This window comes from Pseudomonas sp. 21 (assembly GCF_000955805.1).
Lineage (GTDB): Bacteria > Pseudomonadota > Gammaproteobacteria > Pseudomonadales > Pseudomonadaceae > Pseudomonas.
Genome location: NZ_JYOA01000007.1, coordinates 702454 through 809083 on the forward strand (window position 1 = coordinate 702454; position 106630 = coordinate 809083).

The window sequence follows — 106630 nt, forward strand, 5'->3', positions numbered from 1 at the left end:
GCATGGCCCGCTCCTACAGGTCTACGCCGGAGCTCGGGCCGATATCGCCATCAGTGCTTCAGCTCCGCCAACCCCTTGAGCAGCGCCTCGTGGAAGCGCTTCGGGTCCTGGATCTGCGGCGCGTGGCCCATGTCGTCGAACTCCACCAGGGTGGCGTTGGGGATCGCCTTGGCAGTCGCCTTGCCCAGTTCGGCGTAGTTGCCCAGCTTCGGCTTGAGCTCGGCCGGGGCGATGTCCTTGCCGATGGCGGTGTTGTCCTTGGTGCCGATCAGCAGCAGGGTCGGCATCTTCAGCTGGCCGAACTCGTAGACCACCGGCTGGGTGAAGATCATGTCGTAGAGCAGCGCCGAGTTCCACGCCACGCGCTCATGGCCGGCGCCGTTGAACAGGCCGGCGAGCATGTTCACCCACTTGTCGTACTCCGGCTTCCACTGGCCGGCGTAGTAGGTCGCCTGCTCGTACTGGCGAATGCTTTCTGCGCTGGTTTTCAGCTCGCGCTCGTACCACTGGTCCGGGGTGCGGTAGGGCACGCCCAGGGCTTTCCAGTCTTCCAGGCCGATGGGGTTGACCATGGCCAACTGCTCGACCTGCTGCGGGTACATCAGCGCATAGCGAGCGGCGAGCATGCCGCCGGTGGAGTGGCCCAGCAGGGTGATCTTGCCGACCTTCAGGTGATCCAGCAGCGCGTGGGTATTGGTCGCCAGCTGCTGGAAGCTGTACTGGTAGCGCTCGGGCTTGGTGGATTTGCAGAAGCCGATCTGGTCCGGCGCGACCACGCGGTAGCCGGCGTCGCTCAGCGCGGCGATGGTGGTTTCCCAGGTGCCGGCGCAGAAGTTCTTGCCGTGCAGCAGCACCACGGTGCGGCCGTTGGGCTGTTTCTTGGGCTTCACGTCGATATAGGCCATGTGCATGTGGTGGCCCTGGGACGCGAAGCTGTAGTGGCCGACCGGGTAGGAGTAGTTGAAGCGCTCCAGTTCCGGGCCGTAGGTGGGTTTGGATTCGGCGGCGTGCAGCGGCAGGGCGGCGGCCAACAGCAAGGCGGGTAGCCAGCGTCGGGACATCGGGGAGCTCTCCTGGTGGTGGGGCACGGGTCAGACAGCGGGAACCGCCATAGGTTGGCAGATTTCCGGGCGCGATGCCGCAACGACGGGTAATGCGAGAAGCGCTTTTTTGTAGGAGCGAGGTGAAATCAGGCTGCGGTGGCGCCCCCGGTCAGCCAGTCGATGAACAGTGAGAACAGCTCCGCCTGGGAGTTGATTTCCAACTTGGTGTAGAGGTGCTTGCGGTGCATGCGCACGGTCTCCGGCGAGATATCCAGCACCCGCGCGCTGGATTTCACCGAGTGGCCGCGCAGCAGCAGGTGGGCGATTTCCCGTTCGCGCTCGGTGAGCCGGTCGGCGCCGAAGTTCATGAAGGCCGCGCGGATGTGCCGGTTCAGCGGCGCCTGGTCGTCCGGCGCGCTGACACTCACGCCGCGCCCGGCCAGCAGCAGGTCCAGCCCGCCGTTGCGTTCGAACTGGCGGATCAGCTCGCGCACCAGCGGCAGGACCGTGGCCAGCAGGTCCAGCTGGGTTTCGCTGAAGCGCGCACCGCTCTTGCCCTGGTACAGGCACAGCGAGACCTTGCGCGCCTCGCCCAGGTCGATGATGAAGTGGCAGTCCTCGGTGCAGCCGAACTTGAGGTAGTAGGTCTTGTAGTACTCGCTGGCGAAGAAATCGTCCGGGGCGATGTCGGCCAGCGGGTAGAAACCTTCGGTGAGGCCGTCTTCCATGGCCAGGCAGAAGGGGTCGAGCAGGTAGCCGCGGGCGTAGTAGCGGTCGATCAGCGCCTCGTGGTGTTCCGGGTCGATGCCGCGCTGGTACAGCGGTTGCGGCGGCTGGCCGCGCTGCTCCAGGCCGAGCATCACCGATTCCACTGGCACCAGGCAGCCCAGGGCATCGGCCAGGCGCTCGACGAAGACGACTTCGCCAACGCTGGCCAAGGCGCGCGCCAGCCCCGCATGCCAGGCATGCAGGGCCGGTGCGTCGGACGTTTCGCTCAGTGCCTGAGATTCGCTCATGCCCGGCAGCATAAAGGGCTGCCGGGGTGTAGGCAAAATCCTCGGGTCGATCATCAGTGCCCCGCGTAATCACCGCTGCGCTGGAGGTCTTCGGCGGCCTCGAGGATCGACTCGCGCAGGGTGTCGACGATTTCGTCGACCTGCTCGCGGGTGATGGTCAGCGGCGGCGACATCACGTTCAGGTGCACGATCGGCCGCACCAGCAGGCCCTTGGCCTGGGCGCGCAGGTGGATCTTCTCGCCGATGTTCAGCTCCTCGGGGAAGAGCACCTTGCTGCGCTTGTCGGCGACGAATTCGACACAGGCCATCAGCTTCTGGCAGCGCACGCTGCCTACCAGCGGCAGGTCGGCCAGTTCCTGCAGACGCTGCTCCAGGTAGCCGCCGACGTCCTTCACGTGCTCCAGCAGGTTCTCACGCTCGATGATCTCGATGTTCTTCAGCGCCGAGACGCAGCTCACCGGGTGCCCGCTGTAGGTGAAGCCGTGGGCAAAGCAACGGCCCTTGTCGGCCTCGCCGATCACCTTCCAGATGCGGTCGGAGAAGATGCACGCGCCCAGCGGCAGGTAGCCGGAGGTCAGGCCCTTGGCGGTGGTGATGATGTCCGGCTGCATGCCGAACACGTCCTCGGAGGCGAAGAAGGCGCCGAGGCGGCCGAAAGAGGTGACCACTTCGTCGGCGACGTAGAGCACGTCGTACTGCTGGCACACCTGCCACATACGCTGGTGGTAGCCCTTCGGCGGGATGATCACGCCACCCGAGCCCATGATCGGCTCGGCGAAGAAGGCGGCGACCTTGTCCTGGCCCAGTTCGAGAATCTTGTCTTCGAATTCCTTCACCAGGAATTCGAGGAAGTCCCCTTCGGTCATCCCTTCCGGCGCGCGGTAGGGGTTGGGGCAGGAGATGTGGTGGATGACGTCCTTGAGGAAGTCGAACTCGGCCGGGTGGTCGGCGACCTTGCCGCCCAGGGACATGGTGAGGAAGGTCGAGCCGTGGTAGGCGTTGACCCGGCTGATGATGTGCTTCTTCTCATGCTTGCCGCGGCAGTTCTGGTAGTACTGGATCAGCCGGTAGGCAGTGTCCACGGCGGTGGAGCCGCCGGTGGTGAGGAACACGTGGTCGAGGTCGCCCGGCGCCAGTTCGGCGAGCTTCTCGCAGAGCTGGATGGCGGTGACGTTGGCCATGTCGCAGAAGGGGTTGGAGTAGGCCAGCTGGCGCACCTGCTCGGCGATGGCATCGGCCATTTCCGCGCGGCCCAGGCCGATGTTGGTGCACCACATGCCGCCCACGGCGTCCAGGTAGCGATTGCCCTTGGTGTCGTAGATGTAGGCGCCCTCGCCGGCGGCGATGTTCAGCGCACCGTTGACCCGGTGGTCGTCGAACACGTGGTAGCCGTGCATGTAGTGGGCTTTGTCGGCGGCGACCAGCTGCTCGTCGTTGAACTGGGCGAAGAAGGCTGGGGTGGTGGTGGTCATTGTCTGTACCTCGGACTTTCGTTATTCGGTTGGGCGTTCTGCCCTCTCCCTAACCCTCTCCCTGAAGGGAGAGGGGACTGTTCGGAGTGCGTGGAGACTCCGAACCTCCTTGTGGATCGTGTTGCTCGTTACTTTCAGGATGCCGCCATGATTTCCGGCGACTCCGCTTGGCCCCCTCTCCCTTCAGGGAGAGGGCCGGGGAGAGGGGGGCTTTCGGATCTAACTCATCAGGTCCCGGTCTTCACCGCGTTCCAGGTACGGGTGATCAGGCGGGTCGCCTTGGGGTTCTGCACTTTCTGGGTGAACAGCTGGGCGCGGGTCTCGGCGTCGGGGTAGATCGCCGGGTCGTTGCGCACTTCGGCGGCCAGCAGCGGGGTGGCGGCGGCGTTGCTGGAGGCGTAGCGGATGTAGTCGGCGACGCCGGCGGCAACCTTCGGCTGCAGCATGTACTCGATGAACTTGTGGGCGTTGGCCACGTGCGGCGCGTCGGCCGGAATGTAGAAGTCATCGAACCAGATCAGCGAGCCTTCCTTGGGCACGAAGTAGCCCAGCTTGACCTTGGCGCCGGCTTCGTCGGCGCGGGCCTGGGCGGTGGCGTAGTCGCCGGACCAGGTCATCGCCATGCACTGGTCGCCGTTGGCCAGGCCGTTCAGGTAGCTGGTGGAGTCGAACTTGCGGATGTACGGGCGGATCGATTGCAGCAGGTCCTGGGCGGCCTTGAGGTCCTCGGGCAGCGCGCTGTTGGGGTCGCGCTTGAGGTAGGCCAGGGCCAGCGGGATCACGTCGGTGGGGGAATCGATGATGGTCACCCCGCAATCGGCGAATTTCGACACGATCTTCGGATCGAACAGCATCGCCAGCGAGCCGATGGGCGCGTCGGGCATGCGCTGCTTGATCTTGTCGATGTTGTAGGTGATGCCGTTGCTGCCCCAGGTGTAGGGCGCCGAGTACTTCACGCCCGGATCGTAGTGATCCAGGTGCTTGAGCACGTCCGCATCGAGGTTGTTCCAGCTGGGCAGCTTGGACTTGTCCAGCGGCTGGAAGACGCCCGCCTTGAGCAGCGGCGGCACGAGGGCGGCGTTGAGCACCACCAGGTCGTAGCCCGAGCGGCCGGGCAGCAGTTTGCCCTGCACGGTCTCGTAGGAATCGAAGGTGTCGTAGACCACCTTGATCCCGGTTTCCTTCTCGAAATCGGCGATGGTGTGCTCGCCGATGTAGTCGCTCCAGTTGTACAGCCGCAGCGTCTTCGCGCCTTCGGCTTCCTCCCCGTGACCCAGTGCCGGCAAGGTCGCCAGCGCCGCGCTGAGTACTGCTGCGAGCGTTTTCTGCATGTCAGTCCCACCTTTGATTTTATTTTGGATTGGAGATATCGCGGATGAAGCCACTCTCGACCAGGGCCGGTTCCCCGGCCATTCCCCGAACGGGTAGGTACTGGCGCCTAATCGAACAATCGTTCAGATTGGCCACCTGACACTTTAGGAGCCAGGCATGAACGAGGAAGTCCGCTTTACCCGACTGGAGCCGGAACAGCGCAAGGCGCTGCTGATCGAGGCCACCCTCGCGTGCCTGAAACGCCATGGCTTCCAGGGAGCTTCCATACGCAAGATCTGCGCCGAGGCCGGGGTCTCGGTGGGGCTGATCAACCACCACTATTCGGGCAAGGACGAGCTGGTGGCCGAGGCCTACCTGACCGTCACCGGGCGGGTCATGCAGTTGCTGCGCGAGGCCATCGCCGAAGCGGCGCCGGATGCCCGCGCACGGTTGTCGGCGTTCTTCCGCGCGTCGTTCTCCGCCGAGTTGCTCGATCCGCAGCTGCTGGACGCCTGGCTGGCGTTCTGGGGCGCGGTGAAGACGGCCGAGGAAATCAACAAGGCTCACGATCATTCCTATGGCGAGTACCGCTCCTTGCTGGCGCAGGCACTCAACGAACTGGCGAAGGAGCAGGAATGGGCCGATTTCGATGCGGAACTGGCCGCCATTGCCCTCAGCGCCCTGCTCGACGGCCTGTGGCTGGAGTCCGGTCTGAACCCCAATACCTTCACCCCGGAGCAGGGCGTGCAGATCTGCGAGGCCTGGGTGGACGGCCTCCAGTACGGCGGCCGGCAACGCTTCTGTCGGGCGTCGGGAGTCTGTTGATCGATTGTTCAGTGGGCGGTAACCTGCCGCCATCTGCAGGACAGTTCCTACAGCTCTACCTCCACGCATAACAAGAATGGCCCCGTCACGAGCGGCGGCCCCAGCAGGGTATTGCGATGACTTCCCGTGTACTGATCGTCGACGACGATCCGGTGATTCGCGAGCTCCTCCAGGCCTACCTCGGCGAGGAAGGCTATGACGTGCTTTGCGCCGGCACCGCCGAACAGGCCGAGGCGAGCCTGGCCGAAGCCGAACAGGGCGGGCAGCCCATCGACCTGGTGATGCTCGACATCCGCCTGCCCGGCAAGGACGGCCTGACCCTGACCCGCGAGCTGCGCGTGCGCTCGGAGGTCGGCATCATCCTGATCACCGGGCGCAACGACGACATCGACCGCATCGTCGGCCTGGAATGCGGCGCCGACGACTACGTGATCAAGCCGCTGAACCCCCGCGAGCTGGTGTCCCGGGCGAAGAACCTGATCCGCCGCGTGCGCCATGCGCGCCAGCCCGCCGCCACAGCCGCGCCGGGCAGCCGGCAGCACCACAAGCGCTTCGCCCACTGGACGCTGGACCCGGACCGCCGCCGCCTGATCGACCGCGATGGCAGCGAAACCCCGCTGACCCACGGCGAATTCCAGTTGCTCGGCGTGTTCCTGCGCAATACCGGCCACACCCTGAGCCGCGACCAACTGATGGACCAGATCCGCAACCGCGAATGGCTGCCCAACGACCGCTCCATCGACGTACTGGTCGGCCGCCTGCGCCGCAAGCTGCGCGACGACCCGGCCGAGCCGGAGCTGATCATCACCATCCACGGCGCCGGCTACCTGTTCACCGCCACGCCTGCCGATGCCTGAATGCGCCTTGCAGTGAGAGTGTCAGAACGATCCTTCAGCCTCGCGCAGGAGCGGCTTTTGCCCCCTCGCCCTTCAGCAAGAGGGATGGGGAGAGGGCCGCTTCCGCGCCGATACGTCCTGTCTCTTCTCACTCTGCTCGCTCTGTTCTTCTGCACCACCACCCAGGCCGCCCAACCCATCCGCTACTGCGACTACCCCGTCTACCCGCCCATCTCCTGGAGCGACGGCCACGAAGTCCGCGGCCTGGCGCCGCAGACCGTGCGCAGCGTCCTCGGCGAACTGGGCTACGAGGTGAAGACCGTGGTGCTGGGCAACTGGAAGCGCTGCCTGCTGGACGCCGCCGAAGGCCGCGTCGACGTGGTGCTCGCCTACCAGACCCCGCAGCGCGACGACGGCCTGCTGTTCTCCCGCGTGCCGGTGCTGCGCGAGGAAGTGGCGATCTTCTACAACCGACGCAAGCCGGTGCGTTTCGACCAGTTGAGCGATCTGGCGAATTACCGTGGCGGGCTGCTCTTCGGCGAGAGCTACGGACCCGAGTTCGACCGCTTCGTTGCCGAGCACGGCAACGTTGAGTGGGTCTCCGACAGCCGGCAGAACTTCGGCAAGCTGATCCGCCGGCGCATCGACTTCATCGCCCACGAGCGGCGCACCGGCACGCTGTTCGTCGAGCAACTGGCCGGCGGTCAGGACATCGTTGCGTTGCCTCGGCCGCTCACCGTGGATTACCTGCGCGTCGCCGTCTCCCGCCATTCGCCGCTGGCCGCGCGGATGGACGAGATCGACGCGTTGCTGAAGAAGCGCGTGGACGATGGCAGCGTCGCCCGCTGGCTGGAGCAGAGCGAGCGCGACTACCGCGCCATGCTTGCCGGTGACGGGGTGCCGCGATGAGGCTGCCCGGCGGCCTGGCACGGCGCCTGTTGCTGCGGGTGCTGCTGTTCAGCCTGTGCTTCACCGTGCTGGCCAGCGCCGTGCAGCTGTACTTCGAATACCGCCGTGAGATGCGCGACATCGACACCCGGCTGGAGCTGATCCGCGTCGGTTATCTCGCCAGCTTCGAGCGCAGCCTGTGGGACCTCAACCAGGAGCAGCTCAACGTGCAGCTGCACGGCCTGGCCGACTTCCCCGACATCGCCCAGGTGCGCCTGCGCAGCGCCGACTTCAACCTGGTGCAGGACGCCGACGACAAGCGCGGGCCGTTCCGTGTCGAGCACTACGCCCTGGCCTTCCAGCCGCCGGACGGCGAGCGCCGCGACCTGGGCGAGCTGGAAATCAGCATCGACCTGGGCGCCGTCTACCTGCGCCTGCTCCACGGCGGGCTGACCAGCCTGCTGTGGATGGGCGTGTTCCTTTGCGGCCTGGCGGTGGCGCTGAGCTGGCTGTTCCACAGCCTGGTCACCCGCCACCTGCGCGCCATGGCCGACTTCGTTCGGGGGCTCACCGGCGGCGACCTGGGCACCGAGCTGGCGCTGGCTAAAAAACGCTCAGGCGAAGAAGACGAGATCGACACCGTCGCCGACGCCCTCGATGGTTTGCGCCGAGCCCTGCGCGCCGAACTGCGACGGCGCGAGGCCGACCGTGAAGCGCTGCAGAGCAAGCGCGATGAACTGCAGCGACGGGTCGAGCGGCGCACCGCCAGCCTGCGCCGCGCCAAGGAGGAAGCCGAAGCTGCCAACCGTGCCAAGAGCCGCTTCCTTGCCACCATGAGCCACGAGATCCGCACGCCGCTCAACGGCATCCTCGGCATGGCCGAACTGCTGCGCGCCGCGCCCCTGGGCGAGCAGGACCGTCGCCGGCTTCAAGCGTTATCCACAGCAGGCGAAGGTCTGCTCGCGATCCTCAACGAGGTGCTGCACTTCGCCAAGCTGGAGGACGGCGCCAGCCAGCCGGAGCCGGTGGACTTTTCCCTGCACCGCCTGCTCGACGACGTGGTGACCCTGCTGGAGCCGCGCGCCGAAGACACTGGCACCTGCCTGCGCCTGCGCATCGAACCCCAGGTACAGGACGGCTGCCGGGGCGCCGAGCAGTTCCTGCGCCAGGTGCTGAGCAACCTGCTGGCCAACGCGCTGAAGTTCACCGAGGAGGGCGAGGTGCTGCTGGAAGTCGCTGTGCTGGAGACCGGCGCTGCCGGGCAGCGTCTGCGCTTCAGCGTGACCGACGACGGCATCGGCATCTCCGCCGAGCAGCAGGAGAAGATCTTCCAGCGCTTCACCCAGGCCAGCGACGAGGTGGCGCGGCGCTACGGTGGAACGGGGCTGGGGCTGGCGATCAGCAAGCGGCTGGTGGAAGCCATGGGCGGCGAGATCGGCGTGGAAAGCCTGGAAGGCGAGGGCAGCACCTTCTGGTTCGAGATCGTGCTGGCGCCGGGCGTGGTGCCGCGCTCCACCGTGGCCGGCGAAAAAGCGCCGGCGCTGGACGTGCTGGTGGTGGAAGACGTCGCTCTCAACCGCGAGGTTGCCCAGGCGTTGATCGAGCGTGACGGCCACCGCGTGCAGCTCGCCGACGATGCGCAGCCCGCGCTGGCGCTCACCGCCGCGCGGCGCTTCGATTTGATCCTGCTGGACATGCACCTGCCGGGGATGACCGGCCTCGACCTGTGCCGGGCGATCCGCGCGCAGTCCGAGGGTCTCAACGTGACTACGCCGATCCATGCCTTCACCGCCAGCGTGCAGCCGGGGATGGTCCGCCGCTATTTCGAAGCGGGCATGCAGGGCGTGCTGGGCAAGCCGCTGCGTCTGGATGACCTGCGCCGCGCGCTGTCCGGCGTGGCCTGGGAACTGCTGCCCGAGGCGGTGGATAACGGCCCGCTGGATCGCCAGGTGCTGGATACCCACCGCCGCCTGCTGGGCGAGCACAAGCTGAACGAGCTGCTCGCCAGCCTGTGGAAGCTGCTCGATGAGCAGTGGCCGCTGCTGCTGGATGCCTTGCGCCAGGATGACGCCGTCGAGGCTGCGAGCCTGGCGCATCGGCTGGCCGGGAGCTGCCGATCCATGGGGTTGCGTGGGTTGGGCGATTGTCTGGGTGAGCTGGAAGAGGCGGCGCTGGCGGGTTCGCTATCTGCTGACTGGGCCGCGCGATTGGAGCGGGAACGCTCGTCGGCCGACGAGCTGATGGGCTCCCTGTAGGAGCGCGCCTTGCCCGCGATCGCGCGCATGGCGCGCTCCTACAGGTCCCGTCCGCTGCAAGGGTGCGGCTGCCGGGAGATGCTGAAAGCCGGAGCCCAGGCGGCCTGCACAAAATCCTTACATCTTTCTACAACTTCGATCCTGGCGAACAACCCCGCTTTACATCGCCTTCCAATAATCCGGTGGTATCCGTGCCCGAGCCACGGCCTCTGATTGATTGGAGATAACAATAATGATCCAACGTAGAGTTCAGCTCAGCCGCGCCCGCCGTTCCCTGGAGGTGCGCCATGTCTGAGTCCCATCACGCCGGTAGCGGCGAGAAGATCCAGCTCACCCGTGCGCTCAAGAGCCGCCACATCTTCATGCTGTCCCTGGGCGGCGTCATCGGCACCGGCCTGTTCATGGGCTCGGGCGTCACCATCAGCTCCGGCGGCCCGATGGGCGCCATCCTCGCCTACCTGGTCGCGGGCCTGCTGATGTACCTGGTGATGGTCTGCCTGGGCGAGCTGTCGGTGCAGATGCCCGTCTCCGGCTCCTTCCAGGCCCACGCCACGCGCTTCATCGGCCCGGCCACCGGGTTCATGATCGGCTGGGTCTACTGGATGAGCTGGGCTTCCACCGTCGGCCTGGAATTCACCGCCGCCGGCATGCTGATGACCCGCTGGTTCCCCGAGGTGCCGATCTGGCTCTGGTCGGGCTTCTTCGTGGTCGTGCTGTTCTCCCTCAACGCCCTGGCCACCCGCGCCTTCGGCGAGGCCGAATACTGGTTCTCCGGGATCAAGGTCGCGGCCATCCTCGGCTTCATCGTGGTCGGCCTGCTGGTGATCTTCGGCGCCATCCCGCTGAACAGCGGCGCGGCCGCGCCGGGGCTGTCCAACCTGGTCGGCGATGGCCTGTTCCCCAACGGCCTGTCCGCGGTGTTCGCGGTGATGATGACGGTGGTCTACGCCTTCCAGGGCTGCGAGATCATGGGCGTTGCCGCCGGCGAGACCGACCAGCCGGAAAAGAGCATCCCGCGCGCCGTGCGTAACGTGGTATTCCGCGTGCTGATCTTCTATGTGCTGGCGATCGCCGTGCTCTCCTGCATCGTGCCGTGGAAGCAGGCCGGGCTGATGGAAAGCCCCTTCGTGCAGGTGTTCGACATGGTCGGCATTCCCTACGCCGCCGATCTCATGAACTTCGTGATCCTCACCGCGATCCTCTCGGTGGGTAACTCCGGCCTCTACGCATCGACCCGCATCCTCTGGGCCATGTCCAAGACCGGCATGGCACCGCGCAAGCTGTCGAAACTCAGCGCCCGTGGCGTGCCGCTCTATGCGCTGCTGATCAGCCTGGCTTTCGCCCTGCTCTCGCTGCTCACCAGCGTGGTCGCCGCCGACACCCTGTTCATGGTGCTGATGGCGGTGAGCGGGATGGCCGGCACCGTTACCTGGATCGTCATCGCCTACGCCCAGTACCGCTTCCGCCGCGAACACATGGCCAAGGGTGGCACCGTGGCCGACCTGAAGTACGCAGCGCCGCTGTTCCCGCTGATCCCGCTGGCGTGCATCGCGATCTGCTGCTCGCTGTTCGTGTTCCTCGCCATGGACCCGACCCAGCGTCCGTCGCTGTACTGGGGCTTCGGCTTCATGGGCGCGTGCTACCTGGCCTACTACCTGCTCAAGCGCAAGCGCGGCCAGGTGCTGAGCGAAGAGGCGCTGCCGAGTATCGGTTGAGTCTTCCTGCATCGGAAAAGCCCCGCCTCGCGGGGCTTTTTCTTTGGCTCTTTGTAGGACCGAGGGGGACGCCTAGTTCTTGCTCGCGAACCCACCCAAGGCCGGAGCTGCCGGAGGCCAATTGCGGACGGACTCCGCTCCTACGCTCGCCGGTCAGGTAGGAGCGGACTCTGTCCGCTAAGGCCCGCAGGGCCGTTTGTTCGAAGTTGTAACAAACCCTCGGGGCAAACCCTGGGGAAACCCCTCAGCCCCCGCGTCGCGCGGCCTTCCCGCCGTTCGGCGGGGTGTTACAACCCACCCATTCGGGTGGATTGCCGGCTTACTGAACAAGTGTTTAGTATTGGCTGCAACGCTTCATCCGCCTCAGCAAACGACTACAAGAACGAGGGCAGCATGACTCAGCCATCCCCACTCAGCCGGGTCCAGGACGGTATCGCCTGGATCACCCTGAACCGCCCCGAGCAGCGCAACGCGCTCGACGTCCCCACGCTCAAGAATCTGCTGGCCCTGCTCGACGCTTATGAGGCCGATGCGGCCGTGCGCGTCATCGTGCTGACCGGCGAAGGCCGCAGCTTCTGCGCCGGCGCCGACCTCGCCGAATGGGCCGAGGCCGAAGCCCGTGGCGAACTGGAAACCTACGGCTGGACCGAAACCGCCCACGCCCTGATGCGCCGCCTGCACAGCCTGGACAAGCCGACCATCGCCGCCGTCAACGGCACCGCCGTCGGCGCCGGGATGGACCTGACCCTGTGCTGCGACTTCCGCATCGCCGGCGCCTCTGCGCGCTTCAAGGCCGGCTACACCGGCATGGCCTACTGCCCGGACGCTGGCGCCAGCTGGCACCTGCCGCGCCTGATCGGCAGCGAAGCGGCCAAGCGCCTGCTGTTCCTCGACGAACTGTGGAATGCCGAGCGCGCGCTGAACGCCGGCCTGGTCGGCGAAGTGGTCGCTGACGATCAATTGCAGGCTCACGTCGGCGAATTCGCCGCGCGCCTGGCGGCCGGCCCGACCTACGCCTTCGGCCACACCAAGCGCCTGATCCGCGAAGGCGCCAGCCGCACCCTGGCCCAGCAGCTGGAAGCCGAACAGGCCGCCGGGCTGCTCTGCGGCCGCAGCATTGACGCCGCCGAGGCGCTGCGCGCCGTGGCCGAGAAACGCTCCCCCCAATTCAAAGGCCGCTGACGGCTGCAGGTGATGTGATGGATTTCCAACTGACCCAAGAACAGGAAATGCTCGTCGAGGCGGTCAAGGCTTTCGTCGAGAAGGAACTGCTGCCGTACGAGGAAGAAGTGGACCGCGCCGACGCGGTGTCCCCGGAGCTGGCCGCGAAGATTCGTGGCAAGGCCCTGGCAGCCGGCTTCTACGCCTTCAACATGCCCGAGGAAGTGGGCGGCGGCGGCCTCGACTACCTGTCCCAGGCGCTGGTCGAGCGCGAGCTGTCCAAGGTCTCCTGGGCGCTGCACGTGTTCGTCGCGCGGCCCTCGAAGATCCTCATGGCCTGCAAGGGTGAGCAGATCCAGAACTACCTGCTGCCGGTGGTACAGGGCGAGAAGATCGACTGCTTCGCCCTCACCGAGCCGGGCGCCGGCTCCGACGCCAACTCGATCAAGACCCGCGCCGTGCGTGATGGCGAGGACTTCGTGATCAACGGCTCCAAGCACTTCATCAGCCACGCCGGGCATGCCGACTTCGCCATCGTCTTCGCGGTGACCGACACCTTCGAGCGCAACGGCAAGAAGCGCAACGCGGTGACCGCCTTCCTGGTGGACAAGGGCACCGCCGGCATGACCGTGCGCCGCGGCCCGAAATGCGTCAGCAACAAGGGCTACCACACCTACGAGATCTTCTTCGACGACTGCCGCGTACCGGCCTCCCAGGTCCTGGGCGAAGTCGACAAGGGCTGGGAAGTTGCCAACGCCTGGCTCACCGCCGGCCGCGTGATGGTCGCCGCCAACTGCGTCGGCCAGGCCCAGCGCGCGCTGGACCTGGCGCTGCAATGGTCGGCCGACCGCAAGCAGTTCGGTCAGGCCATCGGCAGCTACCAGGGCATCTCCTTCAAGCTCGCCGACATGGCCACGCAGATCCGCGCCGCCGAGCTGATGACCCTGCACACCGCCTGGAAGATGGACCGCGGGACCATGACCGACGGCGAAGCCGGCATGGCCAAGCTGTTCGCCAGCGAAGTGCTGGGCAAGGTCGCCGACGAGACCGTGCAGATCTTCGGCGGCATGGGCCTGATGGACGAAGGCCCGGTGGAGCGCATCTGGCGCAACGCGCGCATCGAACGCATCTGGGAGGGCACCTCGGAAATCCAGCGCCACATCATTTCCCGCGAGCTGCTGCGTCCGCTGCTGCGCTGATTGGCGGTGCCTTTCGGGGAAGACGGGCGGGTGCTGAAAGCCCCTCTCCCCAGCCCTGGCTGCGCGCCCCGCTCCGAAGGGAGAGGCGGCAAGAACGATTCGGCGCGTGGGTAGACACCGCGCGCTGAAGGATGACCCCGAAAGCTCCCCTCTCCCTTCACGGGGGGACGCCCAGTCAGAGGGGCTGAGGGAGAGGGTCCAGGCCCCGAACCGAGACACGACATGAAAAGAGAAAACCTCCAGCGTCTGTTGGCTCCCCGTCACGTCGCCTTCATCGGCGGCCGCAGCATGGCGCGCGCGCTCAAGCGCTGCGCCGAAGGCGGCTTCGCCGGACAGATGTGGCTGGTCAACCCGCAATACGATGAACTCGAAGGCGTGCCCTGCGTACGCAGCGTCGCTGAACTGCCCGAAGGGCCGGACGCGGTGTTCGTCGCCACCAACCGCGACCTGACCCTGCAGGCCGTCGCCGAACTGGCCGCCAAGGATGCTGGCGGCGCCATCTGCTACGCCTCCGGATTCGCCGAGACCGGCGCTGAGGGCGAAGCGCTGCAGCGCCGCCTGCTCGCCAGTGCCGGCGACATGGCCCTGCTCGGCCCCAACTGCTACGGCCTGCTCGACTACCTGCACGGCTCCGCGCTGTGGCCGGTGGCCCACGGCGGGCATATCGTCGAGAAGGGCGTGGCGGTGCTCACCCAGAGCGGCAACTTCGCCTACAACCTGTCCATGAGCGACCGCTCGCTGCCCATCGCCTACATGGCCTCGGTGGGCAACCAGGCGCAGCTGGGCGTGGCCGAACTGATGGACGTGCTGCTCGACGAGCCGCGCGTCACTGCCATCGGCCTGCACCTGGAAGGCCTGAAGAACGTTCCCGGCTTCGCCCGCGCCGCCTTCAAGGCGCTGCAGAAAGGCATCCCGGTGATCGCGCTGAAGACCGGCGTTTCCGAGATCGGCGCCGAACTCGCACTCAGCCACACCAGCTCCCTGGCCGGCTCCGACGCGCTGTACGACGCGCTGTTCGACCGCCTCGGGGTGATCCGCGTCAGCGGCCCGGTGAGCTTCATCGAAACCCTCAAGGCCGCCGCCTGCGGCAACCTGCCGGCCGGCCCGAGCCTGGCCGCGCTGGCCTGCTCCGGCGGTGACGCCGGGCTGATCGCCGACTACGCCGAACGCAACGGCCTGAGCCTGCCCAAGCTGGTCGACGCGCAGTGCGCCGAGCTGGCGCTGGTGCTGCCGGACTACGCCAACATCGCCAACCCGCTGGACTTCACCACCGCCATCTGGGGCGACGGTCCGGCGCTCGACCGCATGCTCGACAGCGCCCTGCAGACTCAAGCCGACGCCGCCCTGCTGGTGCTCGACTACCCCGGCGAAGAGACCGGCGAACGCCCGCAGTGCGATCTGCTGCTGGAGCTGTACTGCGCCGCGCTGGAGCGCCACGGCAAGGTCGGCTTCATCGCCTCCGCGCTGCCGGAGCTGTTGCCCAAACATGCGCGGGAACTGCTGCACTCCCACGGCGTCGCCGCGCTGCAAGGCGTGGAAGATGGACTCGCCGCCTGGGGCCGCATCGCCCATTACCGCCAGCGCCGCGAAGCGCTGCTGGCCCGTGGCGAAGCCGCACTGGTGCCGCTCTGCCCGCAGGCGCTGGAAAGCGCAGGCCGTCTGCTGGACGAGTGGCAATCCAAGCAGGCGCTGAAACCATTCGGCCTGCCGCTGCCACGCGCCGCGCTGAGCACGCCGACCCAGGCCCGCGAAGCGGCCGCCGATGTCGGTTTCCCGCTGGCACTGAAAGTGGTCAGTGCGCAGCTGCCGCACAAGACCGAAGCCGGTGGCGTGGCGCTCAACCTGCGCAACGAGGCGGCGCTGGAAGCGGCGTTGTTCGACATGCGCGAGAACATCGCCCGCCACGCACCCGGCGTGCCCTTCGATCAGGTACTGCTGGAGCGCATGGCCAACCCGCCGCTGGCCGAGCTGATCGTCGGCATCAAGCGCGAGAACGGCTTCGGCCTGGCGCTGGTGCTGGGCGCCGGCGGCATCCTCGTCGAACTGCTCAAGGACAGCCGCAGCCTGCTGCTGCCGACCACCGACGCGGCGATCCGCGATGCCCTGCTGAGCCTGCGCAGCGCACCGCTGCTCACCGGCTTCCGTGGCCGCGCGGCGGTGAACCTGGAGGCGCTGGTGGAGGCGATCCGCGCAGTGGCCGACTACGCCTGCGAGCACGTGGACAGCCTGCTGGAACTGGACGTGAACCCGCTGCTGGCGGACGCCGACGGCGCCGTGGCGGTGGATGCGCTGATCCGCGTCGCCGAATGAACACTCTGCACCCTGTAGGAGCGAGCTTGCTCGCGAACAGCCCAGCTCTGGGATTTGTTCGCGAGCAAGCTCGCTCCTACAAGGCCACGCATTAGTCTTGGGGAGACACCTCATGCAAGAGAACAAAACCCTCACCGGCGGCCAGGCCCTTGTACGCCTGCTGGCCAACTATGGCGTCGACACCGTGTTCGGCATTCCCGGTGTACACACCCTGGAGCTGTACCGTGGCCTGCCCGGCAGCGGCATCCGCCACGTGCTGACCCGCCACGAGCAGGGCGCCGGCTTCATGGCCGACGGCTACGCGCGCGTCAGCGGCAAGCCGGGCGTGGCTTTCATCATCACCGGGCCGGGCGTGACCAACGCCGCCACCGCCATCGGCCAGGCCTACGCCGACTCGATCCCGATGCTGGTGATCTCCAGCGTCAACCACACCGCCAGCCTGGGCAAGGGCTGGGGCTGCCTGCACGAGACCCAGGACCAGCGCGCCATGACCGCGCCGATCACCGCATTCTCCGCTGTCGCCCTGAGCGCCGAGGACCTGCCCGAACTGATCGCCCGCGCCTACGCCGTGTTCGACAGCGAGCGCCCGCGCCCGGTGCACATCTCGGTGCCGCTGGACGTGCTCGCCAACCCCGTCGCCCGCGATTGGACCCATGAAGTGGTGCGCCGCGCCGGCCGTGGCCAGCCCAGCGCCGAGGCGCTCCAGCAGGCTGTGGATAAACTCCAGGCTGCCCAGCGCCCGATGATCATCGCTGGCGGCGGCGCGCTGCATGCCGCCGATGCCCTGGCCGCGCTGAGCGAGCGCCTGGCTGCGCCGCTGTTCACCAGCGTCGCCGGCAAGGGCCTGCTGGCGCCGGAAGCGCCGCTGTCCGCCGGCGCCACCCTGTGCACCCAGGCCGGTTGGGACATGATCGCCGAGGCCGACGTGGTGCTCGCCATCGGCACCGAGATGGCCGACACCGACTTCTGGCGCGACCGCCTGCCGGTCTCCGGCGAAGTGATCCGCGTCGACGTCGACTCGCGCAAGTTCAACGACTTCTACCCAAGCGCCGTGGCGCTGCTGGGCGATTCGAAAGCCACCGCCGAAGCCCTGCTCGCTGCGCTGCCGAGCGCCGCCCGCGACGCCGCCAAGGCGCAGTCGCGGATCGCCGAACTGCGTGCGCAGATCGACGGCGGCCACGCGCCGCTGCAACTGATCCACAAGTCGATCCTGCAGCGCATCGCCAAGGTCCTGCCGGACAACGCCTTCATCGCCAGTGACATGACCCAGCTGGCCTACACCGCCAACTACCTCTACCCGAGCAAGGCGCCGCGCGGCTGGCTGCACCCCACCGGCTACGGCACCTTGGGCTACGGCGTGCCGGCCGGCATCGGCGCCAAGTTCGGTGCGCCGGAGCGTCCCGGCCTGGTGCTGGTGGGCGACGGCGGCTTCCTCTACACCGCGCAGGAACTGGCGACCGCCACCGAGGAGCTGGACAGCCCGCTGGTGGTGCTGCTGTGGAACAACGATGCGCTGGGGCAGATCCGCGACGACATGATCGGCCTGGACATCGAGCCCATCGGCGTCCTGCCGCGAAACCCGGACTTCGCCCTGCTCGGCCGCGCCTACGGCTGCGAGATGCGCCAGCCGCAGAGCCTGGACGAGCTGGAGCGCGACCTGCGCGAAGGCTTCGCCCATCCCGGCGTGACCCTGATCGAGCTGAAACACGCCTGCGCCCAGTAGGACCTGTTGCACCCGCCGGGGCTCCTGGGCTCCGGCGCCTTGAAGGATGAACACCATGCGCTACTCGAACTTCACCCAACGCATCGCCGGCGACGGCGCCGCCGCCTGGGACATCCACTACCGCGCCCTGGCGCGCCTGGAGCAGGGCGACGACATCCTGCTGCTGTCGGTGGGCGACCCCGATTTCGACACTCCCGTGCCCATCGTGCAGTCGGCCATCGACAGCCTGCTGGCCGGCAACACCCACTACGCCGACGTACGCGGCAAGCGCTCGCTGCGCGAGGCCATCGCCCGCCGCCACAGCGAACGCAGTGGCCAGGCGGTCACCAGCGACGACGTGGTGGTGCTGGCCGGTGCGCAGTGCGCGCTGTATGCCGTGGCGCAGTGCGTGCTCAATCCGGGCGATGAAGTGATTGTCGCCGAGCCGATGTACGTCACCTACGAAGCGGTGTTCGGTGCCTGTGGCGCCAAGGTCATCCCGGTGTCGGTGCGTTCGGAGCACGGCTTCCGCGTGCAGGCCGAGGATGTCGCCGCGCTGATCACCCCGCGCACCCGCGCGCTGGCCATCAACAGCCCGCACAACCCCTCCGGCGCCAGCCTGCCGCGCGCCACCTGGGAAAAGCTCGCCGAGCTGTGCGTGAACAATAACCTGTGGATGATCTCCGACGAGGTCTACAGCGAGCTGCTGTTCGACGGCGAACACGTCAGCCCCGCCAGCCTGCCGGGCATGGCCGAGCGCACCGCGACCCTCAACAGCCTGTCGAAATCCCACGCCATGACCGGCTGGCGCGTGGGCTGGGTGGTTGGCCCGCGCGAGCTCTGCGCGCACCTGGAAAACCTCGCCCTGTGCATGCTCTACGGCTCGCCGGACTTCATCCAGGACGCCGCCTGCACCGCGCTGGAAGCCCGGCTGCCGGAACTGGAAGCCATGCGTGAGGCCTACCGCCAGCGCCGCGACCTGGTGCTCGACTGCCTCGCCGATTGCGTCGGCGTGCGCGCGCTGCGCCCGGACGGTGGCATGTTCGTGATGGTGGATATCCGCGCCACCGGGCTCTCCGCCCAGGACTTCGCCGACGTGCTGCTGGACCGCCACGGCGTCTCCGTGCTGGCCGGCGAAGCCTTCGGCCCCAGCGCCGCCGGGCACATCCGCCTGGGCCTGGTGCTCGGCGCCGAGCCGCTGCGCGAAGCCTGCCGCCGCATCGCCCTGTGCGCCGCCGAACTGCTCAAGGAAAAACGCTATGCATGACCGTACGCAGCTCTACATCGACGGCGCCTGGGTGGCGCCGCAAGGGCAGGGCGTGGCCGAGGTGCAGAACCCCGCCACCGAGGAATGCGTCGGCCGCGTGCCGCTGGGCGGCGAAGGCGACGTGAACCGTGCGGTGGACGCCGCCCGCCGGGCCTTCCCGGCCTGGTCGCAAACGCCGTCCCAGGTGCGCGCCGGCTACATCCGCGCCCTCGCCGAACAACTGAAGAACCGCGCCGACGAGATGGCCGCGCTGATCACCGCCGAGCTGGGCATGCCAGTGCAGTGGTGCCGCATGGTGCAGGTCGATGGGCCCATCGAGGGCCTGGAAAGCTACGCCGCGATGGCCGCGCAGATGGACGAAGTGCGCGAGGTCGGCAACTCGCTGATCGTCAAGGAAGCGGTGGGCGTCTGCGCCTTCATCAACCCCTGGAACTACCCGCTGCACCAGTTGATCGGCAAGCTCGCCCCGGCACTCGCCGCCGGCTGCACCGTGGTGGTCAAGCCGAGCCAGGACACCCCGCTGCACGCCTTCCTGCTGGCCGACATGGTCCACGCCATCGGCCTGCCGGCCGGCGTGTTCAACCTGGTCAGCGGGCCCGGCTCCAAGGTCGGCGAAGCGCTGGCGTGGCACCCGGACGTGGACATGGTCTCGTTCACCGGCTCCACCGGCGCCGGTGTGAAGGTCTCCGAAGCCGCCGCGCCGACGGTCAAGCGCGTGTGCCTGGAGCTGGGCGGCAAGTCGCCGTTCCTGATCACCGCCGATGCCGACCTCGCCGCCGCCGTGCGCCATGGTGTGCAGGACGTGATGATCAACTCCGGGCAGACCTGCACCGCGCTGACGCGCATGCTGCTGCCGGCCCATCGCTACGCCGAAGCCGTCGAGATCGCCCGCGCCGAAACCCTCGCGTTGAAGATGGGCGACCCGCTGGACGCCGACAGCTTCCTCGGCCCGATGTGCTCGGGCGGCCAGCGTCGCACCGTGCTCGATTACCTTCGCGTCGGCCAGGAAGAGGGTGCGCAGCTGGTCTGCGGCGGCGCCGAACGCCCGGCTCATCTGGAGCGCGGGCACTATGTGCAGCCGACCATCTTCGCCGGGGTGAACAACCAGATGCGTATCGCCCGCGAGGAAATCTTCGGCCCGGTGCTGTGCCTGATGCCCTATGCCGACGAAGCGGAGGCCATCGCTATCGCCAACGACTCGCCGTTCGGCCTGTCCAGCGCCGTCTGGGCGGGCGACCGCGAAGAGGGCCTGCGCCTCGCCCGGCAGATGCGCGCCGGCCAATGCTTCGTCAACGGCGGTGCCTTCAACTACCGTGCGCCTTTCGGCGGCTACAAGCAGTCCGGCAACGGCCGCGAATGGGGCGAACAGGGCTTGCACGAGTTCGTCGAGCTCAAGGCCATTCAACTCTGAGCGACTGAAGAGCACCCTCTCCCCAGCCCTCGGCTTTGGCATCCTGCGTCACTCTACCTCCTGCATCCATGCAGTCGTCTCCCGCAAGCGGGAGAGGGAGCCAAGCGGTTCGGCGCGGCGGCGAAATTTCGCGGTGGCACGGATAGCTCCCCTCTCCCTTCAGGGAGAGGGGCTGGGGGGAGAGGGTAGCCACGAGCGCCGAAGTCAGATCATCAAGGAACTCCCATGAACGTACTGATCGTCCACGCCCACAACGAACCGCAATCCTTCAGCACCGCGCTGTACCAACTGGCCGAGGAAACCCTCCGCGGCCAGGGCCATGAAGTGCAGGTCTCCGACCTCTACGCGATGAACTGGAACCCGGTGGCCAGCGCCGCCGACTTTGGCGCCCGTGCCAACCCCGAGTACCTGGTCTACGCCCTGGAGCAGCGCGAAGGCGCCAAGGCCAGGACCATCGCCGCCGACATCCAGGCCGAGCTGGACAAGCTGCTCTGGGCGGACCTGGTGATCTTCAACTTCCCGATCTACTGGTTCTCCGCGCCGGCCATCCTCAAGGGCTGGTTCGACCGCGTGCTGGTCTCGGGCATCTGCTACGGCGGCAAGCGCTTCTACGACCAGGGCGGCCTGGCCGGCAAGAAGGCGCTGGTGAGCGTGACCCTCGGCGGGCGCGACCACATGTTCGGCGACGGCGCCATTCACGGCCCGCTGGAAGACATGCTGCGGCCGATCCTGCGCGGCACCCTGGCCTACACCGGCATGAGCGTGCTGCCGCCGTTCGTGGCCTGGCACGTGCCCTACATCAGCAACGACGCGCGCCAGGACTTCCTGCGCCAGTATCAGGACCGTCTGCAGCACCTGGAGAACGACCAGCCGCTGGAGTTCGTGCGCCTGGAGCAGTTCGACGAGCGCCTCTACCCGCTGCCGCGCTAGACGCTTTTCTGTAGGAGCGAGCTTGCTCGCGAATGGGTCAATCGGCGACTCCGGTTTCAAGCAGGTTCGCGAGCAAGCTCGCTCCTACAAGTTCTGTCCTCTGCCCGGTGTAATGGCTTGCGCCTGGCAATCAGCTGGCCAGAAACGAAAAAGGGCGGCCATCCGAAGAAAGGCCGCCCCTGGAGAAAGAGTCAGTCGCTGCAGCCAGGTATGCGCGGGGGAGAGGGCCGTCGATTGGTGTATCGGCGGCCGTACGATGAGCCTGGTATGCCCAACGTTGCTGCAGCGACTTGTCCGGCACTATACGTGGTAACAATCGGCAAAAAACGACCCTATACTGCGATTCAGTTTTGCGGCGCGGACAACAATGGTTGTCGTCTCCTACAGGCGCCTACGACAAGATCAACAGGCAGGGGGATGCATGGATGTACTTCACGCGATGCGGGCATTCGTCCGGGTGGTGGATGCCGGCAGTTTCACCGCTGCTGCCAACGCCCTGGGGCTATCCACGGCCCAGGTCTCCCGCGTGGTCTCCGACCTCGAAGCCCAGCTTGAAGCGCGCCTGTTGCACCGGACTACAAGGCGCCTGGCGCTGACCGAAACCGGCGAGCGCTACCTGCTGCGTTGCCGGGAAATCCTCGCTGATGTCGACGAAGCACAGGCCGAAGCCAGCGGGGCGCACCTCAAGCCGCGCGGTCGCCTGCGTGTGCATTCCCTCACCGGCCTCGGCCAGCAGCACCTGATCCCGCTGATCTCGCGCTACTGCGAGTCCTTCCCCGAGGTCTACATCGAACTGACCCTGGCCCAGCGCCAGCCGGATATTCTCGAGGAAGGCCAGGACGTGGTGATCACCCGCGACCGCGAACTGCCCGACTCCGAGTTCGTCGCCCAGACCCTGGGCACCATCTACAGCGTGCTCTGTGCCAGCCCCGAGTACCTCAAGCGCCGTGGCACCCCGACCAGCGTCGCCGACCTGCACCAGCACCAGTGCCTGCGCCTGCAGGACCCGACCTTCCCCGAAGGCTGGGCCTTCGAGGAGGGCAACGAGGAAAGCGTGATCCGTCCGCGCGACACCTTCATGGTCAACGTCGCCGAGGCGCTGACCGGCGCCGCCGCCGCCGGCATGGGCATCTGCCTGCTGCCCAGCTACGTCGCCGCACCCGCGCTGCGCCGCCGTTCGCTGGTGCGCGTGCTGCCCCGGCACAGCCTGCATGTGCGGCAGATCTATGCGCTGTACCCGTCGCGGCGCTTCCTCGACGCGAAGATCCGCACCTGGGTCGAATTCCTCAAGGCGGAGCTGCCACGGGTTTTCGAGGAAGACGAAGCAGCGCTCAACGATCCCGTCAACTGGGCATAAGGCAAAGGGCTAGCGTGGCGGATCGTCGCAGCCGCTCTATATCGGTGTTCTCGGACGATCGGCGCGGATTGTTGCTTTTTAGGCAATGCTTTGTTGGTTAGCTAGCTATTTTTCGAGGGACTGTTGCGCCGTAACCTTTCATCAACCCCGACCAATCGGGTGTTCAGAAAGGATCACCGTCATGTCCCGTTCGCTTTATGTTGCTGCCCTGCTGTCCGTCTGCTCGCTGTCCTTCACTCAGCTGAGCTTCGCCGAAGAATCGCGCCTGATGACCGACAAGATGGTCAAGGCCAACGAAGCAGTGATTGCCCAGCAGCAGGCCCAGTCCGCCGAGCAGACCGCCAAGGCCGCCGCTGGCAGCAACGCCGATTCCTGATCGGCCGCTTCCCCCGGGAGGCTCGGTGCGTGAGCCGGGCTTCTCAACACCTTGCGCCGCATAAGACATGCGGCGTTTTTTTTGCCTGCGTTTCCGGCACTGGGATAACGACTATTACAGAAGCTGTAACAGTCTTTCGCTGCCCGTGGTCTGTATTCCTGTCCAATCGGTCAATATACTTGACCCAACGACGCGGCTTTCGGGCAGCGCCGTTACCGGCCTCACCGCCGGCAAGCTTCCCGACGTCGATTCTTGATTGCTCCAGATCGATGTCCGTCTCAAGGCCGCTGCTTTCAGCGGCCTTTTTTTATGCCCGGCAGATATCGGTGTAGCGGACTGATAGGCTGGGCGTAATCCGCAAAAAAGGCGGATTCGACAAGGATGCCGAGATGATCAGTGACAATCCCTTCGCGACACCCCAAGCCCCGCTTACCCCATCGGCTGATGCTGTGGCGGCGACCGGCCGCGAGCCCCTGCTGTTCGTCGCCGCCATGATCGTGGCGGCGGCAGTGGTGTTCTTCGGCAGCACTGCCGTGCAGTGGATCCTCGACCTGGGCAGCTACCGCGAGCGCCTGCCGCAGTACTTGCCGAGCATGCTGGCGAACTGGCTGGGCGGGCTGGTTGCCTATGCCGCGGCGGTCCTGCTGCTGGTGCATTACCAGCGCGAGCGCCACGGTATCGCGAGCTTCAAACCGCTGGCCGGCCTGCTGGTGGGCTTCGGGGTGGCCTATCTGATTGCCACCATGATCGTCAGCACGGCCGTGTCCTACCTGAGCGTGCACTTCTATCAGTGGGCTTTCGAGCAGGACTCCCGGACCCTCTGGATGGCCCTGTATGGCCAGGTCAATTCGCTGATCAACCTGATCCTGGGCTGCCTCCTGCCGCTCTGGCTGGTCCTGCGCCTGGCGCGCTCGCGGTGTGAACCGATGGCGTCGGGCCAAGCCGCCGCGCTGCCGTCCTGGCACGTGGCGCTGGCGGTTGCGCTGTGCTTCACCGCATTGATCTACAAGCTGTTCACGGTACTCGGCTACGCAGCACTCTACCTGTACAGCGGCGCTGACGGCTGGCAGTCGCTATTCATGCTGTCGAGTTGCGTACTGCCTTTCGTCATCGTCATGACGGCCGTGCGGACTCACCTGCCCGCCCAGCTCTCGCGCTTCGCCGCCGGCCGCGTGCTGGCCTGCGCGCTGGTGCTGCTGGCACTATGGATGGTTGCTATCGTGCTGGCGTCGGACCTGGTGGCCTTCGCCGCCTACAACTCACTGAACTCCAGCAGTCTGCCGCTGTACCTGCTGCCGCCGGCGATCCTGCTGCTGGCGCTGCTCTGGCCGCTGGCGCGCTGGTGCACTGGCTGGTTCCTTGCCGAGCAGTTGGCCCGCTCCGCGCCCTAGTGTTTCCCACGCTCGTCGCACCGGGCACTCGCTACAGGCGTCGCAGGAGCCTTTCTCAGTAAGCGCATGACATCCCGTTAGCCTGGGCTTGGCCAAGCGGCGAGAGAGAGTCCTCGGAGTGTGAGCCCGTAGTACTGGTGGCAAAGGCAGTTACTGGGCAGTGTCGGGAGGTCACTTCTGCAGGAAGCAGGTCATGTCTACGCAATCCCAGCGGTCGCCGACCACAGAGCCGATGCTTGTCGGACCGGCTGTATGGGCAGTGCGTCAGCCCGCCACATTCATGCTGGTGCAGCTGGTGACTGCCCTGGTGGTGTTCGTGGTCACCACCGGCTGGCTTTGGCTACAGACCGAGTCGGTCTTCCAGGACCGGATCGTTCAGGCCCTCCCGCAGCTGGCGGGCTCCTTCATCGGTGGTTTGGTGTTCGTTCTGGCGTTGACGTTCTGGCTGGTCCACCAGCAGCGAGAGCGGTACCGCATCGCGTGCTTCCGCCCGTTTCTCGGGCTGTTGATTGTCTTTGCGCTGCTGCACATTTTGCTGGGCCAGGCTTGGCGTGCATCGGGGGCGGTGCTGGGGGCTCATGTATTCCCCTTGCTGCAGCAACTGCAGGGATACAGCCTGTGGGCCGCTCTGTACGCCTGCCTGTATTCCGTGACCGGAGCGATTCTTTCGTGCGGCTTTCCGTTGTGGGCAGTCCTGCGCTTTGCCCGTGATCGCTCCTTGCGCCTGACGGCGGATGAGCCCGCCCCAGTGGGGGGCAGGCAGATCGCCTGCGCCATTGCGCTCTGGGTTTTTGCTTTTTACCTCAAGGTCGCGGGCGCCCTGCTGGTGGCGCTGCCGGCGACTGACGTCGGGCCCGATGACTGGCTCTATGTATTCATCTTCGGCCTGCCGTTGTTCGCCATCACCTGGGCGGCGGTACAGTTTCGCTTGCCACGGGACGTAGCCCGTTTTATGGCGGATCGAGTGCTTCTCACCTCTGCGATCATCTTCCTGCTCTGGCTGGGTCTGGTCATCGCCAGTGTGATGGGTGTCAGGCTGTTCGGCAGAGGCGAGCCTTCGGATGCGCTGGTGATGCTGCTTTACGTGTTGCTGATGGCGGCGTTCTGGCCTCTGTCGCGCTGGAGCTTGCGGTGGTGCTATCCGGGCGTGGCGCATGACCGCTAATCCTTTTCGCCCACCCAAGGCAGGGCTGTCGTCAGAAGAGTCTCCGGCTTTCTGGCAAGTCTACGCTTTTGCCGCCGTGCCGCTGCTGCTGAGCCTTGGGTTGCTGGTGGCATCCATTATCGGCAACTGGCATTGGTGGAGCGAAAGGCTCTTTGAGACCGATCTCTTGCTGTCGATCACCAGCCGACGTGTGATCGAGGTTCTGCCGGCGTGTGTCGCGGTGCTGCTCTATGTGCAGTGGCAGCGCGAGCGGTACGCCATTGTGCGTTATCCATCTATCGCGCTGTTACTGACGGCATTCTCGCTATTGTACGGAGCAGGCGTTCTTGGGCTGGCAGGGGCCGTATGGTATGGCGTACGCGTGAGCATGTTGCCCGTCAGTTTGCTGGGCGATGACCTGCTGCCCCTGATTGCCCTGATGCCGCTCTGGCCGATCCTGCGCTTTGCGCGTTCACGCGCCGAGCGGTACCGGTCCGCAGAAGAGCTCGCTACACCAGGTATGCAGGTCGAGCTGGCCGTAGCGTTGTGCGTCACGGCGATCCTCGTGAAGGTGCTGGAGTACTTCTTCATCCTGCAACTTCAGCACTACAACGGCTACGGACAGTTGTTCGTCGGCGTTTTGTGCGGCGCTGTGGTGTGGGCAGCCAGCCGACGTTACCTGGCTGCGCGGGTGTCGCGCTTTCCGGTGAGGCGAATACTGCTGTGTGCGATGGTCATTGTGCTGCTGTGTGGATCGGTTGCGGCGCTATGCAGTTGGGGCGTCTGGCAGTTGCTGATCGATTCCGGGAACAATCGCCTCATGGAGTGGGTGCTGCCGGCGACGGCAATCGGCCTTTTGTTGCTGCATTGGCCAGTGACCCGCTTGTGTTTGCGCTGGTGCTTTCCAGCCGAGGCTCCAGCTCAGTCCTCGCCCAGGTAATCCCCGCGGCTCAGCCCGTGGCGCTGCATCTTCTCGTTGAGGGTGCGGCGCGGCAGGCCGAGCAGCTCCATCACCGCCTTGATGTCGCCCTTGCACTGCCCCAGTGCCTGGCGAATGCACTGCGCCTCGTAGGCCTCCATGCGTTCGAACAGGCCGTTGCCGGCGGGCTCTGCCGGCAGCTCGGCGCGGTCCAGGCCGAGCACGTGGCGCTCGGCAGCGTTGGCCAGTTCACGCACGTTGCCCGGCCAGTCGTGGGCGAGCAGGCGGGCCAGCTCGCTGGCGGAGAGTGGCGCGGCTTCGCGGCCGAACTTCTCGCTGGCCAGCAGCGCGTAGTGCTCGAACAGCAGCGGGATGTCCTCGCGGCGTTCGCGCAGGGGCGGCAGGCGCAGCTCGGCGACGTTCAGGCGGTACACCAGGTCCTCGCGGAAGCGCCCGGCGCGGGCTTCTTCGAGCAGGTCCGGCTTGGTCGCGGCGATCACCCGCAGGTCGACCTTGATGCTCTGGTTCGAACCCAGGCGCTCCAGTTGCTGCTCCTGCAGCACACGCAGCAGCTTGACCTGCTGGGCCAGCGGCATGCTCTCGATCTCGTCGAGGAACAGGCTGCCGCCGTTGGAATGCTCCAGCTTGCCGATGCGCTTGCCCTGGGCGCCGGTGAAGGCGCCGCTCTCGTGGCCGAACAGTTCGGTCTCGAACAGCTGCTCGGGGATCGCCGCGCAGTTCAGCGCGACGAAGGGCTTGCCGGCGCGCGGGCCGAAGTCGTGCAGGCAACGCGCGACCAGCTCCTTGCCGCTGCCGGTGTCGCCACGGATCAGCACGTTCACCGGCGTGCCGGCCAGCGCCATGATCTGCCGGCGCAGGGTTTCCATGGGCCGCGAGACGCCGAGCAGGCGCGATTCGATCTGGTCCTTGAGCGCCGCCTGTTCGCGCAGCTGGCGGTTTTCCTGCACCAGCCGGCGCTTTTCCAGGGCACGGCGCAGGCTGTCGAGCAGGCGTTCGGGGGTGAAGGGTTTCTCGATGAAGTCGTAGGCGCCCTGGCGCATCGCCTGGACCGCCATGGGCACGTCGCCGTGGCCGGTGACCATGATCACCGGCAGGTCGCGGTCGAGCTGCTGCAGGCGTTCGAGCAGGGCCAGGCCGTCGGTGCCGGGCATGCGCACATCGCTGATGACCACGCCGGGCAGCTCGCGGGAGACGCTTTTCAGGCACTCGTCGGCGCTGCTGCACAGGCGCACTTCGAAGCCGGACAGTTGCAGCCACTGCTGCACGGCGTCGCGGATGGCGGCTTCGTCGTCGACGAAGAGGATGGTCTCGCTCATGGTCTTCTTTCTTCGCTGGCGGCCGGCAGGCTCAGGTGGAAGGTCGCGCCGCCGGAGGGCTGGTTGGCGGCGTCGAGGCGCCCGCCGAGTTCGTGGACGATGCCATAGGATACCGCCAGCCCCAGGCCCAGTCCTTCGCCCACCGGCTTGGTGGTGAAGAAGGGGTCGAAGACGCTGGCCAGGTGGGCTTCGTCGATGCCGGGGCCGTTGTCGGCCACTTCCAGGCACCAGTGTTCGCCGTTGCGGCGCAGCGTCAGGCTGATCTGCGGCTGGTCGCTGCTCGCCACTGCGTCGAGGGCGTTGCGGATCAGGTTGACCAGCACCTGTTCCAGGCGGATCGCATCGCCCAGCACCCAGGCCGGCAGGTCGAGGTCCTGGCGGATCTCCACGCCTTCGCTGCGGATACGCACGGCCAGCAACTGCAATGCCTGCTCGATCACGTGGCCCAGTTCGATGCGCTCGCGCAGGCCACCGGGCGTCTTGCGGGCGAAGGTCTTCAGGTGGCCGGTGAGCGCGGCCATGCGTTCGAGCAACTCATCGACCCGCACCAGCGCGGCGCGGGCATCGTCCTGGCGCCCGGCGTCGAGCAGCAGGCGCACGCTGGCCAGCTGCATGCGCTGGGCGGTGAGCGGCTGGTTGATCTCGTGGGCCAGCGCGGCGGACATCTGCCCCAGCGCGGCCAGCTTGGCGGCCTGCACCAGCCCGTCCTGGGCGGTGCGCAGGGCGGCGGTGCGCTGCTCGACCAGGCGTTCCAGCTCTTCCTGGTTGCGCTGGCGCAGACGGGCGAGGCGGCGGCGTTGTTGCAGCCAGAGCACGAGGAACACCAGTGCCAGCCAGACACCGGCGGCGGCCAGCCGCGCGCTGGTGACATCGGACTGCACGCCATGGGGATTGCGCAGCAGGTGCAGGGTCCACTCGTCTTCCGGCAGGCCGACCGATTGCCAGAGGTAGTCGCCGCTGATGTCCTGGCCGTCGACGCGGACCATGCGCGCGTGCTCGCCGAGGGCTTCCAGCGTCCGGTGCGGCAACGCGCTGAGCGGCTGCCTGTGGTACTGGCGGGTGTCGGCCATCTCGGCGCGGGCCACCGCGTCCAGCGGCATCAGTTCGCGGTAGCGCCAGCGCGGGTGGTTGGCGAGGAACACCACGCCCTTGCTGTCGCTCACCAGCACCACGTCCGGGGTCTGGCTCCATTGCCGCTCGAGGTCGGGAAACTCCAGCTTGACCACGATGGCGCCCAGGAAGGTGCCGTCGTCGTCGCGCAGGGCGTTGGACAGGAAGTAGCCGGGAATCCCGCTGGTCACGCCGACTGCATAGAAGCGCCCGGCGCCCTGGGCGATGGTCTGGCGGAAGTAGGGGCGGAAGCCATAGTTGTGGCCGACGTAGCTGACCGGCAGGTTCCAGTTGCTGGCGGCCACGGCGAGGCCGGTGTGGTCCAGCAGTTCCAGGGTCGAGGAGCGCGCCGCGCCGTTGATTTCCTGCAGCTTGAGGTTCAGCCGGTGCTGCAGCTCGCCGGTTACCGGACCGCGCATGGCCGCGCGCAGCTCCGGGTCCAGCGCCAGCACCGCGGGGATGCTGCGGAAGCGCTCGATCAGGGTGTGCAGGGAGTTGGCGTAGAGGCCAAGCTGTTCATGGGCAGCTTCCGCCTCGGCGAGCAGCGCGCGGTGCCGCGCCTTTTCGCCCGCCCAGAATACCGACAGCACCAGCCCGGCCAGCAGGAGCAGGCAGATCAGCAGAAGGCGAAGGGGGCGGGTAGGCGACATGTTCGACGGGGTTCGACCAACGGTTGGCGACAATAGCACGGCCGCGCGCTGGTCCGGCGCCCCGCCGCCTCGCTACACTGCCGGCATCCCGATGGAGAGTTTCGATGCAGTTGTCGTCCTGGACCCACGAAGGGTCCGCCGGTTTCACCCTGCGCGGCTGGCGCAGCGAGCCCAGTGGCAAGCCGCTGCTGCACTTCCTGCATGGCAACGGCTTCTGCGGCCGCGCCTACGAGCCGATGCTGAAAGTCCTGGCGAAGGATTTCGACCTCTGGCTGTGCGACGTCCAGGGCCATGGCGACAGCGACCACGGCGGCCGCTTTCACGGCTGGAACCGCAATGCCGAGATGGCGGTGGAGGCCTTCCGGGCCGGCAGCAAAGTGTTTGGTGACGTGCCGCATTACGCCGCCGGGCACAGCTTTGGCGGCGTGCTCACCAGCCTGGTCCTCGGTCGCCATCCCGAGCTGTTCCGCCGCGCGGTGCTGCTCGACCCGGTGCTCTTCACCCCGGCGATGATCGGCGTGATGGCGCTCTCCGAAGTCCTCGGCCTGCACAAGCGCCGCACCATGGTGCAGAAGGCGCGCTCGCGGCGCAGCCAGTGGCCGGACCGCGAGGCGGCCTACGCCGGCCTCCACGGCCGCGGCATCTTCAAGGGCTGGACCGATGCGGCACTGTGGGCCTACGTGGAGAACGCGATGAAGCGCACCGAGGCCGGCGTCGAGCTGAAATGCCGGCCCAGCCGCGAGGCGGAAATCTTCAGCTCCTTCCCCAAGCGCCTGTGGCCGTCGCTGAACAAGGTGGTGACGCCGACCCAGGTGCTGTTCGGCGAGCGCACCTACCCGTTCGTGCCCAAGTCGGTGGCGCGCTGGTGTGCAGCGAACAAGGTGGTGAGTGGCCAGTGCGTCGATGGCGGCCACTGCTTCATGCAGGAATTCCCCGAAGACAGCGCCGAGCGCGTGTCGCGCTTCCTGCTGGGCCACGAATGAACGACCCGGCCCGCGAGTCCGTCTGGCTGGCGCTGTCCGAGCTGTGGCTGGATACCGAGCCTTCCGATGCGGATCTGAATTACATCGCGCGGACCCTGGCCGAAAGTGACTATTGCGTCGAGGAGCTGGAGGCGATCTACCGCCGCGAGGTCGTGCCGGCTGTCTACCCCAATGCCTTGTCGGTGGCGGGTGAGTGGACTGGCTTCGATGCGGACTGGCTGTTCGGCAAATGCCGGCAGAATCGCCGGCAAGCCAACGATCTGCTGTTTCGCTGGCGCTGCTGGCTGTTGAGCCGGACAGTGGGTCGCCTGATGAATGAGCACTGGCAGCAGGTGCTGGGCCGGGTGTCCGAATTCAGGGAACTGATGAAGGACGACGCACGCTGAGACGTACGCAGCTCTAGTCGCCGACTTTCTTGCCCTGGTGCGCTCGGCGCCATTCGTCCAGCCGCACGACTTCGGCCTTGGCGCGTGGCGGTGCCGGGGTGTCGTCGAAGACCGCGTCGACGATCTCCTCGTCCACCGGCGCGGCGGCAGGATGGAAGGTGGCGACCGGTGACGCCACGACCTGCGGTTCGGGTTCCATGCGGAAGGGGGCCAGCTCGATGCGGCCCAGGTGCTGGCCGAACATGGCGATGGTCCCGGCGTAGCGTTCCTGCCCGGTGGCGGTGAACTCGAAGGCGTACTCGCGGGCCAGGCGCAGGTTGCCCCGGCCGTCGCGCTGGAAGCGGAAGCGCTGCAGGGCCATGGCCTCATCGAGCAGCTCCACGCCCTCGCGCGCGCAGTGCTGCTTGGCCAGCGCCAGCGCACGCTCGCGGATGCCATGGGCACGCCACCACCAGGCGGCGCCCGCGACAACCAGCATGAAGATGAAAAGATTGCCCAGGTCCACTTCAGCTTCCTCGGAATCGGCGCACCAGCTTACTCACTCCGCCGTCGGGCGGCGAGGGGCGGATGTTCACAGCGTGTGAATTGCGCCCCATACTGCCCCATTCTGTAGCAGGACACCGTTATGCCGCGCACTCCCCACGTTCTCGCCATCCAGTCCCACGTCGTCTTCGGCCACGCCGGCAACAGCGCTGCCGAGTTCCCCATGCGCCGCGTCGGGGTGAACGTCTGGCCGCTGAACACCGTGCAGTTCTCCAACCATACCCAGTATGGCCACTGGACGGGCCAGGTGCTGCCGCCGGAGCAGATTCCCGCGCTGGTGGACGGCATCGCGGCCATTGGCGAGCTGGGCAACTGCGACGCGGTGCTGTCGGGCTACCTGGGCAGCGCGGCGCAGGGCCGCTCGATCCTCGAAGTGGTGCGCCGCATCCGCGAGGTGAACCCGCGCGCGGTGTACCTGTGCGATCCGGTGATGGGCCATCCGGAGAAGGGCTGCATCGTCGCCCCGGAAGTCGGCGAATTCCTGCTCCACGAGGCCGCCGCCGTGGCCGATTACCTGTGCCCGAACCAGCTGGAGCTGGACAGCTTCTGCGACCGCCAGCCGACCTCCCTGGAAGACTGCGCGGCGATGGCCCGTGGCCTGCTGGTGCGTGGCCCGAAGGCGATCCTGGTGAAGCACCTGAACTACCCGGGCAAGCCGGCGGACGCCTTCGAAATGCTGCTGGTGACCCTCGACGAGACCTGGCACCTGCGCCGCCCCCTGCTGGCCTTCCCGCGCCAGCCGGTAGGCGTGGGCGACCTGACTTCCGGGCTGTTCCTCGCCCGCCTGCTGCTGGGCGACGACCTGCGCACGGCCTTCGAATTCTGCGCCGCCGCCGTGCATGAAGTACTGCTGGAAACCCAGGCCTGCGGCAGCTACGAGCTGGAACTGGTGCGCGCCCAGGACCGCATCGCCCATCCGCGGGTGAAGTTCGAGGCGGTGAAGCTGGGGTGAACTGAACCGCGCATCAGTATTGCTCTGTAGGAGCGGGCCACGCCCGCGATCGCGCGCATGGCGCGCTCCTACAGGGAGCTCAGATTTACCGGTGGCTCTGGGCGTTGGGCGGTTCGCGAGCAAGCTCGCTCCTACGAAGAGCGGTTCAGAGCATGTACTTGCCCAGCAGCAAGCCGCCCACCACCATCGCGGTGAGCAGGCCGAACGCCAGCCCCAGGCGCTTCTCGATGGCCTCGCGCAGCGCCGGGCCGGCCCAGAACAGCAGGGCGCAGGTGGCGGCGAAGCGCAGGGTGCGCGCGACTACGCTCAGGGCGATGAACAGCACCAGATCCAGCTGGGTCACCCCGCTGGTGAGGGTGATCAGCTTGTAGGGCAGCGGCGTGAAGCCGCCGCCGAGCAGTACCATCAGCCAGCCAAGTTCGTTGTAGCGCTCGGCGACCTCGGCGAAGTTCTCCTGCAGGCCATAGAAGGCCAGGATCGCCTGGCCCACCGTCTCGAACAGCAGCAGGCCGATGAAGTAGCCGGCGATGCCGCCCAGCACCGAGCTGACGATGCAGATCGCTGCGTAGCGCCAGGCCTTGGCGCGGTTGGCCAGGACCATGGGCACCAGCAGCGCGTCCGGCGGGATGGGGAAGAACGAACTCTCGGCGAAGGTCACTCCGCCCAGTGCCAGCTCCGCCCGCGGATGCCCCGCCAGGCGCATGGTCCAGTCGTAGAGCCGGCGCAGCATGGCGTCAGGCCGACTGCGGCAGGTGGTCGTCGCTGGCCGCCGGCGTGGCGCCCTCGCGTTCGACTCGCTCGACCATGCCACGGGCGATTTCCCGCTCGCCCATGATCACCAGGCTGGCGCCATTCTGCTCCAGGTAGTCCACCTCGGCGTCGAAGTGGGCGCGGGCGATGATGTCCAGGTTCGGGTTGATTGCCCGCGCGTGGCTGGAAATCGTCCCGGCCTCGAAGCCGTTGGGGATGGCGATCAGCAGCCAGCGTGCCGAGGTGATGTTGGCCTGGGTCAGCACATCGGGATTGGCGGCGTTGCCGACCACCACGCAGAGGCCGTGCTCGCGCAGTTCGGCGGCCTTCTCGCGCTTGTCCTCGATGACCACCACCGGCACCTTGTCCTTGCGCAGGCGCTCGCTGACCAGCGCGCCGACGCGGCCGTGGCCGATGAGGATCGCGTGGTTGTGCTCCAGCACCGGCGGCGGCAGGTCCGGCGCCTCCACCTGGACCACACCCGGCTCGGATTCGGCCTTCTGCTCCTGGCGCGCCTGCAGGCGGTCGATGGCGATGAACAGCAACGGGTTGACCAGGATCGACAGGATCGCGCCGGCCAGCACCAGGTCTCGGCCGGCTTCGGGCAGCAGGTTCAGGGTCACGCCCAGGCCGACCAGGATGAAGGAGAACTCGCCGATCTGCGCCAGGCTCGCGGCGATGGTCAGCGCGGTGCTGTTGGGGTGGCCGAACAGGCGCACGATGACGTAGGCCGCGACCGACTTGCCGAAGACGATGACCAGGAAGGTCGCCAGTACCGGCAGCGGCTCATGGATCAGGATCGCCGGGTTGAACAGCATGCCGACGGAAACGAAGAACAGCACGGCGAAGGCGTCGCGCAGCGGCAGCGAGTTCTCCGCGGCCTCGTGGCTCAGCTCGGATTCGTTGAGGATCATCCCGGCGAAGAAGGCGCCCAGGGCGAAGGACACGCCGAAGATCACCGCCGAGCCGTAGGCGATGCCCAGCGCGATGGCCAGCACGGCGAGGGTGAACAGTTCGCGCGAGCCGGTCTTGGCGACGCGCTCCAGCACCCAGGGCACGAAGCGGCGGCCGCCAAGGATCATCACCGCGACGAAGGCCGCGACCTTGCCCAGGGTCAGCAGGATCGGCATCAGCAGGCCGCCGTCGCCACCGTCGGAGGTGCCGCCCAGGGAGCCGGCCAGGGCCGGTAGCAGGACCAGGGTGAGAACCATGGCGAGGTCCTCGACGATCAGCCAGCCGATGGCGATTCGCCCGCGCTTGGTGTCGATCAGCTGGCGCTGCTCCAGCGCGCGCAGCAGCACGACGGTACTGGCCACCGACAGCGCCAGGCCGAAGACCAGGCCGCCGCCGAAGTTCCAGCCCATCATCCAGGCTAGGCCCAGGCCGAGCAGGGTGGCGACGCCGATCTGCACCACCGCACCGGGGATGGCGATGGCTTTCACCGACAGCAGGTCTTTCAGCGAGAAGTGCAGGCCGACGCCGAACATCAGCAGGATCACGCCCAACTCGGCGATCTCCGTGGAGAGTGCCTGGTCGGCGACGTAGCCGGGGGTGAAGGGGCCGGCCAGTACGCCGGCGAGCAGGTAGCCCACCAGCGGCGAGATGCGCAGGCGGTTGGCCAGGGCGCCGAGGACGAAGGCCAGCACGAAGCCGACGGCGAGGGTGGTCAGTAGCGGGGTGTGATGCATGGTCTGGGCTCCGGGCACTCAGGGAGCGACCGGACTGCTCAACAGCACCAGGTCGCTCGACGGTGGGTCACGGGGGCAAACCCGCGTGTGAAAAGTTTAGGCGTAGTAATCAATTCCTACCTTGCTTTCACGCAAGGGTAACCTGTTGACGCATTGGGAAATTTCCACGACACGCCCGATTTCTTTTCAGGAAATGTCGTGAACGTCGCTTATTCGTCGCGAAGCTCCTGATAACGCTGTTCCAGCTCCTGGCGAATCTGCCGGCGCTGCTGGGCCTGGGCGAAGCGACGCTTCTCGTCCTTGGTCTGCGGGACCAGTTGCGGCACCTCGATCGTCTTGCGGTCGTCATCCAGCGCCACCATGGTGAAGAAGCAGCTGTTGGTGTGGCGCACGGATTTCTCGCGGATGTTCTCAGTGACGACCTTCACGCCGATCTCCATGGAGGTGCGGCCGGTGTAGTTCACCGAGGCGAGGAAGGTGACCAGCTCGCCGACGTGGATCGGCTGGCGGAAGATCACCTGGTCCACCGACAGGGTCACCACGTAGTAGCCGGCATAGCGGCTGGCGCAGGCGTAGGCGACTTCGTCGAGGTACTTGAGCAGGGTGCCCCCGTGGACATTGCCGGAGAAGTTGGCCATGTCGGGGGTCATCAGGACGGTCATGCTGAGCTGGTGGTTGCCAGGTTCCATGGAATTCTCTTCGGAATTGTCTTGGGAAAAGGAAAGGGCCTAACTCTGGACAACCAAAGCGCGGCAGGCGACACAGTTTTTTCTATACCGCCGATTGGCGCCCGGCACCAGTGGGCCATTTACCAATGGCAGTTCCGTCGTTCGATCAACGCCCGAAACGAAAACGGGCGACCCCAGGCCGCCCGTTCGTTCAGCTTCCGGCTCAGCGCCCGGCGGAGAGGCCGAAGTCGATGGCCAGGTCCGCGCCGGTGATGGCTTCGGATTCCGGCTTGCACAGGTACCAGACCAGCTCGGCGACTTCCTCGGGGCGGATGAAGCGCGACGCCTTGCCCTGTGGATAATCCTTCAGCAGGGCGCGCTTGTAGCTGTCCGGATTGCCCTGGCCATAGCGTTCGGCCTGGTAGTCGAGCATCGGCGTGGCGATGTCGGCGGGGGAGATGGCGTTGACCCGCACGCCGGACTCGGCCAGTTCCAGTGCCAGGGTACGGGTGAGCATGGTCAGCGCCGCCTTGCTCGCGCAGTAGGCCGCGGACCCGCGATAGGCCTGGCGGCCGGAGTCGCTGGAGATGTTGACGATGCAGCCGTGATTTTCCTTGAGGTACGGCGTCGCCGCCTGGCACATGTAGAACGCGGCCTTGAGGTTCACGCCCATCACCAGGTCGAAGTCGTCTTCGTTGAAGTCTTCCACCGGGCCTTCGCGCCAGACGCCGGCGGCATTCACCAGGGCGTCGAGGCGGCCGGTGCGGGCGAGGATGTCGGAAACCAGACTGTGGCAGTTGTCGGCGCGTCGCAGGTCGCCGACGGCGGTGGCGTCCAGCGGAACCTGGGCGTTGAGCGCGTGCAGGCCGGCTTTGTCCACGTCGGTCGCGGCGATGCGCCAGTGGCTTTGGGCGAAACGTTTGGCGATGGCTTTTCCGAGGCCACCGGCAGCGCCGGTGATCAGTACGACAGGAGTGCTCATTGTCTACGGGTTCTCCCTGCCTGAGAGAGGACGGCGGCCGGCAGGCAGTACCGGCGGCGCCGCTTTGGCCACGGAAGCGCCTAGCCGCGCCTCCGTGGAACTACTGACCAAGAAAAGACCAGAATCTTCACTCTGGCAGGGTAAATTTTTCGTAAGTCTTTCGCGTGTCAGCGGGTGAGCCGATCGGAATCCTCGCGGGTCGTTGCCCTGCAGGAGCGAGCTCGCTCCTACGAGAGCCGTCTTTTTCCGCCGATCAGGCGTGGTGCAGGTACCAGCGCCAGTCCTGCTCGCCGACTTCGCCCATGAACTGGCGGAACTCTTCCCACTTGATTGCCAGGAACACCTTGAGGAATTTCTCGCCCAGCGCCTCGCGGGCCCAGGCGGAGGCCTCCAGTGCGCGCAGCGCGGTGAGCCAGTCGGTGGGAAGGAACTCGGTGGCCTGCTCGTAGCCGTTGCCGACGATGGGCGCGCCCGGATCGATCTGCTCGCGGATGCCTTCGTGGATGGCCGCAAGGATTGCCGCTGCTGCCAGGTACGGGTTGGCGTCGGCGCCGCAGATGCGGTGCTCGATGTGCCGGCTCTTGGCCGGGCCACCGGGCACGCGGAACGACACGGTACGGTTGTTCACGCCCCAGCTCTTGGCCAGCGGCGCATAGCTGTTGGCCTGGAAGCGGCGGAAGGAGTTGGCGTTGGGGCAGAAGATCGCCAGCGAATCCAGCAGGCGCGCCATCATGCCGCCGATGGAGTGGCGCAGCAGTGGCGTGCCGTGAATGTCTTCGCTGGCGTAGAGGTTGTTGCCCTGTTCGTCGGCCAGGCTGACGTGCAGGTGCATGCCGGAGCCGGCGCGGTCGCCGAACGGCTTGGCCATGAAGCAGGCCTGCAGGCCGTGCTTGTTCGCCACGCCCTTCACCAGGCGCTTGTAGCGCACGCCTTCGTCGATGGCCTGCATGACGTCGAAGCGGTGTTCCAGGGTCAGCTCGACCTGGCCTGGGGCGTATTCGGAAATCGCCGTGCGTACCGGCAGGCCCTGCACTTCACACGCGGCGTAGAGGTCGTCGAGGAACGGCTGCAGTTGTTCCAGCTCGTAGACGCCGTAGACCTGCGGCGCTTCCGGGCGGATGCCGTTCATCTGCAGCGCCGGCTGCGGGCGGCCGTTGGCGTCGCGCTGCTTGTCCAGCAGGTAGAACTCCAGCTCCACCGCCATCACCGGGTGGAAGCCGTCGGCCTTCAGCCGGTCGACCACACGGGACAGCGCCTGGCGCGGGTCGGCGGGCGTGGCGGGCAGGCCCTGGGTCGGGTGCATGCTCACCTGCAGCTGGCCGGTGGGGCTGGCGCGCCAGGGTTGCAGGGTCAGGCTGCCGGGCAGCGGGTAGGTCCAGCAGTCGGCGTCGGCCACTTCCCAGACCAGCCCGGTGCCTTCGACGTCTTCGCCCTGCACGGTCAGCGCGAGGATCGAGCTGGGCAGCGGGCGGCCGTTGTCGTAGATCGCCAGCAGCTCGTCGCGGTGCAGCAGCTTGCCGCGCGGGATGCCGTTGGAGTCGATGATGAACAGTTCGATGCTGCGCACGTCCGGGTGGGCGGCGAGGAAGGCTTCGGCTTCCTTTCGATCGGCGAATTGCATGGTGGTCCTCGGTGGGCGCGGGGCGCCGAATTGTCTCTTCGTAGGAGCGAGCTTGCTCGCGAACGCTCTTTTGCAAATCCGCTGCGGGGCGGGTTCGCGAGCANGCTCGCTCCTACAGGGGGAGTTTCGATCAGGCCTCGCGCGCGCCGGGAATCGCCAGCAGCTCGGTGATGCCGGCATCGAGGGTCTCGATCAGGCGATCCACGTCCGCGGCGGTGGTGTCCGGGCAGCACAGGGTCATGTTGTGGAACGGCGTGATCAGGATGCCGCGGTTGATCAGGTACAGGTGCAGCGCCATCTGCAGTTCGTCATGGAAGGCCGCTTCGGCCTCGGCGCCGGTGCGCGGAGAGACGGGGCAGAACTGGAACTCGCTGCGCGCGCCCAGCTCGGTCACCGACCACTTCAGGCCGTGCTTGGCGATCAGTGCGCGGAAGCCGTCAGCCAGGCGCTTGGCCAGCGGCAGCATGTGGTCGTAGGCCGCCTGGGTCATCACCTGTTCCAGGTTGGCGCGCATGCAGTGCATGGCCAGGGCGTTGGCCGAGAGGGTGGTGCCCATGCCGCTGTGGCCGTGGCCATGGCTGCCTTCCTGGGCGCTCTTGCGCGAGGCGGCCATGCGCTCGGCCATCTCCGCGCTGCAGCCGAAGATGCCGCACGGCACGCCGCCGGCGATCGGCTTGCCGACCACGAAGAAGTCCGGGTCGAGGTTCCACAGCTGGGTGCAGCCGCCGATATGGGTGGAGATGGTGTGGGTTTCGTCGATGATCAGCAACGAACCGTACTTGCGCGTCAGTTCGCGGCACTTCTGCATGAAGCCCGGATCGGGCAGGACCATGCCGATGTTGGTCATCGCCGGCTCGCACAGCAGGGCGCACACATCGCCCTGGGCCAGCGCGGCTTCCAGCGCCTCGACGTCGTTGAAGGGGATGGAGCGGCTGTGCTGGGTCAGGTCATAGGCCTGGCCGACCAGGCCGGAACGGTGCACGGTCTCGCCGTCGCGGTAGCGCACCATCACGTCGTCCACGGTGCCGTGGTAGCAGCCGTCGAACACCAGCAAGGTGTTGCGCTGGGTTACCGCGCGGGCCCAGCGCAGCACGTAGCGGTTGGAATCGGTGGCGGTGGCGGTCACCTGCCAGTAGGGCAGGCCGAAGCGCTCGGCGAGCAGCTCGCCGCAGACCACGGCGTCTTCGCCGGGGAGCATGCTGGTCAGGCCGCGCGCGCCCTGTTCGGCGAGGGCGCGGGCGATCGGCGCCGGCGAGTGGCCGAACATGCTGCCGGTGTCGCCCAGGCAGAAGTCCACGTAGTCATGGCCGTCCACGTCGTAGAAGCGGGCGCCCTGGGCGCGTTCGACGAACAGCGGGCAGGGCGTGGACCAGTCGGCCATCCAGTGCATCGGCACGCCGGCGTACAGCGACTTGTGCGCACGCTCGGCAAGGGCGACGGACTTGGGATTCTGTTCCAGGAAGCGCTGGCGCTCGCGGGCGGTGAAGAGATCCACGGCCTGTTGGGCGATTCCGCTGGCGGTCATGTTGCACACCTCGTTTGTTATTTCGCACATCTTCCATTTGTGATCACAAAAATGTCAATACAGTGGGCCTACTGCCTGATAATCTGCCCTGTAACGAACTCTGTGATCACAGAACAAGAAGACGGCCATGAAAGATGTCACGAATGAGCCCGCCTGGGCCGGCCAGGTCGCCCTGGTCAGCGGCGCCGGCAGCGAGTCCGGCATCGGTTTCGCCAGCGCCCGTCGACTGGCCCGCCATGGCGTGAAACTGCTGCTGACCGCCAGCAGCGAACGCGTCCACCAGCGGGCGGATGAGCTGCGCGCCGAAGGCTTCGAGGCCCATGCACTACCCGCCGACCTGACCCGCGAGGACGACGTCCGCGCCCTCGCCGAATGGGCGCAGGCGCAATGGGGAAGGGTAGACGTGCTGGTGAACAACGCCGGCATGGCCATGCAGGGCAGCCCGGAGCCCTTCGCCGAACTGGCGGCGATGGACCTGGCGACCTGGAACCTGTCGCTGGCGCGCAACCTGACCAGTGCCTTCCTGCTCACCCGCGCGCTGCTGCCGGGGATGCTGGAGCGCGGCTATGGGCGCATCGTCAATGTCAGCTCCACCACTGGCGTGCGCGCCAGTAATCCGGGCGAATCCGCCTACAGCGCGGCGAAGGCCGGGATGCTCGGCATGAGCATGGGGCTGGCGCTGGAAGTGGCGCAGCGCGGGGTGACGGTGAACAGCGTGGCGCCCGGCTGGATCGCTACCGGCTCCAGCAGCGAGGAAGAAATCCAAGCCGGACGGCGCACGCCGCTCGGCCGTTCCGGGCGACCGGAGGAGGTGGCGGCCGCCATCGCCTTCCTCGCCTCGCCCGAAGCCAGCTACATCACCGGCGAAGTGCTGGTGGTGGATGGCGGCAACTGTCTGATCGAGAACAAGGGATAAGCAAGATGAAGCACGACTGCAGCCTGACCTTCGCCCAACTGCCGGCGCCGCCGGCCGGCCGGGAGTGAAACCATGGCCGACAACCTTCAGGAACAGCTGTACCAGAACCTGCGCCAGGCCCTGCTGAGCGGGCGCTTCCAGCCCGGCGAGCGGCTCAAGATCCGCGACCTGGCCGATGAATGGGGCACCAGCCCGATGCCGGTCCGTGCCGCCCTGCAACGGCTGGTGGCCGAGGGCGCGCTGGAGGGCGAGCCGCAGCGCTCGCTACGGGTGCCGGTGATGACCCGCGAGCGCTACCTGCAGATCCTGCAGGTGCGGCAATCCCTGGAGGGGCTGGCGGTGGAGGATGCGGCGCGGCACCTGCGGCCCGCCGACATGGCGGTGCTGCGCGATTGCACCGAGCGCATGGAAATCGCGCTGAACGCCCGTGACGTCCACGGCTACCTGGAAGCCAACAGCCTGTTCCACCTGACGCTCTACCGTGCCTGCGGCAACCCCACGCTGCTGCGCATGATCGAGGCGCTGTGGCTGCAGGTCGGGCCGTTCTTCAACCGGCTGTTCACCGAGGCCGACCTGTCGCTGCGCCTCAACGACTTCCACGAAGACACCCTGCAGGCGCTGGAGCGAGGCGATGGCGCTGGCGCGCGCAAAGCCATCGAACAGGATCTGGGCTACTGCGGCCAGTACCTGCTCAACCTGCTTGAGCTGGAAAGCGGGGGAAGGCTCGGGGCGCGCTAGGGCGCCCGTCAGGGGGTCTTGATGAAGCGGACGTTGTCCTTCTTGATCAGGATCGTCTCGCCGTTGAGCTGTTCGAATTCGTAATAGTCATTGTATTTGTCGTAGTCGGAATGATCCTTCACCAGGATTTCGCTGCCGTCCTGCAGCGTCACCACGGCCTTGTCGGCGCATCCGGCGAGGCCGAGCAGCAACAGGCAGGTGAACAAGGCTTTCAACTTCATAGTTTCTCCACGGGGCATCGTACCCGCCCGGGCAGCGAGGGCTGGAGGTACGCTGGGTTGCCTGTGTGACCATGGAAGTTTCAGGAAATTCCGACGCCGGGCTTCAAGTATCGAGCCATACGTCGCGCGCCCAGGTCCAGACGGAGTCCCAGGTTTCCTCGGTGAGCTCGCCGTCGGCCCAGAGAATCACCTCGCCGTCCTCGGCGACCGCGTAGTAGTCGTCACCGTCGGCGCAGAGCGGGATCAGCTCGCGCGGCAGGCCATTGGCCCAGGCCACGGCCGCGACTTCCGGCAGGTAGGTGTGGGACTGTGGATCGGTCGCCGTGACGGGTTCCAGGCGGCCATAAACGACGTCGCTGACCAGCAGGAGGAATTCGCGGAATTCCGACGGAATGCCGATCAGCAGCGCTTCCTCGATCTCCACCAGCAGTTCTTCGTCGGGCAGTTCCAGCGGTACCGGAACCGGCTCGTTCGCTTCACGCAGTTTCTCGATCACATCTTCCACAGACGGGGCCTCTCTATATTCGACGAATGGCGCGCTTTATACAGTAGTAGCCGGCCCTCCGCGCAAGACCACTGCGCAGGCGCCGTCCGGACGAGCGGCGGGGTGGAGGGCGTGCCTGTGCCCGATGTGCGGAAATGAATGTGCGGAAACGAAAAAGCCCGGCAATCGCCGGGCTTCTTCTTCACGCGCAGGGTCAGTTCTGGCGGATGCCCGCCACCAGCCAGGGCTGGTTCTCGCCTTGCGGGCGCTCCATGCGCCAGCTTTCGCTGAAGGGTTCGCCCTGGTCGAAGCGCGAGGACTTCGACACGCCGCTGAAGGTCAGGGTGGCGATGGTCTTCTCGGCCTGGTCGTCCACGCCCTCGAGCTGCACGTCGAGGTTGTCGATGTAGGTGGACTGGTAGCCGTCGCCCAGGTCAGCGCGTTCCTGCTTGAGGAACTGCAGCATCTGCGGAGTGACGAACTCGGCGATCTTGTCCATCTCGTTGGAATCCCAGTGCTGCTGCAGGGACATGAAGTGCTCGCGGGCTGCGGCGACGAAACGGGTCTCGTCGAACCAGCTCGGTGCGTTGATCACCGGGCGGCTGTCCATCACCGGACGGGAAGCACCACCGAAGATCGACGGCGGGGCGGCCGGCATTTCACGCTGCATCGGCGCGTGTCCACCGGCCATGGCGGGCTGGTTGCCTTGCTGCTGGCGGCGACGGGAGGCGATGAAGCGGAAGGCGATGAAGGCGATCAGCGCGATGATCAGGATGTCGAGGAACTGCATGCCCTGGAAGCCGTCGCCCATGAACATGGAGGCGAGCAGGCCACCGGCGGCGAGGCCGGCCAGCGGGCCGAGCCAGCGCGAAGCGCCGCTCTTGGCGGCAGCACCAGCAGCGCCTGCGGCGGCACCGGTTGCGGCCGGGCCAGCGGCAGTCGGGGAATTCGGGGCGGCGTTGGGTTGCGCCTGGCGGGTCTGGTGGCTCGGCGCCGAGCCCATGCTCTTGCCGCCACCGAAACGTTTGGCGGCGTTGACGTCGAGGCTGAGCGTCACGGCGACACAGAAGGCCATGGCAAGGCTGAGAAAGCGCTTCATCGTTGTCATTCTCTTGGTTGGTATACGACGCACGTCATGTTGCAGGCCGGGGCCGGTGAGGGCCAGCCGGATTTTGTTTCGTGCTGTTGCCCTGCATGGGCCCGCCCCCTCATATGGGGGCGGTTGAATCCCTTTCCAAATCAGTCTGTTACTGATTCTTTCAGAGCCGCCTGTCGGAAGGCTCGGATGGTAGGCTTCGCTGAGCGAGGCCGTCAGCCGCGCGATCCCCTGACCCCACGCCGCGAGGACCGCCGACCATGCATGCCATCGACTTCATCCAGGACCTCGCGGTGATCATGCTGATCGCCGGTTTCGTCACCATCCTCTGCCACCGCTTCAAGCAGCCGGTGGTGCTGGGCTACATCATCGCCGGGGTGATCATCGGCCCGCACACCCCTCCGTTCGCCCTGGTGCATGACGAGGATACGATCAAGACCCTCGCCGAGCTGGGGGTGATCTTCCTGATGTTCTGCCTGGGGTTGGAATTCTCCCTGCGCAAGCTGTTCCAGGTCGGCGCCACGGCGTTCATCGCCGCGTTCCTGGAGATCACCCTGATGATCTGGGCCGGCTTCGAGATCGGCCGCCTGTTCGACTGGAGCACCATGGATTCGCTGTTCCTCGGCGCGATCCTGGCGATGTCTTCCACCACCATCATCATCAAGGTCCTGGGCGACCTGAAGATGAAGAACGAGCGCTTCGCCCAGCTGATCTTCGGCGTGCTGATCATCGAGGACATTCTCGGCATCGGCATCATCGCCCTGTTCTCCGGCATCGCCGTAAGCGGCACGGTGGAGGCCGACCAGGTGTTCTCCACGGTCGGCAAGCTCAGCCTGTTCATGGTCGTCGCGCTGGTCGTCGGCATCCTGCTGGTGCCGCGCCTGCTGGCCTACGTGGCGAAATTCGAAAGCAACGAGATGCTGCTGGTGACGGTGCTGGGCCTGTGCTTCGGCTTCTGCCTGCTGGTGGTGAAGCTCGAATACAGCATGATCCTGGGCGCCTTCCTGATTGGCGCGATCATGGCCGAGTCGCGCCAGCTGATCCAGATCGAGCGCCTGATGGAGCCGGTGCGCGACATGTTCAGCGCGATCTTCTTCGTCGCCATCGGCCTGACCATCGACCCCAAGGTGCTGGTGGACTACGCCGCGCCGATTCTGGTGATCACCCTGGTGGTGGTCGCCGGCAAACTGATCTCCTGCGGCGCCGGCGCCTTCATTGCCGGCAACGACGGGCGCACCTCGATGCGCGTGGGCATGGGCCTTTCGCAGATCGGCGAGTTCTCCTTCATCATCGCCGCGCTGGGCATGAGCCTGGGCGTGACCAGCGACTTCCTCTACCCGGTGGTGGTCGGCGTGTCGGCCATCACCACGCTGCTGACGCCCTACCTGATCCGCTCCGCCGACCCGCTGGCGCTCTACCTGGGCCGCAGCCTGCCGTCACCCATGGTGCGGGTGTTCAGCCTGTACGGCGAGTGGCTGCGCAGCATCAAGCCGCGCGGCGACAAGGCGATCCTCGCCGGGATGATCCGGCGCATCCTGCTGCAGGTCGGGGTCAACCTGACCCTGGTGATCGGCATCTTCTTCGGCCTGGCGTTCTTCGCCGGGCAGATCGGCCAGTGGCTGGCGCAGTTCGTCGAGCCCGAAGCGCTGCACAAGGCGCTGATCTGGGGCGCCGCGTTGCTGCTGTCGCTGCCGTTCCTGATCGCTGCCTACCGCAAGCTCAAGGCGCTGGCGATGCTGCTGGCGGAAATGGGCGTGAAGGCGGAAAGCGCCGGGCGCCATACGGCCCGCGTGCGCCGGGTGATTTCCGAGCTGATCCCGCTGCTGTCGCTGGGCGGCATGATGCTGCTGCTGGCGGCGCTCAGTTCGAGCATCCTGCCGCCGGGCGAGCTGCTGGTGGTGGTGGCGCTGATCGCCGCACTGGTGATCGCGGTGTTCTGGCGCTGGTTCATCCGCGTGCATTCGCGGATGCAGGTGGCGCTGATCGAGACCTTCGAGCAGAACGGCGGCGGGCATCACTGATGCCCGCCGGCTTCATGGCTGGATTTCGAGGACGCTCTGGGAAGCCTTGCGCTCGCGCTCGGCCTTGTGCATTTCGCGTACGGCCTGGCGCACGGTTTCGTGGTAGCCGTTGATCACGGTTTCCGAGTCGCTGCAGATGATCGACTTGCCGCGCTCGATCCACAGCACGCGATGGCATAGCTCGCGGATCGCCTCCATGCTGTGGGACACCAGAATCACGGTCTTGCCCTGCTTGATCTTGCTGCGCATGGCGGCGTGGGACTTTTCGCGGAAGGTCTGGTCACCTACGCCCAGCACTTCGTCGATCAGCAGGATATCCGGGTCGGCGTGGATTGCCACCGCGAAGCCCAGGCGGGCGCGCATGCCGGTGGAGTAAGTGCCCACGGGGCGCTCGAAGAAGTCGCCCAGCTCGCTGAACTCGCGGATGTCGTCCATCTGCCGGCGGATGTCGGCGAGCCTCATGCCTAGCAGCAGGCCGCTGATGACCACGTTGTCGCGCCCGGACAGGTCTGGCTTGAAGCCGACGTTCAGCGCCAGCAGGCTGGCACTGAGCGGTTTGCTGCGCTGCAGGGTGCCGCGGTCGGGATCGACGATGCCGGCAATCATCCGCAGCAGCGTGCTCTTGCCGGCGCCGTTGTTGCCGATCACCCCGAGGGTCTCGCCCTCGTAGAGTTCGAAACTGACGTCCTGCAAGGCCCAGAACGACTCGTAACGCAGCATACCGACCCGCTGCCGGTAGGACAGGCCGATGTGCTCGGCCTGGAGAATCAGGTCACCGGACATGCATCACCTCAGAACAGCAGCTTGGGGTACTTGCGCTCGTTGCGGTGCATGACCCACAGCGCCAAGAGCAGGAACGGGACGGCGACCGACAGTACGTAGAGCTGCTCGCCCCACGCCGGCCACTGGTTGTGCAGCAGCACATCGCGGAATGCCGTAATCATCACCGTCATCGGGTTGAGATTCAGCAGCGGCGCCATGGAAGCGGGAATTTCATGGATGCTGAAGAACACGCCGGACATGAACATCATCAGCATCAGGAAGTTGTCCACCACCTGGCGCAGGTCCGGCACGAAGGGCAGCACCGCGGCAAGCAGGAAGCCGAAACCGATGATGAATAGCAGCTGGTTGAGGATCAGCACCGGTAGCGCCAGCCACTCCAGTGAGGGGCGGTAGCCGGCGACCAGCAGCGAGAGGATCAGCAGCGTCAGGATGATCAGGAACTTGAAGGTGTTGCTCAGCACCGGGATCAGCGCGAACACGTACTTGGGCACGTGGATCTGCTGGATCAGCCCGGCGTTGGCCTGGATGGCGTTACTGGCCTGGCGCACCGAGCCGTCGAACCATTTCCAGGCGACCATGCCGCTGAGCAGCAGCGGTACATAGCCCGGACGGCTGTGGCCCAGTGCCAGGCCGAAGACGATATAGAACGCCCCCATGTACATCACGGGCTCGAGGATCCACCAGAGAAATCCGAGGAAACGCCGCGCCACTTCGGTGCGCAGGTCGCTGTAAACGCCGTAAAGAATGATGTCCCTGTGCTTCATGTCGTTCTTGTTGGATTGAAAAGGGTGGGGTATTTAAACACAATGCGTCGCAGCAAGCCTGCGTGCCGATTGCGGCGCAATCTGTGCGGATCATCGCCCAAACATAAGAAAAAAGAGCTGGTATGCGCCTATTTGATGTCTTGTTCGGAACCTCCCGAAAAGCCCCCCAGCCCCCGGAAGACCTGGTTCTCATGGTGGTCGGCATGCACCGCAGCGGCACCAGTTTCCTCACCGGCTCCCTGCAGGAGTCCGGCCTGGAACTGGGCAAGCACAGCACCTGGAACCCCCACAATCTCAAGGGCAACCGCGAGAATGGCGATATCGTCGCGTTCCACGATGCGATGCTCGCCGCCCGAGGGCATGCCTGGGACAACCCGCCCAGCGTGGCGCCGGTCTGGACCGAGGCCGAATACGTCGCCGCCCGCGAGCTGATCGACGGTTATGACGGTGTGAAGCGCTGGGGCTTCAAGGACCCGCGCGCGCTGCTGGCCGTCGAAGGCTGGCAGGAGCTGATTCCCAACCTGCGTTTCGTCGGCATCTTCCGCCACCCTTCGGCGGTCGCCGACTCCCTCCAGGCTCGTGGCGGCATGCCGCGCGAGCAGGCGCTGGGCCTGTGGAAGGCCTACAACAGCCGCCTGCTCGAACTGCACGGCCGGGTGAAATTCCCGGTGCTGTGCTTCGATCAGGACGAGGACAGCCTGCACCGGCAGCTCGACGACGTGCTGCGCCGGTTCGGCCTGCAGCCTCCGGCGTCGGAGCGGTTCTTCAGTTCCGAACTCAAACATCACCGGCACGGCGACGAGAACCTCGCGCCCGAGCTGGATGCCATGTATCAGGCTCTCAAAGCCATCGCAGACTGATCCGGGGGTTGTGTCATGCCCATCTTTCGTCGCGCGCCGCGCCTGAGCGTCGTGGTCATCGTCTACAAGATGCCCGAGCAGGCCGACAAGACGTTGCAATCGCTCAGCCCAAGCTATCAGCACGGCGTAAACGAGCGCGACTATGAAGTCATAGTCGTCGAGAACCATTCCGACCGTCTGCTGGGCCGCGAGCGCGCCACCCGGCACGCGGGCAACGTGCGCTATTTCCACCGTAATGAAACCGAACGCACGCCTGTGCACGCCATCAACTTCGGCGCCGCCCAGGCCCGTGGCAGTCACGTCGCGATCATGATCGACGGCGCGCGGATGCTCTCGCCCGGCGTGCTCCGCCATGCGCTGGATGCCTTCCGCCTCGACGCGGAAGCGGCAGTCTCGGTGCCCGGTTACCACATCGGTCACAAGCTGCAGCAGGTCGCGGTGAACGAGGGCTACAACGAAGACGCCGAACAGGTGCTGCTGCAAAGCATCGAGTGGCCGAGCAACGGTTATCGCCTGTTCGACATCGCAGTGCTCAGCGGTTCCTGCCAGGGCGGCTTCTTCCAGGCCAACTACGAGAGCAATTTCATCGGTATGTCGATGCGCAAATGGAAGGCGCTGGGCGGGGTGAATCCTCGCTACAACGACTTCGGCGGCGGCAACGCCAACCTGGACCTCTACAAGCGCCTGCTGGAATACCCGAACACACCGTTCTACCTGCTCTACAGCGAAGGTTCGTTCCACCAGTTCCACGGCGGCGTGACCACCGGCACCCTGCGCGAGGAGCGCGAGCGGGTCTACAAGCTGCTCGATGAACAGGACAAGCAGATCCGTGGCGACAACCGCACGCCGCCCAGCGTGCGGCCGATCCTGCTGGGCTCCGCGCACCCGCACATCTTCCGCTTCCTCAATCATTCGCTGAACCGGGTGCAAGCCGTATGACCGCCTTCCACGAGAAGCGCCCGCTGCTGTCGATCATCGTCATCGCCTATGACATGCCGCGCCAGGCGCTCAACACCCTGATCAGCCTTGCGCCGGACTACCAGCAGGGCGTCGACGCCGACGACTACGAAGTCATCCTGGTGGAGAACCGCTCGCAGCGGAACATGGACGCCGAGGCCATTGCCCGGCTGCCTGGAAACTTCCGTTACTACCTGCGCGACGAAGCGGGCGTATCGCCCGCGCCGGCGATCAACTTTGGCGTTGCCCAGGCGCGCGGCCGCTTCATCGGGTTGATGATCGACGGTGCCCGCCTGGTGACTCCGGGCGTGGTCAAGTACGCGCTGATGGCGTTCCGCATGACCCCCGACGCCATGGTGGTGGTGCCTGGTTACCATCTGGGGGAGAACGAGCAACAGTTTCACCTTACCCACGGCTATTCCGAAGAGGCCGAGCAGCAGTTGCTGGCGGATATCGGCTGGCCGGAGTCGGCCAATGGCTATCGGTTGTTCGATATTTCCTGCTGGAGCGGTGCCAACCCGAACGGCTATTTCCACCCGTTCATGGAAAGCAACTGCCTGTTCATCAACGCCCAAGTGTTCCGGGACATCGGCCGCGCCGATGAGCGCTTCGACATGCCGGGCGGCGGTGCACTGAATCTCTATCTGTACCGCAAGGCCGCCATGCACCCGCGCACCCAGTCGGTGATGCTGGTGGGCGAGGGGTCCTTCCACCAGCTGCACGGCGGCGTCACCACCTCCGAGGTGGAGGGCCGCGAGGAGCTGCTCAAGCGCCAGAGCGACCAGCTTTGCGAGCTGCTCGGCGAGCCTTTCCGTTCGCCGACGGTAGAGCCGATCCTGCTTGGCCAGGCGAAGGCGCCCAGCTTGCGCTATCTGGAGCGTTCGGTGCAGCGCGGTATGGACCGCGTACAACGCTGTGCCGGACGCCAGGAAGACCCGTTCGCCGATCAGGCGCTCAAACCAGAATTCCGCCTAGCCCCGGTGCAGACACCGGTGCGGATCATCGCTCCTCGACCATTCGTTTCCGGAGAAGGCCAGATCATGAAGACCCTCTACATGCCCCCGTCGATCAAGCATTTCGAGCCGCTGCACATGGTCTTCAGCACCTGGGTGGACCACCTGCCGTTCGGCTACGACCTGGTGACCGCACTTCGGCCCAAGATGCTCGTGGAGCTGGGTACGCACAAGGGCCTGTCCTACTTCACCTTCTGCCAGGCAATGAAGGAGAACGACATCGATGGCGTCTGCTATGCCGTGGATACCTTCGAAGGCGACGCTCACACCGACAAGTACGACGAATCGGTGTTCAACGCGGTCAACAACCACAACCGCCAGCACTACCACGGCTTTTCCTACCTGATGCGGATGTTCTTCGAGGACGCGCTCAAGCACTTCGACGACGACAGCATCGAGTTGCTGCACATCGATGGATTCCATACCTACGAAGCGGTGAGCGCCGACTTCGCCAACTGGTATCCGAAGGTGAAGCCGGGCGGCATCATCCTGTTCCACGACGTCATGGCCCGCCTGCAGGACTTCGGCGCCTGGAAGTTCTGGGACGAGACCCGTGGCCAGCACGAGACCTTCACCTTCAACCACGGCTTCGGCCTGGGCGTACTGCGCAAGCCGGGCGGCGATCGCAGCAACGACCATCCGCTGCTCAAGTTGCTGTTCGAAGATGCCAAGGCCGACGAAGGTGCTGGCCTGCGATCCTTCTACGTACACGCCAGCAAGCACCTGGAAAACACCCGCAAGCTCAAGCGCCTGACCCAGGGCCAGCCGCAGCAGCAGCCGGCCACCTGAGTGGTGAGCGAGGCTGCCGAAGCCCGGGCGGCGCTGCGCCAACCGGCCAGCTACCTGCCTGAACTGGAATCCCTGCGTGGCTGGGCGATCCTGCTGGTGGTCGGCTTCCATTACTTCGGCATCCTCGCCCTGGCCGAACGGCCGAACAACCCACTGTGGGTGACCCTGCTCGGCGGGGGCAATACCGGCGTCACGCTGTTCTTCGTGCTCAGTGGCTTCCTGCTGTCGCGGCCCTTCCTGCAGGGGCTGCGAGATGGCCAGCAGGTGAGTATCCAGCGCTTCTATACGGCACGCTTCTTCCGCATTGTGCCGCTCTACTACGCAGCGGTATTGCTGGCCTGGGGCATGACGCAGAAGGCGGCGGCCCTCAAGGCTCTGCTGTTCATACCGATCGGCTTCCAGGCCTTCCCGTTCAGCGTGCCCTGGTGGTCGCTGTGCACCGAGATCCAGTTCTACCTGCTGCTGCCCTGGGCCATGTGGCTGCTGCGCTATCGTGTCGGGCGCTGGCTGGTGGCTGGCGCGCTCCTGGCGTGGGCGGTGGCGCACGTCTACCTGTTCCATTCGCCGGGCTGGCTGTCGCCGAGCAACTTCTGGGAGAACTCGCTGTTCGGCCGGGCCGGTGCGTTTCTCGTCGGCGCGGCCTGCGCCGGGATCAGCCTCGGGCGGGGCTATGACTGGCTGCGCGAACGGGCGCTGGTCTGCGCCGTGCTGCTGGCCGGCTGCCTGCTGGGTCTGGGCCGCCTGTGGCTGTGGTTCTCGCTGAGCGGGGAGCGCAATGCCCTGCAGGCCCTGCCGATGTATCACAACATCGAGTCAGCGCTCTGGGGTGGGGCGATGCTTGCATTGCTGGCGCTGAGCTGGCGGATCAAGGCGCTGCTGGCCAATCCGTTGCTGGATCACTTCGGGCGCATTTCCTACTCGCTCTATCTGATCCATGTTCCGGTGCAGTTCTATTGCCTGTATCCGCTGAAGGCCGCCGGCATGACGCTGGATGCGCACTCCGACGCCTATCTGCTGCGCATTGGTGTCAGCCTTGCGCTGTCCTGGGCTCTGGCATGGGTGAGCTATCGCCTGGTGGAAATGCCCTTCCTGCGCCTGAAGTCCCGCCTGGCGACCTACTCCGGGCGCGCCCCCTGGGCGCGCCGTGCCGCCGACGCCTGAGGCCCGTCAGGCCGGGACGTCACGCCAGTGGGTCGCGAAGCCGGGTTGAGCTTCACCTTCGGGGCGGCCGTTGGTGTAGTAGTACAAGGCCAGGGAACGGCGGTAGACGCCATCGGGGCAGGTCAGCGGATGCGGATGACCGTGGAAGGAGCTGGACGTCGTGCTGAACACCACGCAGCGGTTGGCAATCGGCAGCACGCGAAGAGGCGGGCCGGCCATCTCCGTGTCCCACAGTTCGAGGTGGCCACCGTAGCTTTCCGGCCATTCTTCGTTCAGGTAGATCAGTACGTTGATCCGGCGATCCAGGCCGAAGTCGCGGTGTGTCGCGAAGTCGGTATGCACCTTGAGGAAGCCGCCGCGGGAAATCTGGTGAATCCCTGCGCCGCGCAGGTTGGGGTCGGGGATCAGGTTGGGGATACCGGTCAGTTGCGCCAGGTAATCGAGGAACGCGTGGGAATTGAGCTCCCAGAACAATTGGCGGTAGGTCGGCGGCATGCGCAGGGGATCGCGGATGTTGCGCTTGTCCTTCTGCACGTATTCGCCGCTGGCCTTGTCGGTGTGCGTGGCGTTGTTCCACAGCGGATCGTTCTGATCGTGCGGGTACTCCTGAAGCAGCCGCGAAAAGGTCGACGGGGGCAGAAAGTCGTCGATGACGATATGCGGGAAGGGGGCATTGCCGGCATAGTTCGGTGCCTGGCCGGCGACCTTGGTGGTCAGGGCGGAATAGTCCAGCAGCAGTCCATCGGACGGAGCGCTGGCTTCGCCGTTGCTCTTTGGGGTGAAGAGATTCTTAAGCATTTTTCGGGAATTCACTGAATGTTGTTCTTTTCCACGCGAGCGGCAGCTGCGCTCACGACCCGACTAGCCATTACCTGGCTGATTCTGCTTGCCATGGTCCCTGTGAGCAATGCTCAGGATCAAGGCGCGAAACCGAACATCCTGTTCATCCTGGCCGACGACTTGGGCGTCAACGATATCGGCGCCTGGGGTGACGGCAAGGCGCCCACGCCGACCCTGGACCAGCTCAGCCGCGAATCGCTACGCTTTCGCCAGCACTATACCGACAGCACCTGCTCGGTCAGCCGGGCGGCGCTGATCACCGGGCGCGCACCGGTCAGCGTCGGTTTCGAGCCCAACGGCCTGGGCCTGTCGCCGGACCTGCAGACCTTGCCCAAATCACTCAAGGCCCTGGGCTACAGCACCCACCATATCGGCAAATGGCACGTGGGCGAGGCCCTGGAGTACCCGCAGATCCGCCCCAACCACCAGGGCTTCGATGACTGGTTTGGCATGCTCAATCACTTCGTGCTGCACGGGCCGGACAAGAACGGCAAGCTGGTGAACGGACCGCCGACCTACTACAACCCCTGGCTGGAAACCGACGACGGCCCGCCGGTGCAGTACCAGGGGCACCTGGACGATATCCTCACCGACCGCGCCATCAGCCTGATCCAGCAGGGCCAGCAGCATGGCAAGCCCTGGTTCATCAACCTGTGGCTGTTGTCGCCGCATCATCCTTTCCAGCCCTCCGAGACCTTCAAGAGCCAGTTCCCCGACACCGATGAGGGCCGCTACCTGGCCGTGCTGAAACAGCTGGACCATAACGTCGACCGCCTGCTCGAAGCGTTGCGCACCAGTGGCCAGCTGGACAACACACTGGTGGTCTTCACCAGCGACAACGGCAGCCCGAACCTGGCCCGCGACAGCAATTGGCCGCTGGCCGGGACCAAGATGACCTACCTCGAGGGCGGCGTGCGCACGCCGCTGCTGGTGCTCTGGCCCGGTCATCAGGGTAACGCGGACGTGACTGGCATCAGCCACATCACCGACCTCTACCCGACGCTGGTCGGCATGGCGGGCGGCAAGGCGCCGGCCGGGCTGACCGGGCGCGACCTGTCCGGTTACCTTGCCAAGGGCCAGCCTCTGCCCAAGGTCGATGCGCTCTACTGGGCGGCGGATGTGATGACCTGGGGCATGACCTACGGCGGCCACCTGACCGGCCGCGGCCTGTTCTACCGGCCCACGCTGGGCAAGCTGGAGAGCCACCCGGTCACCGGCCCGCTGGGGGTGAGCGCGACCAGCGCCGAAGCCTTCGAGCCGATCGGTCGCGATGAAGCCCTGAGTCTGTTGCGCGCCTGGGAGCAGAAATACCGACCCATCCCGCTGACCTGGCATCCCGCTGTCGGCAAGAGGCCGGCCTTCCTCAGTGGCCGCGACTACCAGCGTGCGCCGGTCCACGGCGCCTACAGCCTGGGGCTGGGCTTGGGCAAGGCGCGAGTAGATGGCGCGCGGCAGGTCCTGGTCGAGCAGGAAGGGCTATGGGGCATGGCCATCGACAAGGGGCGCGTAGAAGTGTGGCGTGGCCCGCTGCGCCTGCAGAGCGAGCCTGTAGCGCTGGAGGGCCAGTGCAATGCCCTGGTGGCCAGCTTCAACGTGAAGCCCTATTCGAAGTTCCCCTTCCCGGGGCCGGAAAAGGGCGCGCTGACGGTTTACCTCAACGGCAAGGTCATCCTGCAATCCCAGGAGCCGATGCCGCGACCGGAAACCGCCGAGCCGCTGGCGCACCCGACCTACATCGGGGCTTCGGCCAACGGCGGGGATCGTTTCGCCGGCAGGATCGCCAAGCCGCTGCTGGTGGACAAGTTCATGCTGCCGCAGCTCGATGGCTACGGCCTGGACGACATGCAGGCGACGATCTGCCCGTCCAGCACCGCCGCTCGCTGACGGGACTGGAGGCCTAGATGGCCTCCAGCTTCGCGTACCCCATCATCAGCCACTTGCTGCCCTCGCTGTCGAAGTTCACCTGCACCCGTGCCTGGGCGCCGGAGCCTTCGAAGTTGAGGATCACGCCGTCGCCGAACAGCGGGTGGCGTACGGATTGGCCGAGGCTGAACGGGGTGTCCGGCACGCTGGCGCCGCTGAACAGGTTGCCGCTGCGCTGGTTGCCCGAGAGCGGGCGGCTCACCGAGTTGGACAGGCGCACTTCCTGGATCAGGCTCGGCGGGATTTCGCGGACGAAGCGCGAGACCTTGTTGTAGGTCTCGCTGCCGTACAGGCGGCGGGTTTCCGCGTAGGTCATGACCAGGCGGTGCATGGCGCGGGTGATGCCCACGTAGGCCAGGCGACGTTCCTCTTCCAGACGGCCGGGTTCTTCCAGGCTCATCTTGTGCGGGAACAGGCCTTCCTCCACGCCGGCCAGGAACACCAGCGGGAACTCCAGGCCCTTGGCGCTGTGCAGCGTCATCAGTTGCACGCTGTCTTCGAAGGCGTCGGCCTGGGTGTCGCCGGATTCCAGCGCGGTGTGGTCGAGGAAGGCCACCAGCGGCGGGGTGTCTTCGTCGTCCGGGGTCTCGAAGGCGCGGGCGGCGCTGACCAGTTCCTCCAGGTTTTCCACCCGGGCCTGGCCTTTCTCGCCCTTCTCTTCCTTGTGGTAGGTGATCAGGCCGGACTGCTCGATGACGATCTGGGTCATCTGGTGCAGCGGCATGCCCTCGACCTTCACCGCGAGCAGGTCGACGGTCTCCAGGAAGCCGTTGAGCGCGCTGGCGGCGCGGCCGGCCACGGCCTTGGCGGCGATCACGTCGTTGATCGCGCGCCACATCGAGGTGCCGTTATGGCGCGCGGCGTTGCGGATCGCCTCGACGGTCTTCTCGCCGATGCCGCGTGGCGGCACGTTGATCACCCGCTCCAGCGCGGCATCGTCGTCGCGCAGGCGGATCAGGCGCAGGTAGGCCAGGGCGTTCTTGATCTCGGCGCGCTCGAAGAAGCGCTGGCCGCCATAGATGCGGTAGGGGATCTTCTCGCGCAGCAATGCTTCTTCCAGCACGCGGGACTGGGCGTTGGAGCGGTAGAGGATGGCGATTTCGCTGCGCTTCAAACCATCCTTGCGCAGGGCGTCCTCGATGGTCTCGACGATGTAGCGCGCCTCGTCGTGCTCGTTGAAGCCCGAATACAGGGTGATCGGGTCACCCTCGACGCCGTCGGTCCACAGCTCCTTGCCCAGGCGCCCGCTGTTGTTGGCGATCAGCGCGTTGGCGGCCTTGAGGATGGTGCCGGTGGAGCGGTAGTTCTGCTCCAGGCGGATGTCCTCGGTGCCGGCGAAGTCATCGCCGAACTGCTGGATGTTCTCGATCTTCGCGCCGCGCCAGCCGTAGATCGACTGGTCGTCGTCGCCGACCACCATCAGGCTCTCGCCGCCCTTGCCGAGGAAGCGCAGCCAGGCGTACTGCACGGCGTTGGTGTCCTGGAACTCGTCCACCAGGATGTGACGGAAGCGCCGCTGGTAGTGTTCCAGCAGGCTCGGGCGGTCGCGCCAGAGGTCCAGCGAGCGCAGCAGCAGCTCGGCGAAGTCGACGACGCCGGCGCGGGCGCAGGCCTCTTCATAGGCCTGGTAGACGCTGACCATGGTCGCCAGGTAGAGGTCGCCGCCGGCCTGGATGTTCTGCGGGCGGTTGCCCTCGTCCTTCTGGCCGTTGATGAACCACTGCGCCTGGCGCGGTGGCCAACGCTGCTCGTCGAGGCCCAGCTCGCGCACCACGCGCTTGACCAGGCGCAGCTGGTCGTCGCTGTCGAGGATCTGGAAGTTCTCCGGCAACCCGGCTTCCTGCCAGTGCGCGCGCAGCAGGCGGTGCGCCAGGCCGTGGAAGGTGCCGACCCACATGCCGGCCGGGTTGATCCCCAGCAACTGCTCGATCCGCGCGCGCATCTCGGCGGCGGCCTTGTTGGTGAAGGTCACGGCCAGGATGCTGTGCGGCGAGGCGTTCTCGACCTGGATCAGCCAGGCGATACGGTGCACCAGCACGCGGGTCTTGCCGGACCCGGCGCCGGCGAGTACGCGCTGGCGCCCCAGCGGCGCGGCTACGGCCTGGCGCTGCGGGTCATTGAGGGAGTTGAGCAGGTAGGAGATGTCATCGTTCATGGGGGGCATTCTACCGACGGGCGGTTTTCCCCGGCAAACCGGGCCGCCGTCCGGCGTCTTCCCGACGAAAGTTGGGAGGGCTTGCAGCCAATTGCCATCATCCTGCTTGGGTGGGGCTATCTCCTCGGGTATGCTCCGCCGACGCCTAGGCCTGACACCTACAAGAAAAACGCCTATGACCGCTTATGTAGAGCCTTCGGCGATCCCGGTGAGTCATGCCGAGATCCGCCAGCAGTACGCTCACGAAATTGCCGTCGAACGCACGCGCCTCCTTTATCAGGGCTCGCGGGTGCCGACCCTGCTCATGCTGCTCAACGGTCTGGCCTGCGCCGGGTTGCTGTGGGATTACGTGAAGCCGGGGCTGCTCGCCGGCTGGCTGGTTTCGCTGGTGCTGCTGGCCGTGCTGCGGCTGATCCAGGTGTCCGCCTTCAACGCCGCTTCCGCCGAGCGCCAGGCCAGCCCGCACTGGCAGCGCACCTTCCTGTTCGGCGCCGGGGCTTCGGGGCTGACCCTGGCCTTCGCCGCCATCGCCCTGGTGCCGCCGGATGCCTTTCTCCAGCAATCCCTGGTATTCGGCCTGATCGCCGCGGCCATCCTGTCTGCCAGCGTCGCCTATGCGGTGAGCCTGCCGGCCTTCCTCACCTTTGCCTTGCCCTGCCTGTTCCCGTCCATTGCCTATCTATTGATCAGCGATAACCCGCTGCAGCAAGGCTGGGGCGTGCTCGGGGTGATCCTGCTGGCCGCGCTGCTGGTGGTGGCGTGGCAGATTCATCGGGTGGTCCACGTGGGCCTGCTGCGACGTTTCCAGGCCCAGGCGCTGGTGGCGCACCTGGAGCGCGCCAAGGCGCAGACCGAAGCGCTGAACCAGGACCTGGAGCGCGAAGTCGAGCAGCGTCGCCGCGCCGAGCGCGAACTCTGCCGCGCCCGCGACGCGCTGCAGGAGCGAGTGGAGGCGGGCAGCGCCCAGCTCAGCCACACCGAGGCGCGCCTGGCGCTGGCGCTGGAGGCCAGCGAGCTGGGCCTGTGGGACTGGAACCTGCTGACCGACGAAGTGCACCACTCGCACCTGGAGGAAATCTTCGGGCTGACCCAGGCGGCGGTAAAGAGCGTGCGCAACGACCTGCGTCCGCGCCTGCACCCCGACGACCTGCCGCTGCTGCGCCGCGCGCTGGTCGAACACCTCAAGGGCCGCACCGACGGCTACCGCATCGAGTACCGCGTGCGCCACGCGGCCGGCCACTGGGTCTGGGTGGAAGACCGTGGCCGGGTGATGGAGCGCGATGGCCGCGGGCAGGTCACGCGGATGGTCGGCACCCGCGCCGACATCTCCCCGCGCAAGCTGCGCGAGGAAGAGCAACGCCTGGCCGCCACGGTGTTCGAGGCCGCCAGCGAAGGCATCATCATCCTCGACCCGGATTACCGGCTGATCGCCCTCAACGAGGCCTTCACCCGCCTCACCGGCTACCGCCGCGAGGAAGTGCTGGGGCACAACGTCGCGCGCCTGATGGGCTCCTCCGAAGCGCTGCGCCGCTACCAGTCGATCCGCACCGAGCTGGAACGCCAGGGCACCTGGCAGGGCGAGCTGATCGAGACGCGCAAGAACGGCGAGCTGTACCCGCAGTGGCTGCAATTGAACGTGGTGCGCGACGGCCGCGGGCAGGTCGCCCATGTGGTCGGCTTTTTCGCCGACCTCACCGCCCGCCGCGACGCCGAGGAGCGCCTGCGCTACCTGTCGCACTACGACGAACTCACCGGGCTGGCCAACCGCACGCTGTTCAAGGAGCGCCTGCACGAGGCCAGCCAGCGTGCGCGCCAGGAAGGCCGCACGGCGGCGCTGCTGCTGATCGACCTGGACCGCTTCAAGCTGCTCAACGACAGCCTCGGCCACGAAGTCGCCGACCAGTTGCTGCGGCAGATGTCGCGGCGCATGACCCAGACGGTGCCCGAGGCCGACACCATCGCGCGGCTGTCCGGCGATGAGTTCGCCGTGCTGATCGACTCCTACGCCAGCCTCGCGTCCCTGGCGCGGCTTTCCAGCCGATTGCTGGCCAAGCTGCGCACGCCGATGACCGTGGGCGGCCACGAACTGGTGGTCAGTGCCTCGGTAGGCATCAGCCTGCTGCCGGACAACGCCTGGGAAATCTCCGCGCTGATGAGCCAGGCGAACATGGCCATGCAGCACGCCAAGCACCTGGGCGGGAATACCTTCCAGTTCTTCACCGACAACCTGCAGGCCTGCACCCTGGAGCGCCTGCAACTGGAAACCCGCCTGCGCAAGGCCATCGACGAAGGCCAGCTGGACGTGCACTACCAGCCCAAGCTGAACCTGGCCAACGAGCGCCTGGACAGCGCCGAGGCGCTGGTGCGCTGGCGCCACCCGGAGATGGGCATGGTGCCGCCCGGCGATTTCATCGGGCTGGCCGAGGAGACCGGGCTGATCGGCGCCATCGGCGAGTTCGTCCTGCGCCGCGCCTGCCAGCAGGCCCGCGCGTGGCAAAAGCATGGGCGCGAGCTGCGGGTGTCGGTGAACCTCTCGGTGCACCAGCTGCGCACCGGCAACCTGGTCGACCTGGTGCGTACCGTGCTGGAGGAAACCGGCCTGCCGTCGCACCTCCTGGAGCTGGAACTCACTGAAAGCCAGCTGCTGGACAACGTCGAGAGCGTCACCACGACCTTCCGCCAGCTGCGCGAGATGGGCGTGAAGCTGGCCATCGACGACTTCGGCACCGGCTATTCCTCGCTCAGCTACCTCAAGCGTTTCCCGGTGGACTACGTGAAGATCGACCAGACCTTCATCCGCGACCTGTCAGAACGCGGCGAGGATGCGGCCATCACCCGCGCGATCATCGCCATGGCCCACAGCCTGGAGTTGAAGGTGGTGGCGGAAGGCGTCGAGCACGCCGAGCAGTTGCGCTTCCTGCGTGCCCACGGTTGCGACGAGATCCAGGGCTACCTGATCAGCCAGCCCGTGCCGGCGGAGGCCTGCCTGGCGCTGCTGGAGAGAAGCGACAGGCTGGTTCAGTGATGCTGGTGGTCGGCGGACACGCCCTGTAGCACGCTCTGGTCGATTTCGCTGAAGCGCAGGACTCGCCCGCCTTCGGCGGTGGCCATGCGATCGGCGTCCGCGCGGTCGGCGAATGAGGCGAGCGTGGCACCCATGGCGCCGGGGCGCTTCACCCCGACCACGTAGAACGCGCTGGTGGCGTCGATCAGGTGGCGGTCATCGGGGTGGTTCCAGTCGCTGCGGGCCATGTCGTGCACGTACAGGCGCGCGCCGCTGTGCTGGTTTTCCGGCTGCAGCCACCAGCCCAGCAGCTCGGCGGTGGAGCAGAACTTGTGCACCGCGCCGGGGGCCACGGCTTCGCCTTTCGGCCCGGCGAAGTCGCTGATGATCATGCCGCACACGTGGCATTCCTCGCCGTTCTGGAAAGGCACCGGAGCGAGATTGGCGTTTTGCCGGGCAGCATCGTCGCAGCCGCCGAGCAGCAGGGCGAGGAGGCCGGCGGTGAAACCCAGGCGAAGGGAGCGGGACAGCAGCATGGTGAAACTCCTCAAGTCAGATCGGGCGTCGGCGGAACAGCGCGTAGGCCAGCGCCAGCGCGGCCAGGGTCCAGGCGCACAGCGCCAGCCAGAGTGCCGCGACAGGGACGGCCAGATCCCGGCCGAGGGTCAGCACCCCGCCCAGCTCGGAGCCGAAATCGGGCAGGTTGATCAGCCGGTACAGGTCGGTAGGGTTGAGCAGCAGCAGCCAGGGCAGCAGGTGGGCGCTGAGCTGGCCCTTGCCGATCACCAGCAGGGCGAGCAGCGCCAGGTCGAACAGCAGGACGAAGAAGAACCACACGCCCAGCGCCAGGCCGGCGGCGGTGGATTTCTCGCTGACCCGGCTGCTCAGCGCATAGGCCATGGCCAGGAAGGTCCAGCCCAGCAGGCAGGACGACAGGATGAAGCGGGCGAAGGAGCCCAGCAGTTGCCCCAGCGGGATGCCCGGCACCAGCACGGCGATGGCCAGCGCGGCGGCGGAGAAGCCCAGCAACGTCGCCAGGCCGAGGATCAGGCCGTGGCCGAGGAACTTGCCGATGAGCAATTGCCCGCGTCCCAGTGGGTAGGTCAGCAGGAGCAGCAGGGTGCCGCCTTCCTCTTCGCCGACGATGGCGTCGTAGGCCAGCAGCAGGGCGATCAGTGGCATCAGGAAGGTGGCGAGGCTGGTCAGGCTGGCCAGCGTTGCCGGTAGCGAAGTGAAGCCTACCTGGCCGCTGGCGGCCGCTCCCAGCCAGGCGATACCGACTGCGAGCAGTGCGAACAGCAGGCTGATGGCGAGCAGCCAGCGATTGCGCAGGCCGTCAGCGAGTTCCTTGCGCGCGATGTTCCAGATCGGCTTCATGCCGGGGCTCCCGCAGGTGTGCTTTGCATGTGGTGCCGATAGAGGTCTTCCAGCGACGGCGGCAACACCTCGAGCTCCTGCGCTTGCTCGGCGAGCAGCACGCTGAGCACTTCGTGCTGGCGCTCCTCGCCGACCCGCAGCTCCAGCCGGCGACCATCCAGGGCGGTGACGCCATGGCCAGCCTCGCGCCAGTGTTGCGGCCAGTCGCCGTCGAGTCTGCCGGCATAGCGGATGCGCACTGGCAGCCTGGCATCGCGGCGCAGCTCAGCGAGGCTGCCGGCGGTGAGCAGTCGGCCCTTGGCAAGGATCGCCGCGCGGTCGATGTGTGACTCCACGCCGGGCAGCACATGGGAGCAGAGGATGATCCCGGTGCCCTGTGCGCGCAGGCGGTCCAGCCACTGGTAAAGCTCGATGGTGGCCAGCGGGTCGAGGCCGACGGTGGGTTCGTCGAGCAGCAGCAATTGCGGCTGGCCGAGCAGCGCCTGGGCCAGGCCGAGGCGCTGGCGCATGCCCTTGGAGTAGGTCTTCACCCGGCGCTGTGCGGCGTGGCTGAGGCCGACCTGTTCGAGCAGCTCGTCCACTTCGGCAAGCCGTGCGCCCTTGAGTCGGGCGAAGTGCTGCAGCGTCTCGCGGCCGCTGAGCTGCGGGTAGAAGGTCACGTTTTCCGGCAGGAAGCCGATGCGCCGGCGCACCGCCGGGTCTCCCGGCGACTGGCCGAAGACGCGCACGCTGCCCCGTGTCGGGCGCAACAGGCCGAGGATCAGCTTGATCGTGGTGGTCTTGCCGGCGCCGTTATGCCCCAGCAGGCCAAGGACTTCGCCGGCGCCCAGTTGCAGGTCCAGGTCATGCAGCGCGGTGAAGCCGCCGTAGTCCAGGGTTGCGTCGCGGATATCCACGGGGTTCATGGTTGCGCCTCCAGATCAGGGGCGCGCATCAGCGGGAAGCTGTCGCGCACGCCGGGCGGACGGGTAACGGGAAACGCGCGCTGGACCCAGCGCAGCAGTTCGATGGCGGGGCTGGTCATCAGCAGTTGCACCTGCGGGTACATCCACAGCAACTGGTCGACCTTGTCGTTGGGTTCGTAGGCGACGTCGCCGACGCCGTCGGCATTGCGGTCCCAGCCCAGGTAGTCGCTCCAGTAGTTGCCGTGGCCATCGGCGGACCATTCCTGGGTGCGGCTGGCGACGTACTTGACCTGCTGGCGGTTGCCGATGAAGGCATTGCCGCTGATGCGGTTGTCCTCGGAGCCGGCAGTCAGGTGGATACCCAGGGCGCTGCTTTCGAAGCGGTTGTTCTGAATGCGGTTGAACAGCGAGTTGTAGATGAACAGGGCCTTGCCCTCGGCCCCGGAGATCATTGCGTCGCCGCCGCCATCGCCGCTGCGCACGGCTTCGACGCGGTTGCCGGTGAGGGTGGAGTAGGTGATGTAGTTCATCAGGATGCCGTAGTTCTGGTCGTCCACCGAACGGTTGCCGACCACGGTGAGCTTGCGGCTCTGCATCAGCGCATAGCCGGTGCGGGTGTGCCGGGTGGTGTTGCCGATGACGCGGCTGTTGTGGGTGAACATGTAGTGCACGCCGTAGCGCAGGTCTTCGAAGAGGTTGTCTTCGATGGCGCTGTCGTTGGAGGTGTCGATGTACACGCCGTCGCGGGTCTGGCGGACCTGGTTGCCGCGCACCAGGGCATTCTTCACCGCGTAGAGGTGGATGCCGTTGCCGCGGTCCTGGGAGCGCACGCTGGGGTCGCCCTGGATACGGTTGTCGAGCACCTGCACGTCGGCGGTCGCGTCCAGCCAGATGCCGAAACCAGCGCCCTGCAGGTCGTTGCCGCGCACCACGGTGCCGCTTGCGGCCTTGTCGATGAAGATCGCCGCGTCCATGGCCGTCAGGTCGCGCCCCCAGTTGCGCAGGGTGCAGTTCTCGATGGTCACGCCGGGCACCCGCACGTGCAGCGTGCTGCCGGCACCCAGGCCGTCGATCAGCGCGCCGGGCGCACAGCGCAGGTGCAGTGGCTGGTCGAGGGTGAAATTGCCGGTGTAGGTGCCGGCCGGCAGGGTGCGGATGTCGCCATCGTCCTGCAGCGGCAACTGGTCGATGGCTTGTGGTTGCGCCTGGGCGCTTGCCGCGAGCAGCAGCGACAGGGCAAGGCCAGGCCGGGTGAGTCCCATGCAACACCTTCTCGTCGATGCCCCGCCGGCGGCTGCCGGCGGGGCCAGGGGCGTGGATATCAGGCCTTTTCCACCAGCATGCGGCCGACCATTTCCATGTGCAGCGCATGGCAGAACCAGCTGCAGTAGTACCAGTGCAGGCCGGGCTTGTCGGCGGTGAAGGTGATGGAGGAGGTCTGTTGCGGGCTGATCTCCATGCTCACGCCGTGGTTGACCACGACGAAGCCGTGGGAGACGTCCTCGATCTCGTCCAGGTTGGTGATGGTGACGGTGACTTCGTCGCCCTGCTTCACGGTGAACTCGGTGAGGCCATAGGCGGGAGCGGACGAGGTCATGTACACGCGCACCTTCTTGCCGTCGCGGATGACCTTGTTGTCCTGCATCAGGTCGATGCCGTCGCGCTTGGCGATTGCCACGGTCTCGGCGAAGAAGGGATCGTCGCGTGCCCAGATCTTGCGGGTCTTGATCTGGTCGCGGCGGGCCAGGATGCAGTCATGCGGCTCGGCGAAGGTGGGGCCGTCGTGCACCAGCTTCATCTCGTCGCCGGAGATGTCGATCAACTGGTCGTTCTCCGGGTGCAGCGGGCCGGTGGGCAGGAAGCGGTCCTTGGAGAACTTGCTGAGCACGACGATCCACTTGCCGTCGGCTTCCCTGGTCTCGGTCAGCGTCGCGTGGTTGTGGCCCGGCTGGTAATGCACGTCGAGCTTCTGGCGGATGTAGTCGACCTTCTCGCCCTGGTAGGCGCGAATCGCGTCAGCGATGTTCCACTTCACCAGCTGGCTGTCGATGAACAGCGTGGTGTAGGCGTTGCCGCGGCCGTCGAAGGTGGTGTGCAGCGGGCCCAGGCCCAGTTCCGGCTCGCCGACGATGACGTCGCGCGGGTCCTTGAGCTTGCCGGCGAAAAGATCGGGCAGCTTGTCGATGGCGATGATGCTGCAGGTGGGCGAGAGCTTGCCGTTGGCGATGAAGTACTTGCCGTCCGGCGAGGTGTTGAGGCCGTGGGGGTTCTTCGGCACCGGGATGTAGCGGGTGACGACGCTGTCCTTGCCGTCCTTCTTGCGCCCGTCGACCACCGGTACCTTGCTGTCGCCCAGGGTGATGAAGCGCTTGGCCTTGATTTCCTTCTCGATCGCCGGGACGTCGAACACCACCACCCAGTCGCGCTCGTTGCGCATCATGCCGGCCAGATCGGTGGCCTTCTCCGAGTTGTAGCAGGTGGAAGCGGTGAAGCGCCCGGTGTAGTCCATGTCGCTGTTGTCGAGGTTGCCGTCGACTATCACCTGCCAGGCCACTTCCATGGTTTCGGCATCCAGCGCGTTGTACATCGTGAAGGCGTTGTCGCCGGAGATGTCGAAGGTCGAGCCGTCATTGGGATGCGGGATGATGAACTCGGCGTTGCAGAACACGTACCGGGTGTGCGGCACCTTCTGCAGGCGCAGGCCGTGGATGGCCTGGACGTTGGGAATGGTGGTGATCCGGTCGCACTTCATGATGTCCAGGCGGATGCGCGCGACGCGGCTGTTGGCCTTGTCGTTGATGAACAGGTACTTGCCGTCGTACTTGCCGTCGGTCATCGAGATGTGCGGGTGGTGGCAGTCGCCGTTGTGGAAGCGCGCGCTGTCGCCGAGGATGCGCCTGCTCTCGTTGGTCAGACCCCAGCCAGTGGCGGAGTCGACGTTGAACACCGGGATGCGCATCAGCTCGCGCATCGACGGAATGCCCAGCACACGCACTTCGCCCTGGTGGCCACCGCTCCAGAAACCGTAGTACTCGTCCAGCTCGCCGGGGGCGACGTGGACCTTGTCCTGCGCCGACTTCACCGCGTCCGCCCAGGCCTCGCGCGAGGTGAAAGCGCCCATCGAGCCTGCCGTTACCAGCGCCGCTGCGCCGGTTACCGCAGAGGCACCGAGGAATCCCCGCCGGCTGAGCCCGGCGATCTCGTCCTGTTGCTGCTTCTTGTCAGTCATGTCCTGCTCCTTCCTTAAGGCAAATGGTCAGATCTGTTGCACGGCGATCAGTTGGTCGTCGTCGCTGGTGGCGGCGCGCTTGCCGCGTTTCTTGCGCTTGTTCACCAGCGGCGGGCACTTGTTCTCGTTGTGGTAGGTCATCTGGCAGTCGAGGCAGTAGTGGCACTCGTTCGCGTTGATCCTTCCATCGGGATGGATCGCCTGGATCTCGCACTCGTTGGCGCAGAGCTGGCACGGCTGGCCGCATTCCTTGCGGCGCTTGAGCCAGTCGAACAGGCGGGCCTTGCCGGGGATCGCCAGCGCCGCGCCGAGCGGGCAGACGTAGCGGCAATAGACCTTGCGGGTGAACAGGTTGATGACCAGCAGCACCACCACGTAGGCGACGAACCACCACTGGCGGTCGAAGTGCAGGGTGATGGCGGTCTTGAACGGCTCGACCTCGGCGAAGCGCTCGGCGGTGGCGAGCGATTCCAGGGAGAGCCCGAACAGCACCAGCAGGACGATGTACTTGATCGCCCAGAGCCGTTCGTGGACGGCGAACGGCAGCTCGTACTGCGGCACCTTGAGCTTGCGCGCCGCCTCGTTGAGCAGTTCCTGCAGGGCGCCGAACGGGCACAGCCAGCCGCAGAACACGCCGCGGCCCCAGAGCAGGATGCTGGCGGCGGTGAAGGTCCAGAGGATGAACAGCAGCGGGTCGATGAGGAACAGCTCCCAGCGGAAGCCTTCGAACAGCGAGTGGACGAAGGTCAGCACGTTGACCACCGAGAGCTGACCCAGGCAGTACCAGCCGATGTAGGTCAGGGTGAACAGCAGGTAGCCGCGGCGCAGCCAGTGCAGCAGTTGCGGCCGACGGGTCAGGTTGTCCTGGAGGAAGAGGATCACCGCGAGCAGTCCCAGTGCGCTGAGCAGCACGCCGATCTGGAAGCTCTTCTGGTACCAGACGCGCAGCCACATCGGCCGCTTGGCATCCTCCAGGGCTTCCAGCTCCGCCGCGCTGGGCTGCGGCCGGTCGAGGTAGCTCTCCGGCGTCTGGTAGCCCAGGTCGAAGGTGGTGAACAGGCTGTCCACCGGGCCGGTCTGGCGCCGCACCAGCAGTTCCAGGTCGAAGGGTGTGCCGGGATCGAAGCGCTGGGCGGCGCGGACGATGAAGATCGCCATCTCGGCGAAGTGCGGCATGCCGTCTGCGTAGGTATCCGACAGGCGCTGGTAATCGAGGTCGCGGAAGCTGAGGATGTCGCCGAACTGGCGAATCTGCACCCGGTCGAAAATGCCGCCGCGCACATAACCCGAGCCCTTGAACGAGTATTCGCCGCTGCCCAGCACCGCCACCGCGTATTCATTGGGCTTCAGGGCGTCCATCAGCTCGCGGTATTGCTTGTCGCCGAGCAGGTTGCGGCCGACGCTGGGCGGGTTGAGCAGGGCGGTGTAGAGATCGATGAAGGTGTCTTCGCGCTGTTGCGCATCGCGGGCCGGGTTGACCTTTTCGGCGGCGGTGCCCTTGAAGGCGTCGTCGATCTGCCCGCGGGTCAGTTTCAGCTGGCGGATCGCGCCGTTGCCCAGCAACTCGTTCCAGCTCGCCGGCTGGTAGGCGTCCGCGCGCACGACAGCGGGCTTGGGCCGCACCTGGCCGTCGTCCTTGATCAGCTTGAGCGAGACTGCCACGGTGCGGGCGGCGCGCATGATGATCTCGTTGACCACCATGACCGTCACGGTGGCACCGGCGACGGCATCCACGGTGACCGTCTGCGGATCGCCGGAACGCCCGACGGCGACCCGCTGGTCGGCACGCAGGCCGCTGTAGCCGGCGGTGAAGGCGTGAAGTTTTTCTTCGGGAATGCCGATCAGCAGGATCGGCTCGTGGTGTTCGAGGACGTAGCTGTCGCGGATCACCGCCTGCGGATCGAGGATCACCTGGACGTTGATCGGCTTGCCGGAATACGCCGGCATGCGGGTAACGCGGATGCTCTGGAAGGCGTAGCCCAGCAGTTTGTCGCCGTGGGACAGGCGCCGCACCCCGTACTCGCCCTCGGGCTCGCCGATGTGGTCGGCCTGGGGGAACACCTGCTGGATGCGCGTTCGCTCCAGATCGCTGAGATCGGCGCTGTGCGCCGCCAGGCTGAGCATGAGCAACAGGCAGCCGAGCAGCGCCCTGTACAGATCGCGAACGCCCACCATGGGGCCTCCCTGCTTCATCGCCCGGTCGGGCGGAACTGCGTCAGAAGGCGGTGGGCGCCGATCTCACGCAACGGGTCACTTGAGGGTGACGATCCACTCGGCCAGGGTCTTGGCTTCTTCCGGGCTCACGGCGTTGGCCGGCATCGGGATCGGGCCCCAGTTGCCCTTGCTGCCGGTCTTGATGCTGTTGGTGATGTGGGCGACGCCATCGGCCTGTGGGCCGTACTTGGCGGCAACGTCATGGAAGGCGGGGCCGACGAGCTTCTTGTCGACCGAATGACAGGCCACGCAGGCCTTCGCCTTGAACAGCTCCTCGCCGGTGCTGGCCATCGCGGTTGTCTGGACCAACAGGCCGCCGAACAGCAGGGCTACCAGGGCTTTGTGCATGAACGTTTCTCCTCACAGGCTTGGCGCTTCGAGGCGCCGATCGTTTTCGCCGGCTTCCCGCCCGGCGTCTGGGGCGATTCTAGGAGCGGCCCCTGCGGCTTCCGCTTGATGCCAATCAAGAAGTTCCGGCGCCGTGCTTGAGGCAATACGCCGCGCTGGATAGCTTGCTGCCCAAACTTCCTACCGAGATTCGTCCGTCATGAATGCCCCTGCGCAGAACGACCCGCCGCTCTTCTACCAGCCATCCGGCAACGAGGTGGCGCTGTTCACCCATGCGTCCGCGCAGGGCATGCCGGTACTGATCAAGGGCCCGACCGGCTGCGGCAAGACCCGCTTCGTCCAGCACATGGCGCAGCGCCTGAACCTGCCGCTGTACACGGTGGCCTGCCATGACGACCTGTCGGCGGCGGACCTGGTCGGCCGCCACCTGATCGGCAGCGACGGCACCTGGTGGCAGGACGGCCCGCTGACCCGCGCGGTGCGCGAAGGCGGGATCTGCTACCTGGACGAAGTGGTAGAGGCGCGGCAGGACACGGTGGTCGTGCTGCACCCGCTGGCAGACGATCGCCGCGAACTGTTCATCGAGCGCACCGGCGAAGCCCTGGTGGCGCCGCCGGGCTTCATACTGGTGGTGTCCTACAACCCCGGTTACCAGAACCTGCTCAAGGGCATGAAGCCCAGTACCCGCCAGCGCTTTGTCGCCCTGCGTTTCGACTATCCGACGGCAGAGGCCGAAACCGCGATCATCGTCCGCGAGGCCGGTGTCGCGCCGGAGCTGGCGCACCGCCTGACGCAACTGGGCGTGGCCCTGCGCCGGTTGGGCCGGCAAGAGTTGGAGGAGGTCTGCTCGACACGCCTGCTGGTGCTGACCGCGCGGCTGCTCCACGCCGGCGTGGCACCTCGCGACGCGTGCCGCGCCGGGCTCGCCGAGCCATTGTCGGACGACGAAGCCACGGTCGCCGCGCTGATGGACCTGGTCGATGTCCATTTCGCCTGAGGCGACACTCGATGCCCGGCGCCTGCCGGGCGACCTGGCGATGTGGTTGTTCATCCTCGCCGAGCTGACGGTCTTCGCCATTCTCATCATCGTCTTCGCCGTGACCCAGCACCTGGACGTCGAAGGCTTCCGTGCCGGCCGCGCGCAACTGGACCTGTCCACCGCCCTGGCGCTGACCCTGACCCTGCTCACCGCCGGCTTCTGCGCGGCGCTGGCGGTGGAGCAGGTGCGCCACGGCCGGCAGCGCCGCGCGGCTGCCCTGCTGGGCGCTGCCGTGCTGCTGGGGCTGGCCCACGTCGTGCTCAAGGCCGGCGAGTACCAGCATCTCGCTTCGCGCGGGCTGGACCTGGAATACAGCACCTTCTTCACCCTGTTCTGGCTGATCACCGGCTTCCACTTCCTGCATGTGCTGCTGGGACTGGTGATCCTCGGCTGGATGACGTTGCGCTGCCTGCGCGGCGCGTATCGCCGCGACGCCCTGGGCGGGCTGGAATCCGGCGCGCTCTACTGGCACATGGTCGACCTGGTCTGGGTGGTGCTGTTCCCGCTGGTCTACGTGCTGGCGCCCGGCTCATGAACACGCTGCTGCTCGCCTGGCTGGCGATGCTGCCGATGTCGATCGCCGCCGTCTGGCTCGGTCACCACGCGCCCGACAGCCTGTTGCCGGTGGCGGCCATCCTGCTGCTCGGGCTGGGCAAGGGCTGGCTCATCGTCGGGCGCTTCATGGAGCTGAGCCACGGCCCGCGCCTGTGGCAATCGCTGCTGCTCGGCTGGCCGCTGGTGGTCACCGGCGTGATCCTGGCTTTGCACGCAAGCCACTGATTTTCATTCGGAAAAATACCTGACTAGAAGCATTGGTCTTTCTTGATTGCCATCAAGCGAGACGCCTGGGGACGGTTCCTACAATGGCACCGACCGTGACCTAGGAGGGCCCCATGTCAGAGACATTTACCAAAGGGATGGCGAGGAACATCTACCTGGGAGGAGGCGTTTTCTTCTTCCTGGTGTTCCTCGCCCTGACCTATCACACCGAAACCACCTTCCCCAAGCGCACCAACCAGAGTGAGCTCACCGAATCGGTGGTGCGCGGCAAGCTGGTGTGGGAGCAGAACAACTGCGTGGGTTGCCACTCGATCCTCGGCGAAGGTGCCTACTTCGCGCCGGAGCTGGGCAACGTTGCGGTCCGCCGTGGCGGTGACGCGGCGTTCGGCAGCTTCCTCGCGGCCTGGATGAAGATGCAGCCGCTGGGCGTCCCCGGCCGCCGGCAGATGCCGCAGTTCCACCTGAGTGACCAGGAGGTCACCGACCTCGCGGCGTTCCTGCTGTGGACTTCGAAGATCGATACCAACAAATGGCCGCCGAACAAGGAGGGTTGAGCATGAACCCGGGCAATCCCTATCTGAAATTCGCCTCGCAGTCGGTGGCCAAGCCGTACTTCGTGTTCGCCCTGATGCTCTTCGTCGGGCAGATCGTCTTCGGACTGATCATGGGCGTGCAGTACGTCATCGGTGACTTCCTGTTCCCGGCGATCCCTTTCAACGTCGCGCGGATGGTGCACACCAACCTGCTGATCGTCTGGCTGCTGTTCGCCTTCATGGGCGCGGCCTACTACCTGATCCCCGAGGAGGCCGACCGCGAGCTGTACAGCCCGAAACTGGCCATCGTGCTGTTCTGGGTATTCGCCGTCGCCGGCGTGCTGACCATCCTGGGCTACCTGCTGGTGCCCTATGCCGGCCTGGCGAAGCTGACCCACAACGAGCTGCTGCCGACCATGGGGCGGGAGTTCCTCGAACAGCCGACGATCACCAAGATGGGCATCGTGGTGGTGGCGCTGGGCTTCCTCTTCAACATCGGCATGACCATGCTCAAGGGCCGCAAGACCGCCGTCAGCGTGGTGATGATGACCGGCCTGGTGGGCCTGGCGGTGTTCTTCCTGTTCTCCTTCTACAACCCGGAGAACCTCTCGCGCGACAAGTACTACTGGTGGTGGGTCGTGCACCTGTGGGTGGAAGGCGTGTGGGAACTGATCATGGGCGCGATGCTGGCCTTCGTGCTGATCAAGATCACCGGCGTCGACCGCGAAGTCGTGGAGAAATGGCTCTACGTGATCATCGCCATGGCCCTGATCACCGGCATCATCGGCACCGGCCACCACTTCTTCTGGATCGGCGCGCCGGGCGTGTGGCTGTGGCTGGGTTCGATCTTCTCCGCGCTGGAGCCGCTGCCGTTCTTCGCCATGGTGCTGTTCGCCTTCAACATGGTGAACCGCCGTCGCCGCGAGCACCCGAACAAGGCCGCCGCGCTCTGGGCCCTGGGCACCACCGTGACCGCTTTCCTCGGCGCCGGCGTGTGGGGCTTCCTGCACACCCTGGCTCCGGTGAACTACTACACCCACGGCTCGCAGCTCACCGCGGCCCACGGTCACCTGGCCTTCTACGGCGCCTACGCGATGATCGTCATGACCATGATCAGCTACGCCATGCCGCGCCTGCGGGGCATCGGCGAAGCGCCTGACGCCCGTGCGCAGAGCCTGGAGATCTGGGGCTTCTGGCTGATGACCATCTCCATGCTGCTGATCACCCTGATGCTCACCGCCGCCGGTATCGTCCAGGTCTGGCTGCAACGCATGCCCGCCGATGGCGCCGCCATGCCGTTCATGGCCACGGTCGAGCAGCTGAAGATCTTCTTCTGGCTGCGCCTGTACTCCGGTGTCGGCTTCTTCATCGGGCTGATCTGCTACCTGCTCAGCTTCCGCCAGCGTGGACGCGTGGCGGTCGCTTCTGGCGTGGCTCAGGTGAGCTGATCGATACCGTCCACCCAGGCCCGTCCGCTTTGCGGCGGGCCTTTTGACGTTTACGGAGTCTGCCGGACTGCGATCTGGCCGGTAGCGCTTTTAGCTCCCTCTCCCTTCAGGGAGAGGGGACTGGCTCGGCGTTCTGTTGGGACACCGTGCCCCGTTCCTTCTCTCGGCCTTCCGGAGTCGCCATGACCATCCACCTCGAAATCGAAGAAGGCTTCGGCCGTGCCTGGCACCGTTTCATCACGCGCCGTGCCAGCCCGGAGTTCGCGGAGGCGGCGGTAAGCCTGGAGGACGTGAGGCGCAGCCTGCTGCTGTTGTTCCGTGGCACGGGCGGCGAAGCGGGGGTCGGCGTGGAGGCTGCCAGCGCCCGCGAACTGCTGGTGCGCCGCAGCCTGCTGCAGCAAGTGGCCGGCACCTGCCAGCAGTTGCCGGTGGCCTGGTTCGACGCCGATTCCCTGCGCCTGCCCGCACAGCTGGCGGTGTACCCCGACGTCGAGTTGAACCGTGAACTCTACCGCTGGCTGGCGCTGCTAGCCGCCCACAGCCAGCCGATGCGCCACTGGGCGCGGGACAACCAGGCCTGGACCTGTGCCGTGCTGGAGCGCTACCCGTTGCTGCGCCCGCGCTACCGCCGGCTGGTGGAGGCGCTGCTGAGCCTGCGCCCTGATGCCGGCGACCTGCCGCCCGCCGAAGCGGCGCTTGAGCTGGCGCTGCAACGGGCGCTGCGCGATCCGGGCAGCGTCGAGCGCCTGCCGCGCAGCGAGAAGGCACCGTGGCCGATACCGTTGTGGCTGTACCCGCCGCAACGCCTGGCCGCGCCGCAGCACACCGACCTGATCGACGGCGACGAGCAGGGCCGTTCCGCCCACAGTGAAGCCAAGGGACTGGCACGCAAGCGCGCCGAGCGGGTCGAGCAGGACCCTGGCCGCGGTGGCCTGCTGCTGTTCCGCCTGGAAAACCTGTTCAGCTGGTCCGAGCACATCGAACTGGATCGCGCCGGCGACGACAGCGAGGACCTCGACGCGGCGAAGGTCGCGGACGACCTTGACCACCTGAGCCTGTCCCGGCAGCGGCAGAAGAAAGGCGGCGGGCTGAAGCTCGACCTCGATCTGCCGGCCGCCGACTACGATGACGTTCCGCTGGGCGAGGGTATTCGCCTGCCGGAGTGGGATTACCGTCGTCAGCAACTGATCGACGACCATGTCTGCCTGCAACCGATGCTGCCGCGCGACGCCGTGCCGGCGCCGCTGCCGGATGCCCTGGCGCCGATTGCGCGGCGCCTGCGCCGGCAGTTCGAAAGCCTGCGCCAGCAGCCGCAGTGGCTGCGCCGGCAACCCCAGGGTACAGAACTGGACCTGGAAGCCTGGCTGGATTTCAGTGTCGAACGGCGCCTGGGCGCGTGCAGCGAACCGGGGCTGTTCCTCGAACGCCGGCAGACCCGCCGCGACCTCGCGTGCCTGCTGCTGGCGGACCTGTCGATGTCCACCGACGCGCACATCGACAACGACCACCGGGTGATCGACCTGATCAGCGACAGCCTGCTGCTGTTCGGCGAGGCGCTACAGGCGGTGGGCGATCGTTTCGCGCTTTACGGGTTCTCCTCGCTGCGTCGCCAGCAGGTGCGCCTGACCCAGCTGAAGACCTTCGACGAGCGCCACAACGATGTGGTGCGCGGACGCATCCGCGCGCTTCGCCCTGGCTATTACACGCGCATGGGCGCGGCGATCCGCCGGGCCACGCAATTGCTGCTCGAACGCAAGGAGCGCCAGCGCGTGCTGCTGATCCTCACCGACGGCAAGCCCAATGACCTGGACCTGTACGAGGGGCGCTACGGTGTCGAGGACACCCGCCAGGCCGTGCTGGAAGCCCGTCGCGCCGGGCTGGTGCCGTTCTGCATCACCATCGACCGCGAGGCCGCGGACTACCTGCCGCACCTGTTCGGCAGCCAGGGCTACCTGCTGATCAACGACCCGGCGCAATTGCCGGTGCAGTTGCCGCAGCTCTACCGGCAGCTCACCCGCCGCCAGGGCTGACCAGCAAGGAATGTAGGGCGAATGAAGCGGAACGCGTCATCCGCCACGGCGCATAACGCCTGGGGCGTTATGCGCCCTACGAAGCTACGGGGCTGATGGCACATTCTGTAGGAGCGAGCTTGCTCGCGAACCTGGCCCCGCTGCGGGGTTTGGTTCGCGAGCAAGGGCTAGGCGCCCCCCTCGGTCCTGCGAAGAGAAAAGGCGAGCGGGGTTCAGCGCGGCAACCAGACCATCATCACCCCACAGAACACCGCGAGGATCACGCAGTACCAGGCGAAGCGCCGCAGCCGGCGCTGCTTCGCCAGTTCCTGGTCCACCGGCAGGGGCATCCCGCACTGCGGGCAATCGGCAGCGTCCTCGGGGCTCTCTTGCTGGCAGTACAGGCACTGGCGCATGGTCTACTCGAACTGTTCCAGCCGCGCGACGTCGAGGACCTGCACGTTGCGCCCGTCGAGGTCGATGATCTTCTCGTCGATCAGTCGCCGCAGTACGCGGGAGAAAGTTTCCGGCTGGATCGACAGGTGCCCGGCCACCAGTTGCTTGGCCATCGGCAGTTCGAAGCGGCTGTCCGGGTTGCCATGGCGATTGAGCTGGGTGATCAGGTAGCGCACCACGCGGTGGGTGGAGTTCTTCAGCGACAGCGTCTCGATCTCGTTGATCCGCCGGTGCAGGCGCACGCAGAGGGTGGCGAGCAGGGAGAAGGGCAACTGCGGGTTGCTGTGCAGCAACTCCATGTAGGTGCGGTTGGCGAAGCGGTAGACCTGCGTGGGCTCCAGTGCCTGGGCCGAGGCCACGTAGTCGGAGGTGTCCATCAGCATCATGGCTTCGGCGAAGGTCTGCCGGCTGCCGACGACCTCCAGCACCTTTTCCTGTCCCTCCGGTGTCAGGCGGTAGATCTTCACCGCCCCGGAAATCACGAAGTAGAAGGAATGGGCCGGCTCGCCCTGGAGAAACAGCTTGTCGCCCTTCTCCAGGTTGAGCAGCGTGCTGGTGGCGAGCAGCTGCTCCAGCTGTTCCTCGTTGAGCACGTTGAACAGGTGGTGGCCGCACAGAATCTGGTGGTGGACGCGATGCGCGTGCATGGCGGGGCGCTCCTGGGCGGGGACAATCCCGCCAGTATGTGCGATGCCGCCGGGCAGCGTGGTGAGACAAGCTGTCACTGGTCGCCCTCCTGGCTCCCGGTCCGGCGCTCAGGCCGGGTGGTTGGCGCCGAGGAACAGCAGGTTGTTCTCCAGGTGGATGTGCTGCATCAGGTCCCGACGCAGTTCTTCCAGGCCGCTGTAGAGACGCCGCCAGCTGTTGCAGCCGTCCGCCGGCACGGTGAGGTCGTCGGTCAGGTCGGCCAGCGCGGCGAGGGACTGCGAGTGCTCGTCGTGCTCATGGCGCATCACGCCGATCGGGCCCTTTACGTGGGTCAGCGGGATGCCCTGGCGCAGCCAGGGGAAGAGCACGCTCTCCTCCTTGCACATGTGCCATTCCAGCTCTTCCTGCATCTTCTTCAGGTGCGCGGTCAGCCCGGCGGGGCATTGCGGATGCGCGGCGTGGGTCTTCTCGACGCGCTCGGCCAGCGGGATCAGTGCCGGCAGCTGCTCGCGGTGGACCTTGTGGTAGCGCTCGAGGATGTGGTCGATCAGTTGGTCGTTGCTGGTCAGGCGCCAGTCGGTCTGATCGTTGGCAGGGGGCAGCGACTGCAGTTCGGCGGCGATGCGCTGGGCGTCGAGGCCCTGTTCGCTGGCGGCTTCGCCCAGGCTGCGCTGGCCGGCGCAGCAGAAGTCGAGCTTGTAGTCGTGGAACAGCGCACAGCTGCCCGGCAGACTGAAGGCCAGGTCACTCAGGGTGCGTTCGGTGAGGGTATCGGTCATGGTGGGCCTCGGGTGGAGTGGGGCACGGCGGCCGCAGTCGTCGTGGCCGTGAGTCTTGGCAAGGAGGCGGTCAGTCTAGGGAAGGGCGCGCGCCGCGCTCCTTGATTGCAGTCAAGCGCCCTCGACCAGCACTTCCCGCTCGTCGCCGCCGGCCACCCGCATCAGCTGCTGCGGGTTGCACACCAGCAGCTTCTGCCGGCCACCGCGCACCAGGCCACGCTCTTCCCAGGCGCTGAGGATGCGCGAGACGGTGTGCAGGGTGGTGCCGGTCATCTCGGCGATGTCCTGGCGGGTGACCGGGAAATCGATGCGGATACCGTCGGCTTCCGCTCGGCCGGACTGCTGCACCAGGCGCAGCACGGTATGGGCGACGCGCCGTTCGACCTCTTCGGTGGCCAGCTCGCAGAAACGTACGTGGGCTTCCTGCAGCCGTTCGCCGATGGCCTGCACGGTGTTCAGGGCGAAGCCGGGGTGGCGCGCGAGCAGGGGCTCCCACTGGCCGGTGGGCCAGGCCAGCACGAGGCTGTCCTGGCTGGCCGTGGCGGTCGCCGGGTAGTCGCGACGGCCGAGGGCGCGGACGAAGCCGAACAGGTCGCCCGGATTGACCACCCGCACCAGCACCCGCTGGCCATCGCCGGTGAGCTGGGTGGCTTTCAGGCGGCCGTGCACCAGCAGGTAGAAGTTGCTCGCTGGCGCGCCCTGCTCGAACACGGCCACGCCGCTGTTCAGGCGCAGGATGCTGGCCTGGCGGAGGATGTCGTCCTGTTCCTCGCGGCTGCTGTTGGCGAAGGGCGGCAAGTTGTCCAGCCAGGCGCGGTGGAGCGAGAGATTGGCGGTCACGGCGATGATTCCCGTCAGTTCGCCGCAGCATACCGGCTAAGGGCCGTGGCGGAACTTGAGGGGAATCAAGGGATGTCCCTGACCAGGCGGAAGCCGAGGTTGTCCGGTGGTTGCCCGGCGCTGCAGCCGCCGCCGCGGGCATCGCGGACGAAATCGTTGATCGCCGCCCGGTGGCGGCCTTCGGCGATGCGGATCGAGCAGTACTCGGCGCGTTCGGTCTGGGTGCCCCGGGCGTCGAGGTTGACCCGCTGATGGCAGCTCTGGGTCCACTCCCAGACATTGCCGCCCAGGTCGGCCACGCCGTATTCGTTGAGCCCGTGGTTGCCTCGCGCCTGGGGCAACGCGGATGCGCTGGTGCGGGTCTGCGCTTCCAGGCGGTAGCGCGCCAGCCAGCGCCGGGCCGGGTTGCTACCGTCATCGTCGTCGATGCGCAGGGCATCGTCGGCCCAGCGCGACCCGGCGAAGAAGGCCCACTCGCGGTCGGTCGGCAGCCGCCAGGGCTGGCCGGTGCGTTTGGACAGCCAATCGGCATAGAGCTGCGCATCCAGCAGGCTGGCGCCGGTCAATGGCATGTCGTCGCGGGAGGTGCTGTTATCCAGCGCCAGGCAGGCGCCTTCGGCCACGCAGCGGGCGTATTCGCCCTGGCTGACCTGGAATTTCATGACTTCGAAGCGCGGGGACAGGTGTTCGCGCTGCGACGGCGCATCCACGGCCTGTTTCTCCTGCCAATAGTCGCCCGCCGGACGGAAGTCGAAGTCGCGGGGTTCGAGCCTCACGGTTTGCGGCGCGAGTTCCGGTGCGTACTGCGGCCGCAGCAGGAGGAAGGCCCCGCCCAGCAACAGTGCGACGGGGACGCCGATCAGGATGGTCTTGCGCATGGTTTGCCCGGTCGCCGGCATCGATTACTGGGAAAGGGCCGGCCCGGAGGGGCCGGCCTCGGGGCTTACTTGATCGCAGTCGGCGGCTGGATCTGGCTCATCAGGTCGTTGTTCCATTGGCCTTCGACCTGGATGTGCGCCGCGGCGCCCAGCAGCACAGCCTCGATGAGGTTGTGGTTGAGGTAGGTGTAGAGCCCCGGCTGCAGGAAGGTGTACAGCGCAGCGCCGGCTGCACCGCCCGGAATGAACCAGGTTTCCAGGTCTTCCTCCGGCGGGTTGTGGAACTTGCCGGTGGCCCAGACGTGGTCGCCGTGGCCGCCGATGAGGTGCGGGCGGGTATCGCGGTTGGCCTGGGAGTGGACGATCAGCAGGGTCTCGCCGACATTGGCCTTGAGCGCATTCTTGCCGGTGAGGGCGCCGACCTTGCCGTTGAACACGATGTGGCTGGGGATCAGCCCCTTCATGACCTGCTGCATGTCGTTGTAGCTTTCCATCGGCGTGCCATAGCGCTTGAAGTTGCCGTCCTTGTCGCGCGGGACGTAGAAGTCCTGCTCGCCGATATAGACCACCTTGTCGTACTTCAGCGCCTTGCCGTCGCGGTCCTTCAGGCCGTCGCGCGGCAGCACCATGATCGCGCCGTTCATGCCCGAGACCACGTGCCAGGGGATCATCGCGCCGCCGGGAGCGCAGTGGTAGACGAACACGCCGGGGCGGGTGGCACGGAAGCGCAGTACCACTTCCTCGCCGGGCTGGATGATGGTCAGCGCGCCGCCGCCCAGGGCACCGGTGGAGGCATGGAAGTCGATGTTGTGGGTCAGGGTGTTGGTCGCCGGGTTGACCAGGGTGAGTTCCAGGTAGTCGTCCTGGTGCACCACCATCATCGGCCCGGGCACCGAGCCATTGAAGGTCATGGCGTGGATCTCGGTGCCGTCGTCGTCGATGACGTGCTTTTTCTCCTCGATCACCATGCGGAACTGGACGACCTTGGGCTTGCCCTTGGCGCGCTGCTCGTGGGCGTGGACGAAGGGGGGCGCAACCAGCTCGACCTGGACGTGCTCCAGCTTCGAAAGGTCCACGGCCGGCCCCATGTTCTTCGGCGCCGCCTCCCCGTCGGCCATTGCCGTGCCGCTGCCGAGCATGCTGCCGGTGACGCCCAGGACCACGGCGCCGGCCAGCAGGGTGCGGCGGGAAAGCGAAATCTCTTCCTGATCAAACATGGGTAACTCTCCGTAATCGACGAACTGTCGTTGGCTACAGAAATACCCGGTCCGCAGATTCCTTCTTTGAGCCGGAACAAAGAAGGAATCTGCTGGACAACGTGTCGCAGGCTCCGATGTGCGGTAGATCGCGTTTACAGTCTTGTACCCATGCGGGCGGGCAAGAGTGGACGCGGCGAGGTAAGATTCTCCCTGCTCTGAATTCCGGCCCGGCGTGCGGGCTCCAACGGACAAGGATCATTCATGCGTCTGTACGGACTGACCCTGCTGGCCCTGATCACCGGCTGCCTTGGCGTGCAGGAAGTGCGCGCGAGCAGCGACGACTCCTGCTACCCGAGCTGGAACCTCAAGCGCGACTCGCTGGACGTGTGCAACAGCCTGCCGTTCCTGAGTCCGGGCAACGACAGCCGGGTCAACCTGCAACTGCTGCTGGCCGACGCCGGCCAGGCCAGCATTCCCAACCACGCGCTGACCGACGACGAACAGCAACTGGGCTACGGCCAGGTGCCATTCCCGCTCGCGCGCTGGCTGGAAGGCGCAACGCCAGGGGATTCGACCGACAGCTCCAGCGCTGCCAGCACCGCGCCGCTGGCCGACCTCGCCGCGCGCATCGGCCTGCCGGCGGATGCCGTGCAGACCTCCGCCGACAGCTTCGCCAGCGGCGAAGGAAGCCGCTGCCGCAGCAACAGCGCGGGCACCGCCCAGGACTTCCTCAGCCAACTGCTGCTGGTCGACAGCCTGTCCGCCGGCGAACGCCAGGGCCTGGCCCGCGCGCGCCTGACCCTGCTGGGCGCCTGCCAGTGGGACGAAACCCAGCTCAGCGTGTTGCTGCCGGGTGATCTGCAGAGCGAGCCGGCCAAGGCTTACCGCAGCTACCTCAAGGGCGCCGCGGACTTCTACAGCGGCCGCTTCGGCGACGCGCTGAAATCCTTCCGCGCCCTGCAGGACAGCGACCAGCCCTGGCTGAAGGAAACCTCGCGCTACATGGTCGCCCGCGCCCTGCTCAACCAGGCGCAGCAGAACGCCTTCGACGAGATGGGCTACCCGGACCTGCGCAAGGTCGACAAGAAACTCCTCGCCCAGGCCGAATCCGCGCTGGGCGACTACCTCAAGGCTTATCCACAGGGCCGGTACAGCGCGTCGGCCAAGGGCCTGACGCGCCGTGTCTACTGGCTGATGAGCGATGAAAGCCGCCTGGCCGGCGAATACGCCGAGCTGTTCGCCCGCGAGGACGCCGACGATCTCGCCCAGTTGGTGCAGGAAGTCGATAACAAGCTGTTGGTCACCGCCCATCCGGCCGATGTGCGCGATGCGCGCCTGCTGGCGGTGCTCGACCTGATGCAGATGCGCCACCACGAGCCCAGCGAGCCCCGCGCCCTCGACGCCGCAGGCCTGGCCGCACAGAAGGACCTGTTCGCGAAGTACCCCGGCCTGCACGACTACCTCACGGCCGCCTACCAGTTGTACGTCGAGGAAAAGCCCGCCGAGGCGCTGAAATCCCTGCCCGAGGAGCTGCCGGCCAAGCTCGACTACCTCGCCTTCAGCCAGCAGGTCCTGCGCGGTTTCGCCCTCGAGGCCGGCAATGACTGGATCGCCGCCGAGAAGCTCTGGCTGCGCCTGCTGCCGCTCGCCGAGCAGCCACTGCAGCGCGAGCAGCTGGAGCTGGCGCTGGCCTTCAACTACGAACGCAGCGACCGCCTGGTGAAGGTCTTCGCCGAAGGTTCGCCGGTGCATACGCCGATCATCCGCGAGATCCTCCTGCGCCACGTCGCCGGCCCCGACCTGCTGCGCCAGCAGGCAAGATCCACCAGCGTCTCGGTGGAGGAGCGTGACACGGCCCTGTTCGCGCTGCTCTACAAGGACCTGCTGCACGGCCAGTACCAGGCCTATATCGACGACCTTGCCCTGCTGCCCACCGACGGCAGCGGCAAGCCGCTGGGCGCCAGCATCGGTTACCTCTACGGCAGCATGCCGCTGTCGCTGTTCCAGTGGCCAGGCGGCAAGAACGACACCGGCTACGAATGCCCGGCCATCGTCGACATCGCCCGCGACCTGCAGCAGAGCCCGCAGCCGCCTCGGGCGTTGAACTGCCTGGGCGAATTCATCCTGCGCAACAACCTCGACGGCTTCCCGCTGGATACCCAGCCCAGCGAGCGTGAACTGGGCGGCGGCGAGTCGCTGTTCTCCGGTACGCCCTATTCGCGCATGGACGGTTACCTCAAGGTCATCGCCGACAAGCAGGCGCCGGAAGAGGACCGCGCCTACGCGCTGTTCCGCGCCATCAACTGCTTCGCGCCCAGCGGCTATAACGGCTGCGGCAGCCAGGACATCGCCCCGTCGCAGCGCAAGCAATGGTTCCGCACGCTCAAGGGCCAGTATTCCGCCACGCCCTGGGCGAAGTCCCTGAAGTACTACTGGTAAGCCCCGTGCGGCGCGTGCTGGCGCTGGCGCTGGCGTTGCTCGCGGGCAACGCCGCGGCGGCCGGCGTGGACGCCGCGGACCACGATGCCTTCTGGCTCTGGAGCGGCGTCGCGCCCCAGCCGGTGCTGTCCCAGGCACGCACCCTCTACGTCCTGCAGGGGCAGGTCAGCGCGTCGCGCCATAGCGATGGCCGCGCCCGGCTGATCGCCCAGGGCATCGCCATCCCGCGGCTGAAGCAGGGCGAAGTGTGGGTGGTCTACCGCGCTCACACCCTGCGCTGGAGCGAGGACATCTACCGCACCCTGCTCTCGCAACTGCGCCGCTGGCGCGCCGCGGGCAATCCGGTCGTGGGCGTGCAGATCGACTTCGATGCGCGCACGCGCTACCTGAACGAGTACGTCGACTTCCTCCAGGACCTGCGCACGCGCCTGCCCGCGGGCTGCAAGCTGAGCATCACCGGGCTGATGGACTGGGGCAGCAACGCTGCGCCGGAGACCATCAACCGCCTGGCCGGCGTGGTGGACGAAGTGGTGGTGCAGACCTACCAGGGCCGCCAGACCATCCCCAACTACCAGGCCTACCTGCCGCGCGTGGCGCGGCTGCAGCTGCCCTTCCGCATTGGCCTGGCGCAGTACGGGGAGTGGCAGGCGCCGGACTACCTGGCCAAGAGCCGGTGGTTCAGGGGGTATGTGGTGTTCCTGCAGAACCCGTGAGTCTGGAGCGGCGGTGAGTCGATCGCGGACGGAGTCCGCTCCCACGTGCGCCGGCGATTCTGGCGTCGCTGCCACGTCCTACGCGGTGTTGAACGTGTGTGGGAGCGGACTCCGTCCGCGATAGCTTCCCGCCGGCAGCGGACTCATCTGCCGCCGCAGCCACACTTGCCGCAATCATTCCCGCAACCACCGGCTGCGGCCGGCTCGCGCGAATCGCGCGTGGTACCGCGATTCAGGTTGCGCATCAGCAGCGCGTACTCCAGGTCCAGCCCTTCGGGCACCGGGATATGGACGACGTGGCTGTCGCCCGGCGCAACGCCGACGGACTCACCCCGGGCGTTCTCCATGGCATGCAGGCGGAAGGTGCGGTTGCCGGCCGGGGTCATCAGCTCGACGCTGTCGCCGACTTCAAAGCGGTTCTTCACCCGCACTTCCGCCAGGCCGTGGCGGCGCTCGCCGGTGAACTCGCCGACGAACTGCTGGCGCTCGGACAGCGAGTGGCCGTACTGGTAGTTCTGGTACTCGTCATGCACGTGGCGGCGCAGGAAGCCCTCGGTGTAGCCGCGGTGGGCGAGGGATTCCAGGGTGTCCATCAGGCCGAGGTCGAAGGCGCGCCCGGCGACGGCGTCGTCGATGGCCTTGCGGTAGGCCTGGGCGGTGCGCGCGACGTAGTAGTGGGACTTGGTGCGGCCCTCGATCTTCAGCGAACGCACGCCCATCTGCGCCAAACGCTGCACGTGCTGGATGGCGCGCAGGTCCTTGGAATTCATGATGTAGGTGCCGTGCTCGTCCTCGAAGGCCTCCATCAGCTCGCCGGGGCGGTTGCCCTCTTCGAGCAGGACGATCTCCCGGGTCGGCGCGCCGATGCCCAGGGTCGGTTCGACGTTGCGCACGGCGTGGCCCAGTTCGTCCTCGTGGGCGGCGTGGGTCTGGTACTCCCAGCGGCAGGCGTTGGTGCAGGTGCCCTGGTTGGGGTCGCGGCGGTTGATGTAGCCCGACAGCAGGCAGCGCCCGGAGTAGGCCATGCACAGCGCGCCGTGGACGAAGACTTCTAGTTCCATGCCCGGCACGCGTTCGCGGATCTCGCCGATTTCCTCCAGCGACAGCTCGCGGGACAGGATCACCCGCTTGAGCCCCTGCTGGCGCCAGAACTCCACGCTGGCCCAGTTCACCGCGTTGGCCTGCACCGAAAGGTGGATATCAACCTCGGGGAAATGCTGGCGAACCAGCATGATCAGGCCGGGATCGGACATGATCAGCGCGTCCGGGCCCAGGGCGATCACCGATTCGACGTCCTGCAGGAAGGTCTTCAGCTTGGCGTTGTGCGGGGCGATGTTCACCACCACGTACAGGCGCTTGCCCTGGGCGTGGGCCTCGTTGATGCCGGTGGCGAGGTTGGCGTGGTCGAACTCGTTGTTGCGCACCCGCAGGCTGTAGCGCGGTTGGCCGGCATAGACGGCGTCGGCGCCATAGGCGAAGGCGTGGCGCAGGCTCTTCAGCGAGCCGGCGGGGCAGAGCAGTTCGGGGGAAAACGGCGTGGGGGACATGGCGGCGCAGCGGGTAGTGGGAAAAAGGCCGCCACTCTAGGAGATCCGCGGGCTGCGCGTGCTGAGCGAGGTCAACGCCGAGACGCTTTGCGTAGGACCGAGGGGGACGCCCAGTCCTTGCTTGCGAACCGCATGGCACCGTGCCTTGCCGGTTCGCGAGCAAGCTCGCTCCTACAGGGGGTTCCCGGCGTGCTCAGGAGCGGACTTCGTCCGCGATCGATTTCCGCTCGCGCCGAGCGGACCGGTAGCCCATCGCGGACAGCGTCCGCTCCTACGCAAGTCCGATCATTCCAGCCAGCGCCGGCCCTGCAGTTCCAGCAGGGTCTGCGCCTGTTCCGGCCCGTTGCTGCCGGCGGGGTAGGGGCGCGGGCTCAGGTAGTGCTCGTGCCAGCCCTTGATGATCGGGTCGACCCAGCTCCACGCCGCTTCCACCTCGTCGCGGCGCATGAACAGAGTCGAGTCGCCTTCGATCACGTCCAGCAGCAGGCGTTCGTAGGCGTCCCAGCGGCGCTTGTGGGTGCTGAAGGCCTGGGCGAGGTTGAGGTCCAGCTCCACTGGTTCCAGCTGCATGCCCTTGCCGGGGGCCTTGGCCATCAGTTGCACGCTGATGCGCTCCTCCGGCTGCAACCTTATCCACAGGCGGTTGGCGGCGCCGGCGCCGCTGCCGATCAGGCTGTTGGGGACCGGCTTGAACTGGATGACGATTTCCGAACACTTCTTAGCCATGCGCTTGCCGGTGCGCAGGTAGAACGGCACGCCGGACCAGCGCCAGTTGTCGATTTCTGCCTGAACGGCGACGAAGGTCTCCGTATCGCTGTCGTTGTCGACATTTTTCTCGAACCAGTAGGCCGGCACTTCCTGCCCGCCAATATGCCCGGCGGTGTACTGGCCACGCACGGTCTTGTCCTGCACGTCCTGCCCGGAAACCGGCCGGAGCGCCTGGAGGATCTTCACCTTCTCGTTGCGCACCGCCTCGGCATCGAAGCGCACCGGCGCTTCCATGGTCACCAGGCAGAGGAGTTGCAGCAGGTGGTTCTGCACCATGTCGCGCATGGCCCCGGCATGGTCGTAGTAGCTGCCGCGGTTCTCCACACCCAGGGTTTCGCTGACGGTGATCTGCACGTGGTCGATGTGCCCGTTGCGCCACACCGGCTCGAACAGGGTGTTGGCGAAGCGCAGGGCCATGAGGTTCTGCACGGTCTCCTTGCCCAGGTAGTGATCGATGCGGAAGACGCGGGATTCGTCGAACACCTCGCCGATGGCCTGGTTGATCGCCACCGCGGACTCCAGCGAATGCCCCAGCGGTTTCTCCAGCACGATGCGCGCCAGCGGCCCGGCCAGGCCGGCGATCTTCAGGTTCTGCGCAATCGGCGCGAACAGGCTCGGCGCGGTGGCCAGGTAGTGCACCAGCACGCGGCCTTCCGTGCGCTTGAGAGCCTTGGCCACGCGGCCGAAGTCGGCGCTTTGCGAGGCGTCCATCGCCACGTATTCCAGGCGCTGGGCGAAACTGCGCCAGGCCTCGGCGGAAAAGTCGCTGCGCGCCACCTGGGCGCGGCAGTTGCGTTCGGCCAGGGCGAGGTAAGCGGCGTTGTCGCGCTGGCTGCGGGCGAGGGCGAAGATCCGCGTGTCGGCCGGCAGGCGATTCTCCCGGTGCAGGTGGTAGAGCGCCGGCAGCAGCTTGTGCAGCGCCAGGTCACCGCTGCCGCCGAACACCAGGATGTCGCAGGAGCTGGGAAGACTAGGGCTGGCAGGCGTATTCAAGACTTATTCCCTGGGCGTGGCGGTTAGTTTTGTAGTATAACTACAACAAGACTACATAAATTTCAGACAACTATCACCGAGCCTATCCCTGTGAACCTTTTGCAGCACATTGCCCAGTCGCGTCATCTGCTCCGCAAGTCGGAGCTCAAGGTTGCCGATCACGTGATGCAGGACCCTGCATCGGTCATGCACAGCTCCATGGCGGACCTCGCCCATAGCGTGGGCGTCAGCGAGCCGACCATCGTGCGCTTCTGCCGCGCCATCGGCTGCACCGGCTTCCAGGACCTCAAGCTCAAGCTGGCGCAGAGCCTGGCTGCCGGCGCCAGTTTCGGCCAGTTCTCGATCAACGAGAGCGACTCGGTGGCGGACTTCAGCCTGAAGATCTTCGACACCACCCTGCACTCGCTGATGGAAGTGCGCGAGAACCTCGACACCCACGCCCTGGAGCGTGCCATCGCGGCCATCGCCCATGCCCAGCGCGTCGAGTTCTACGGTTTCGGCGCTTCCGGCGCGGTGGCGGCGGATGCCCAGCACAAGTTCTTCCGCCTGCTGCTGTCGGCGGCGGCCTACTCCGACCCGCACATGCAGGCCATGTCGGCGGTGACGCTGAAGCCTTCGGACGTGGCGATCTGCATCTCCCAGTCCGGCCGCTCCAAGGACCTGCTGGTGACCGCCAACCTGGTGCGCGAAGCCGGCGCCACGCTGATCACCCTGTGCCCCAGCCAGACCCCGCTGGCGGACCTGGCCACCGTGAACCTCGCGGTGGATGTGCATGAAGACACCGATATCTACACCCCGCTGACCTCGCGTATCGCCCACCTGGTGGTGATCGACGTGCTGGCGATGGGCGTGGCCATGGCCCGCGGCCCGGACCTGGTGAACCACCTCAAGAGCGTGAAGCGCAGCCTGCGCAGCCTGCGCCTGTCGCCCAAGGTGGTGAAGAACCACGAGGAGCGCCCGGAAGAGGCGTCCTGAGACCATGCCTGTAGGAGCGAGTTTGCTCGCGAACAGAGCTAGCCGGGTGTTCCAGGGCTGAGCGGTGCGCGAGCAAGCTCGCTCCTGCAAAAGCCCGCCGCCTGGGTTGGCCGATGTAGCGGCTCGCCGACCGCCCGTCGGCGTCACCGGCGCTTCACCACCACGTCGTCAAACGGTCATCCGTCGTCAGCATGCTGGCGTCTCCAGCCCTTCGGCCTTGGGAGATGCGAGATGCCCCGCCATATCGACGACACCCAGCTCCAAGTGGATAGCAAGACCCGCCGCAAGCTCGAAGACCAGCGGCGCATGCAGTTCCGTCGCGCCATCGAGGACCGCATGGAGGCCCAGCGCCTCGCCCTCGAAACCTCCGATTACCCGGACCTGATCGCCGCCGCCTACCTCACTTCGGCGAAGGCGGGCCGGCGAAGCGTTCGGCAAGCTGGCTGATCAGCGCCCGCTCTTCACGGATGAAGGCGACGAACGCCTGGGCCACCGGGCTCAGGCGCTTGCCGCGTGCGTGCACCAGACACCAGCTGCGGTAGAGCGGCAGCTCTTCCACCGGCAGTTCGTGGAGCAGCCCGGACTGCAGTTCGCGGCTCACCGCATGGCGTGGTAGCAGCGCCAATCCCAGTCCCGCCAATACCCCTTCCCGTGACCCCTCCAGCGAGGCGAATTCCAGCGTCTGCGCGAAGTGCGCGCGTTTCTGCTGGAAGTGTTCCTCACAGGCCTTGCGCGTACCCGAGCCGGGCTCGCGGATCAGCAGCGGATAGGGTTCCAGGTCCTTCAGCGAAAGCTTGGCGGCGTTGCACAGCGGGTGGTCCGGCGGTGCCACGGCGACGATGGGGTTGTTCAGGAAGGGCAGGAATTCCAGCGCCATGTCCTGCGGCACCAGGGACATGATCACCAGGTCGTCGCGGTTGTCCGACAGGCGCTTGATCACCTGGGCGCGGTTGACCACCGTGAGGTTCAGGCTGACGTCCGGGTGCTGTGCGTGGAACGCGGCGAACAGGTGCGGGGTGATGTACTTGGCGCTGGATTCCACCGCCAGGCGCAGCTGGCCCTGCAGCGAGCCCTTGAGGTCGGAGAGGTTCATGTCCAGCACTTCCAGGCGCTGGAAGATGTCGGTGGTGGCGCGCAGCAGGGCGTCGGCGGCATCGGTCTGGTAGAGCTTCTTGCCGATGTACTCGAACAGCGGCTGGCCGACCAGTTCTTCGAGCTGGCGGATCTGCAGGCTGACCGCCGGCTGGGTCAGGGCCATTTCCTCGGCGGCGCGGCTGTAGGAACGGCTTTCGCACACCGCACGGAAAACCTGCAGCTGGCGAAGGGTCATACGCATCAATGACTTACGCATAGAAGCCTGCTCGATGGCGACATTTTCCAGCGACTATAAAGCATTCTTTATGGCTACCCCAATAATTATTGATTTTGGTTAATCCTCCCTCCCGCGCTAGGGTAAAAACACGCCGGAACCCGCTCCGGCCACGCAATATCCACAAGAGAATCCAGCTGCCGTGTCCGGGGCTGCCGATGGGTTTTTACGCCGGGGTCCAAAAGGCCCGGGCCGAGGGAAAGCCGCAGTGATCAAGAAAATCCTGATCGCCAACCGTGGGGAGATCGCTGTCCGGATCGTGCGCGCCTGCGCCGAGATGGGCATCCGTTCGGTGGCCGTCTATTCCGATGCCGACCGTCACGCCCTGCACGTCAAGCGCGCCGACGAAGCTCACAGCCTGGGCGCCGACCCGCTGGCGGGTTACCTCAACCCGCGTGCACTGGTGAACCTGGCGGTGGAAACCGGCTGCGACGCCCTGCACCCGGGCTACGGCTTCCTCTCCGAGAACGCCGAGCTGGCCGATATCTGCGCCGAGCGCGGGATCAAGTTCATCGGCCCGTCCGCGGAAGTCATCCGCCGCATGGGCGACAAGACCGAGGCGCGCCGCAGCATGATCGCCGCCGGCGTGCCCTGCACCCCCGGTACCGAAGGCAACGTCGCCGACCTGGCCGAAGCCTTGTCCGAGGCCGAGCGCATCGGTTACCCGGTGATGCTCAAGGCCACTTCCGGTGGCGGCGGCCGCGGCATCCGCCGCTGCAACAGCCGCGAAGAGCTGGAGCAGAATTTCCCCCGCGTGATTTCCGAGGCCACCAAGGCCTTCGGCAGCGCGGAGGTCTTCCTCGAGAAGTGCATCGTCAATCCGAAGCACATCGAGGCGCAGATTCTCGCCGACTCCTTCGGCAACACCGTGCACCTGTTCGAGCGCGACTGCTCGATCCAGCGCCGCAACCAGAAGCTCATCGAGATCGCCCCCAGCCCGCAGCTGACCCCCGAGCAGCGCGCCTACATCGGCGACCTGTCGGTGCGCGCGGCCAAGGCCGTGGGCTACGAGAACGCCGGCACCGTGGAGTTCCTGCTCGCCGATGGCGAGGTGTACTTCATGGAGATGAATACCCGCGTGCAGGTGGAACACACCATCACCGAGGAAATCACCGGCATCGACATCGTCCGCGAGCAGATTCGCGTGGCGTCGGGCCTGCCGCTGTCCGTGAAGCAGGAAGACATCATTCACCGCGGCTTCGCGTTGCAGTTCCGCATCAACGCCGAAGACCCGAAGAACAACTTCCTGCCGTCCTTCGGCAAGATCACCCGCTACTACGCGCCCGGCGGCCCCGGCGTGCGCACCGACACGGCGATCTACACCGGCTACACCATCCCGCCGTACTACGACTCGATGTGCCTGAAGCTGGTGGTCTGGGCGCTGACCTGGGAAGAGGCGCTGGACCGTGGCCTGCGGGCGCTGGACGACATGCGCGTGCAGGGCGTGAAGACCACCGCCGCCTACTACCAGGAAATCCTCAAGAACCCGGAATTCCGTAACGGCCAGTTCAACACCAGCTTCGTCGAAAGCCACCCGGAACTGACCCAGTACTCCATCAAGCGCACCCCGTCGCACCTGGCCATCGCCATCGCTACCGCCATTGCCGCCCACGCTGGCCTGTGAGGAATTCGTACATGACCGTTTCCAAGAAAGTCACCGTCACCGATACCATCCTGCGCGACGCCCACCAGTCGCTGCTGGCGACCCGGATGCGCACCGAAGACATGCTTCCCATCTGCGACAAGCTCGACAAGGTCGGCTACTGGTCGCTGGAAGTCTGGGGCGGCGCCACCTTCGACGCCTGCGTGCGCTTCCTCAAGGAAGACCCGTGGGAGCGCCTGCGCAAGCTCAAGGCCGCGCTGCCCAACACCCGCCTGCAGATGCTCCTGCGCGGGCAGAACCTGCTGGGCTACCGCCACTACAGCGATGACGTGGTGCGCGCCTTCGTCGCCAAGGCGGCGGTCAACGGCATCGACGTGTTCCGCATCTTCGACGCGATGAACGACGTGCGTAACCTGCGCGTCTCCATCGAGGCGGTGAAGGCTGCCGGCAAGCACGCCCAGGGCACCATCGCCTACACCACCAGCCCGGTGCACACCATCGACGCCTTCGTCGCCCAGGGCAAGGCGATGGCCGACATGGGCGTGGACTCCATCGCCATCAAGGACATGGCCGGCCTGCTGACGCCCTACGCCACCGGCCAACTGGTCAAGGCGCTGAAGGACGCGCTGCCGCTGGACGTGGTGGTGCACTCCCACGACACCGCCGGCGTGGCCAGCATGTGCCAGCTCAAGGCCGTGGAAAACGGCGCCGACCGCATCGACACCGCCATTTCCAGCATGGCCTGGGGCACCAGCCACCCGGGCACCGAATCCATGGTTGCCGCCCTGCGTGACACGCCGTTCGATACCGGCCTGGACCTGGAGCTGATCCAGGAAATCGGCATGTACTTCCACGCCGTGCGCAAGAAGTACCACCAGTTCGAGAGCGAGTTCACCGGCGTGGATACCCGCGTGCAGGTCAACCAGGTACCGGGCGGGATGATTTCCAACCTGGCCAACCAGCTCAAGGAACAGGGCGCGCTGAACCGCATGCCCGAAGTGCTCGCGGAAATCCCCCGCGTGCGCGAAGACCTGGGCTTCCCGCCCCTGGTCACCCCGACCTCGCAGATCGTCGGCACCCAGGCGTTCTTCAACGTGCTGGCCGGCGAGCGCTACAAGACCATCACCAACGAGGTGAAGCTCTACCTGCAGGGCCGTTACGGCAAGGCGCCGGGCAAGATCAATGAGCAGCTGCGTCGCCAGGCCATCGGCAACGAGGAAGTCATCGACGTGCGCCCGGCCGACCTGATCAAGCCGGAGCTGAACAAGCTGCGCGAAGAGATCGGCAGCCTGGCCAAGTCCGAAGAGGACGTGCTGACCTTCGCCATGTTCCCGGACATCGGCCGCAAGTTCCTCGAGGAGCGCGCCGCCGGCACCCTGAAACCCGAAGAGCTGCTGCCGATCCCCAACGGCAAGGGCGTCGCCGCGGCCGGCGGTGAGGGCGTGCCGACCGAGTTCGTGGTCGACGTGCACGGCGAGAGCTACCGCGTGGACATCACCGGTGTCGGCGTGAAAACCGACGGCAAGCGCCACTTCTACCTGTCGGTGGATGGCATGCCTGAAGAGGTGGTGTTCGAGCCGCTCAACGAGTTCGTCGGCGGTGGCGGCAACAAGCGCAAGCACGCCAGCGAGCCGGGCCATGTCAGCACCACCATGCCGGGCAACATCGTCGACGTGCTGGTGAAGGAAGGCGACAGCGTGAAGGCCGGCCAGGCCGTGCTGATCACCGAAGCGATGAAGATGGAGACCGAAGTGCAGGCGGGCATCGCCGGTACCGTGAAGGCCATCCACGTAGCCAAGGGCGACCGGGTCAACCCCGGTGAGATCCTGGTTGAAATTGAAGGCTGACCAAGGACAGACGGGTCTTTAAGGTTCAGTCCCACGGGGGAGCACGATGCTCCCCCTTTTTTTGCCCGCAGGTTTTTCAGCCGACGGCGCGTTTGCTTGATCTGCGTCGGAAACTTCCTTCAGAAACCCATTAGCGTCGACGCTGGGAAAACTGACCAGGGTGCGGTGATGGGGAGAGTCGTTCTGTGGTGGGTGCTGCTGTGTGCGAGCGCCCAGGCATTGGGGCAGTCATCGGAGTTGATGGATCGGCTCGCGGCCCTGGAACAGGACCCGGCCAAGCGCGAGCAGGCCTATGCCGCCGCCGAGGAGCGCATCCTGCTGTGCAGCAAGTGCCACGGCAAGGATGGCAACAGCAAGCGCGACTACATCCCCAACCTGGCCGGGCAGAACCCGCAGTACCTGTTCGATGCCTTCGAGAAGTACGTCGACGGCCAGCGCACCGACTTCGTGATGAACCAGGCGGCCAAGCTGCTGACGCTCAACGAGCGGGTGAACATCGCTTACTACTTCAGTCAGCAGAAGGTCCTGCCTCGCACGGAAGCCGCGCCTGACGCGGCGGAGATCGAGCAGGGCGCCCAGCGTTTCGCCACGGTCTGCGTGACCTGCCATGGCGTCCAGGCGCTGGGCCACGACGGCTTCCCGCGCATTGCCGGGCAGCCCAGGCCTTACCTGACCCACGCGCTGCAGCGCTACCGTGACAAGGATCCGAGCCGCGCCGGCTCGCCGATGCTGGCGGTAGCCGGGTTGCTCAGCGATGACGACATCAAGGCGCTGACCGCTTACCTCAGCCAACTGCGCCCCTGAATCAACCAGCCGCCCTGCGGCGGCTGGCTGGGGGGCGCTGTAACGGTGGGTGAAGCCTTACTGCTGCTTGTCTTCGGCCGGCTTGTCGGCGGTCTCGGGTTGCGCTTGCGGAGCGGCTTGTTCCTCGGTGGAAGCGGGTGCGGGCTGCGCAGCCGGCGCAGCTTCAGGTTCCGCCGCGGGCTTGGCTTGCGGCTGGGTGGCGGCAGCGGGCACAGCGGTCTGCGAGGTCGGCTCGGGTTTCTTGTCGCAGGCGGCGAGGACGGCGCAAGCGGCGATCAGGAGGCAAAGCTTTTTCATGAGGGTGCTCACTCATCGAGGGTTGGCGAATGCCGGTCGGTTGACCGGGGCCGCAAGCTTTGCCGTGTCCGTGGTGTGAGGCCATTTGTCGTGCTCCGAGAATGGCCGGGAAATTTCCGATTCACCCGTGTTAAAGGCTCAAAGGAAAAAGCCCGGCGGAGGCCGGGCTTTTTCGTCGCGCGCTGTCCAGGTCAGAACGCCATCTGCCACTGGGCGATCAGCGCGTGGTTCTGCGTGTTGCTGCCCATCTGGCCGCTGTAGCCGATGCCAACGCTATGGCGCGCCGACACGCCAACATCGAAGCCGACGTCCAGCAGCAGGCTGTTGCGATCCAGCGCGGTGCCCTGGACGCTGAAGGCGTCGCCACCGGCGAGGAAGGACTGGCGGGTTTCGCTGTCGATGTCGCCGAAGGTGTGGCGCCAGCCCAGGCCCAGGCGCGGGGTGAAGCTCATGCCGTTGCTCAGGGTGTCCAGGCGGGCGATGCGCAGGCCCAGGGTGCTGCTCAGGTTGTCCTGGTCCTGGGAGTCGACGTGCAGTGCGGCGGCGCCGCCTTTCTCGTTATACGAATCGCGCTCGTAGCGCTGGTAGTCCAGGCGCGCATAGGGCTCGGCGCTCAGCCGGCCGCTGCCCATGGCGTAGCCGGTCTCGGCGAAGGCCTGCCAGCTGTCGGCGTCGTAGTCGCCCTTCGGGCGATCGCTGAAGCCGTCGAACTCGACCCGGCGTTTGCTCTCGCCGTCGTGGCTGCTGTAGGCCGCGCCCAGGCGCACGGCCAGCGGGCCGTTCTGATGCAGCGCGTAGGCGCCCAGGTGCCAGCTGTCGATATCGCCGGAAACACCGCCGCTGCCGTCCAGGTCGGTGTGCGAGTAGCCGCCCAGTACGCCCAGGCGCCAGTCCGGGGTCACCGCCCAGTCGGCGCCGAGCAGGGTGCCGCCGGTGTTCTGCTGCAGGTCGCCGCCGTTGTCGTGCTCGTCGAGCTTGCCGTGGCTGCCGATGCCCTGCACCCACAGGCGGCCGGCGGCGCTCGGGTCGTTGAGGTTGCGCGCTGCGCTGGGCACGCCGGTGGCGGCGAGCATCGGCGTATCGCCGCGCTCGGTGGCTGCCAGCAGGCTGCTGCTGCCCAGTTGGCGCACGGCGTTGAGCATGGCGCTGCCAACCTGCTGGCTGCCGGCGATGGTCGCGGCAGCCAGGCTGGCGTTGCTGGCGCCGGCCAGTTGCTCCAGGGCGGAAGTGGCGTTGCTCGCGTCGCTGGTGACCAGCGCGTTGTACAGCGCCCCGCCGTTCTGGCTCTGCAGGGCGGAGGCGGCGTTGCGGCCGTTGCTGCTGCTGGCCAGGTCGCCGAACTGCACGTCGTTGCGGGTCAGTTGCAGGTCGACGCTGTTGCCGCTGTAGCTCAGGGTCGGGGTGAGGAAGGCGAAGTTGCTCTTCACGTCGGCGAACTGGCCGCTGACGCCGCCGGTGGCGCTGATGACCTGCACACTGCTCTGCCACGGCCAGTTGCCGCTGCCGGCCTGCACGGCGAGGTGCGAGCCAGCGATGCTGGCGGTGCCGTCCACCTGCACGGTGGCGTGGGCGCCGCTGGGCTCCACGCCGAAGGACAGGGTCGAGCCGCTCTGCAGGTCGAGGTTGCCGGTGACGTGGGCAGCGCCCAGGGCCGGCGAGGCGATCAGGGTGCCGGCGACGTCCAGGCCACCGACACTGCCGTTGCCCAAGTAGGTGGCACCCCGGTCGATCTGCAGGCTGCCGAGAATGCTGCCGGTGTTGCTCAGGCTGGCGCCGCTGAAGACTTCGCCGCCTTCGCTGAAGTCGTTCTCGCTGGAGAGGGCCCAACTGCCCTGTTTCACGTCCAGCCATTCGAAGTGGGTGCTGTTGCCGAAGCTGCCGCCGGCGGCGTCGTCGAGGGTGACGGTGTCGCGACCGCTGCCGCCGTCCACCAGGCCTTCGAAGCGGCTGCCGGAGAGCAGCACCAGGCTGTCGTTGCCGCCGCCCATTTCCAGGGCGATGCCGTTGCCGCCGTGGATCAGGCCGTCGTTGATCACGGTGTCGTCGAGGTCGCCGGAGAAGGTCACGCCCGAGGAGGATTCGCCGGAAATCGTGCCGTGGTTTTCCAGGGTGGTGGAGCTGAAGCCGCTGTTGCCGTTGCCGTCGTCGACCAGGATGCCGCGGTCGACGCTGCGGATGACCGCGCCGGCGTAGTTGATGATGGTGCCGCCACCCATGGCGATGCCTTCGCTGCCGTTGGGCGAGCCATCTTTCGAGCCGGCAGCTCCCAGGCCTTCGATGATGCCGTGGTTCTCGATGTGGCCGGTGTAGTCGATGTCCACGCCATCGCCGTCGCCGTCCGGCACCAGGCCGTTGTAGGCGCCGCTGATGCGGCCGTAGTTGATCACGGTGCCGTCGCCGTCGGAGCCAAAGCCCGAGCCGTTGCGGCCGATGATCACGCCATCTTCATAGTTGATCAGGGTGGCGCCCACATCGGTGGTGATGCCGTGGCGGCCGCCGCTGATCAGGCCGTGGTTTTCCACGTGGCCGCCCGCGGCACCCTGGAAGTCGATGCCGTCGTTCTTGGTGTCGGCAGTGACCATGTCGGAGCTGCTGATCTCGCCGTAGTTGGTGATGGTCGCGTTGCCGCCGGGGCGGATGGCGTCGTTGCCGTCGCTGTGGATGACCCCGCTGGCGCGGTTGATGATCGTGGTGGTCGCGGCGCTCTGCAGCTTGTCCAGGTCCAGCGCCTGGCCGGTGGCCGAGCTGATGCTGCCGGCGTTGTCGATCAGCAGGCTGCCGGCGCTGAACGGATTGTTCATGCGGATGGCGTCGTCGTAACCGACTATCCGGCCGCCTTCGCGGTTGATGATCTGGTAGAAGCGCGTGGTGCTGTCGCTGCCGGAGGTGTCGACCACGCGGCCGGTGGTGGACTGCAGCAGGCCGCTGTTGTCGATGACCACGCCGCTGCCGGTGGCTGCGCCCTTGAGGTCGAGGCTCTTGCCGCTGGTGACCAGGCTGCCGGTGCCGGTCACCGTCAGGGTGTCCTGGTTGGCCAGGGTGCGGCTGCTGGTCTGCGCGTCGTTGATGATCGGCGATACCGGAACGGCATGGGCGGTTTCGGCGGCCAGGCTCGCCAGCACGACGGCGATGCTCAGCGCGAGCGGGGAGGGCTTGTGCAGCATGGCAGGGCGTCCTTTTTCTTATCGAAGTGGCCGCCTGTTATAGCGATGGATTCTTACGCTTTTGTAACGCCGCTGGCCTTGTGCCTTGCCTGCGGGTCCAGCGGGAAAGCGAGAAACCTTATATACTCTGCGGTCTTTTGATCGTTTCCACTGTGAGAACCGCCGTGAGCCAGCTGCCGCCCTGCCCCCAATGCAACTCCGAATACACCTACGAAGACGGCGCCCAGCTGGTCTGCCCCGAGTGCGCCCATGAGTGGTCCGCCGATGCATCCGCCGAGGCCGACGGCGACGCGCGCGTGATCAAGGATTCGGTCGGCAACCTGCTGCAGGACGGCGACACCGTCACCGTGATCAAGGACCTCAAGGTCAAGGGCTCGTCCCTGGTGGTGAAGGTCGGTACCAAGGTGAAGAACATCCGCCTGGTCGACGGCGACCATGACATCGACTGCAAGATCGACGGCATCGGCGCGATGAAGCTGAAGTCGGAGTTCGTGAAGAAGGTCTGAGCCTTCCTCGCCTCCATGAAAAAGCCCGGCCATGTGCCGGGCTTTTTGTTGCCTGCCCCTTGCCGCGGGCGGCTTTGTGTAGGAGCGAGCTTGCTCGCGAACCGCCCAGCTTCGGTGCATGCTCGGGGCCCTGTTCGCGAGCAAGCTCGCTCCTACAGGCGACCCATGCCCCTTCGAAAACGGGTCTGAGGCACTTATTCCTTGTAGTAAACGATCTGGTTGCTGGTCGCCAGCAGCGCGCCGGACTCGCTCCAGAGCTGGGCGCTCTGGTCGAAGAAGCCGTTGCGGAATTCCTGGGCGCGGGCGTCGCCCAGCAGGTAGCCGGTGCCGACCTCCGCCAGTTGCGCGGCGTCGGTGTGGAAGTAGGTGGTGATCGACACGGTGCCGGCCGGTACTGGCGTGGCGCGGCGCAGCCAGACGCGCGGATAGAAGATGTCGCTCAGCGCCGCCAGGGACAGGAAGTCCAGCGGGCGCGGTTGTGCATCGCGCAGCCAGAGCTGGCTGCGGCTGGTCTCGCCAGTGCCGTCCCATTTCGTCGGGAAGGCGCCGGAGACCGGGCGCATCTCGTACTGCCTGGGCCAGGCCACGCCCTTGGCGGCCGGGCTCATCGGCTCGAAGTCGCTGGCCGGTGCGAGGTTCGGGAAGGGCAGGTCGGTCAGGCTCCAGGTCTCGCGGCGCAGCGCGGTGACCAGGGTGGCGGTGGTGGTGACCTGCTGTTCGCCGGCTTCATCGGCCTGGGTCAGTTGCAGCAGCCAGTGCTGGGTGGAGCGGTTGGTGCGCACCGGGATGGCTTCGACCTGGAAGGCGCCGGCCACGACCGCCGCGGCGTAGTTCACTGTCAGCGACACCGGGCTGCCGAGCAGCTGCGGGTGACGCAGCGCGCCCTGCAGCAGGACCGCGGCGGTCACGCCGCCAAAGGGGCCGACCATGTTCCAGTAGTCCTGGCTGGTGTGGCCTTCGTAGAGGTTGGGTTGGCCAGCAATGGGTTGCAGGGCCACGGCGCGGTCGAACGGGTGCAAGGCGGTATCGGTCATGACTCTCTCGGCGCTTTTTGTTCTCGGGAGAGGCTCTATGTAGAGGAAAGCGCCGAGGCGGGTCAAGGATACCGAGCGGTCAGGGCGTGACCTCGAACCGCAGTGTGCCGATCACCTGGCCGGCCTCGGTGAGCACCTGCACCTGCCACTTGCCGCTGGGGTCGCTGGGGAAGTTCTGCTTGTGCGTCCAGGCGCGGTAGCCGGCTTCGCGGCCGCCCTTGATGTCCAGGGCGATGCGGTCGACTTCCTGGCCGTCCTTGCGCCAGGCGTGATAGATGCGCTCGTTCAGCCCGCGCGGCGCATTGATCGCGGTGTAGGCGTAGAGGCCCTGGCTCTTGATCTGCGCGACGCTGACGGTTTCCAGGCTGTCGCCGGGAGTGCGCTGGGCGTTGTCGAAGCTCTCGGTCACCGCCATCTCGGTCATCCACAGGGTCGACGGCGGCACCCAGGCGCGGGCGAACCAGCCCACCGCGCCGATGGACAGGGTCAGGCCGATGAGGGCGAACCAGCGCCACCATTTGTGGATCTTCACCGTCACCGCCAGGCTCGGGAACGACAGCAGCACGGCGATGCCCAGTGCCGCCTGGTAGCTCTGCGGGGTGCTCAGGTGAAGGATGATCGGCAGTGCGGTGAGCAGCACCGCGAACAGCGTCAGGGTGTGGTAGCCGAGGAAGGTCCAGCGCCGCACCGAGAGGAACTTGTAGTACACCGGGTCGGTGATCGCGGCGAGCCCCGCCAGCGTCAGCACGCCGGTGAACAGCGCCTGGCCGCTGTTCCAGGTGGTGGTGACGAAGAAGAATGGCAGGCAGAAGAACAGGCTTTCCTGGTGGATCAGCTGGGTCGCGTAGCGCAGCAGGCCCGGCGGCACTTCCCAGCCGAAACGGCGCTTGAAGCGGTCGGTGAGCAGGTTTTCCAGCATCAGCCAGATCCAGCTGACCAGCATGACGATGGCCATGGCGCGGGCGAAGCCGGCGCGGTGGCGGTCCACCATGATGAAGCTGAAGACGCCGGAGCAGAAGCCGAACAGGGCGATCACGCGCGGGTAGCGCTGCAGCAGGCCGAGGACGAGGGTGATGAGGCGCTGCACGCGCTGTTTCCAGATCAGCATGGGGCGGGGTATGACGAAAACGAAAGGGGGCGAGATTGTAACGCCGGATGTCGGTGAGGGGCACGGGGAGTGACGGGAGGGTTTGGCGGCTGGGATGAGCGCCCTCTCCCCAGCCCTGGCTGCGCGCCCCGCTCTGAAGGGAGAGGGGACTGTTCCGAGCGCGTTGAGGCACTAGTGCTCGCCGGTTGACTGTGAAGTGAGCCGTTGCAGAGGACTGCTCCCTCTCCCTTCAGGGAGAGGGCGGGGGAGAGGGCAAGTCCCTGCGCCGAAGTCGGTTCGCGAGTAAGCTCGCTCCTACGCAGAGCAAAGAGCGGGCATCAGTGCTTCCCGCTCAACTCCTCCCGCGCGAAGTCGACGAACAGCTGCGCCGGCTTGGTCAGCTGGGCGCGCTTGAGCCAGGCGGCGACCAGCCCGGAGGCGCTGACGTCCTCGGCGATGTTCACCATCACCACTTTCTTGCCGTCGTAGGTGCACTCCGAATGCGGGCGGGTGACCAGCACCGAGAAGCCGAAACCCTGGCCGACCATGCCGCGCACCATCTCGATGGAGGGCGAGCTGAAGGCGATGTGCGGGTTCAGCCCCAGTTCCTCGAAGATGCGCACGAAGTAGGTGCGGCTGGGCTGCACGTCCAGCAGGATCATCGGCTCCAGCACCAGGTCGCGCAGGGACACCTTGTCCTGCTTGGCGAAGCGGTGGTTCTCCGGCAACAGCGCGTAGGGGCGCTGGGCGGGCATCAGCGGATCGGTGGAAATAGTCGCGTCGAGGTCATGCTCGTAGAGCAGCGCCAGGTCGAAGCGGCCGGCGGTGAGCCCCTGCACCAGCTCCTGCTGCTCGCCGTCGCTGATGCGGATTTCCACGCCCGGATAGCGCTCGCGAAAGCCCGAGATCAGCCGCGGCAGGTAGAGCGGGGCGACCGTCTCGAAGCAGCCGATGTCGATCTGCCCGGCGACCACGTCATTGTCGGCCAGGGCGTTCTGCTCGAACTCGTGGGCCATGCGCAGCAGTTCCTGCGCCTTGCGGTAGAAGCGCGCGCCACTGGGGGTGAGCGACACGCCCTGGGCGTGGTGGCGGATGAACAGCTGCACGCCGAAGCTTTCTTCCAGCCCCTTGATCGCGGTGGAAATGGACGGTTGCGCGATGTACAGCTTGCGCGAGGCCTCAGCCACGCTGCCGCACTCCACGGTGGTCACGAAATACTTCAGTTGCCGCAAGGTATAGGAAGCCACTGCACGCCTCGTTGATGCTTTTTTATACAAGATACCGCGTTGGGCCGGCCGGCGGGGGCGGCCCATGGCGAAGATTTTCCTCGCCGGGGACCACATTTTTCATGGCCTTGGCCGCCTGCTGCGTCCCTCCGGGCGCGGGCATACTCCGCCCAGACCCGAAATGCACCCTGCAAATCCCGTACACGCGGACTGGAGTAAAGCCCATGCGCATGGCCCTGTGGCAGACCTGCGGACTTCCCGGCGACATCGCCGGCAACCTCGACCAACTGGAGCGCCAGGCCGGTGCGGCCGCTGCTGCCGGCGCGCAACTGCTGCTCTGCCCGGAGCTGTGGCTGGGCGGCTACAACGTCCCGCAGCGGATGAACGAGCTGGCCGAAGCGGCGGACGGGCCATCCGCCCGGCGTATCGGCGAGCTGTCCCGGCGCTTCGGGCTGGCCATCGCCTACGGTTACGCCGAACGCCATCCGCAGGGCGGCAAGCCGTACAACTCGGTGCAGGTGATCGGCCCGACCGGCAACGCGCTGGGTCACTACCGCAAGGCGCACCTGTTCGGTGCCATGGAGCGCGAAGTGTTCAGCGCCGGCGATGTGCTGGAGGCTCCGTTCGATTACGCCGGCTGGCGTATCGGCCTGCTGATCTGCTTCGACGTCGAGTACCCCGAGGCGGTGCGCACCCACGCGCTGAACGGCGCCGGGCTGATCCTCATCCCCACTGCGCTGACGCCGGAGTACGGCGCTGTGCCGGGCGTGATCGTCCCGGCGCGGGCGGTGGAGAACCAGTTGTTTGTCGCCTACTGCAACCACTGTGGCGTGGAGGACGGGCTGGCCTTCCTCGGCGGCTCCTGCATCGTCGCGCCGGACGGCGAGCGCCTGGCTGCCGCCGGGCCCGCGGAGAGTCTGCTGATCGTCGACCTGGACCCCGAGCAGCGTGCTCGCGAGGCCGAGACCTTCCCCTACCTGGCGTGCCGCCGCCCCGAGCTGTACGAGGCGCTGACCCGCTGAATACGGGCCCTGCAGCGGTGCGCAGGGGCGCACCGCGATGGCGCGCCGTGCTCCGGGCTGGTGCGAGGCTGCCCAGCTTTTTCATATACCCCGAAGACAAATTTAATAATTTTCCTTGGCAAGGCCTTGGGCGACCATCCAATCCACATTCCAACAACAACGATCCTCTACGGAGTGCCCTGGTGTACGAGCTCAACGATTGGCGGCAGCGTGCTGCCCGGCAGACCTTCATCGACAGCGCGCTGATCGGCGGCCGCCGCGTGGCTGCGCAGGACGGCGCGACCTTCGCGTCCATCGACCCGGCGACCAATCGCCTGCTGGCCAATGTCGCCGCCTGTGGCGCGGCCGAGATCGACGCCGCCGTGCGGGTCGCCCGCCAGGCCTTCGAAACCGGACCCTGGGCGCGCATGGCGCCGCGTGAGCGCAAGGCCGTGCTGCAGAAGCTCGCCGAGCTGATGATGGCCCACCGCGACGAACTGGCCCTGCTCGACACCCTGAACATGGGCAAGCCGGTGATGGACGCCTGGAACATCGACGTGCCCGGCGCCGCTGGCGTGTTTTCCTGGTATGCCGAAAGCCTCGACAAGCTCTACGACCAGGTCGCCCCGACCGCGCAGAACGCCCTGGCCACCATCACCCGCACGCCGCTGGGCGTGATCGGCGCCGTGGTGCCGTGGAATTTCCCCCTCGACATGGCTGCCTGGAAGCTGGCGCCCGCGCTGGCCGCCGGCAACTCCGTGGTGCTCAAGCCCGCCGAGCAGTCGCCGTTCTCCGCCCTGCGCCTGGCCGAGCTGGCGCTGGAAGCCGGCATCCCCGAAGGCGTGCTGAACGTCGTGCCGGGCCTGGGCGAAACCGCCGGCAAGGCGCTGGGCCTGCACCCGGACGTGGACGCCCTGGTGTTCACCGGCTCGACCCAGGTCGGCAAGTACTTCATGCAGTATTCCGCGCAGTCCAACCTCAAGCAGGTCTGGCTGGAGTGCGGCGGCAAGAGCCCGAACCTGGTGTTCGCCGACTGCCGCGACCTCGACCTCGCCGCTGAAAAAGCCGCCTTCGGCATCTTCTTCAACCAGGGCGAAGTCTGCTCGGCCAACTCGCGCCTGCTGGTGGAGCGTTCGATCCACGATGAATTCGTCGAACGCCTGATCGCCAAGGCCCGCGACTGGACGCCGGGTGACCCGCTGGACCCGGCCAGCCGCGCCGGCGCCATCGTCGACAACAAGCAGACCGCCGGCATCATGGCCTGCATCGACCGCGCCCAGGGCGACGGCGCGCAGCTCGCCTGCGGTGGCCGCCAACTGAGCTTCAACGGCTCGGACAACTTCATCGAACCGACCATCTTCACCGGCGTGCGCCCGGAACAGTCCCTGGCCCGCGACGAAGTGTTCGGCCCGGTGCTTGCAGTCATCCCCTTCGACAGCGAAGAGGAAGCCGTGCGCCTGGCCAACGACAGCATCTACGGCCTCGCCGCCTCCCTGTGGAGCGACGACCTGCACCGCGCCCACCGCGTAGCCCGCAAGCTGAACGCCGGTACCGTGTCGGTGAACACCGTGGACGCGCTGGACCCGGCGATTCCGTTCGGTGGCGGCAAGCAGTCCGGCTTTGGCCGCGACCTCTCGCTGCACTCGTTCGACAAGTACACCCAGCTCAAGACCACCTGGTTCCAGCTGCGCGACTGAAGACAAGGCAGGCTGCCGGGTTCGAGCCCGGCGCCTGAGCAACACCCGAATTCCCAACCGAACCGCTCGAGACGGCCGGTGAGACTGCCCAGGTAAGTCCGTCGCCCTCGATCCCCTGAAGACCCCTCAGGCCGGCTGCCGGAGCACCGCCGAGGGATAGAGGAGAAAGTCGATGACCGACAAGACCCGCGCCCCGCGCGACACCCGTGAATACCAGAAGGCCGATGCGGCCCACCACATCCATGCCTTCCTCGACCAGAAGGCGCTGAACGCCGAAGGCCCGCGCGTGATGGTGCGTGGCGAAGGCCTGCACCTCTGGGACAACGACGGCAACCAGTACATCGACGGCATGTCCGGCCTGTGGTGCACCAACCTGGGCTACGGCCGCAAGGACCTGACCGCCGCCGCCACCGCCCAGCTGGACGAGCTGCCGTACTACAACATGTTCTTCCACACCACCCACCCGGCGGTGATCGAACTCTCCGAGACCCTCTTCAGCCTGCTGCCCGACCACTACAGCCACGCGATCTACACCAACTCCGGCTCCGAGGCCAACGAGGTGCTGATCCGTACCGTGCGCCGCTTCTGGCAGATCGAAGGCAAGCCGCAGAAGAAGATCATGATCGGCCGCTGGAACGGCTACCACGGTTCCACCCTGGCGGCCACTGCGCTGGGCGGCATGAAGTTCATGCACGAGATGGGCGGCCTGATCCCGGACATCGCGCACATCGACGAACCCTACTTCTTCGCTGCCGGCGGTGACCTGACCCCGGCCGAGTTCGGCCGTCGCTGCGCCCTGCAACTGGAAGAGAAGATCCTCGAACTGGGCGCCGACAACGTCGCCGGCTTCATCGCCGAGCCGTTCCAGGGCGCCGGCGGCATGATCTTCCCGCCGGAAAGCTACTGGCCGGAAATCCAGCGCATCTGCCGTCAGTACGACGTGCTGCTGTGCGCGGACGAAGTGATCGGCGGCTTCGGCCGTACCGGCGAGTGGTTCGCCCACCAGCACTTCGGCTTCCAGCCCGACACCCTGTCCATCGCCAAGGGCCTGACCTCCGGCTACATCCCCATGGGCGGCCTGGTGCTGAGCAAGCGCATCGCCCAGGCGCTGGTGGAAGAGGGCGGCGTGTTCGCCCACGGCCTGACCTACTCCGGCCACCCGGTGGCGGCGGCGGTGGCGGTGGCCAACCTGCGCGCGCTGCGTGACGAAGGCTGGGTGAATGCAGTGAAGAACGACACCGGCCCGTACCTGCAGCAGTGCCTGCGCGAAGTCTTCGGCAGCCACCCGCTGGTGGGCGACATCCAGGGCACCGGCTTCGTCGCCGCGCTGCAGTTCGTCCAGGACAAGGCCACCCGCAAGCGCTTCGACAACGAGAACGACATCGCCTGGCGCTGCCGCACCATCGGCTTCGAGGAAGGCGTGATCATCCGTTCCACCCTCGGCCGCATGATCATGGCCCCGGCGCTGGTCGCCGGCCGTGCCGAGATCGACGAGCTGGTCGACAAGACCCGCCGCGCGGTGGATCGCACGGCCCAGGAAATCGGCGTGCTGTAAGCCGCTTTTCCTGTAGGAGCGGGCCATGCCCGCGATCCATCAGCGGTCGCGGGCATGGCCCGCTCCTACACCGCTCCAGCTTCACCACAACGCCGCGAGCGCGAAGACGCCCGCGCGATGGAACCCTTTTGCCCGGCTTCTGGCCGGGGGTACTGCCCAGCAACACAACAACGCCAATCCGGCTGTGGGAGTCGTTCCATGAAAGTGTCCTTGCTCACGCGCATCTCCATCACCTGTGCCCTCGCTGCCGCTGTCGGTAGTGTTAACGCCCAAGCTTCAACAGGAAGCCAAAGCATCACCGTCATCTCCTTCGGCGGCGCCACCAAGGCGGCCCAGGAGCAGGCCTACTTCAAGCCCTTCGAGGCCAGCGGCGCCGGCAAGATCGTCGCCGGCGAATACAACGGCGAGATGGCCAAGGTGAAGGCCATGGTCGACGTCGGCAAGGTCACCTGGGACGTGGTCGAGGTGGAAAGCCCCGAGCTGCTGCGCGGCTGCGAGGAAGGCCTGTTCGAGCGCATCGACCCGGCAGCCATCGGCGACCAGAAGAACTTCGTCCCCGGCACCCTCAGCGAGTGCGGCGTGGCCACCTACGTCTGGTCCATGGTCATGGCCTACAACGGCGCCAAGGTCGCCAAGGCCCCGCAGTCCTGGGCCGACTTCTGGAACACCGCCGAATATCCGGGCAAGCGCGGCCTGCGCAAGGGCGCCAAGTACACCCTGGAAATCGCCCTGCTGGCAGACGGCGTGAAGCAGGAAGATATCTACAAGGTGCTCGGCACCAAGGAAGGCGTCGATCGCGCCTTCGCCAAGCTCGACCAGCTCAAGGGCAACATCCAGTGGTGGGAAGCCGGCGCGCAACCGCCGCAGTGGCTGGCCGCCGGTGACGTGGTGATGAGCGCCGCCTACAACGGCCGCATCGCTGCCGCGCAGAAGGAAGGCGTGAAGCTGGGCATCGTCTGGCCGGGCAGCCTGTACGACCCGGAGTACTGGGCCGTGGTGAAAGGCACGCCGAACAAGGCGCTGGCCGAGAAGTTCATCGCCTTCGCCAGCCAGCCGCAAACCCAGAAGACCTTCTCCGAGAACATCCCCTACGGCCCCGTGCACAAGGGCACGCTGGACCTGCTGCCGGCGGACGTGCGCGACGCGCTGCCCACCGCGCCGGCCAACCTCGAAGGCGCCCGCTCGGTGGACGCGGCCTCCTGGGTCGACCACGGCGAAGAGCTGGAGCAGCGCTTCAACGCCTGGGCCGCTCGCTGATTTCCCTTTCCTGATCCGCGCCCGGCGCTTGCGCCGGGCCTGCCTTGCCAACGACGCGTGAGAAACACAATGACAACGACGCAAAACCAGGCGACGACGCTGGAGCTGAGCACCATCCAGCCCATCGCCGCACACGAACGACACGGCCGCGCCCGCGACCTCTTCACCATCTGGTTCGGCAGCAACATCATGCTGCTGACCGTGGTCACCGGCGCCCTGGCGGTCACCGTGTTCAAGCTGCCGTTCTTCGCCGCCGTGCTGGCGCTGGTGCTGGGCAACCTGGTGGGTGGCGTGTTCATGGCCCTGCACTCGGCCCAGGGCCCGCAGCTGGGCGTGCCGCAGATGGTGCAGACCCGCGGCCAGTTCGGCTCCTTCGGCTCCTTGCTGGTGGTCGCCCTGGTGGTGATCATGTACCTGGGCTTCTTCGCCTCCAACCTGGTGCTCGGCGGCCAGGCGCTGCACGCACGCTTCGAGGTGATCGGCACCAACACCGGCATCCTGCTGGTGGGCGCGATCAGCGTGATCGCCACGGTGTTCGGCTACCGCCTGATCCACGGCTACACCCGCGTGATGTCCTGGCTGTCCGGCGCTGTGCTGCTGGTCAGCTTCGTCTGGCTGGTGTTCGTCCACGGCCTGCCGGCGGACCTGCTGCAGCGCAACGAGAACAACATCCCCGGCTTCCTCGGCGCGCTGTCCATCGCCGCGCTGTGGCAATTGGCCTATGCGCCCTACGTCTCCGACTACTCGCGCTACATGCCGCAGGGCACCGGCGCGCGCACCGCGTTCTGGTCGAGCTACTGGGGCTGCTGCCTGGGCTCGATCCTGCCGATGCTGCTGGGTGTGCTGGTCGGCCTGTCGGTGGGCGAGGGCGACGTCATCGCCGGCCTGATCGAGATGACCGGCGGCTTCAGCGCCATCATGGTTGCGGTGTTCTCCATCGGCATCGCCGCCACCAACTCGATGAACCTGTACTGCGGCACGCTCTCGGCCATCACCGTCGGCCAGACCCTGCTGCCGTCCTGGTCGGCCCAGGCCGGCTGGCGCGCGGTGATCGCCCTGGCGCTGTTCAGTGGCTCCCTGGCCATCGCCCTGCTCGGCCAGGACAACTTCATGGCCAACTACACCAACTTCATCCTGCTGCTGCTCTACGTGCTGGTGCCCTGGAGCGCGATCAACCTGGTCGACTACTACCTGGTGGCCCACGGCGAATACGACGTGCTGTCGTTCTTCCGCCGTGACGGCGGCATCTACGGCACCTTCAACTGGACCGCGGTGAACTGCTACATCCTCGGCATCCTGGTGCAGGTTCCGTTCATGTCCACTGCGCTCTACACCGGTGCCGCCGCGCAGGCCATGAACGGTGCGGACATCTCCTGGGTCGTCGGCCTGGGCGTGGTCTCGCCGGTCTACTGGCTGTTCAGCCGCAAGCGCCAGCGCGCCCTGAAGGCGGCCCGCGCATGAGCCGTCGTACCGGGTTCTTCTTCGACGAGCGCTGCTTCTGGCACGCGACCGGGTTGCATGCGCTGATCCTCCCGGTCGGCGGCTGGCTGCAGCCGCCGGTGGGCGGCGGCCACGCCGAATCGCCCGAAAGCAAGCGCCGGCTGAAAAGCCTGATGGACGTCTCCGGCCTGAGCCAGCAACTGCACCTGTCCAGCGCGCCGCTGGCCAGCGAGGAAGACCTGCTGCGCGTGCACCCGGCGAGTTACCTGGAGCGCTTCAAGGCGTACAGCGAAGTCGGCCACGGTGATATGGGCGAGGAAACCATGGTCAGCCATGGCACCTACGACATCGCCCGGCAGTCCGCCGGCCTGACCATTGTCGCGGTGGACGCGGTGCTGCGCGGCGAGCTGGACAACGCCTACGCGCTGTCCCGCCCGCCGGGCCACCACTGCCTGCCGGATCGCGGCATGGGCTTCTGCTACCTGGCCAACATCGCCGTGGCGGTGGAGACGGCCAAGGCGCGCCACGGCATCCAGCGCGTGGCGGTGCTCGACTGGGACGTGCACCACGGCAACGGCACCGAGGCGATCTTCTACGGCCGCGATGATGTGCTGACCCTGTCGATCCACCAGGCCGACTGCTACCCCACGGGGACTGGCGCGGTGGACGACATCGGCGAAGGCGCGGGCAAGGGCTACAACCTCAACGTGCCGCTCTATCCGGGCAGCGGCGACGACGCCTACCGCGCGGCCATGGAGACGATCATCGTGCCGGCGCTGGAGCGCTTCCAGCCCGAGCTGATCGTGGTCGCCAGCGGCTTCGACGCCAACGGCGTGGACCCGCTGGCGCGGATGCTCGCCCACAGCGAAACCTTCCGCTTCATGACCGCCGCCGTGCGCGATGCCGCCGAGCGCCTGTGCGAGGGCCGGCTGGTCGTTGTGCATGAGGGAGGCTATGCCGAGGCCTACGTGCCGTTCTGCGGTCACGCGGTGATCGAGGAAATGGTTGGCGTGCGCACCGAAGTGGTCGACCCCTTCCTGCCGATGCTCGAAGGCCAGCAGCCGGACGCGGACTTCCGCGCCTTCCAGCGCCAGGCGCTGGAGCGGATGGCGGCGAAGCTGCTGGGCTGAGTGCCGCACCGTGGCAGCTCCACGGTAAGCCTGTAGGAGCGGGCCATG

General features: G+C 66.6%; 90 protein-coding genes and 1 pseudogene. 50 read left to right on the top strand and 41 right to left on the bottom strand.

The annotated features are described in order from the left end of the window. Window positions 1-50 precede the first annotated feature (50 nt). From UB43_RS18760 to UB43_RS18775, 4 genes are all read right to left on the bottom strand, one after another. On the bottom strand, window positions 51-1061 hold the full coding sequence (locus UB43_RS18760) for an alpha/beta fold hydrolase (protein ID WP_045213879.1): 1011 nt from the start codon (window positions 1059-1061) through the stop codon (window positions 51-53). A 128-nt stretch (window positions 1062-1189) separates the two neighbouring features. After that, a complete protein-coding gene (locus UB43_RS18765) occupies window positions 1190-2059 on the bottom strand; it encodes a LuxR C-terminal-related transcriptional regulator (protein WP_045214213.1) in 870 nt (289 codons plus the stop codon). A gap of 53 nt (window positions 2060-2112) precedes the next feature. Next, window positions 2113-3531: an aminotransferase gene (locus tag UB43_RS18770; RefSeq protein WP_045213881.1), complete on the bottom strand. Its 1419-nt coding sequence runs from the start codon at window positions 3529-3531 to the stop codon at window positions 2113-2115. A 227-nt stretch (window positions 3532-3758) separates the two neighbouring features. Beyond that, the gene (locus UB43_RS18775) at window positions 3759-4862 is read right to left on the bottom strand and encodes a polyamine ABC transporter substrate-binding protein (RefSeq protein ID WP_045213883.1); all 1104 of its coding nucleotides are present in this window, start codon (window positions 4860-4862) and stop codon (window positions 3759-3761) included. Between the two features lie 157 nt (window positions 4863-5019). Here UB43_RS18775 and UB43_RS18780 point away from each other — a divergent pair, with 157 nt between their 5' ends. From UB43_RS18780 to UB43_RS18860, 17 genes are all read left to right on the top strand, one after another. After that, window positions 5020-5667, top strand: a complete 648-nt coding sequence (locus tag UB43_RS18780) for a TetR family transcriptional regulator C-terminal domain-containing protein (protein WP_045213885.1) — start codon at window positions 5020-5022, stop codon at window positions 5665-5667. A gap of 110 nt (window positions 5668-5777) precedes the next feature. Continuing rightward, complete coding sequence (locus UB43_RS18785; RefSeq protein ID WP_156160447.1) at window positions 5778-6524, top strand: response regulator; 747 nt, start codon at window positions 5778-5780, stop codon at window positions 6522-6524. Between the two features lie 84 nt (window positions 6525-6608). Next, window positions 6609-7412 carry an ABC transporter substrate-binding protein gene (locus tag UB43_RS18790; protein WP_256205177.1) on the top strand — a complete coding sequence of 268 codons (804 nt, stop codon included), beginning with the start codon at window positions 6609-6611 and terminating at the stop codon, window positions 7410-7412. Beyond that, window positions 7409-9646 carry an ATP-binding protein gene (locus tag UB43_RS18795; RefSeq protein WP_045213890.1) on the top strand — a complete coding sequence of 746 codons (2238 nt, stop codon included), beginning with the start codon at window positions 7409-7411 and terminating at the stop codon, window positions 9644-9646. The genes UB43_RS18790 and UB43_RS18795 overlap by 4 nt, the downstream gene beginning before the upstream one ends. A 287-nt stretch (window positions 9647-9933) precedes the next feature. Beyond that, complete coding sequence (locus UB43_RS18800) at window positions 9934-11361, top strand: amino acid permease (protein ID WP_045213893.1); 1428 nt, start codon at window positions 9934-9936, stop codon at window positions 11359-11361. Window positions 11362-11754: 393 nt separating this feature from the next. Beyond that, a complete protein-coding gene (locus UB43_RS18805) occupies window positions 11755-12543 on the top strand; it encodes an enoyl-CoA hydratase/isomerase family protein (protein WP_045213895.1) in 789 nt (262 codons plus the stop codon). Between the two features lie 17 nt (window positions 12544-12560). After that, a complete protein-coding gene (locus UB43_RS18810) occupies window positions 12561-13721 on the top strand; it encodes an acyl-CoA dehydrogenase family protein (RefSeq protein ID WP_045213896.1) in 1161 nt (386 codons plus the stop codon). 222 nt (window positions 13722-13943) lie between these two features. Beyond that, window positions 13944-16031: an acetate--CoA ligase family protein gene (locus UB43_RS18815; RefSeq protein ID WP_045213897.1), complete on the top strand. Its 2088-nt coding sequence runs from the start codon at window positions 13944-13946 to the stop codon at window positions 16029-16031. A gap of 112 nt (window positions 16032-16143) precedes the next feature. Continuing rightward, window positions 16144-17754 (top strand): 5-guanidino-2-oxopentanoate decarboxylase, encoded by a 1611-nt coding sequence (locus tag UB43_RS18820; RefSeq protein WP_045213899.1) that lies wholly within the window; start codon window positions 16144-16146, stop codon window positions 17752-17754. A gap of 55 nt (window positions 17755-17809) precedes the next feature. Next, window positions 17810-19000 (top strand): pyridoxal phosphate-dependent aminotransferase, encoded by a 1191-nt coding sequence (locus UB43_RS18825; RefSeq protein ID WP_045213902.1) that lies wholly within the window; start codon window positions 17810-17812, stop codon window positions 18998-19000. Then, the gene (locus UB43_RS18830) at window positions 18993-20411 is read left to right on the top strand and encodes an aldehyde dehydrogenase family protein (protein WP_045213904.1); all 1419 of its coding nucleotides are present in this window, start codon (window positions 18993-18995) and stop codon (window positions 20409-20411) included. Before UB43_RS18825 ends, UB43_RS18830 begins: the two co-directional genes overlap by 8 nt. 225 nt (window positions 20412-20636) lie before the next feature. Beyond that, window positions 20637-21341, top strand: coding sequence for an NAD(P)H-dependent oxidoreductase (locus UB43_RS18835; RefSeq protein ID WP_045213906.1), 705 nt, complete (start codon window positions 20637-20639; stop codon window positions 21339-21341). Window positions 21342-21762: 421 nt separating this feature from the next. Next, on the top strand, window positions 21763-22698 hold the full coding sequence (locus tag UB43_RS18840; RefSeq protein ID WP_045213908.1) for a LysR family transcriptional regulator: 936 nt from the start codon (window positions 21763-21765) through the stop codon (window positions 22696-22698). A gap of 181 nt (window positions 22699-22879) precedes the next feature. Further along, window positions 22880-23074: a hypothetical protein gene (locus UB43_RS18845; protein WP_045213909.1), complete on the top strand. Its 195-nt coding sequence runs from the start codon at window positions 22880-22882 to the stop codon at window positions 23072-23074. 389 nt (window positions 23075-23463) lie between these two features. Beyond that, on the top strand, window positions 23464-24465 hold the full coding sequence (locus UB43_RS18850) for a hypothetical protein (protein WP_052969567.1): 1002 nt from the start codon (window positions 23464-23466) through the stop codon (window positions 24463-24465). 193 nt (window positions 24466-24658) lie between these two features. Beyond that, on the top strand, window positions 24659-25630 hold the full coding sequence (locus UB43_RS18855; RefSeq protein ID WP_045213911.1) for a hypothetical protein: 972 nt from the start codon (window positions 24659-24661) through the stop codon (window positions 25628-25630). After that, window positions 25620-26549 carry a hypothetical protein gene (locus UB43_RS18860; RefSeq protein ID WP_045213916.1) on the top strand — a complete coding sequence of 310 codons (930 nt, stop codon included), beginning with the start codon at window positions 25620-25622 and terminating at the stop codon, window positions 26547-26549. Before UB43_RS18855 ends, UB43_RS18860 begins: the two co-directional genes overlap by 11 nt. Here UB43_RS18860 and UB43_RS18865 read toward each other — a convergent pair. Further along, the gene (locus UB43_RS18865) at window positions 26531-27865 is read right to left on the bottom strand and encodes a sigma-54 dependent transcriptional regulator (RefSeq protein WP_045213919.1); all 1335 of its coding nucleotides are present in this window, start codon (window positions 27863-27865) and stop codon (window positions 26531-26533) included. The genes UB43_RS18860 and UB43_RS18865 overlap by 19 nt on opposite strands. After that, window positions 27862-29625 (bottom strand): ATP-binding protein, encoded by a 1764-nt coding sequence (locus tag UB43_RS18870; protein ID WP_045213921.1) that lies wholly within the window; start codon window positions 29623-29625, stop codon window positions 27862-27864. Before UB43_RS18870 ends, UB43_RS18865 begins: the two co-directional genes overlap by 4 nt. A gap of 104 nt (window positions 29626-29729) precedes the next feature. Between UB43_RS18870 and UB43_RS18875 the strand changes: the two genes are divergently transcribed. Both UB43_RS18875 and UB43_RS18880 read left to right on the top strand, forming a co-directional pair. Next, complete coding sequence (locus UB43_RS18875; protein WP_045213923.1) at window positions 29730-30608, top strand: alpha/beta fold hydrolase; 879 nt, start codon at window positions 29730-29732, stop codon at window positions 30606-30608. Next, complete coding sequence (locus UB43_RS18880; protein ID WP_045213926.1) at window positions 30605-30994, top strand: hypothetical protein; 390 nt, start codon at window positions 30605-30607, stop codon at window positions 30992-30994. The genes UB43_RS18875 and UB43_RS18880 overlap by 4 nt, the downstream gene beginning before the upstream one ends. A 13-nt stretch (window positions 30995-31007) precedes the next feature. Here UB43_RS18880 and UB43_RS18885 read toward each other — a convergent pair whose 3' ends face one another. After that, window positions 31008-31472 carry a DUF3301 domain-containing protein gene (locus UB43_RS18885; RefSeq protein WP_045214219.1) on the bottom strand — a complete coding sequence of 155 codons (465 nt, stop codon included), beginning with the start codon at window positions 31470-31472 and terminating at the stop codon, window positions 31008-31010. Between the two features lie 147 nt (window positions 31473-31619). Here UB43_RS18885 and pdxY point away from each other — a divergent pair, with 147 nt between their 5' ends. Then, complete coding sequence (pdxY, locus tag UB43_RS18890) at window positions 31620-32489, top strand: pyridoxal kinase PdxY (RefSeq protein WP_045213929.1); 870 nt, start codon at window positions 31620-31622, stop codon at window positions 32487-32489. A 145-nt stretch (window positions 32490-32634) separates the two neighbouring features. Here the strand turns inward: pdxY and UB43_RS18895 are convergent, their stop codons facing one another. The 6 genes from UB43_RS18895 to UB43_RS18920 all read right to left on the bottom strand — a co-directional run bounded on the left by UB43_RS18895 (window position 32635) and on the right by UB43_RS18920 (window position 39723). Next, on the bottom strand, window positions 32635-33219 hold the full coding sequence (locus tag UB43_RS18895) for a YqaA family protein (protein ID WP_024766834.1): 585 nt from the start codon (window positions 33217-33219) through the stop codon (window positions 32635-32637). A gap of 4 nt (window positions 33220-33223) precedes the next feature. Beyond that, window positions 33224-34927, bottom strand: coding sequence for a YbaL family putative K(+) efflux transporter (gene ybaL, locus UB43_RS18900; protein ID WP_045213932.1), 1704 nt, complete (start codon window positions 34925-34927; stop codon window positions 33224-33226). Between the two features lie 209 nt (window positions 34928-35136). After that, a complete protein-coding gene (locus UB43_RS18905; protein WP_045213934.1) occupies window positions 35137-35616 on the bottom strand; it encodes an acyl-CoA thioesterase in 480 nt (159 codons plus the stop codon). A 202-nt stretch (window positions 35617-35818) separates the two neighbouring features. Further along, entirely contained in the window at window positions 35819-36577 is a 759-nt protein-coding gene (locus UB43_RS18910) for an SDR family NAD(P)-dependent oxidoreductase (protein ID WP_045213936.1), read from the bottom strand. 253 nt (window positions 36578-36830) lie between these two features. Beyond that, window positions 36831-38198 carry a glutamine synthetase family protein gene (locus tag UB43_RS18915; protein WP_045213939.1) on the bottom strand — a complete coding sequence of 456 codons (1368 nt, stop codon included), beginning with the start codon at window positions 38196-38198 and terminating at the stop codon, window positions 36831-36833. Window positions 38199-38328: 130 nt separating this feature from the next. Next, window positions 38329-39723, bottom strand: a complete 1395-nt coding sequence (locus UB43_RS18920; RefSeq protein WP_045213942.1) for an aspartate aminotransferase family protein — start codon at window positions 39721-39723, stop codon at window positions 38329-38331. 127 nt (window positions 39724-39850) lie between these two features. Between UB43_RS18920 and UB43_RS18925 the strand changes: the two genes are divergently transcribed. Beyond that, window positions 39851-40639 (top strand): SDR family NAD(P)-dependent oxidoreductase, encoded by a 789-nt coding sequence (locus UB43_RS18925; RefSeq protein ID WP_045213944.1) that lies wholly within the window; start codon window positions 39851-39853, stop codon window positions 40637-40639. Between the two features lie 72 nt (window positions 40640-40711). Further along, complete coding sequence (locus UB43_RS18930; RefSeq protein ID WP_045213945.1) at window positions 40712-41377, top strand: GntR family transcriptional regulator; 666 nt, start codon at window positions 40712-40714, stop codon at window positions 41375-41377. An 8-nt stretch (window positions 41378-41385) separates the two neighbouring features. Here the strand turns inward: UB43_RS18930 and UB43_RS18935 are convergent, their stop codons facing one another. The 3 genes from UB43_RS18935 to UB43_RS18945 form a co-directional block, all read right to left on the bottom strand. Further along, window positions 41386-41598: a YgdI/YgdR family lipoprotein gene (locus UB43_RS18935; RefSeq protein ID WP_017521498.1), complete on the bottom strand. Its 213-nt coding sequence runs from the start codon at window positions 41596-41598 to the stop codon at window positions 41386-41388. Between the two features lie 103 nt (window positions 41599-41701). Then, window positions 41702-42103: an SMI1/KNR4 family protein gene (locus UB43_RS18940; protein ID WP_024766840.1), complete on the bottom strand. Its 402-nt coding sequence runs from the start codon at window positions 42101-42103 to the stop codon at window positions 41702-41704. A gap of 193 nt (window positions 42104-42296) precedes the next feature. Then, window positions 42297-43181, bottom strand: coding sequence for a Tim44 domain-containing protein (locus UB43_RS18945; RefSeq protein WP_045213947.1), 885 nt, complete (start codon window positions 43179-43181; stop codon window positions 42297-42299). 257 nt (window positions 43182-43438) lie between these two features. On the opposite strand from UB43_RS18945, the gene UB43_RS18950 reads away from it, so the two are divergent. Further along, a complete protein-coding gene (locus UB43_RS18950) occupies window positions 43439-45199 on the top strand; it encodes a cation:proton antiporter (protein WP_024766093.1) in 1761 nt (586 codons plus the stop codon). 12 nt (window positions 45200-45211) lie between these two features. Here UB43_RS18950 and UB43_RS18955 read toward each other — a convergent pair whose 3' ends face one another. Together UB43_RS18955 and UB43_RS18960 are read right to left on the bottom strand one after the other, a co-directional pair. Beyond that, window positions 45212-45982 carry an ABC transporter ATP-binding protein gene (locus tag UB43_RS18955; protein WP_045213949.1) on the bottom strand — a complete coding sequence of 257 codons (771 nt, stop codon included), beginning with the start codon at window positions 45980-45982 and terminating at the stop codon, window positions 45212-45214. Between the two features lie 8 nt (window positions 45983-45990). After that, window positions 45991-46746, bottom strand: a complete 756-nt coding sequence (locus tag UB43_RS18960) for an ABC transporter permease (RefSeq protein ID WP_045213951.1) — start codon at window positions 46744-46746, stop codon at window positions 45991-45993. Window positions 46747-46949: 203 nt separating this feature from the next. Between UB43_RS18960 and UB43_RS18965 the strand changes: the two genes are divergently transcribed. The 4 genes from UB43_RS18965 to UB43_RS18985 are packed head-to-tail and all read left to right on the top strand — an operon-like array spanning window position 46950 to window position 51526. Next, complete coding sequence (locus UB43_RS18965; protein ID WP_256205179.1) at window positions 46950-47606, top strand: sulfotransferase family protein; 657 nt, start codon at window positions 46950-46952, stop codon at window positions 47604-47606. 15 nt (window positions 47607-47621) lie between these two features. Continuing rightward, complete coding sequence (locus UB43_RS18970) at window positions 47622-48545, top strand: glycosyltransferase family 2 protein (protein ID WP_045213955.1); 924 nt, start codon at window positions 47622-47624, stop codon at window positions 48543-48545. Continuing rightward, window positions 48542-50365 carry a class I SAM-dependent methyltransferase gene (locus tag UB43_RS30095; RefSeq protein ID WP_256205180.1) on the top strand — a complete coding sequence of 608 codons (1824 nt, stop codon included), beginning with the start codon at window positions 48542-48544 and terminating at the stop codon, window positions 50363-50365. The genes UB43_RS18970 and UB43_RS30095 overlap by 4 nt, the downstream gene beginning before the upstream one ends. A 3-nt stretch (window positions 50366-50368) precedes the next feature. Continuing rightward, window positions 50369-51526: an acyltransferase gene (locus UB43_RS18985; RefSeq protein WP_045214224.1), complete on the top strand. Its 1158-nt coding sequence runs from the start codon at window positions 50369-50371 to the stop codon at window positions 51524-51526. A gap of 6 nt (window positions 51527-51532) precedes the next feature. Here the strand turns inward: UB43_RS18985 and UB43_RS18990 are convergent, their stop codons facing one another. Then, window positions 51533-52324, bottom strand: coding sequence for a 2OG-Fe(II) oxygenase (locus UB43_RS18990; RefSeq protein ID WP_082085867.1), 792 nt, complete (start codon window positions 52322-52324; stop codon window positions 51533-51535). A gap of 93 nt (window positions 52325-52417) precedes the next feature. Between UB43_RS18990 and UB43_RS18995 the strand changes: the two genes are divergently transcribed. Continuing rightward, complete coding sequence (locus UB43_RS18995) at window positions 52418-54250, top strand: sulfatase (RefSeq protein ID WP_156160448.1); 1833 nt, start codon at window positions 52418-52420, stop codon at window positions 54248-54250. Between the two features lie 13 nt (window positions 54251-54263). Here the strand turns inward: UB43_RS18995 and uvrD are convergent, their stop codons facing one another. Further along, window positions 54264-56444, bottom strand: coding sequence for a DNA helicase II (gene uvrD, locus UB43_RS19000; RefSeq protein ID WP_045213961.1), 2181 nt, complete (start codon window positions 56442-56444; stop codon window positions 54264-54266). 175 nt (window positions 56445-56619) lie between these two features. On the opposite strand from uvrD, the gene UB43_RS19005 reads away from it, so the two are divergent. Further along, entirely contained in the window at window positions 56620-59469 is a 2850-nt protein-coding gene (locus UB43_RS19005) for an EAL domain-containing protein (RefSeq protein ID WP_045213963.1), read from the top strand. Here the strand turns inward: UB43_RS19005 and UB43_RS19010 are convergent. The 7 genes from UB43_RS19010 to UB43_RS19040 all read right to left on the bottom strand — a co-directional run bounded on the left by UB43_RS19010 (window position 59463) and on the right by UB43_RS19040 (window position 67521). Further along, entirely contained in the window at window positions 59463-59984 is a 522-nt protein-coding gene (locus UB43_RS19010; RefSeq protein WP_045213965.1) for a nitrous oxide reductase accessory protein NosL, read from the bottom strand. The two genes, UB43_RS19005 and UB43_RS19010, sit on opposite strands and share 7 nt — an antisense overlap. Before the next feature lie 16 nt (window positions 59985-60000). Further along, a complete protein-coding gene (locus tag UB43_RS19015) occupies window positions 60001-60825 on the bottom strand; it encodes an ABC transporter permease (RefSeq protein ID WP_045213966.1) in 825 nt (274 codons plus the stop codon). Next, window positions 60822-61730: an ABC transporter ATP-binding protein gene (locus tag UB43_RS19020; protein WP_045213968.1), complete on the bottom strand. Its 909-nt coding sequence runs from the start codon at window positions 61728-61730 to the stop codon at window positions 60822-60824. Before UB43_RS19020 ends, UB43_RS19015 begins: the two co-directional genes overlap by 4 nt. Then, complete coding sequence (locus UB43_RS19025) at window positions 61727-62992, bottom strand: nitrous oxide reductase family maturation protein NosD (protein ID WP_045213970.1); 1266 nt, start codon at window positions 62990-62992, stop codon at window positions 61727-61729. The genes UB43_RS19020 and UB43_RS19025 overlap by 4 nt, the downstream gene beginning before the upstream one ends. 59 nt (window positions 62993-63051) lie before the next feature. Beyond that, on the bottom strand, window positions 63052-64959 hold the full coding sequence (gene nosZ / locus UB43_RS19030; protein ID WP_045213973.1) for a TAT-dependent nitrous-oxide reductase: 1908 nt from the start codon (window positions 64957-64959) through the stop codon (window positions 63052-63054). A gap of 27 nt (window positions 64960-64986) precedes the next feature. Continuing rightward, window positions 64987-67134: a transcriptional regulator NosR gene (nosR, locus tag UB43_RS19035; RefSeq protein WP_045213975.1), complete on the bottom strand. Its 2148-nt coding sequence runs from the start codon at window positions 67132-67134 to the stop codon at window positions 64987-64989. 75 nt (window positions 67135-67209) lie between these two features. Beyond that, window positions 67210-67521, bottom strand: coding sequence for a c-type cytochrome (locus UB43_RS19040; RefSeq protein ID WP_045213977.1), 312 nt, complete (start codon window positions 67519-67521; stop codon window positions 67210-67212). Window positions 67522-67720: 199 nt separating this feature from the next. Between UB43_RS19040 and UB43_RS19045 the strand changes: the two genes are divergently transcribed. From UB43_RS19045 to UB43_RS19070, 6 genes are all read left to right on the top strand, one after another. Then, the gene (locus UB43_RS19045; RefSeq protein ID WP_045213979.1) at window positions 67721-68518 is read left to right on the top strand and encodes a CbbQ/NirQ/NorQ/GpvN family protein; all 798 of its coding nucleotides are present in this window, start codon (window positions 67721-67723) and stop codon (window positions 68516-68518) included. Then, window positions 68502-69095 carry a cytochrome c oxidase subunit 3 gene (locus UB43_RS19050; RefSeq protein WP_045213982.1) on the top strand — a complete coding sequence of 198 codons (594 nt, stop codon included), beginning with the start codon at window positions 68502-68504 and terminating at the stop codon, window positions 69093-69095. The genes UB43_RS19045 and UB43_RS19050 overlap by 17 nt, the downstream gene beginning before the upstream one ends. Beyond that, window positions 69092-69340, top strand: coding sequence for a cytochrome C oxidase subunit IV family protein (locus UB43_RS19055; protein ID WP_045213985.1), 249 nt, complete (start codon window positions 69092-69094; stop codon window positions 69338-69340). Before UB43_RS19050 ends, UB43_RS19055 begins: the two co-directional genes overlap by 4 nt. Window positions 69341-69453: 113 nt before the next feature. Next, window positions 69454-69894, top strand: coding sequence for a cytochrome c (locus tag UB43_RS19060; RefSeq protein WP_045213987.1), 441 nt, complete (start codon window positions 69454-69456; stop codon window positions 69892-69894). A gap of 2 nt (window positions 69895-69896) precedes the next feature. Further along, on the top strand, window positions 69897-71321 hold the full coding sequence (locus UB43_RS19065) for a cbb3-type cytochrome c oxidase subunit I (RefSeq protein ID WP_045213990.1): 1425 nt from the start codon (window positions 69897-69899) through the stop codon (window positions 71319-71321). A gap of 182 nt (window positions 71322-71503) precedes the next feature. After that, window positions 71504-73351, top strand: a complete 1848-nt coding sequence (locus UB43_RS19070) for a nitric oxide reductase activation protein NorD (RefSeq protein ID WP_045213993.1) — start codon at window positions 71504-71506, stop codon at window positions 73349-73351. A 212-nt stretch (window positions 73352-73563) separates the two neighbouring features. Here the strand turns inward: UB43_RS19070 and UB43_RS19075 are convergent, their stop codons facing one another. The 6 genes from UB43_RS19075 to nirK form a co-directional block, all read right to left on the bottom strand. Next, window positions 73564-73746: a protein DnrP gene (locus tag UB43_RS19075; RefSeq protein ID WP_045213995.1), complete on the bottom strand. Its 183-nt coding sequence runs from the start codon at window positions 73744-73746 to the stop codon at window positions 73564-73566. Between the two features lie 3 nt (window positions 73747-73749). Then, on the bottom strand, window positions 73750-74433 hold the full coding sequence (locus UB43_RS19080; protein WP_045213997.1) for a Crp/Fnr family transcriptional regulator: 684 nt from the start codon (window positions 74431-74433) through the stop codon (window positions 73750-73752). Window positions 74434-74541: 108 nt separating this feature from the next. After that, entirely contained in the window at window positions 74542-75213 is a 672-nt protein-coding gene (gene ytfE / locus UB43_RS19085) for an iron-sulfur cluster repair protein YtfE (RefSeq protein WP_045213998.1), read from the bottom strand. 111 nt (window positions 75214-75324) lie between these two features. Then, window positions 75325-76053, bottom strand: coding sequence for a Crp/Fnr family transcriptional regulator (locus UB43_RS19090; RefSeq protein WP_045213999.1), 729 nt, complete (start codon window positions 76051-76053; stop codon window positions 75325-75327). A 65-nt stretch (window positions 76054-76118) separates the two neighbouring features. Beyond that, window positions 76119-76931, bottom strand: a complete 813-nt coding sequence (locus tag UB43_RS19095; RefSeq protein WP_045214002.1) for an SUMF1/EgtB/PvdO family nonheme iron enzyme — start codon at window positions 76929-76931, stop codon at window positions 76119-76121. Window positions 76932-76996: 65 nt separating this feature from the next. After that, a complete protein-coding gene (nirK, locus tag UB43_RS19100) occupies window positions 76997-78148 on the bottom strand; it encodes a copper-containing nitrite reductase (RefSeq protein WP_045214004.1) in 1152 nt (383 codons plus the stop codon). 243 nt (window positions 78149-78391) lie between these two features. On the opposite strand from nirK, the gene UB43_RS19105 reads away from it, so the two are divergent. Continuing rightward, on the top strand, window positions 78392-80569 hold the full coding sequence (locus tag UB43_RS19105) for a hypothetical protein (RefSeq protein ID WP_045214006.1): 2178 nt from the start codon (window positions 78392-78394) through the stop codon (window positions 80567-80569). 5 nt (window positions 80570-80574) lie between these two features. Next, a complete protein-coding gene (locus tag UB43_RS19110) occupies window positions 80575-81282 on the top strand; it encodes a DUF3142 domain-containing protein (RefSeq protein ID WP_045214008.1) in 708 nt (235 codons plus the stop codon). Between the two features lie 143 nt (window positions 81283-81425). On the opposite strand, the gene yegQ is transcribed toward UB43_RS19110, so the two are convergent. Next, the gene (gene yegQ, locus UB43_RS19115) at window positions 81426-82829 is read right to left on the bottom strand and encodes a tRNA 5-hydroxyuridine modification protein YegQ (RefSeq protein ID WP_045214012.1); all 1404 of its coding nucleotides are present in this window, start codon (window positions 82827-82829) and stop codon (window positions 81426-81428) included. A 285-nt stretch (window positions 82830-83114) separates the two neighbouring features. Beyond that, window positions 83115-84590 (bottom strand): glucose-6-phosphate dehydrogenase, encoded by a 1476-nt coding sequence (gene zwf, locus UB43_RS19120; protein ID WP_045214015.1) that lies wholly within the window; start codon window positions 84588-84590, stop codon window positions 83115-83117. Window positions 84591-84680: 90 nt separating this feature from the next. On the opposite strand from zwf, the gene hexR reads away from it, so the two are divergent. Beyond that, complete coding sequence (gene hexR, locus UB43_RS19125) at window positions 84681-85565, top strand: transcriptional regulator HexR (RefSeq protein WP_045214017.1); 885 nt, start codon at window positions 84681-84683, stop codon at window positions 85563-85565. A gap of 231 nt (window positions 85566-85796) precedes the next feature. Then, complete coding sequence (locus UB43_RS19130) at window positions 85797-86012, top strand: PA3496 family putative envelope integrity protein (protein WP_024766117.1); 216 nt, start codon at window positions 85797-85799, stop codon at window positions 86010-86012. Here UB43_RS19130 and UB43_RS19135 read toward each other — a convergent pair. Continuing rightward, a complete protein-coding gene (locus UB43_RS19135; protein WP_139092869.1) occupies window positions 85966-86901 on the bottom strand; it encodes a LysR family transcriptional regulator in 936 nt (311 codons plus the stop codon). The two genes, UB43_RS19130 and UB43_RS19135, sit on opposite strands and share 47 nt — an antisense overlap. A 241-nt stretch (window positions 86902-87142) precedes the next feature. Here UB43_RS19135 and UB43_RS19140 point away from each other — a divergent pair, with 241 nt between their 5' ends. From UB43_RS19140 to UB43_RS19150, 3 genes are all read left to right on the top strand, one after another. Continuing rightward, entirely contained in the window at window positions 87143-88558 is a 1416-nt protein-coding gene (locus UB43_RS19140; protein WP_024766119.1) for an acetyl-CoA carboxylase biotin carboxylase subunit, read from the top strand. Window positions 88559-88569: 11 nt separating this feature from the next. Further along, window positions 88570-90384 (top strand): sodium-extruding oxaloacetate decarboxylase subunit alpha, encoded by a 1815-nt coding sequence (oadA, locus tag UB43_RS19145; RefSeq protein WP_045214021.1) that lies wholly within the window; start codon window positions 88570-88572, stop codon window positions 90382-90384. 168 nt (window positions 90385-90552) lie between these two features. Beyond that, complete coding sequence (locus UB43_RS19150; RefSeq protein ID WP_045214023.1) at window positions 90553-91188, top strand: c-type cytochrome; 636 nt, start codon at window positions 90553-90555, stop codon at window positions 91186-91188. Window positions 91189-91245: 57 nt separating this feature from the next. On the opposite strand, the gene UB43_RS29840 is transcribed toward UB43_RS19150, so the two are convergent. Both UB43_RS29840 and UB43_RS19160 read right to left on the bottom strand, forming a co-directional pair. Beyond that, window positions 91246-91485 carry a hypothetical protein gene (locus UB43_RS29840; RefSeq protein WP_045214025.1) on the bottom strand — a complete coding sequence of 80 codons (240 nt, stop codon included), beginning with the start codon at window positions 91483-91485 and terminating at the stop codon, window positions 91246-91248. Between the two features lie 191 nt (window positions 91486-91676). Next, window positions 91677-94649: an autotransporter outer membrane beta-barrel domain-containing protein gene (locus UB43_RS19160; RefSeq protein ID WP_045214028.1), complete on the bottom strand. Its 2973-nt coding sequence runs from the start codon at window positions 94647-94649 to the stop codon at window positions 91677-91679. A 164-nt stretch (window positions 94650-94813) separates the two neighbouring features. Between UB43_RS19160 and UB43_RS19165 the strand changes: the two genes are divergently transcribed. Further along, entirely contained in the window at window positions 94814-95155 is a 342-nt protein-coding gene (locus tag UB43_RS19165) for a zinc ribbon domain-containing protein YjdM (protein WP_045214030.1), read from the top strand. Window positions 95156-95349: 194 nt separating this feature from the next. Here UB43_RS19165 and UB43_RS19170 read toward each other — a convergent pair whose 3' ends face one another. The 3 genes from UB43_RS19170 to UB43_RS19180 form a co-directional block, all read right to left on the bottom strand. After that, complete coding sequence (locus tag UB43_RS19170; RefSeq protein ID WP_045214031.1) at window positions 95350-96189, bottom strand: acyl-CoA thioesterase II; 840 nt, start codon at window positions 96187-96189, stop codon at window positions 95350-95352. A 79-nt stretch (window positions 96190-96268) separates the two neighbouring features. Beyond that, window positions 96269-97297 (bottom strand): DUF5924 family protein, encoded by a 1029-nt coding sequence (locus UB43_RS19175; RefSeq protein ID WP_045214034.1) that lies wholly within the window; start codon window positions 97295-97297, stop codon window positions 96269-96271. 317 nt (window positions 97298-97614) lie between these two features. Next, window positions 97615-98523 (bottom strand): LysR substrate-binding domain-containing protein, encoded by a 909-nt coding sequence (locus UB43_RS19180; protein WP_024766981.1) that lies wholly within the window; start codon window positions 98521-98523, stop codon window positions 97615-97617. 203 nt (window positions 98524-98726) lie between these two features. On the opposite strand from UB43_RS19180, the gene UB43_RS19185 reads away from it, so the two are divergent. The 7 genes and pseudogenes from UB43_RS19185 (at window position 98727) to UB43_RS19210 (ending at window position 106582) form a co-directional block, all read left to right on the top strand. Continuing rightward, window positions 98727-99524, top strand: a complete 798-nt coding sequence (locus UB43_RS19185; protein WP_045214038.1) for a carbon-nitrogen hydrolase family protein — start codon at window positions 98727-98729, stop codon at window positions 99522-99524. A gap of 182 nt (window positions 99525-99706) precedes the next feature. Next, window positions 99707-101200 (top strand): aldehyde dehydrogenase, encoded by a 1494-nt coding sequence (locus UB43_RS19190; RefSeq protein ID WP_045214041.1) that lies wholly within the window; start codon window positions 99707-99709, stop codon window positions 101198-101200. A 44-nt stretch (window positions 101201-101244) separates the two neighbouring features. After that, window positions 101245-101360 (top strand): annotated as a pseudogene (locus UB43_RS30360) (hypothetical protein); the annotation flags it as partial. Window positions 101361-101372: 12 nt separating this feature from the next. Continuing rightward, the gene (locus UB43_RS19195) at window positions 101373-102755 is read left to right on the top strand and encodes an aspartate aminotransferase family protein (protein ID WP_045214044.1); all 1383 of its coding nucleotides are present in this window, start codon (window positions 101373-101375) and stop codon (window positions 102753-102755) included. A 198-nt stretch (window positions 102756-102953) separates the two neighbouring features. Further along, complete coding sequence (locus UB43_RS19200) at window positions 102954-104012, top strand: ABC transporter substrate-binding protein (protein WP_045214046.1); 1059 nt, start codon at window positions 102954-102956, stop codon at window positions 104010-104012. Between the two features lie 69 nt (window positions 104013-104081). Beyond that, window positions 104082-105473, top strand: a complete 1392-nt coding sequence (locus tag UB43_RS19205; protein WP_045214047.1) for a cytosine permease — start codon at window positions 104082-104084, stop codon at window positions 105471-105473. Continuing rightward, window positions 105470-106582, top strand: coding sequence for a class II histone deacetylase (locus UB43_RS19210; protein ID WP_045214050.1), 1113 nt, complete (start codon window positions 105470-105472; stop codon window positions 106580-106582). Before UB43_RS19205 ends, UB43_RS19210 begins: the two co-directional genes overlap by 4 nt. Window positions 106583-106630: the final 48 nt, after the last annotated feature.

Coding starts and splice junctions, on each gene's coding strand:
- UB43_RS18805 (WP_045213895.1), top strand. CDS start 11,755: ATGACTCAGCCATCCCCACTCAGCCGGGTCCAGGACGGTATCGCCTGG.
- UB43_RS18825 (WP_045213902.1), top strand. CDS start 17,810: ATGCGCTACTCGAACTTCACCCAACGCATCGCCGGCGACGGCGCCGCC.
- UB43_RS19175 (WP_045214034.1), bottom strand. CDS start 97,297: ATGCTGATCTGGAAACAGCGCGTGCAGCGCCTCATCACCCTCGTCCTC.
- nirK (WP_045214004.1), bottom strand. CDS start 78,148: ATGTTTGATCAGGAAGAGATTTCGCTTTCCCGCCGCACCCTGCTGGCC.
- UB43_RS19205 (WP_045214047.1), top strand. CDS start 104,082: ATGACAACGACGCAAAACCAGGCGACGACGCTGGAGCTGAGCACCATC.
- UB43_RS19075 (WP_045213995.1), bottom strand. CDS start 73,746: ATGCGCCAGTGCCTGTACTGCCAGCAAGAGAGCCCCGAGGACGCTGCC.
- ybaL (WP_045213932.1), bottom strand. CDS start 34,927: ATGCATCACACCCCGCTACTGACCACCCTCGCCGTCGGCTTCGTGCTG.
- UB43_RS19135 (WP_139092869.1), bottom strand. CDS start 86,901: ATGCGTATGACCCTTCGCCAGCTGCAGGTTTTCCGTGCGGTGTGCGAA.
- UB43_RS19040 (WP_045213977.1), bottom strand. CDS start 67,521: ATGCACAAAGCCCTGGTAGCCCTGCTGTTCGGCGGCCTGTTGGTCCAG.
- UB43_RS19020 (WP_045213968.1), bottom strand. CDS start 61,730: ATGAACCCCGTGGATATCCGCGACGCAACCCTGGACTACGGCGGCTTC.
- UB43_RS18920 (WP_045213942.1), bottom strand. CDS start 39,723: ATGACCGCCAGCGGAATCGCCCAACAGGCCGTGGATCTCTTCACCGCC.
- UB43_RS19200 (WP_045214046.1), top strand. CDS start 102,954: ATGAAAGTGTCCTTGCTCACGCGCATCTCCATCACCTGTGCCCTCGCT.
- UB43_RS18930 (WP_045213945.1), top strand. CDS start 40,712: ATGGCCGACAACCTTCAGGAACAGCTGTACCAGAACCTGCGCCAGGCC.
- UB43_RS18800 (WP_045213893.1), top strand. CDS start 9,934: ATGTCTGAGTCCCATCACGCCGGTAGCGGCGAGAAGATCCAGCTCACC.
- UB43_RS18915 (WP_045213939.1), bottom strand. CDS start 38,198: ATGCAATTCGCCGATCGAAAGGAAGCCGAAGCCTTCCTCGCCGCCCAC.
- UB43_RS19060 (WP_045213987.1), top strand. CDS start 69,454: ATGTCAGAGACATTTACCAAAGGGATGGCGAGGAACATCTACCTGGGA.
- UB43_RS18830 (WP_045213904.1), top strand. CDS start 18,993: ATGCATGACCGTACGCAGCTCTACATCGACGGCGCCTGGGTGGCGCCG.
- UB43_RS19080 (WP_045213997.1), bottom strand. CDS start 74,433: ATGCACGCGCATCGCGTCCACCACCAGATTCTGTGCGGCCACCACCTG.
- UB43_RS19160 (WP_045214028.1), bottom strand. CDS start 94,649: ATGCTGCACAAGCCCTCCCCGCTCGCGCTGAGCATCGCCGTCGTGCTG.
- UB43_RS18810 (WP_045213896.1), top strand. CDS start 12,561: ATGGATTTCCAACTGACCCAAGAACAGGAAATGCTCGTCGAGGCGGTC.
- UB43_RS19195 (WP_045214044.1), top strand. CDS start 101,373: ATGACCGACAAGACCCGCGCCCCGCGCGACACCCGTGAATACCAGAAG.
- UB43_RS18925 (WP_045213944.1), top strand. CDS start 39,851: ATGAAAGATGTCACGAATGAGCCCGCCTGGGCCGGCCAGGTCGCCCTG.
- UB43_RS18765 (WP_045214213.1), bottom strand. CDS start 2,059: ATGAGCGAATCTCAGGCACTGAGCGAAACGTCCGACGCACCGGCCCTG.
- UB43_RS19055 (WP_045213985.1), top strand. CDS start 69,092: ATGAACACGCTGCTGCTCGCCTGGCTGGCGATGCTGCCGATGTCGATC.
- UB43_RS18850 (WP_052969567.1), top strand. CDS start 23,464: ATGATCAGTGACAATCCCTTCGCGACACCCCAAGCCCCGCTTACCCCA.
- UB43_RS18845 (WP_045213909.1), top strand. CDS start 22,880: ATGTCCCGTTCGCTTTATGTTGCTGCCCTGCTGTCCGTCTGCTCGCTG.
- UB43_RS19130 (WP_024766117.1), top strand. CDS start 85,797: ATGCCCCGCCATATCGACGACACCCAGCTCCAAGTGGATAGCAAGACC.
- UB43_RS19070 (WP_045213993.1), top strand. CDS start 71,504: ATGACCATCCACCTCGAAATCGAAGAAGGCTTCGGCCGTGCCTGGCAC.
- UB43_RS19025 (WP_045213970.1), bottom strand. CDS start 62,992: ATGGGACTCACCCGGCCTGGCCTTGCCCTGTCGCTGCTGCTCGCGGCA.
- UB43_RS18960 (WP_045213951.1), bottom strand. CDS start 46,746: ATGAAGCACAGGGACATCATTCTTTACGGCGTTTACAGCGACCTGCGC.
- UB43_RS19065 (WP_045213990.1), top strand. CDS start 69,897: ATGAACCCGGGCAATCCCTATCTGAAATTCGCCTCGCAGTCGGTGGCC.
- UB43_RS19170 (WP_045214031.1), bottom strand. CDS start 96,189: ATGACCGATACCGCCTTGCACCCGTTCGACCGCGCCGTGGCCCTGCAA.
- UB43_RS19210 (WP_045214050.1), top strand. CDS start 105,470: ATGAGCCGTCGTACCGGGTTCTTCTTCGACGAGCGCTGCTTCTGGCAC.
- UB43_RS18820 (WP_045213899.1), top strand. CDS start 16,144: ATGCAAGAGAACAAAACCCTCACCGGCGGCCAGGCCCTTGTACGCCTG.
- UB43_RS18970 (WP_045213955.1), top strand. CDS start 47,622: ATGCCCATCTTTCGTCGCGCGCCGCGCCTGAGCGTCGTGGTCATCGTC.
- UB43_RS18815 (WP_045213897.1), top strand. CDS start 13,944: ATGAAAAGAGAAAACCTCCAGCGTCTGTTGGCTCCCCGTCACGTCGCC.
- UB43_RS18895 (WP_024766834.1), bottom strand. CDS start 33,219: ATGCTGCGCCGGCTCTACGACTGGACCATGCGCCTGGCGGGGCATCCG.
- UB43_RS19150 (WP_045214023.1), top strand. CDS start 90,553: ATGGGGAGAGTCGTTCTGTGGTGGGTGCTGCTGTGTGCGAGCGCCCAG.
- UB43_RS18865 (WP_045213919.1), bottom strand. CDS start 27,865: ATGAGCGAGACCATCCTCTTCGTCGACGACGAAGCCGCCATCCGCGAC.
- UB43_RS19105 (WP_045214006.1), top strand. CDS start 78,392: ATGCGTCTGTACGGACTGACCCTGCTGGCCCTGATCACCGGCTGCCTT.
- uvrD (WP_045213961.1), bottom strand. CDS start 56,444: ATGAACGATGACATCTCCTACCTGCTCAACTCCCTCAATGACCCGCAG.
- oadA (WP_045214021.1), top strand. CDS start 88,570: ATGACCGTTTCCAAGAAAGTCACCGTCACCGATACCATCCTGCGCGAC.
- UB43_RS19185 (WP_045214038.1), top strand. CDS start 98,727: ATGCGCATGGCCCTGTGGCAGACCTGCGGACTTCCCGGCGACATCGCC.
- UB43_RS18955 (WP_045213949.1), bottom strand. CDS start 45,982: ATGTCCGGTGACCTGATTCTCCAGGCCGAGCACATCGGCCTGTCCTAC.
- UB43_RS19050 (WP_045213982.1), top strand. CDS start 68,502: ATGTCCATTTCGCCTGAGGCGACACTCGATGCCCGGCGCCTGCCGGGC.
- nosZ (WP_045213973.1), bottom strand. CDS start 64,959: ATGACTGACAAGAAGCAGCAACAGGACGAGATCGCCGGGCTCAGCCGG.
- UB43_RS18860 (WP_045213916.1), top strand. CDS start 25,620: ATGACCGCTAATCCTTTTCGCCCACCCAAGGCAGGGCTGTCGTCAGAA.
- UB43_RS18780 (WP_045213885.1), top strand. CDS start 5,020: ATGAACGAGGAAGTCCGCTTTACCCGACTGGAGCCGGAACAGCGCAAG.
- UB43_RS18790 (WP_256205177.1), top strand. CDS start 6,609: ATGGGGAGAGGGCCGCTTCCGCGCCGATACGTCCTGTCTCTTCTCACT.
- UB43_RS18995 (WP_156160448.1), top strand. CDS start 52,418: ATGGTCCCTGTGAGCAATGCTCAGGATCAAGGCGCGAAACCGAACATC.
- UB43_RS18905 (WP_045213934.1), bottom strand. CDS start 35,616: ATGGAACCTGGCAACCACCAGCTCAGCATGACCGTCCTGATGACCCCC.
- UB43_RS18950 (WP_024766093.1), top strand. CDS start 43,439: ATGCATGCCATCGACTTCATCCAGGACCTCGCGGTGATCATGCTGATC.
- UB43_RS18840 (WP_045213908.1), top strand. CDS start 21,763: ATGGATGTACTTCACGCGATGCGGGCATTCGTCCGGGTGGTGGATGCC.
- UB43_RS18885 (WP_045214219.1), bottom strand. CDS start 31,472: ATGCTGGTTGTCGCGGGCGCCGCCTGGTGGTGGCGTGCCCATGGCATC.
- UB43_RS18965 (WP_256205179.1), top strand. CDS start 46,950: ATGCACCGCAGCGGCACCAGTTTCCTCACCGGCTCCCTGCAGGAGTCC.
- UB43_RS18990 (WP_082085867.1), bottom strand. CDS start 52,324: ATGCTTAAGAATCTCTTCACCCCAAAGAGCAACGGCGAAGCCAGCGCT.
- UB43_RS18880 (WP_045213926.1), top strand. CDS start 30,605: ATGAACGACCCGGCCCGCGAGTCCGTCTGGCTGGCGCTGTCCGAGCTG.
- UB43_RS18775 (WP_045213883.1), bottom strand. CDS start 4,862: ATGCAGAAAACGCTCGCAGCAGTACTCAGCGCGGCGCTGGCGACCTTG.
- UB43_RS19010 (WP_045213965.1), bottom strand. CDS start 59,984: ATGCTGCTGTCCCGCTCCCTTCGCCTGGGTTTCACCGCCGGCCTCCTC.
- UB43_RS18870 (WP_045213921.1), bottom strand. CDS start 29,625: ATGTCGCCTACCCGCCCCCTTCGCCTTCTGCTGATCTGCCTGCTCCTG.
- nosR (WP_045213975.1), bottom strand. CDS start 67,134: ATGGTGGGCGTTCGCGATCTGTACAGGGCGCTGCTCGGCTGCCTGTTG.
- UB43_RS19045 (WP_045213979.1), top strand. CDS start 67,721: ATGAATGCCCCTGCGCAGAACGACCCGCCGCTCTTCTACCAGCCATCC.
- pdxY (WP_045213929.1), top strand. CDS start 31,620: ATGCCGCGCACTCCCCACGTTCTCGCCATCCAGTCCCACGTCGTCTTC.
- UB43_RS18855 (WP_045213911.1), top strand. CDS start 24,659: ATGTCTACGCAATCCCAGCGGTCGCCGACCACAGAGCCGATGCTTGTC.
- yegQ (WP_045214012.1), bottom strand. CDS start 82,829: ATGTCCCCCACGCCGTTTTCCCCCGAACTGCTCTGCCCCGCCGGCTCG.
- UB43_RS18935 (WP_017521498.1), bottom strand. CDS start 41,598: ATGAAGTTGAAAGCCTTGTTCACCTGCCTGTTGCTGCTCGGCCTCGCC.
- UB43_RS18875 (WP_045213923.1), top strand. CDS start 29,730: ATGCAGTTGTCGTCCTGGACCCACGAAGGGTCCGCCGGTTTCACCCTG.
- UB43_RS18835 (WP_045213906.1), top strand. CDS start 20,637: ATGAACGTACTGATCGTCCACGCCCACAACGAACCGCAATCCTTCAGC.
- UB43_RS18795 (WP_045213890.1), top strand. CDS start 7,409: ATGAGGCTGCCCGGCGGCCTGGCACGGCGCCTGTTGCTGCGGGTGCTG.
- UB43_RS30095 (WP_256205180.1), top strand. CDS start 48,542: ATGACCGCCTTCCACGAGAAGCGCCCGCTGCTGTCGATCATCGTCATC.
- UB43_RS19005 (WP_045213963.1), top strand. CDS start 56,620: ATGACCGCTTATGTAGAGCCTTCGGCGATCCCGGTGAGTCATGCCGAG.
- UB43_RS18910 (WP_045213936.1), bottom strand. CDS start 36,577: ATGAGCACTCCTGTCGTACTGATCACCGGCGCTGCCGGTGGCCTCGGA.
- UB43_RS29840 (WP_045214025.1), bottom strand. CDS start 91,485: ATGAAAAAGCTTTGCCTCCTGATCGCCGCTTGCGCCGTCCTCGCCGCC.
- UB43_RS19095 (WP_045214002.1), bottom strand. CDS start 76,931: ATGCGCAAGACCATCCTGATCGGCGTCCCCGTCGCACTGTTGCTGGGC.
- UB43_RS18760 (WP_045213879.1), bottom strand. CDS start 1,061: ATGTCCCGACGCTGGCTACCCGCCTTGCTGTTGGCCGCCGCCCTGCCG.
- UB43_RS19015 (WP_045213966.1), bottom strand. CDS start 60,825: ATGAAGCCGATCTGGAACATCGCGCGCAAGGAACTCGCTGACGGCCTG.
- UB43_RS18945 (WP_045213947.1), bottom strand. CDS start 43,181: ATGAAGCGCTTTCTCAGCCTTGCCATGGCCTTCTGTGTCGCCGTGACG.
- ytfE (WP_045213998.1), bottom strand. CDS start 75,213: ATGACCGATACCCTCACCGAACGCACCCTGAGTGACCTGGCCTTCAGT.
- UB43_RS18770 (WP_045213881.1), bottom strand. CDS start 3,531: ATGACCACCACCACCCCAGCCTTCTTCGCCCAGTTCAACGACGAGCAG.